General features: G+C 73.6%; 98 protein-coding genes, 1 rRNA gene and 1 pseudogene. 41 read left to right on the plus strand and 59 right to left on the minus strand.

Going from position 1 to position 105,728, the window contains the following annotated elements:
- Positions 1 to 97: ribosomal RNA gene (locus tag ACTWP5_RS22945) — 16S ribosomal RNA — on the minus strand; the annotation flags it as partial.
- A gap of 351 nt (positions 98 to 448) precedes the next feature.
- Entirely contained in the window at positions 449 to 1,120 is a 672-nt protein-coding gene (locus tag ACTWP5_RS22950; protein ID WP_443222960.1) for a DNA-3-methyladenine glycosylase, read from the minus strand.
- A 113-nt stretch (positions 1,121 to 1,233) separates the two neighbouring features.
- Here ACTWP5_RS22950 and ACTWP5_RS22955 point away from each other — a divergent pair, with 113 nt between their 5' ends.
- On the plus strand, positions 1,234 to 1,773 hold the full coding sequence (locus ACTWP5_RS22955) for a YbhB/YbcL family Raf kinase inhibitor-like protein (RefSeq protein ID WP_443222961.1): 540 nt from the start codon (positions 1,234 to 1,236) through the stop codon (positions 1,771 to 1,773).
- A gap of 152 nt (positions 1,774 to 1,925) precedes the next feature.
- The gene (locus ACTWP5_RS22960; RefSeq protein WP_443222962.1) at positions 1,926 to 2,447 is read left to right on the plus strand and encodes an HNH endonuclease; all 522 of its coding nucleotides are present in this window, start codon (positions 1,926 to 1,928) and stop codon (positions 2,445 to 2,447) included.
- A gap of 100 nt (positions 2,448 to 2,547) precedes the next feature.
- On the opposite strand, the gene ACTWP5_RS22965 is transcribed toward ACTWP5_RS22960, so the two are convergent.
- From ACTWP5_RS22965 to ACTWP5_RS22975, 3 genes are read right to left on the minus strand one after another with little or no spacing between them, the layout of a single operon-like run.
- The gene (locus tag ACTWP5_RS22965) at positions 2,548 to 3,531 is read right to left on the minus strand and encodes an SPFH domain-containing protein (protein WP_443222963.1); all 984 of its coding nucleotides are present in this window, start codon (positions 3,529 to 3,531) and stop codon (positions 2,548 to 2,550) included.
- Positions 3,532 to 3,586: 55 nt separating this feature from the next.
- Positions 3,587 to 4,009 carry an NfeD family protein gene (locus tag ACTWP5_RS22970; RefSeq protein WP_443222964.1) on the minus strand — a complete coding sequence of 141 codons (423 nt, stop codon included), beginning with the start codon at positions 4,007 to 4,009 and terminating at the stop codon, positions 3,587 to 3,589.
- 53 nt (positions 4,010 to 4,062) lie between these two features.
- Positions 4,063 to 4,854, minus strand: a complete 792-nt coding sequence (locus tag ACTWP5_RS22975; protein WP_443222965.1) for an ABC transporter ATP-binding protein — start codon at positions 4,852 to 4,854, stop codon at positions 4,063 to 4,065.
- 129 nt (positions 4,855 to 4,983) lie between these two features.
- Here ACTWP5_RS22975 and ACTWP5_RS22980 point away from each other — a divergent pair, with 129 nt between their 5' ends.
- Complete coding sequence (locus tag ACTWP5_RS22980) at positions 4,984 to 5,799, plus strand: hypothetical protein (RefSeq protein ID WP_443222966.1); 816 nt, start codon at positions 4,984 to 4,986, stop codon at positions 5,797 to 5,799.
- 142 nt (positions 5,800 to 5,941) lie between these two features.
- On the opposite strand, the gene ACTWP5_RS22985 is transcribed toward ACTWP5_RS22980, so the two are convergent.
- The 5 genes from ACTWP5_RS22985 to ACTWP5_RS23005 form a co-directional block, all read right to left on the minus strand.
- Positions 5,942 to 6,187 carry a chaplin gene (locus ACTWP5_RS22985; protein ID WP_443222967.1) on the minus strand — a complete coding sequence of 82 codons (246 nt, stop codon included), beginning with the start codon at positions 6,185 to 6,187 and terminating at the stop codon, positions 5,942 to 5,944.
- Positions 6,188 to 6,335: 148 nt separating this feature from the next.
- The gene (locus tag ACTWP5_RS22990; RefSeq protein WP_443223046.1) at positions 6,336 to 6,575 is read right to left on the minus strand and encodes a chaplin; all 240 of its coding nucleotides are present in this window, start codon (positions 6,573 to 6,575) and stop codon (positions 6,336 to 6,338) included.
- A gap of 167 nt (positions 6,576 to 6,742) precedes the next feature.
- On the minus strand, positions 6,743 to 7,378 hold the full coding sequence (locus ACTWP5_RS22995) for a response regulator (protein ID WP_443222968.1): 636 nt from the start codon (positions 7,376 to 7,378) through the stop codon (positions 6,743 to 6,745).
- Positions 7,371 to 8,519 (minus strand): GAF domain-containing sensor histidine kinase, encoded by a 1,149-nt coding sequence (locus ACTWP5_RS23000; protein WP_443222969.1) that lies wholly within the window; start codon positions 8,517 to 8,519, stop codon positions 7,371 to 7,373. Before ACTWP5_RS23000 ends, ACTWP5_RS22995 begins: the two co-directional genes overlap by 8 nt.
- Before the next feature lie 192 nt (positions 8,520 to 8,711).
- Positions 8,712 to 11,327, minus strand: coding sequence for an FHA domain-containing protein (locus ACTWP5_RS23005; RefSeq protein WP_443222970.1), 2,616 nt, complete (start codon positions 11,325 to 11,327; stop codon positions 8,712 to 8,714).
- Positions 11,328 to 11,565: 238 nt separating this feature from the next.
- Between ACTWP5_RS23005 and serB the strand changes: the two genes are divergently transcribed.
- Positions 11,566 to 12,771, plus strand: a complete 1,206-nt coding sequence (gene serB, locus ACTWP5_RS23010) for a phosphoserine phosphatase SerB (RefSeq protein ID WP_443222971.1) — start codon at positions 11,566 to 11,568, stop codon at positions 12,769 to 12,771.
- Between the two features lie 69 nt (positions 12,772 to 12,840).
- On the opposite strand, the gene ACTWP5_RS23015 is transcribed toward serB, so the two are convergent.
- From ACTWP5_RS23015 to ACTWP5_RS23025, 3 genes are all read right to left on the minus strand, one after another.
- Positions 12,841 to 13,359, minus strand: coding sequence for a SixA phosphatase family protein (locus ACTWP5_RS23015; RefSeq protein ID WP_443222972.1), 519 nt, complete (start codon positions 13,357 to 13,359; stop codon positions 12,841 to 12,843).
- An 88-nt stretch (positions 13,360 to 13,447) separates the two neighbouring features.
- Complete coding sequence (locus ACTWP5_RS23020) at positions 13,448 to 13,615, minus strand: hypothetical protein (protein ID WP_443222973.1); 168 nt, start codon at positions 13,613 to 13,615, stop codon at positions 13,448 to 13,450.
- Between the two features lie 171 nt (positions 13,616 to 13,786).
- Positions 13,787 to 13,903 carry an SGM_5486 family transporter-associated protein gene (locus ACTWP5_RS23025; RefSeq protein ID WP_443222974.1) on the minus strand — a complete coding sequence of 39 codons (117 nt, stop codon included), beginning with the start codon at positions 13,901 to 13,903 and terminating at the stop codon, positions 13,787 to 13,789.
- Between the two features lie 152 nt (positions 13,904 to 14,055).
- On the opposite strand from ACTWP5_RS23025, the gene ACTWP5_RS23030 reads away from it, so the two are divergent.
- Positions 14,056 to 14,739: a FadR/GntR family transcriptional regulator gene (locus tag ACTWP5_RS23030; RefSeq protein WP_443222975.1), complete on the plus strand. Its 684-nt coding sequence runs from the start codon at positions 14,056 to 14,058 to the stop codon at positions 14,737 to 14,739.
- A 62-nt stretch (positions 14,740 to 14,801) separates the two neighbouring features.
- Here ACTWP5_RS23030 and fabI read toward each other — a convergent pair whose 3' ends face one another.
- Complete coding sequence (fabI, locus tag ACTWP5_RS23035) at positions 14,802 to 15,581, minus strand: enoyl-ACP reductase FabI (RefSeq protein WP_443222976.1); 780 nt, start codon at positions 15,579 to 15,581, stop codon at positions 14,802 to 14,804.
- A gap of 29 nt (positions 15,582 to 15,610) precedes the next feature.
- Positions 15,611 to 16,330, minus strand: coding sequence for a 3-oxoacyl-[acyl-carrier-protein] reductase (fabG, locus tag ACTWP5_RS23040; RefSeq protein ID WP_443222977.1), 720 nt, complete (start codon positions 16,328 to 16,330; stop codon positions 15,611 to 15,613).
- Positions 16,331 to 16,603: 273 nt separating this feature from the next.
- Between fabG and ACTWP5_RS23045 the strand changes: the two genes are divergently transcribed.
- The 5 genes from ACTWP5_RS23045 (at position 16,604) to ACTWP5_RS23065 (ending at position 22,063) form a co-directional block, all read left to right on the plus strand.
- Complete coding sequence (locus ACTWP5_RS23045; RefSeq protein ID WP_443222978.1) at positions 16,604 to 18,151, plus strand: TldD/PmbA family protein; 1,548 nt, start codon at positions 16,604 to 16,606, stop codon at positions 18,149 to 18,151.
- Positions 18,148 to 19,560 (plus strand): metallopeptidase TldD-related protein, encoded by a 1,413-nt coding sequence (locus ACTWP5_RS23050; RefSeq protein WP_443222979.1) that lies wholly within the window; start codon positions 18,148 to 18,150, stop codon positions 19,558 to 19,560. Before ACTWP5_RS23045 ends, ACTWP5_RS23050 begins: the two co-directional genes overlap by 4 nt.
- 175 nt (positions 19,561 to 19,735) lie before the next feature.
- Positions 19,736 to 21,172 (plus strand): tyrosine--tRNA ligase, encoded by a 1,437-nt coding sequence (tyrS, locus tag ACTWP5_RS23055; protein WP_443222980.1) that lies wholly within the window; start codon positions 19,736 to 19,738, stop codon positions 21,170 to 21,172.
- Between the two features lie 67 nt (positions 21,173 to 21,239).
- The gene (locus ACTWP5_RS23060; protein ID WP_443222981.1) at positions 21,240 to 21,605 is read left to right on the plus strand and encodes a DUF3099 domain-containing protein; all 366 of its coding nucleotides are present in this window, start codon (positions 21,240 to 21,242) and stop codon (positions 21,603 to 21,605) included.
- A 185-nt stretch (positions 21,606 to 21,790) separates the two neighbouring features.
- The gene (locus tag ACTWP5_RS23065; protein WP_443222982.1) at positions 21,791 to 22,063 is read left to right on the plus strand and encodes a hypothetical protein; all 273 of its coding nucleotides are present in this window, start codon (positions 21,791 to 21,793) and stop codon (positions 22,061 to 22,063) included.
- Here ACTWP5_RS23065 and moaA read toward each other — a convergent pair.
- Positions 22,046 to 23,035: a GTP 3',8-cyclase MoaA gene (gene moaA / locus ACTWP5_RS23070; protein WP_443222983.1), complete on the minus strand. Its 990-nt coding sequence runs from the start codon at positions 23,033 to 23,035 to the stop codon at positions 22,046 to 22,048. The genes ACTWP5_RS23065 and moaA overlap by 18 nt on opposite strands.
- 181 nt (positions 23,036 to 23,216) lie before the next feature.
- Between moaA and ACTWP5_RS23075 the strand changes: the two genes are divergently transcribed.
- Positions 23,217 to 24,233 (plus strand): DEDDh family exonuclease, encoded by a 1,017-nt coding sequence (locus tag ACTWP5_RS23075; protein ID WP_443222984.1) that lies wholly within the window; start codon positions 23,217 to 23,219, stop codon positions 24,231 to 24,233.
- A gap of 26 nt (positions 24,234 to 24,259) precedes the next feature.
- Positions 24,260 to 25,243, plus strand: a complete 984-nt coding sequence (locus tag ACTWP5_RS23080; RefSeq protein ID WP_443222985.1) for an SURF1 family cytochrome oxidase biogenesis protein — start codon at positions 24,260 to 24,262, stop codon at positions 25,241 to 25,243.
- A gap of 46 nt (positions 25,244 to 25,289) precedes the next feature.
- On the opposite strand, the gene amaP is transcribed toward ACTWP5_RS23080, so the two are convergent.
- The 5 genes from amaP to ACTWP5_RS23105 form a co-directional block, all read right to left on the minus strand.
- The gene (gene amaP / locus ACTWP5_RS23085) at positions 25,290 to 25,895 is read right to left on the minus strand and encodes an alkaline shock response membrane anchor protein AmaP (protein ID WP_443223047.1); all 606 of its coding nucleotides are present in this window, start codon (positions 25,893 to 25,895) and stop codon (positions 25,290 to 25,292) included.
- Positions 25,896 to 25,912: 17 nt separating this feature from the next.
- Positions 25,913 to 26,524 (minus strand): DUF6286 domain-containing protein, encoded by a 612-nt coding sequence (locus ACTWP5_RS23090; protein ID WP_443223048.1) that lies wholly within the window; start codon positions 26,522 to 26,524, stop codon positions 25,913 to 25,915.
- A 94-nt stretch (positions 26,525 to 26,618) separates the two neighbouring features.
- Positions 26,619 to 27,011: a hypothetical protein gene (locus tag ACTWP5_RS23095; protein WP_443223049.1), complete on the minus strand. Its 393-nt coding sequence runs from the start codon at positions 27,009 to 27,011 to the stop codon at positions 26,619 to 26,621.
- 171 nt (positions 27,012 to 27,182) lie between these two features.
- On the minus strand, positions 27,183 to 27,377 hold the full coding sequence (locus tag ACTWP5_RS23100; RefSeq protein ID WP_443222986.1) for a hypothetical protein: 195 nt from the start codon (positions 27,375 to 27,377) through the stop codon (positions 27,183 to 27,185).
- Positions 27,378 to 27,427: 50 nt separating this feature from the next.
- Complete coding sequence (locus ACTWP5_RS23105; protein WP_443223050.1) at positions 27,428 to 27,907, minus strand: Asp23/Gls24 family envelope stress response protein; 480 nt, start codon at positions 27,905 to 27,907, stop codon at positions 27,428 to 27,430.
- Between the two features lie 242 nt (positions 27,908 to 28,149).
- On the opposite strand from ACTWP5_RS23105, the gene ACTWP5_RS23110 reads away from it, so the two are divergent.
- Complete coding sequence (locus ACTWP5_RS23110; RefSeq protein WP_443222987.1) at positions 28,150 to 29,016, plus strand: nucleopolyhedrovirus P10 family protein; 867 nt, start codon at positions 28,150 to 28,152, stop codon at positions 29,014 to 29,016.
- A 74-nt stretch (positions 29,017 to 29,090) separates the two neighbouring features.
- Here ACTWP5_RS23110 and ACTWP5_RS23115 read toward each other — a convergent pair whose 3' ends face one another.
- The 6 genes from ACTWP5_RS23115 to ACTWP5_RS23140 form a co-directional block, all read right to left on the minus strand.
- On the minus strand, positions 29,091 to 29,870 hold the full coding sequence (locus ACTWP5_RS23115; protein WP_443223051.1) for an enoyl-CoA hydratase/isomerase family protein: 780 nt from the start codon (positions 29,868 to 29,870) through the stop codon (positions 29,091 to 29,093).
- 73 nt (positions 29,871 to 29,943) lie between these two features.
- Positions 29,944 to 30,168: a helix-turn-helix domain-containing protein gene (locus ACTWP5_RS23120; protein WP_443222988.1), complete on the minus strand. Its 225-nt coding sequence runs from the start codon at positions 30,166 to 30,168 to the stop codon at positions 29,944 to 29,946.
- 400 nt (positions 30,169 to 30,568) lie between these two features.
- On the minus strand, positions 30,569 to 32,167 hold the full coding sequence (locus ACTWP5_RS23125) for an ABC-F family ATP-binding cassette domain-containing protein (RefSeq protein WP_443222989.1): 1,599 nt from the start codon (positions 32,165 to 32,167) through the stop codon (positions 30,569 to 30,571).
- Positions 32,168 to 32,319: 152 nt separating this feature from the next.
- Positions 32,320 to 33,903, minus strand: coding sequence for a hypothetical protein (locus tag ACTWP5_RS23130; protein WP_443222990.1), 1,584 nt, complete (start codon positions 33,901 to 33,903; stop codon positions 32,320 to 32,322).
- Positions 33,904 to 33,986: 83 nt separating this feature from the next.
- Positions 33,987 to 35,147, minus strand: coding sequence for an alpha/beta hydrolase (locus ACTWP5_RS23135; protein ID WP_443222991.1), 1,161 nt, complete (start codon positions 35,145 to 35,147; stop codon positions 33,987 to 33,989).
- 134 nt (positions 35,148 to 35,281) lie between these two features.
- Positions 35,282 to 36,382: an amidohydrolase family protein gene (locus ACTWP5_RS23140; RefSeq protein WP_443222992.1), complete on the minus strand. Its 1,101-nt coding sequence runs from the start codon at positions 36,380 to 36,382 to the stop codon at positions 35,282 to 35,284.
- Positions 36,383 to 36,507: 125 nt separating this feature from the next.
- Here ACTWP5_RS23140 and ACTWP5_RS23145 point away from each other — a divergent pair, with 125 nt between their 5' ends.
- The 6 genes from ACTWP5_RS23145 (at position 36,508) to thpD (ending at position 41,799) form a co-directional block, all read left to right on the plus strand.
- Positions 36,508 to 37,104: a SigE family RNA polymerase sigma factor gene (locus ACTWP5_RS23145; RefSeq protein ID WP_443222993.1), complete on the plus strand. Its 597-nt coding sequence runs from the start codon at positions 36,508 to 36,510 to the stop codon at positions 37,102 to 37,104.
- On the plus strand, positions 37,105 to 37,881 hold the full coding sequence (locus ACTWP5_RS23150) for a hypothetical protein (RefSeq protein ID WP_443222994.1): 777 nt from the start codon (positions 37,105 to 37,107) through the stop codon (positions 37,879 to 37,881).
- A gap of 531 nt (positions 37,882 to 38,412) precedes the next feature.
- A complete protein-coding gene (gene ectA / locus ACTWP5_RS23155; RefSeq protein ID WP_443222995.1) occupies positions 38,413 to 38,928 on the plus strand; it encodes a diaminobutyrate acetyltransferase in 516 nt (171 codons plus the stop codon).
- 177 nt (positions 38,929 to 39,105) lie between these two features.
- Positions 39,106 to 40,377, plus strand: a complete 1,272-nt coding sequence (gene ectB / locus ACTWP5_RS23160; RefSeq protein WP_443222996.1) for a diaminobutyrate--2-oxoglutarate transaminase — start codon at positions 39,106 to 39,108, stop codon at positions 40,375 to 40,377.
- Between the two features lie 78 nt (positions 40,378 to 40,455).
- Positions 40,456 to 40,854, plus strand: coding sequence for an ectoine synthase (locus ACTWP5_RS23165; protein WP_443222997.1), 399 nt, complete (start codon positions 40,456 to 40,458; stop codon positions 40,852 to 40,854).
- Positions 40,855 to 40,899: 45 nt separating this feature from the next.
- Complete coding sequence (gene thpD, locus ACTWP5_RS23170) at positions 40,900 to 41,799, plus strand: ectoine hydroxylase (protein WP_443222998.1); 900 nt, start codon at positions 40,900 to 40,902, stop codon at positions 41,797 to 41,799.
- A 48-nt stretch (positions 41,800 to 41,847) separates the two neighbouring features.
- Here thpD and ACTWP5_RS23175 read toward each other — a convergent pair whose 3' ends face one another.
- On the minus strand, positions 41,848 to 43,041 hold the full coding sequence (locus ACTWP5_RS23175) for a glycoside hydrolase family 53 protein (protein ID WP_443222999.1): 1,194 nt from the start codon (positions 43,039 to 43,041) through the stop codon (positions 41,848 to 41,850).
- 116 nt (positions 43,042 to 43,157) lie between these two features.
- On the minus strand, positions 43,158 to 45,206 hold the full coding sequence (locus ACTWP5_RS23180; RefSeq protein ID WP_443223000.1) for a beta-galactosidase: 2,049 nt from the start codon (positions 45,204 to 45,206) through the stop codon (positions 43,158 to 43,160).
- Positions 45,207 to 45,394: 188 nt separating this feature from the next.
- Here ACTWP5_RS23180 and ACTWP5_RS23185 point away from each other — a divergent pair, with 188 nt between their 5' ends.
- From ACTWP5_RS23185 to ACTWP5_RS23200, 4 genes are read left to right on the plus strand one after another with little or no spacing between them, the layout of a single operon-like run.
- The gene (locus tag ACTWP5_RS23185; protein ID WP_443223001.1) at positions 45,395 to 46,687 is read left to right on the plus strand and encodes an extracellular solute-binding protein; all 1,293 of its coding nucleotides are present in this window, start codon (positions 45,395 to 45,397) and stop codon (positions 46,685 to 46,687) included.
- Complete coding sequence (locus ACTWP5_RS23190; protein WP_443223002.1) at positions 46,687 to 47,604, plus strand: carbohydrate ABC transporter permease; 918 nt, start codon at positions 46,687 to 46,689, stop codon at positions 47,602 to 47,604. The genes ACTWP5_RS23185 and ACTWP5_RS23190 overlap by 1 nt, the downstream gene beginning before the upstream one ends.
- Positions 47,601 to 48,479: a carbohydrate ABC transporter permease gene (locus tag ACTWP5_RS23195; protein ID WP_443223003.1), complete on the plus strand. Its 879-nt coding sequence runs from the start codon at positions 47,601 to 47,603 to the stop codon at positions 48,477 to 48,479. Before ACTWP5_RS23190 ends, ACTWP5_RS23195 begins: the two co-directional genes overlap by 4 nt.
- A gap of 2 nt (positions 48,480 to 48,481) precedes the next feature.
- Positions 48,482 to 49,504, plus strand: a complete 1,023-nt coding sequence (locus ACTWP5_RS23200; protein ID WP_443223004.1) for a LacI family DNA-binding transcriptional regulator — start codon at positions 48,482 to 48,484, stop codon at positions 49,502 to 49,504.
- 59 nt (positions 49,505 to 49,563) lie between these two features.
- Here ACTWP5_RS23200 and ACTWP5_RS23205 read toward each other — a convergent pair whose 3' ends face one another.
- Positions 49,564 to 51,081: an aldehyde dehydrogenase (NADP(+)) gene (locus ACTWP5_RS23205; RefSeq protein WP_443223052.1), complete on the minus strand. Its 1,518-nt coding sequence runs from the start codon at positions 51,079 to 51,081 to the stop codon at positions 49,564 to 49,566.
- Between the two features lie 128 nt (positions 51,082 to 51,209).
- On the opposite strand from ACTWP5_RS23205, the gene ACTWP5_RS23210 reads away from it, so the two are divergent.
- Positions 51,210 to 51,983: an IclR family transcriptional regulator gene (locus tag ACTWP5_RS23210; protein ID WP_443223005.1), complete on the plus strand. Its 774-nt coding sequence runs from the start codon at positions 51,210 to 51,212 to the stop codon at positions 51,981 to 51,983.
- 131 nt (positions 51,984 to 52,114) lie between these two features.
- Positions 52,115 to 54,238 (plus strand): Stk1 family PASTA domain-containing Ser/Thr kinase, encoded by a 2,124-nt coding sequence (pknB, locus tag ACTWP5_RS23215; RefSeq protein WP_443223006.1) that lies wholly within the window; start codon positions 52,115 to 52,117, stop codon positions 54,236 to 54,238.
- Positions 54,239 to 54,286: 48 nt separating this feature from the next.
- On the opposite strand, the gene ACTWP5_RS23220 is transcribed toward pknB, so the two are convergent.
- From ACTWP5_RS23220 to ACTWP5_RS23230, 3 genes are all read right to left on the minus strand, one after another.
- Entirely contained in the window at positions 54,287 to 55,702 is a 1,416-nt protein-coding gene (locus tag ACTWP5_RS23220; protein ID WP_443223007.1) for an NCS2 family permease, read from the minus strand.
- 154 nt (positions 55,703 to 55,856) lie between these two features.
- Positions 55,857 to 57,080 carry a hypothetical protein gene (locus tag ACTWP5_RS23225; protein WP_443223008.1) on the minus strand — a complete coding sequence of 408 codons (1,224 nt, stop codon included), beginning with the start codon at positions 57,078 to 57,080 and terminating at the stop codon, positions 55,857 to 55,859.
- Positions 57,081 to 57,230: 150 nt separating this feature from the next.
- Positions 57,231 to 58,181, minus strand: a complete 951-nt coding sequence (locus ACTWP5_RS23230; protein ID WP_443223009.1) for a 5-dehydro-4-deoxyglucarate dehydratase — start codon at positions 58,179 to 58,181, stop codon at positions 57,231 to 57,233.
- A gap of 211 nt (positions 58,182 to 58,392) precedes the next feature.
- Here ACTWP5_RS23230 and ACTWP5_RS23235 point away from each other — a divergent pair, with 211 nt between their 5' ends.
- Complete coding sequence (locus tag ACTWP5_RS23235; RefSeq protein WP_443223010.1) at positions 58,393 to 59,217, plus strand: NAD-dependent epimerase/dehydratase family protein; 825 nt, start codon at positions 58,393 to 58,395, stop codon at positions 59,215 to 59,217.
- Between the two features lie 159 nt (positions 59,218 to 59,376).
- Here ACTWP5_RS23235 and ACTWP5_RS23240 read toward each other — a convergent pair whose 3' ends face one another.
- The 11 genes and pseudogenes from ACTWP5_RS23240 to ACTWP5_RS23290 all read right to left on the minus strand — a co-directional run bounded on the left by ACTWP5_RS23240 (position 59,377) and on the right by ACTWP5_RS23290 (position 73,171).
- Positions 59,377 to 60,726 (minus strand): pectate lyase family protein, encoded by a 1,350-nt coding sequence (locus ACTWP5_RS23240; RefSeq protein WP_443223011.1) that lies wholly within the window; start codon positions 60,724 to 60,726, stop codon positions 59,377 to 59,379.
- 124 nt (positions 60,727 to 60,850) lie between these two features.
- Positions 60,851 to 62,179 (minus strand): ABC transporter substrate-binding protein, encoded by a 1,329-nt coding sequence (locus tag ACTWP5_RS23245; protein ID WP_443223012.1) that lies wholly within the window; start codon positions 62,177 to 62,179, stop codon positions 60,851 to 60,853.
- Between the two features lie 140 nt (positions 62,180 to 62,319).
- Positions 62,320 to 63,861 carry a family 43 glycosylhydrolase gene (locus ACTWP5_RS23250; protein ID WP_443223013.1) on the minus strand — a complete coding sequence of 514 codons (1,542 nt, stop codon included), beginning with the start codon at positions 63,859 to 63,861 and terminating at the stop codon, positions 62,320 to 62,322.
- Between the two features lies 1 nt (position 63,862).
- Positions 63,863 to 65,044 carry a Gfo/Idh/MocA family protein gene (locus ACTWP5_RS23255; protein WP_443223014.1) on the minus strand — a complete coding sequence of 394 codons (1,182 nt, stop codon included), beginning with the start codon at positions 65,042 to 65,044 and terminating at the stop codon, positions 63,863 to 63,865.
- Positions 65,041 to 65,943 (minus strand): carbohydrate ABC transporter permease, encoded by a 903-nt coding sequence (locus tag ACTWP5_RS23260; RefSeq protein WP_443223015.1) that lies wholly within the window; start codon positions 65,941 to 65,943, stop codon positions 65,041 to 65,043. Before ACTWP5_RS23260 ends, ACTWP5_RS23255 begins: the two co-directional genes overlap by 4 nt.
- Complete coding sequence (locus ACTWP5_RS23265) at positions 65,940 to 66,920, minus strand: carbohydrate ABC transporter permease (protein WP_443223016.1); 981 nt, start codon at positions 66,918 to 66,920, stop codon at positions 65,940 to 65,942. The genes ACTWP5_RS23260 and ACTWP5_RS23265 overlap by 4 nt, the downstream gene beginning before the upstream one ends.
- 39 nt (positions 66,921 to 66,959) lie before the next feature.
- The gene (gene araD / locus ACTWP5_RS23270) at positions 66,960 to 68,675 is read right to left on the minus strand and encodes an L-arabinonate dehydratase (protein WP_443223017.1); all 1,716 of its coding nucleotides are present in this window, start codon (positions 68,673 to 68,675) and stop codon (positions 66,960 to 66,962) included.
- Complete coding sequence (locus tag ACTWP5_RS23275) at positions 68,672 to 69,640, minus strand: dihydrodipicolinate synthase family protein (RefSeq protein WP_443223018.1); 969 nt, start codon at positions 69,638 to 69,640, stop codon at positions 68,672 to 68,674. The genes araD and ACTWP5_RS23275 overlap by 4 nt, the downstream gene beginning before the upstream one ends.
- A 239-nt stretch (positions 69,641 to 69,879) precedes the next feature.
- Positions 69,880 to 70,542: pseudogene (locus tag ACTWP5_RS23280) on the minus strand (GntR family transcriptional regulator); the annotation flags it as partial.
- A gap of 243 nt (positions 70,543 to 70,785) precedes the next feature.
- Positions 70,786 to 71,976, minus strand: a complete 1,191-nt coding sequence (locus ACTWP5_RS23285; protein WP_443223019.1) for a right-handed parallel beta-helix repeat-containing protein — start codon at positions 71,974 to 71,976, stop codon at positions 70,786 to 70,788.
- 406 nt (positions 71,977 to 72,382) lie between these two features.
- Positions 72,383 to 73,171 carry a MerR family transcriptional regulator gene (locus tag ACTWP5_RS23290; RefSeq protein ID WP_443223020.1) on the minus strand — a complete coding sequence of 263 codons (789 nt, stop codon included), beginning with the start codon at positions 73,169 to 73,171 and terminating at the stop codon, positions 72,383 to 72,385.
- A gap of 162 nt (positions 73,172 to 73,333) precedes the next feature.
- Between ACTWP5_RS23290 and ACTWP5_RS23295 the strand changes: the two genes are divergently transcribed.
- Together ACTWP5_RS23295 and ACTWP5_RS23300 are read left to right on the plus strand one after the other, a co-directional pair.
- A complete protein-coding gene (locus ACTWP5_RS23295; RefSeq protein ID WP_443223021.1) occupies positions 73,334 to 74,791 on the plus strand; it encodes a flavin-containing monooxygenase in 1,458 nt (485 codons plus the stop codon).
- Complete coding sequence (locus ACTWP5_RS23300) at positions 74,784 to 75,731, plus strand: alpha/beta fold hydrolase (protein ID WP_443223022.1); 948 nt, start codon at positions 74,784 to 74,786, stop codon at positions 75,729 to 75,731. Before ACTWP5_RS23295 ends, ACTWP5_RS23300 begins: the two co-directional genes overlap by 8 nt.
- Positions 75,732 to 75,791: 60 nt before the next feature.
- Here ACTWP5_RS23300 and ACTWP5_RS23305 read toward each other — a convergent pair whose 3' ends face one another.
- A complete protein-coding gene (locus ACTWP5_RS23305; RefSeq protein WP_443223023.1) occupies positions 75,792 to 77,336 on the minus strand; it encodes a hypothetical protein in 1,545 nt (514 codons plus the stop codon).
- Positions 77,337 to 77,561: 225 nt separating this feature from the next.
- Between ACTWP5_RS23305 and ACTWP5_RS23310 the strand changes: the two genes are divergently transcribed.
- The 3 genes from ACTWP5_RS23310 to ACTWP5_RS23320 all read left to right on the plus strand — a co-directional run bounded on the left by ACTWP5_RS23310 (position 77,562) and on the right by ACTWP5_RS23320 (position 82,262).
- The gene (locus ACTWP5_RS23310; protein ID WP_443223024.1) at positions 77,562 to 79,397 is read left to right on the plus strand and encodes an endonuclease/exonuclease/phosphatase family protein; all 1,836 of its coding nucleotides are present in this window, start codon (positions 77,562 to 77,564) and stop codon (positions 79,395 to 79,397) included.
- 180 nt (positions 79,398 to 79,577) lie between these two features.
- Complete coding sequence (dapA, locus tag ACTWP5_RS23315) at positions 79,578 to 80,507, plus strand: 4-hydroxy-tetrahydrodipicolinate synthase (protein ID WP_443223025.1); 930 nt, start codon at positions 79,578 to 79,580, stop codon at positions 80,505 to 80,507.
- A gap of 24 nt (positions 80,508 to 80,531) precedes the next feature.
- A complete protein-coding gene (locus tag ACTWP5_RS23320; protein WP_443223026.1) occupies positions 80,532 to 82,262 on the plus strand; it encodes a protein kinase domain-containing protein in 1,731 nt (576 codons plus the stop codon).
- Here the strand turns inward: ACTWP5_RS23320 and ACTWP5_RS23325 are convergent.
- From ACTWP5_RS23325 to ACTWP5_RS23340, 4 genes are read right to left on the minus strand one after another with little or no spacing between them, the layout of a single operon-like run.
- Positions 82,225 to 83,028, minus strand: coding sequence for an EI24 domain-containing protein (locus tag ACTWP5_RS23325; protein WP_443223027.1), 804 nt, complete (start codon positions 83,026 to 83,028; stop codon positions 82,225 to 82,227). The two genes, ACTWP5_RS23320 and ACTWP5_RS23325, sit on opposite strands and share 38 nt — an antisense overlap.
- Positions 83,029 to 83,041: 13 nt before the next feature.
- Complete coding sequence (gene dapD / locus ACTWP5_RS23330; protein ID WP_443223028.1) at positions 83,042 to 84,037, minus strand: 2,3,4,5-tetrahydropyridine-2,6-dicarboxylate N-succinyltransferase; 996 nt, start codon at positions 84,035 to 84,037, stop codon at positions 83,042 to 83,044.
- Between the two features lie 10 nt (positions 84,038 to 84,047).
- A complete protein-coding gene (locus ACTWP5_RS23335; RefSeq protein WP_443223029.1) occupies positions 84,048 to 84,626 on the minus strand; it encodes a TetR/AcrR family transcriptional regulator in 579 nt (192 codons plus the stop codon).
- The gene (locus ACTWP5_RS23340) at positions 84,626 to 84,946 is read right to left on the minus strand and encodes a DMT family transporter (RefSeq protein ID WP_443223030.1); all 321 of its coding nucleotides are present in this window, start codon (positions 84,944 to 84,946) and stop codon (positions 84,626 to 84,628) included. Before ACTWP5_RS23340 ends, ACTWP5_RS23335 begins: the two co-directional genes overlap by 1 nt.
- Positions 84,947 to 85,122: 176 nt before the next feature.
- Between ACTWP5_RS23340 and ACTWP5_RS23345 the strand changes: the two genes are divergently transcribed.
- A complete protein-coding gene (locus ACTWP5_RS23345) occupies positions 85,123 to 85,359 on the plus strand; it encodes a hypothetical protein (protein WP_443223031.1) in 237 nt (78 codons plus the stop codon).
- A gap of 171 nt (positions 85,360 to 85,530) precedes the next feature.
- On the opposite strand, the gene ACTWP5_RS23350 is transcribed toward ACTWP5_RS23345, so the two are convergent.
- The 8 genes from ACTWP5_RS23350 to ACTWP5_RS23385 all read right to left on the minus strand — a co-directional run bounded on the left by ACTWP5_RS23350 (position 85,531) and on the right by ACTWP5_RS23385 (position 92,337).
- Positions 85,531 to 85,872, minus strand: a complete 342-nt coding sequence (locus ACTWP5_RS23350; protein WP_443223032.1) for a metal-sulfur cluster assembly factor — start codon at positions 85,870 to 85,872, stop codon at positions 85,531 to 85,533.
- Positions 85,869 to 86,333, minus strand: coding sequence for a Fe-S cluster assembly sulfur transfer protein SufU (sufU, locus tag ACTWP5_RS23355; RefSeq protein ID WP_443223033.1), 465 nt, complete (start codon positions 86,331 to 86,333; stop codon positions 85,869 to 85,871). Before sufU ends, ACTWP5_RS23350 begins: the two co-directional genes overlap by 4 nt.
- A 30-nt stretch (positions 86,334 to 86,363) precedes the next feature.
- Positions 86,364 to 87,647, minus strand: a complete 1,284-nt coding sequence (locus ACTWP5_RS23360; RefSeq protein ID WP_443223034.1) for a cysteine desulfurase — start codon at positions 87,645 to 87,647, stop codon at positions 86,364 to 86,366.
- On the minus strand, positions 87,644 to 88,408 hold the full coding sequence (sufC, locus tag ACTWP5_RS23365) for a Fe-S cluster assembly ATPase SufC (RefSeq protein WP_443223035.1): 765 nt from the start codon (positions 88,406 to 88,408) through the stop codon (positions 87,644 to 87,646). The genes ACTWP5_RS23360 and sufC overlap by 4 nt, the downstream gene beginning before the upstream one ends.
- A 7-nt stretch (positions 88,409 to 88,415) precedes the next feature.
- Complete coding sequence (locus ACTWP5_RS23370; protein WP_443223036.1) at positions 88,416 to 88,754, minus strand: non-heme iron oxygenase ferredoxin subunit; 339 nt, start codon at positions 88,752 to 88,754, stop codon at positions 88,416 to 88,418.
- Positions 88,751 to 89,944, minus strand: coding sequence for a Fe-S cluster assembly protein SufD (gene sufD / locus ACTWP5_RS23375; RefSeq protein WP_443223037.1), 1,194 nt, complete (start codon positions 89,942 to 89,944; stop codon positions 88,751 to 88,753). Before sufD ends, ACTWP5_RS23370 begins: the two co-directional genes overlap by 4 nt.
- Before the next feature lie 111 nt (positions 89,945 to 90,055).
- On the minus strand, positions 90,056 to 91,477 hold the full coding sequence (gene sufB / locus ACTWP5_RS23380) for a Fe-S cluster assembly protein SufB (protein WP_443223038.1): 1,422 nt from the start codon (positions 91,475 to 91,477) through the stop codon (positions 90,056 to 90,058).
- On the minus strand, positions 91,474 to 92,337 hold the full coding sequence (locus tag ACTWP5_RS23385) for a helix-turn-helix transcriptional regulator (protein ID WP_443223053.1): 864 nt from the start codon (positions 92,335 to 92,337) through the stop codon (positions 91,474 to 91,476). Before ACTWP5_RS23385 ends, sufB begins: the two co-directional genes overlap by 4 nt.
- 226 nt (positions 92,338 to 92,563) lie before the next feature.
- Here ACTWP5_RS23385 and ACTWP5_RS23390 point away from each other — a divergent pair, with 226 nt between their 5' ends.
- From ACTWP5_RS23390 to ACTWP5_RS23405, 4 genes are all read left to right on the plus strand, one after another.
- Complete coding sequence (locus ACTWP5_RS23390; protein ID WP_443223039.1) at positions 92,564 to 93,865, plus strand: Gfo/Idh/MocA family oxidoreductase; 1,302 nt, start codon at positions 92,564 to 92,566, stop codon at positions 93,863 to 93,865.
- Positions 93,866 to 93,944: 79 nt separating this feature from the next.
- On the plus strand, positions 93,945 to 94,880 hold the full coding sequence (locus ACTWP5_RS23395) for an ABC transporter ATP-binding protein (RefSeq protein WP_443223040.1): 936 nt from the start codon (positions 93,945 to 93,947) through the stop codon (positions 94,878 to 94,880).
- Between the two features lie 206 nt (positions 94,881 to 95,086).
- On the plus strand, positions 95,087 to 95,812 hold the full coding sequence (locus ACTWP5_RS23400; protein ID WP_443223054.1) for an ABC transporter permease: 726 nt from the start codon (positions 95,087 to 95,089) through the stop codon (positions 95,810 to 95,812).
- A 123-nt stretch (positions 95,813 to 95,935) separates the two neighbouring features.
- Positions 95,936 to 97,003 carry a COX15/CtaA family protein gene (locus tag ACTWP5_RS23405; protein WP_443223055.1) on the plus strand — a complete coding sequence of 356 codons (1,068 nt, stop codon included), beginning with the start codon at positions 95,936 to 95,938 and terminating at the stop codon, positions 97,001 to 97,003.
- 240 nt (positions 97,004 to 97,243) lie between these two features.
- On the opposite strand, the gene ACTWP5_RS23410 is transcribed toward ACTWP5_RS23405, so the two are convergent.
- Together ACTWP5_RS23410 and ACTWP5_RS23415 are read right to left on the minus strand one after the other, a co-directional pair.
- Positions 97,244 to 97,684, minus strand: a complete 441-nt coding sequence (locus ACTWP5_RS23410; RefSeq protein WP_443223041.1) for a hypothetical protein — start codon at positions 97,682 to 97,684, stop codon at positions 97,244 to 97,246.
- A 59-nt stretch (positions 97,685 to 97,743) separates the two neighbouring features.
- Positions 97,744 to 98,673 carry a heme o synthase gene (locus tag ACTWP5_RS23415; RefSeq protein WP_443223056.1) on the minus strand — a complete coding sequence of 310 codons (930 nt, stop codon included), beginning with the start codon at positions 98,671 to 98,673 and terminating at the stop codon, positions 97,744 to 97,746.
- 362 nt (positions 98,674 to 99,035) lie between these two features.
- On the opposite strand from ACTWP5_RS23415, the gene tkt reads away from it, so the two are divergent.
- Genes tkt through pgl form a run of 5 tightly spaced genes read left to right on the plus strand, consistent with a single transcriptional unit; the run spans position 99,036 to position 105,656 of the window.
- A complete protein-coding gene (gene tkt, locus ACTWP5_RS23420) occupies positions 99,036 to 101,120 on the plus strand; it encodes a transketolase (protein ID WP_443223042.1) in 2,085 nt (694 codons plus the stop codon).
- 36 nt (positions 101,121 to 101,156) lie between these two features.
- Positions 101,157 to 102,281, plus strand: a complete 1,125-nt coding sequence (gene tal / locus ACTWP5_RS23425) for a transaldolase (RefSeq protein ID WP_443223043.1) — start codon at positions 101,157 to 101,159, stop codon at positions 102,279 to 102,281.
- Positions 102,282 to 102,286: 5 nt separating this feature from the next.
- A complete protein-coding gene (gene zwf / locus ACTWP5_RS23430) occupies positions 102,287 to 103,807 on the plus strand; it encodes a glucose-6-phosphate dehydrogenase (protein WP_443223044.1) in 1,521 nt (506 codons plus the stop codon).
- Positions 103,804 to 104,898, plus strand: coding sequence for a glucose-6-phosphate dehydrogenase assembly protein OpcA (opcA, locus tag ACTWP5_RS23435; RefSeq protein WP_443223045.1), 1,095 nt, complete (start codon positions 103,804 to 103,806; stop codon positions 104,896 to 104,898). Before zwf ends, opcA begins: the two co-directional genes overlap by 4 nt.
- A 41-nt stretch (positions 104,899 to 104,939) precedes the next feature.
- The gene (gene pgl / locus ACTWP5_RS23440) at positions 104,940 to 105,656 is read left to right on the plus strand and encodes a 6-phosphogluconolactonase (RefSeq protein WP_443223057.1); all 717 of its coding nucleotides are present in this window, start codon (positions 104,940 to 104,942) and stop codon (positions 105,654 to 105,656) included.
- Positions 105,657 to 105,728: the final 72 nt, after the last annotated feature.

Raw genomic sequence — 105,728 nt, forward strand, 5'->3', positions numbered from 1 at the left:
CCACTAATCCACCACCGAAGCGGCTTCATCGTTCGACTTGCATGTGTTAAGCACGCCGCCAGCGTTCGTCCTGAGCCAGGATCAAACTCTCCGTGAATGCATCACAAAACGCGACCACTCACGCGAGTATCCTCGCAGAATGAATCACAAAAAAACTGGCATTGACAACTATCAAGCACGCTGTTGAGTTCTCAAGAAACGGACACTTCCTTCACGACCCTCTCAGGCCGCTCCGGGCGTTTCCTTGTGATCACCATGCTAGCCGATTTCCTCTCCGGAACCTAATCCGGCTTTCCTTACTCTGCTTTGCGGCGCACCGAAAGCAGCCTCGGATGAGGAGGAAGGGGCTTTGAATGGCTGGCCACCCCTTCAGCACCTCCCACTGTCGTTCGACGATGTCGATCAGCCACAGTCATGGAGCGTGCCGCTTGAGGCGACTCGACCAACGCTACGACTCTGCCACCTGCGCGTCAAGTTTGCTGGTCAGGGCCCTGCCGGCGCGCGGACGGTGCGCCCGGTACGGGCTGACGGTGGGGTCGCCGTCGACCCAGAACCGCCACGGTGCGATCGCGCCCTCGCCGGACACCCCGGTCCGCGGACCGTTCCGTACCACGCTCCGCGGCGGAGGTGACCCGCGCAGCACCCGCAGGGTGGCGCCGCCCGTCCCGTCCTCCCCGCACAGGTCCGTGCCGTCCAGTGTGCGGTCGACGCCGAGAGCCGTCGCCAGGCGGGCGGGGCCTCTGGCCAGTTCGGCGTCCCGGCGTGCCGAGGCGCGACGCCGTCGGGCGGGGCCAAGGCCCGAGAGTACCTCCCCGGCGCGCAGCAGCACTCCTCTCGCCTGGCCCACGGGGCCGCAGACGAGGTTCAGACAGTGCCACATGCCGTAGGTGAAGTAGACGTAGGCGTGGCCGGGCGGGCCGAACATGGTGGCGTTGCGCTGTGTGCGGCCGCGGTACGCGTGCGAGGCGGGATCGAGCTCGCCCGCGTACGCCTCCACCTCCGTCAGGCGCAGCATGAGCTCGCCCTCGGCGTCCGTCCGCACGAGGATCCGGCCGAGGAGGTCGGGGGCCACCTCCAGGACGGGGCGGTCGAAGAAGTCACGTGTCAACGGCTCGTCCATGGCACCAGACCCTACGTCCGACCGCCGACAGCGGCGGCGCGCGCCGTCGGGGCGCGCTGGCTAGGCTGCCCGGCAGTGATCAGCAGTGATCGACTCGACGAGGAGGATCCGACATGGCCGAGCAGCGACGCCGTCCACTCCCCCACGACTTCCACCCGCCGGTGGCGTCCTTCACGGTCGTCAGCGACGACGTGCGCGACGGGGAGCCGCTGGGGCAGGAGCAGGTCTACTCGGGAGGCAACAGCTCCCCGCACCTGCGGTGGAGCGGGTTCCCCGAGGGGACGAGGAGCTTCGCGGTCACCTGCTACGACCCCGACGCCCCCACCGGCAGCGGGTTCTGGCACTGGGTGCTCTTCGACATCCCCGTGTCCGTCACGGAGCTCCCCGCCGGTGCCGGCACCGGGGCCATGGACGGGCTGCCCGCGGGCGCGGTCCACGTCCGCAACGACTACGGCACGAAGGACTTCGGCGGGGCCGCGCCGCCGCCCGGCGACGGACCTCACCGGTACGTCTTCACCGTCTACGCGGTGGACCAGGAACGGCTCGGGGTCGACGAGGGTGCCACGCCCGCGGTGGTCGGGTTCAACCTGCGCTTCCACGCCATCGGCCGCGCACAGCTGATCGGGGAGTACGAGAACCCGGCCGCCGGCTGAGGCGGCGTGGGCGGCGTCCCGTCCACCACCCGTCCGTCACCGAGCGTTCCCGTGAAATTGCGTTGTCCGCCCGCGGGGCCGGCGGCACAGTGGTTCCACAGCCCGCCGCGGGGGCGGGGACGTTCCGGTGGAAGTCCTGGGAGGTGGGCGGGATGCGCCAGGCCCTGGTGCTCAACGCGAGCTACGAACCGCTGTCGACCGTGCCGTTGCGGCGGGCGGTGGTCCTCGTCATCCAGCACAAGGCGGTCGTGGAGCACGCGCACCCCGGGCTGCGGGTGCGGGCCGCCGCCGTCGACCTGCCGGTGCCGCAGGTGATACGGCTGCGGCGCTTCGTGAGGGTTCCGTTCCGACAACGGGCGCCGTGGTCACGGCGGGGTGTGCTCGTGCGTGACGGCCACCGCTGCGCCTACTGCGGCCGGCGGGCGACGACCGTCGACCACGTGCTGCCGCGCTCCCAGGGGGGCGGGGACAGCTGGCTGAACACGGTCGCCGCCTGTGCGGAGGACAACAACCGCAAGGCGAACCGGACCCCCTCGCAGGCGGGGATGCGGCTGCTGGTGAAGCCGTTCGAGCCGACGCCGGCCGACGCCTTGCTGCTGGCCCTGGGCACGGCCGAGGCCCGACTGGAGCTGCCGGACTGGCTGCGGCCCTCCGCCACGGCTGCTGCCTCCTGAGGTGACGGCGGCCGGGAGACGCACGCACGCGCCCCGTCATCGAAGGATGACGGGGCGCGTCGGCTGCTGGCCGTCGGCCGTCGCGGGCCGGGCCTCGTGACTACTCGATGCGGGGCTGCTGGCGCACCACCGGGGGCTTGTCAAGCGACGGCGTGCCCTCGCCCGAGCCCGAGGCCGCCTCGCCGGCTCCGCCGCCTCCGCCCCCGTTGGCCTGCGTGATCTTGCTGATGTTGCCGCCGAGGCCCTTGAGGGCGTCGCCGATCTCGCTCGGCACGATCCAGAGCTTGTTGGAGCTGCCCTCGGCGATCTTCGGCAGCATCTGGACGTACTGGTAGGAGAGGAGCTTCTGGTCGGCGTCGCCCGCGTGGATCGCCTCGAAGACGGTGCGGATGGCCTGCGCCTCACCCTCGGCCCGCAGCGCGGAGGCGCGGGCGTCACCCTCGGCCCGCAGGATCTCGGCCTGCTTGGCGCCCTCGGCCTGGAGGATCTCGGACTGCCGGATGCCCTCGGCCTGGAGGATGGCGGCGCGCTTGTCGCGGTCGGCGCGCATCTGCTTCTCCATCGAGTCCTGGATGGAGGTCGGCGGCTCGATCGCCTTGAGCTCGACGCGGTTGACGCGGATGCCCCACTTGCCGGTGGCCTCGTCCAGTACGCCGCGCAGCGCCGCGTTGATCTCCTCCCGGGAGGTGAGGGTGCGCTCCAGGTCCATGCCGCCGATGATGTTCCGGAGCGTGGTGACCGTGAGCTGCTCGATCGCCTGGATGAAGTTGGAGACCTCGTAGGTGGCCGCGCGGGCGTCCGTCACCTGGTAGTAGATGACGGTGTCGATGTTGACCACCAGGTTGTCCTGGGTGATCACCGGCTGCGGTGGGAACGGCACGACCTGCTCGCGCAGGTCGATGCGGTTGCGGATGCGGTCGATGAACGGGACGACGATGTTGAGGCCGGCGTTCAGGGTGCGGGTGTAGCGGCCGAAGCGCTCCACGATTGCGGCGCTCGCCTGCTGGATCACCTGGATCGTCTGGACCAGGGCGATGACCACCAGCACCACCAGGATCACCAGCACGATGATGATGGCGTCCATCGTGTACTTCCCCTTGCGGCTAGGTGAGTTGGATCGGTTGTCGAATGAGGGGACATCACATCACGACAGCGGTGGCCCCGTCGATCTCGACGACGCTGACCTGACTGCCGGGCTCGAAGGTGTCGTCCTCACTCAGTGACCGCGCCGACCAGGTCTCGCCGGCGAGCTTGATGCGGCCGCTGCTGCCGTCGACCCGCTCCAGCACGACCGCGGTCCTGCCCCGGAGCGCGTCCACTCCCGAGGCGATCCCGGGAGCGCCCGCTCTGGCGCGACGCGCCACGGGCCGGACGGCGAGGATGAGGGCCGTGGAGACGATGGCGAAGACGACGACCTGGACGACGAGGCTGTCGGTCAGGGCGGCGGTCAGCGCGGCGGCCACGGCGCCGATCGCGAGCATGCCGAGCTCCGGCATGGCGGTCAGGACGAGAACGATCGCGAATGCGCCTGCGGCGATGAGCCACCCCACCCAGAAGTCCACGAACCCATGGTAACGCCGCGTGTTCGTCACGAACAGGGGATGAGGGCACGGGCTCAGCCCAGGGGCAGGCCCTGGGCCGTCCAGCGGTCGCCCTGGCGCTCCACCACCAGGGGCAGGCCGAAGCAGTGCGAGAGGTTGGCGGAGGTGAGCGTCGTGTCGAGCGGACCGGCCGCCAGCACCCTGCCGCGGTTGATGAGCAGCACGTGGGTGAAGCCGGGGGCGATCTCCTCGACGTGGTGGGTGACCATCACCATCGCCGGGGCGTACGGGTCGCGGGCGAGCCGGCCGAGTCGGCGCACCAGGTCCTCGCGTCCTCCGAGGTCGAGACCGGCGGCGGGCTCGTCGAGGAGCAGCAGCTCCGGGTCAGCCATCAGGGCGCGGGCGATCTGGGTGCGCTTGCGCTCGCCCTCCGAGAGGGTGCCGAACTTCCGCTCCAGGAAGGCGCTCATGCCGAGCCGGTCGAGGAACGCGAGGGCGCGGCGCTCGTCGACCTCGTCGTACGCCTCCTGCCAGCCGGCGGTCATGCCGTAGGCGGCGGTGAGGACGGTCTGGAGCACGGTCTGGCGGCGCGGCAGCTTCTCCGCCAGGGCGCTGGAGGCCATGCCGATGCGCGGGCGGAGCTCGAAGACGTCGACGCTCCCGAGCTTCTCCCCGAGGATCTGTGCGGTGCCCGAGGTGGGGAAGAGATAGCTGGAGGCGATGTTCAGCAGGGTGGTCTTGCCCGCGCCGTTGGGTCCGAGGATGATCCACCGCTCGCCCTCGGAGACCGACCAGGAGACCTCTTCCACCAGAGCCCTGCCGTCGCGGACCACGGAAACGTCCACCAGCTCCAGTACATCGCTCATGCGCGCGGTCTCCCCTTGCTGTCGCCTCTTGCGGGGCCGTCTTCACGTGCCTGCACAAAACCTACGCCACGCCCCGGCCGGGTTGGTCGTCAGGAGGGCGGTTGTGCGCACTTCCCTAAGGTAGAGGTCATGTTCGACGAACCTCGCGCGGGGCGGCTGGCGGCCTGGGGGAATGCCCTCTTCGCCGGAGAAGTCTCGCCGGATGACGCGGTGTCGCACGTGGTGGGCCCCGACGCGGTCCACCGGGTGACGCAGTTGCCCGACGAGCCGGGGCCCGTGGGGCTGACCCTGGCGTTGGGAAGGCTCCGCGCGCTCGGTGTGGTGGGGCTGCGGATCGCGCTGCCGGCACCGGGGCACCCGCTCGGGCTGAGCGGGCCCCCGGAGTTCAACCTCGCGGCCCTGGCGGCCGGGGAGGCGGTGTTGGCCTGGGGGCCGGCGTCGGGTCCCGGTCAGGGGCCGCGCCTCGGACTGGTGCCCGAGGTGAACGAGAAGGGCCCGGCGGGTGACGTGCTGACCGAGGTGGTCTGGCGGTGTCTGCCGGTGCGTCAGGCGCCGCCCGCGGACGTGCCCTCGCTCGGCGAGGCGGAACGGGAGCTGGCGCAGGTGCTGCGGGAGACGACGCGGGCACTGACCGCGCTCGATCTCGCGGGGGCGGGTCCGGCGGCTCGGGCCGGCCTGGAGGCGTACCGGGCGCGGTCGGCGCCGCGGCGGCTGCTGGCCCCGGGGTATCCGCCGCGGGCGGTCCGGGTGCTGGAGTTGGCGCAGCGGGTGGGCGCGCTGGTGGAGATCGCCGGCGAGGCGGCCGAGCACGGCGCCGCGGTGAGCGCGGCGCAGATCGCGGAGCGGGACCGGCTGCTGCGCCCGGTGGAGCGCGCCGCGCGGCGGGCGCGGGTGGCGGCGTACAACGCGTACGCCGAGGAGATGGAGCGCCGCTCGGAGAGCTAGGAGGGCCGGAACGGTCGGGGGCCGTGGCCGGCCGGGCGCGGGAGATGGCCCGGCCCCCGGGCGGTGGAGGCTCCGGGGGCCGGGGTGGTCGCCGGAGCGACCACGCGGGGGCGCCACACCGTGGCGCGCCGGGGTCGGCGGCTCAGCCGTTGACTCCGGTGTTGCCGAAGACCGGGTTGAGGATGCCGACGACGTTGACGCTGTTGCCCGTCAGGTTGATCGGAATGCTCACCGGGATCTGGACGATGTTGCCCGAGAGCACGCCTGGCGACTTGACGGCCTTCGCCTGAGCGCCGGCACCCGAGTGTGCGGAGGCGGCGCCGGCCGACGCCCCGAGGGCGACGCCGGCGGCCGCCAGCACGACGGCGGCCTTCGTGGCATTGTTCATGGTTGCGATCCTCCTGGATGGGTTACGGCCGTAGGACCCCTGGTCAGGGGGCCACGCCCTGCACAACGCGCGGCCCCGACCGACGGCACGGGAGCCTCCGGCGTTACCCACCATTCGGCGCAACGACGCCCGCCGTTGTGGTGCGGACTCAGTTGTTGACGCTGGTGTTGCCGAAGGCCGGGTTCAGGACACCCACCACGTTGACGCTGTTGCCGTTGACGTTGACCGGGAGGTGGACCGGCGCCTGCACGACGTTGCCGGAGCCGACGCCCGGGGAGTGGAGGGCCTGGCCGGGGGCGGTGGCGTGGGCTGCGGCCACACCGGCGCCGGCGACGACGATCCCGCCGGTCATGAGGGTGATCGCGGCGGCCTTCTTGAGGTTGTTCACTTCGGTGACCTTCCTGTTGGTTCGCATCATGTCGCGACGTCCGTCGCGGCACGCCCTACAGAACGGTTCATCGAGGCGGGGGTTGCGCCAGTCGGGCGACATACACCCGACAGTATGAATCCGCTATCGCACCTGTGTTCGGCTCGGCGGGTGAGGAGGCCGCGCGTTCAGTCGGTGACGCCGTGTCGGACGGCCCAGAGCGCGGCCTGGGTGCGGTCGGAGAGGTCCAGCTTCATCAGGATGTTCGACACGTGGGTCTTGACGGTCTTCTCCGAGAGCACCAGGGTGCGGGCGATCTCGCGGTTGGACCGACCACGGGCGATCAGAGCCAGCACCTCCCGCTCCCGCTCGGTCAGGGAGCCGGCGCGGCCGCCGCCCGTCGCCTCCTCGGCGAGCAGTGCCCCGGCCACCTCGGGCTGGAGCAACACGTGGCCGGCGTGGACCGAACGGATGGCGCTGGCCAGGGCCTCCGGGTCCACGTCCTTGTGGACGTATCCGGCGGCCCCGGCGCGCAGCGCGGGGACCACGGTGCGGCGCTCGGTGAAGCTGGTGACGATGAGGACCCGGGCGGGGTTGTCGAGCTCCCGCAGCCGGCGCAGCGCCTCGACGCCGTCGGTGCCCGGCATCTTGACGTCCATCAGGATCACGTCGGGCCGCAGCTCCTCCGCGCGGTCCACGCCCTCGCCGCCGTCGGCGGCCTCGCCCACGACCTCGATGTCGCCCTGGACCTCGAGAAAGGTACGCAGGCCACGGCGGACCACCTGGTGGTCGTCGACGAGCAGCACGCGGATGACCTCAGCCACCGGGGACCTCCATCTCGATCACGGTGCCCTTGCCGGGCGCCGACTCCACGGTCAGGGTGCCGCCGACCGCGGCGGCGCGGTCGCGCATCGACACCAGCCCCAGGCGGCGACCGGCGCGGCGGACCGCCTCGGGGTCGAAGCCGACGCCGTCGTCGGCCACCCGCAGCAGGGTGCCCGCGCCGCGACGGTCCAGGCGGACGTCGACGCGGGTGGCCTCGGCGTGGCGCAGGGCGTTGTGCAGCGCCTCCTGGGCGACGCGCAGCAGGGCCGCCTCCTGGGCCGCGGGCAGGGCCCGCACGCCCTGGCTGGTGAAGCTGACGGTGGCGGGGTGAGCGCGGTCGAGGACCTGGGTCTGGGCGCTGAGGGTCGCCACCAGGCCGTCCTCGTCGAGGGCGGCGGGGCGCAGCTCGATGACGGCGGCGCGCAGCTCGTCGGCCGCCTCGGCGGCGAGTGTGGCGACCTGGGCGAGCTCCTGGCGCGCGCGGACGGGGTCACGGTCGAGGAGGGTGGCGGCGGCGCGGGCCGTCAGGCGGAGGGAGAAGAGCTTCTGGGCGACGGCGTCGTGGAGCTCGTGGGCGAGCCGGGCGCGCTCCTCGGCGATGGTCAGCTCGCGGCTGCGCTCGTAGAGGCGCGCGTTGGTCAGGGCGATCGCGGCGTGCTGGGCGAGGAGCCGCAGCAGCTCCTCGTCCTCAGCGGTGAAGGCGCAGCTCTCGCGGCGGCGCTGTCCCGGCAGGCAGCGCTTGTTGGCCAGGAAGAGGGCGCCGAGGACCTCCTCGCCGTCGGCGATGGGCATGCCGAGGAAGTCGGTCAGTTCGGGGTGGGCGCCCGGCCAGCCGACGAAGTGGGGGTGGTGGCGCACGTCGGCCAGGCGCACGGGGGTGGCGTCGTGGAGCATCGCGGCGAGCACGCCGTGTTGCCGGGGCAGGGGGCCGATGGCCTGCCACTGGCGGTCGCTGACGCCGTCGACGATGAACTGGGCGAAGCCGCCCTGTCCGTCGGGCACGCCGAGGGCGGCGTAGCGGGCGTCCAGCAGCTCGCGGGCGGAGCTGACGATCGTCTGGAGCACGTCGCGCACCTCGAGGGTGCGGTTCATGGCGAGCAGGGCGGCGCTGACCGCGGCGAACCCGGTGCGTGGGGCCATGGCAGCACCGTAACGCGGCGAGGGGTCGCGCCGGATCCGACCGGCGGCCGTGGTGGGCGTGGCCCGGGGTCGTAGGGCTCGGGACGGAGGGGCCGGGGCCGCCCGCCTCCGGCGTGGCGGGCGGGCCGCGGCGGCGACGTCACGCAGGGGCCTCCCGCCACGTGGCGGGAGGCCCCTGGCGGTGGTCCGCGCTCAGGCGCGCATGACCTCGGGCTCGTGGCGGCGCAGGAACTTCATCACCAGGAAGCCACAGATCACGGCGATCACGCCGAGCATCGCGACGTCCAGCAGCCAGTACCCGGCCTCGTGCTTCCAGATCGGGTCGGGGTCGGAGTCGGGCGAGGCCGCGAGGGTGTTGAGGTCGGTGGTCGTGCCGACGCCCGCCAGCGCCCAGCGCGAGGGCATCAGCCAGGCGACCTGCTCCACGCCGAGCGTGCCGTGGACGGCGAAGAGCGCGCCGGTGAAGACGAGCTGCACCACGGAGATCATGACCAGCAGCGGCATGGTCATCTCGGAGGTGCGCACCAGGGAGGAGATGAGGAGGCCGATCATCATCGAGGTGCAGCCCAGCGCCATGATGACGAGGGTCATCTCCATGTACGGGGCGTCGGAGATGATGACGCCCTCGACGGGCGCCTCGCGGGGCAGGAAGCCGATCATGCACAGCACGGCCGCCTGGAAGACCGTGACGATGCCGAGGACGAAGACCTTCGACATCAGGTACGCCGAGCGGGAGAGGCCGACCGCGCGTTCTCGCTCGTAGATCACGCGTTCCTTGATCAGCTCTCTGACCGCGTTGGCGGCGCCGGTGAAGCACATGCCGACGACGACGACGAGCAGGATGATGCTGGCGTCCCCGTTGCGGAAGCCACGCTCCGCGTCGCCGTAGCTCAGGCCGAAGTCGGACGGGATGATGGCGCTGACCAGGCCGAGGACGACGGGAAGCGCCACGGTCAGGCCGAGGAAGCCCTTGTCGGCCAGGATCACGGCGGCGTAGCGCTTCATCAGCGTCAACACCTGGGAGCCCCAGCTCTGCGGCTTGTGCTGCATCGCGGCCATGGCCATGGGCTGGACGTGGGCGGCCTGCGCCTGCGGCTGTACGGCGTCGATGTCGGCGGCGTACATCTGGTAGTGCTGGGAGCTGCGCCAGCGGCCCATCCAGTCGTGGTCGCGGTAGTTCTCGAAGGCCGAGAAGACGTCCGCCCAGCCGTCGTAGCCGAAGAAGTTCAGCGCCTCGTCGGGCGGGCCGAAGTACGCCACGCCGCCGCCCGGTGCCATCACGAGGACGCGGTCACACAGCGAGAGCTCGGCCACGGAGTGGGTGACGACGAGCACGGTGCGGCCGTCGTTGGCGAGGGCCCGCAGCAGCTGCATGACGTCGCGGTCCATGCCCGGGTCGAGGCCGGAGGTGGGCTCGTCGAGGAAGATCAGTGAGGGCTTGGTCAGCAGCTCCAGCGCGACGGAGACACGCTTGCGCTGGCCTCCGGAGAGGGAGGAGATGCGCTTGGTGGCGTGCGGGCTGAGCTTGAGCTCGGCGAGCACCTCCTCGACGCGGTTGTTGCGCTCGGCCTCGCCGACGTCACCGGGGAAGCGCAGCTGGGCGGCCAGCCGCAGCGCCTGCCGCACGGGCAGCGCGGTGTGCAGGATGTCGTCCTGCGGCACCAGGCCGATGCGGTGGCGCAGCTCCGCGAAGTGGGTGTAGAGGTTGCGGTGGTCGTAGAGCACCTCGCCGTAGGTGGCCGGGCGGTAGCCGGTGAGGGCGCGCAGCAGCGTGGACTTGCCGGAGCCCGAGGGGCCGATCACGCCGATCAGCGACTTCTCCGGCACGCCGAAGGAGACGTCGTTGAGGATCGTCAGCTGCCCGTCGTTGACCTGGACGGTGAGGTGGCGGGCGGAGAAGGTGACGGCGCCGGTGTCGATGTCCTCCTGGAGCCGGTTGCCCACCAGCCGGAAGGTGGAGTGACCGATACCGACGGTCTCGTTCTGGCCGAGGAAGCGGCGACCGTTCTTCGGCAGCTGCTGACCGTTGACGTACGTGCCGTTGTGGCTGCCGAGGTCGTGGATCTCGAAGCGGCCGTCGGCGTGGGCCAGGAACTCGGCGTGGAAGCGGGAGACCTGGAGGTCGGAGACGACCAGCTCGTTCTCCAGGGCACGGCCGATGCGGGTGACCTGGCCGACCGTGAAGTTGTGGAACGTGGTCGGCGCGCGCTCGCCGCCCTGTCCGCCGCCCGGCGGTTGCCCCTGCGGGGGCCCCTGGGGCGGATAGCCGTAGCCCGCCTGCTGCGGGGGCACCTGGTGCGGAGGCATCCCGGCGTGCGGTGCGGCCATCGCGGCGGCCGGGGGCTGCATCGGCGCGTGCATCGGGGGCTGCTGGTGGGGAGCGTGCAGGGGCTGCTGCTGGTGCGGCGGTGCCTGCATGCCGTGGGCCGGCGCCTGCGGGGGCTGCTGGGCGGGCTGCGCGCTCGGCGCGGGAGCGTGTCCCCCCTGCTGGTGCGCCTGCGAAGGGGCGGCGTGGGCGCCGGCGGAGAAGGTCAGGCGTGGACCGTCCGTGGCGTTGCCCAGGTGGACGACGGCGCCGGGCGCCAGCGGCAGCTGCTGGATGCGCTGGCCCTGCGCGTAGGTCCCGTTGGTGCTGCCGTGGTCCTCCACGATCCAGCTCTGTCCCCCCCACCGTATGGTGGCGTGACGCCACGAGACGCGGGCGTCGTTGAGCACGAGATCCCCATGGGGGTCTCTGCCCACGTTATAGGACCGTGTCGGATCCAAAGTCCATGTGCGTCCGTCAAGTTCCAGAACGAGCTCAGGCACTCTCTGCCCCACAAAGCAAGGTTGTCCCCCGATGAGAGCCCCCGGCAGGAGGTCTCGGGATGGTCGAACATCGTGGGGGCACTATTCCAGGCTCCTGCCGTATCCGTGAACCCGCCCCCCACGAAGTCACCGTTCTGGTGCGGAGCGTCAGCAGCATCGTGACGTTCATCTCTTTGCCGTGTCCACGTGCCGGTCAGGACGACGAACGGTCCGCCGACACGGCTACGGTGGGGGCATCATGACGCCGGACGCCCCCACCCTGCTGGTGAAGATCTTCGGGAGAGACAAGCCCGGTCTGACCGCGGGGCTCTTCCACGAACTGGCCGCCTTCGGGGTGGACGTCATCGACATCGAGCAGGTCGTCACCCGGGGCCGCATCACGCTGTGCGCGCTGGTCACGACGCCGCCCCGCTCCGGCGGGGCCACGGAGGGCGAGCTGCGGGCGACGCTCCACGCCTGGGCCGAGGCGTCCGGGCTCCAGGCCGAGATCATCTCCGGCACCGGCGACAACCCCTCGCGCGGCGCGGGGCGCTCCCACGTCACGGTGCTGGGCAACCCGCTGACGGCCGAGACCACGGCGGCGATCGCCGGCCGAATCGCCGCCACCGGCGGGAACATCGACCGGATCTACCGCCTGGCGAAGTATCCGGTCACCGCCGTCGAGTTCGACGTCTCGGGCGTGGCGCCCGAGCGGCTGCGCACCGAGCTGGCCACCGAGGCCGCGGCCCGGGCCGTCGACGTGGCCGTGGTCGCCTCCGGGCTGCAGCGGCGCGCGCCGCGGCTGGTCGTGATGGACGTGGACTCCACCCTCATCCAGGACGAGGTGATCGAGCTCTTCGCGGGCCACGCGGGCTGCGAGGCCGAGGTCGCGAAGATCACCGACGCGGCGATGCGGGGCGAGCTCGACTTCACCGAGTCCCTCCACGCCCGGGTGGCGCTGCTGGCCGGGCTCGACGCCTCCGTCGTCGACGCGGTGCGCTCGCAGGTGCGGCTGACGCCGGGGGCACGGACCCTGATCCGCACGCTCAAGCGGCTGGGCTGCCAGGTGGGCGTGGTCTCGGGCGGCTTCACCCAGGTCACGGACGCGCTCCGGGAGCACCTGGGGCTCGACTTCGCCGCGGCCAACACGCTGGAGGTGGTCGACGGCCGCCTCACGGGCCGGGTGACCGGGGAGATCGTGGACCGGGCGGGCAAGGCGCGGCTGCTGCGCCGTTTCGCCGAGGAGGCGGGGGTGCCGCTCTCCCGCACCGTCGCCATCGGCGACGGTGCCAACGACCTCGACATGCTTAACGCCGCCGGCCTCGGGGTCGCCTTCAACGCCAAGCCGCTGGTGGCGCGGGCCGCGCACACCGCCGTGACGGTGCCGTTCCTCGACGCGGTGCTGTACCTGCTGGGGATCACCCGGGAAGAGGTGGAGGCGGCGGACGCCCAGGCGCCGTCGTGACGCGCCACCGTGGGGCGCCGCCGCCTCGCAGTGTCAGGTGCCGGGTGCCGCGCACCGGCGACGGACGGGTCAGTCGTGCGGGGACCAGTACGCGACGAGGCGGGCCACGCCGTGTTCCACGGACTTCCAGTCGCCCGTCAGGCTGAGCACCGCCATCCCCGAGGTGGCGAAGCCGGCACGGTTCATCCGCTCGCGGGCGTCGCCCTCGGCCTCGCCGCTCAGGGCGTCGGCGAGGGCGTGGACGCCGGGGTTGTGGCCCACCAGCATCAGGTCCCTGACGGCGTCGTCCACGCCGTTGACCAGGGCGATCAGCTCGCCGAGCGAGGCCTCGTAGAGGCGCTCCTCGTAGACGGTCTTCGGGCGTCGGGGCAGCTCGGGGGCGGTCAGCTTCCAGGTCTCGCGGCAGCGAGTGGCGGTGGAGCAGAGAGTCAGTTCTGGGGTCACGCCGGCGCCGGCCAGCCAGCGTCCGGCCAGGGGGGCGTCCTTGCGGCCGCGCTCGGCGAGGGGCCTGTCGTGGTCGGAGACCTGGGGCCAGTCGGCCTTGGCGTGTCGGAGGAGAACGATCCTGCGGGGAACATCGACGCTCATGTGCCCAGCTTCGCACGAAACGTGCTGGTGGTCGCGGGGTGTTGGGGATCTTCCCGCCCCCGCGTGAACCGTGCCCGGCGCGGCCGCGTCACGACGGCCAGACCTGCCGGACCGTCTCGACCAGCTGCGGCAGGGGCCGCTGCTCCACGACGGCGCCGGCGGCGGGGTCGGGGCTCGTGAGCAGCAGCGTGAGCAGGGCCGAGAAGACCGCCGCGGGCAGGAGGACGGCCCACCAGCTCAGCCGTGTCTGGGTCATCGTGCTTCCTCCGTCCCGCGCCTGTCCGACGCTGGACAGAACGCTACGGACGGCCGCGCGGGAGGCCCATCCGGTGAGCCACCCAGTCCTCCCTGAACCTACCCCCCTAGGGGATGGTGGGGCTGGCACCACCCCCGCCGTCGGGCCGGGGCCGGCGTCGGGGAGCTGACGCTAGGGTGAGGCGACCACGGCGACGACCGCGATCACCAGGCCGATCGTCAGCATGGCGCCCAGGATCATCAGCAGGGTCCGCTGGCCACCGGTGGGATGAGGGTCGAGAGCGGGCATGGGCCCAGTCTCGCACGGCGCCGTTCCCCGGGAACGCTCCGCCCCGGTACGGTCGTCCCTCGTCACGGGACGGCGCACACCACGGCGGACACCGCGGTGTGCGCCGAAGCCCGCGAACCGACCCGCAGATCCGTCGACGAAGTGCAGGAGTCATGTCGCTGACCGCGCCCCGCCGCTCCGCCCTCGCCGACCAGGTGATCGGGCAGCTCCGCGCCCAGATCACCTCCGGCGAGTGGCCGGTCGGCTCCCGCATCCCCACCGAGCCGGAGCTGGTCGCGCGGCTCGGCGTCGCCAGGAACACCGTGCGGGAGGCCGTGCGGGCCCTGGCGCACAACGGGCTCCTGGACATCCGGCAGGGGTCGGGAACCTACGTGGCCGCCACCAGCGAGCTGGCCGGCGTGATGCACCGCCGGTTCGCCGACGCGGCGCCGGACGACGTCGCCGAACTGCGCAGCACGCTGGAGGCCACGGCGGCGCGGCTGGCCGCGCGGCGGCGCACCCCGCGTGACCTCCAGCAGCTGGAGGCGCTGCTCGGGCGGCGGGAGGCGGCCTGGTCCTCGGGCGACGTCGAGCGCTTCGTGACGGCGGACGCGGCCTTCCACCTGGCCGTGGTCCGCGCCTCGCACAACGAGGTGCTGGCCGCCGTGTACGCCGACCTGGGGACGGTGGTGCGCGCCCTGCTCCGCCACGACGTGGGCGAGGAGCTGCTGCCGCAGCACCACGTCGACCACGCCCGTCTGGTCGCCGCGATCCGTGCGGCGAACGAGCGCACCGCCGAGGCGGAGGCCGCGGCCCACGCGATGGTCTGCCGGGGCGCCGCGGCCGCGCGTCGCTGACGCGCGGCCGGTCGGGCGAGCCGGGGCGCCGACGGCGACGCGACGGCGGGGGCGGTGGGGTCTCAGGCCCCCATCATGTGGACGCCGCCGTCCACGTGGACGATCTCGCCCGTGGTCTTCGGGAACCAGTCGGACAGCAGGGCCACCACGCCGCGCGCGGCGGGCTCGGGGTCGGTGAGCTCCCAGCCGATCGGCGCGCGGGTGTTCCACACGTCCGCCAGCTCCTCGAAGCCGGGGATCGACTTGGCCGCCATCGACTTGATCGGGCCGGCCGAGACGAGGTTGCAGCGGATGTTCCGGCCGCCGAGGTCACGGGCGAGGTACCGGTTGGTCGCCTCCAGCGCGGCCTTGGCCACGCCCATCCAGTCGTACTTGGGCCACGCGAGCTGCGCGTCGAAGTCCAGGCCGACCACGGAGCCGCCGCGCCGCTCCAGCAGCGGCAGCAGGGCCATGGTGAGGGACTTCAGGGAGTAGGCGGAGACCTCCACGGCCGTGGCGACGGAGTCCCAGCCGGTGTTCAGGAAGTTGCCGCCGAGCGCGTCCTGGGGGGCGAAGGCGATGGAGTGCACCACGCCGTCGAGGTTCGCGTCCTCGCCGAGGTGCTCGCCGACGCGGGCCGCGAGCCCGTCGAGGTGCTCGGCGTTCTGCACGTCGAGCTCGATCACCGGCGCCGGCTTCGGCAGCCGTCGGGAGATCCGCTCCACGAGGCTCAGCCGGCCGAAGCCCGTGAGCACCACCTCGGCGCCCTCGTCCTGGGCGAGCCGGGCGACGTGGAAGGCGATGGACGCGTCGGTGAGCACCCCGGTGACCAGGATGCGCTTGCCCGCGAGAAGTCCGCTCATGTCGTTGGTTCCGTGCCCCTTCAGTGCCTTCAGTGGCCCATGCTCATGCCGCCGTCAACCGGGATGACGGCTCCGGTGATGTACGCCCCGCCCTCGGAGGTGAGGAAGCCGACCGTGGCGGCGATCTCCTCGGGCGCCGCGTACCGGGCCAGCGGCACCTGGGCGAGGATCTCCGCCCGACGCTCCTCGGGCAGCGCCCGGGTCATGTCGGTGTCGACGAGGCCGGGAGCGACGACGTTGCACGTGATGGCGCGCGAGGCGAACTCGCGGGCGACGGAGCGGGCGAATCCGACGAGGGCGGCCTTGGAGGCCGCGTAGTTGGTCTGGCCGGCCGAGCCCATCAGGCCCACGACGGAGGAGATCAGCACGATCCGCCCCGACCGGGCGCGCAGCATGCCGCGGGCGGCGCGCTTGACGACGCGGAAGGTGCCGGTGAGGTTGGTCTGGAGCACCTCCGCCCAGTCCTCCTCCGACATCCGCAGCAGCAACTGGTCCCGGGTGATGCCCGCGTTGGCGACGAGGACCTCGACCTTGCCGTGGGCGTCCTCGATCTCCTTGTACGCCTGCTCCACCTGCTCGGGCTCGGTGATGTCGCACCTCACGGCCAGGCAGCCGCGGTCGGTGAGCTCCTGCGGGGGCTGACCGGAGCGGTAGGTGACGGCGACCTTGTCGCCGCCGTCGGCGAAGGTCCGGGCGATGGCCAGGCCGATGCCGCGGTTGCCTCCCGTCACGAGAACCGAGCGGCTCAAGGGACCACCTCACTCTGTGGAGTCGTGCTCGGGCGTTACGGACACACGGTAGTCCCCCGGGTGGGGTGGCCGGGGATCGGGTGCGCGACAGGGGCGCCCCTCCCGTGCTGTGGGGTTCCCACAGTGCCGAGGGCTCCACGCGAGTCGCTTGATAAATCCTTGGGCTGACCGTGGAGGTGGGGGCATGATCGGCGGGAGGCGTCGCGGGTGTCGGCCCACCGTCGTCGGCCCGAGCGCCCCGGCCCACCCAGACGGGAACGGACAGGAGACACCGTGCCACCCACCGCGCCGAGTTCCACCCCCCAGGCCGTCGACGAATCGTTTCTCGCGCTGCCGCTGCGCCTGCTGGCCGAGGCGGCCCTCTCCCGGGCGACGGCCCTGGGGGCCGACCACGCGGACTTCCGGTTCGAGCGCGTCCGCAGCGCCAACTGGCTGCTGCGTGACGCCCGCCCCGCCGGCGCCCAGGACACGACCGACACCGGGTACGGCGTCCGCGTCGTGCACGGCGGCAGCTGGGGGTTCGCCGCCGGCGTCGAGATGACCCCCGAGGCCGCCGCGGCCGTCGCCGAGCAGGCGGTGGCGATGGCGAGGCTGTCGGCCACGGTGATCGCCGCCGCCGGCTCCAGCGAGCGGGTGGAGCTCGCGCCCGAGCCGTCCTACGGCGAGCAGACGTGGGTCTCGTCCTACGAGGTCAACCCGTTCTCCGTCTCCGAGGCGGAGAAGACCGCGCTGATGGCGGACTTCAGCCGGCGGCTGCTGGCCTCCCCGGCCGTGACGCACGTGGACGCGCGGCTGTGGGCGGTGCAGGAGAACAAGTTCTACGCCGACACCGCGGGCACGGTCACCACCCAGCAGCGCGTCCGGCTGCTGCCCGAGCTGACCGCGACGGCCGTGGACGGCGACAGCGGCATGTTCGACACCATGCGCACCCTGGCGCCGCCGGTGGGCCGTGGCTGGGAGTACATGACGGGCACCGGCTGGGACTGGGACGCGGAGCTGGCGGAGCTGCCCGAGCTGCTGGCGGAGAAGATGGCCGCCCCCTCGGTCGAGCCGGGCCGGTACGACCTGGTCATCGACCCCTCCAACCTCTTCCTCACCATCCACGAGTCGATCGGGCACGCGACCGAGCTGGACCGGGCGCTGGGCTACGAGGCGGCCTACGCGGGCACCTCGTTCGCGACCTTCGACCAGCTCGGCACGTTGCGCTACGGCTCGGAGGTCATGAACGTCACGGGGGACAGGACCGCCGAGCACGGCCTGGCCACCATCGGGTACGACGACGAGGGGGTGCGCACCCAGACCTGGGACCTGGTGAGGGACGGCGTCCTCGTCGGGTACCAGACGGACCGCCGCATCGCCGCGTTGCAGGGCTTCGCCCGCTCCAACGGCTGCGCCTTCGCCGACTCCTCGGCGCACGTGCCCTTGCAGCGCATGGCGAACGTCTCCCTCCAGCCGGCGCCGGACGGGCCCGACACCGCCGGGCTCATCTCCCGGGTGGAACGCGGGGTGTACGTCGTCGGCGACGGCTCCTGGTCGATCGACATGCAGCGGTACAACTTCCAGTTCACCGGTCAGCGCTTCTACCGGATCGAGAACGGCCGACTCGCCGGCCAGCTGCGGGACGTCGCCTACCAGGCCACCACCACCGACTTCTGGGGGGCGATGGAGGCCGTGGGCGGGCCGCAGACCTACGTGCTGGGGGGCTCGTTCATGTGCGGCAAGGCCCAGCCGGGACAGGTCGCCGCCGTCTCCCACGGCTGCCCCTCCGCCCTCTTCCGTTCCATCAACGTCCTCAACACCACCGAGGAGTCCGGCCGATGACCGCGAGCCAGAACGCCATCGCACCCCACGAGACCGTCGAGCGCGCCCTGGAGCTGTCCCGTGCGGAGGGCACCGTCGTCATCGCCGACGAGGTCTCGACCGCCAACCTGCGCTTCGCCGCCAACGGCCTGACCACCAACGGCGTGACGCGCGGCCGCAGCCTGACGGTGATCGCTACCGTGGACGGCGGACAGGGCGCGGCGGTCGGCGTCGTGTCGCGCGGCGCGGTGACGCGCGAGGAGATCGAGCCGCTGGTGCGGGCGGCCGAGGAGGCGGCCCGCACCTCGCCCTCGGCGGAGGACGCGCGGCCGCTGGTCGAGGACGTGCCGGCCAGCGCGGACTTCACCGAGGCCCCCGCGGAGACCGACTCGTCCGTCTTCGCCGCGTTCGCGCCGGCGCTCGGCGAGACCTTCGCCCGCGCCGCCGCCTCGGGCCGGGAGCTGTTCGGCTTCGCCAGCCACGAGGTGACCTCGACCTACCTCGGCACCTCCACGGGGCTGCGGCTGCGCCACGACCAGCCGACCGGCAGCCTGGAGATCAACGCCAAGTCCCCCGACCGGCAGCGTTCGTCGTTCGTGACGGTGCCGACGGACGACTTCCGCGACGTGGACGTGGCCGCGCTCGACGACGCGCTCGCCACCCGGCTGGCCTGGGCGGAGCGCCGTGTGGAGCTGCCCGCGGGACGGTACGAGACGCTGCTGCCGCCGACCTCCGTGGCCGACCTGTTGATCTACGCCTACTGGATGTCGGACGCCCGCAACGCGCACGAGGGCAGGAACGTCTTCAGCAGGCCGGGCGGCGGCACCCGCGTCGGGGAGCGGCTGTCGCGGCTGCCGCTCACCCTCGCCAGCGATCCCGCGGCGCCCGGCGTGACGGCCGCCCCGTTCGCCGTGGTGCACGCCACGACCGACGCGTTCGCCCCGGGCGTCTCCGTCTTCGACAACGGGCTTCCGCTGGAGCGGACGGAGTGGATCAGCGAGGGTGTGCTGCGGCAGCTGCCGACGAACCGGTACACCGCCGGCCTCACGGGGCTGCCGGTGGCGCCGTTCGCCGGCAACCTGCTGCTGGAGGGTGGCGGCACCCGGTCGATGGAGGAGCTCGTCGCCGACACCGAACGGGGTCTGCTGATCACCACCCTGTGGTACATCCGCGAGGTCGACCCCAAGACGCTGCTGCTGACCGGCCTGACGCGGGACGGCGTCTACCTGGTGGAGGGCGGCGAGGTCGTCGGCGTGGTGAACAACTTCCGCTTCAACGAGTCGCCGATCGACCTCCTGGGCCGCGCCACCGAGGCGGGCCGCACCGAGCGGTGCCGCTCCCGCGAGTGGGGCGAGTACTTCCCCCGGACGGCGATGCCCGCGCTGCGGATCCCCGAGTTCAACATGAGCTCGGTCAGCCCCGGCGTGTGAGGCGACGCCGGTCGGGGCCCGGAGCGGGCGACCGTAGGATGGGCGCGGACCGACCGACCGGCCGGTCACCCGCCCGCCGCGGCCCGCCCCACGACCACCGCGACCCCGGCCGGCGGCGCCGTGCCACCGGACGACACCACCGACACCGACCACCGACACCGTCAGGAGCCGACACGTGACACGCCTCGGCGACTCCGTGCAGCGCGCCAGCGCGCTGCTGGGACAGGACCTCTCCGCCGACTCCACCGTGCGGCGGCTGCTGGAGGAGACCGGCTCCCGGCGGTCGATGGAGCTGACGGACCTCTCGGCGAAGGAGCAGGCGGAGCTGATCGCGTCCCGCGCGGTGGACGTGCTGCCGTCGGTGACGGCGCTGGCGGAGCGGATCGAGGCGGCGCGGGCCGGCGGGCGCGGGCTGCACGTGAAGCTCGGCATCGACCCGACCGCGGTCGACGTGCACCTCGGGCACGCCGTGCCGATCATCGCGCTCAGCCGCTTCCAGCGGATGGGGCACGACGTCACGCTGATCATCGGCGACATCACGGCGAAGATCGGTGACCCCTCGGGGCGCTCCACGGAGCGTCCGCCGCTGACGGACGAGGACATCGCGCGCAACCTCGCGGGCTACCGCGACCAGGTCCGCCCGTTCTTCGACTTCGAGCACGTCCGCTTCCGGCACAACAGCGAGTGGCTGGGCGCCGTCGCCCTGCCGCGGCTGATCGGCATCCTGGCGCAGGTGCCGGCCTCGGCGCTGCTGCAGCGGGAGGACTTCCGGACCCGGCTGGAGGGCGGGCACGGCCTGACGATGTCGGAGCTGATCTACCCGGTGGCGATGGCGATCGACTCCGCGGAGATCGACGCCGACGTCGAGCTCGGCGGCGTGGACCAGCTGCTGAACATGCAGATGGGCCGCCGGGTGATGGAGATCTACGGGCTCGCGCCGCAGCTGGTCGTCACGATGCCGCTGATCGAGGGCACCGACGGCTCGGGCGCGAAGATGTCGAAGTCCAAGGGCAACTACATCGCCCTGAACGCGCCGGCCGAGGACGTCTTCGGCAAGGTCATGTCGGTGCCCGACCGGCTGATGGAGCCGTACCTGCGGGCCTGGACGGAGTGGACCGACGGCGAGATCGGGCTGGTCGCGGGCCGCGTCGCGGACGGGTCGCTCCACCCCATGGACCTCAAGCGGGTCCTGGCCGGCGAGGTGGTCGGCGCGCTGTACGGGGTCGACGCGGCGATGGCGGCGCGGGAGGGCTTCGCGGCGCAGTTCTCGCGGCAGCGCTTCAGCGAGGTGGCGGAGCTGCCGGAGGTCGACCTCGCCGCGCACGGCGGAGAGGGGGTCGCGGCCGTGCTGACCCGGGTGCTCCGGTTCACGCCGAGCGCCTCGGCCGCGCGGCGGCTGGCCAAGCAGAACGGTCTGCGGCTGGTGCTGGAGCCGGCAGGGGGCGGTGAGCAGCGGACCGCCGTGCTGTCGGAGGAGGCGGCGCTGCGCCCGCTGGCCGAGGTGGTGGCCGAGCAGCTGGCCGACGCCCCCGAGGGCACCGGCGTCTACCTGAAGGCCGGCCGCCGGCTGGCGCTGGTGCGGGGCGCCGCGCCACCCGCACCCACGGCCTGACCGTGCCGGCGCGCGGCGTACCGTGGGAGGCGACGGGGCCCGTGGGTGGGAGAGGACGGTGAGCGGCGTGCGCGGTCTTCGCTGGCGGCGCGGTGGGGCGGCCGAGCCGGTGTACCGGATCACGGGCGCGCGGCAGAGCCTCGACGACGACGTGCGCGGGCGGCAGCGCCGGTACGTGATCTCGATGCTGGTGCGCACCGTGGCGGTCCTGCTGACGATCCTGCTGTGGAACGTGAGCCTGCCGCTGGCGGTGGTCATGCTGGCGCTCGGTCTGGTGTTGCCGTACGTGGCGGTCGTGGTCGCGAACGCGGGCCGGGAGAACGTGCCGACGCTGCCGTCCGCCTACGTCACCGACACCTCGCGGCGGGCCCTGCCGCCGAGCCGCGACGAGACGGGGCGTGACACGATGTCGGACGGTCACAACCGGAGCTGATCGTTCCGGTCTCCAAGCTCAAGAAATCCTCAGATGTTCTTCCCCATCCGGTGCCGCAAGCGGTACGTCGCATGTCATACTTCAAGAGCGCTCCGTATCCCCCGTCGGAGCGACGGACCGACGCCGGGCGGCTCCCCCCGTGGCCGCCCGGCGTCGCCATGTTTTTCTCGTGAGGGGTCTTGAGGATGTTGCACGGGTTCGGTGACGGCCACGAGCGGCTGGTCTGCTCGGCGAAGGGCTGTCGTGAGGACGCCGCGTGGGTGTTGTCGTGGAACAACCCCAAGCTGCACACCCCCGAGCGGCGCAAGACCTGGCTCGCGTGTGACGAGCACCGCGAGCACCTGTCGGGCTTCCTCGGGGTGCGCGGCTTCCTCAGGGAGGTGGTCCCGCTGGCGGAGTGGCGCCTGCGGGAGACCACAGCGGGCGAGGGCGGGCCGGGCTCAGCCTCCGATCGCTGACATGGGGCGCTGTGGCTGGACGAAGGAGGGATCGTCCAGCCCCGACCCCGGCTTCTTCCCCCACATCGCCGCCCGCCAGAGCTCCGCCAGCTCGGCGTCGTCGGCGCCGCCGCGCAGCGCCTCCCGCAGGTCCGACTCCTCCCGTGCGAACAGGCAGCTGCGGACCTGGCCGTCGGCGGTCAGGCGGGTGCGGTCGCAGGCGCGGCAGAACGGCCGGGTGACGGAGGCGATGACCCCGACGCGGTGCGGCCCACCGTCCACGATCCACCGCTCGGCGGGCGCGGAGCCGCGGTCCGACTCCCCCTCGGGGGTGAGCGTGAAGCGGGTGCGCAGCGAGCGGAGGATGTCCCCGGCGGTCACCATGCGCTCCCGCTGCCAGCCGTGCTGCGCGTCGAGCGGCATCTGCTCGATGAACCGCAGCTCGTACCCCTGGGCCATGGCCCAGGCGAGCAGCTCGGGCGCCTCCTCCTCGTTGACCCCGGGGAGGAGCACCGCGTTGATCTTCACGGGGGTGAGGCCGGCGGCCCTGGCGGCGGCCAAGCCGCGCAGCACGTCACCGTGGCGGCGGCGTCGCGTGATGCGGTGGAACGTCTCGGGGTCGACGGTGTCCAGCGAGACGTTCACCCGGTCCAGGCCGGCGGCGCGCAGCGGGGCGGCCAGCCGCTCCAGGCCGATGCCGTTCGTCGTCAGGGACAGGCGCGGGCGGGGGGCGAGCGCGGCGCAGCGCTCGACGATGCCGGCGAGCCCGGGGCGCAGCAGCGGCTCGCCTCCGGTGAACCTGACCTCGGTGACGCCGAGCCGCGTGACGGCGACGCGCACCAGGCGCACGACCTCGTCGTCGGTGAGGAGCTCGGGCTTGGCCAGCCAGCTCAGCCCCTCCTCGGGCATGCAGTACGTACAGCGCAGGTTGCACCGGTCGGTGAGGGAGACGCGCAGGTCGGTCGCGATCCGTCCGTAGGTGTCGAGCAGCATCCGGGAACCTCCGACGCCCGTCGGGTGCCTGCCGTGTGGTGGCTGCTTCGCAGCGTACGGCACCCCACTGACATCCCGCCGAGGGGGGACGAACGGGACGTCCCGGAAGGGCTGCTGGTCAGGCGTCAACTCCGGGGTGTGCGGCGGGCGCTGTCAGTGGTGCCCCGTATTCTCAGGGACCATGCTCGAAGACCACCAGGCGGCCCGTACCGGGGCCCAAGCCCACGTGCCCGCCCAGCAGCCCGTCACCGGCTCCTGGCCCCCCGGCTATCCCGCCGGGTACGCCGTGGTCGACGTCGAGACCACGGGGCTCGCGCGGGACGACAGGGTCGTCTCGGCCGCGGTGTACCAGCTGGACGCCCACGGCGAGGTCCAGGACCACTGGTACACGGCGGTGAACCCGCAGCGCGACCCCGGGCCCACCTGGATCCACGGGCTGACGGCGGAGATGCTCGCGGACGCGCCGCTCTTCCCCGAGATCGTGGAGGAGTTCTCCCGGCGGCTGGCCGGCCGCGTGCTGGTGGCGCACAACGCGGTCTTCGACTGGACGATGATCGCGCGGGAGTACGCGCGGGCGAAGCACACGGCCCCCGTCGAGCAGCGGCTGTGCACCATCTCCCTGTCCAAGGCGCTGGCGCTGCCCCTGAAGAACCACAAGCTGGAGACGCTGGCGGCCTTCTTCGGCGTGGCCCAGCGGCGGGCGCACCACGCGCTGGACGACGCGCGGGTACTGGCGGAGGTGTTCCGGCCGAGCCTCCACCGGGCGGCGGGGCAGCAGCTGCGGCTGCCGTTGCTGGCGTGCCGGCCGCTCGCGGCCTTCACCGACGTCCCCCTTCCGGGTGAGGAGCGCGACCGCTCCTGGCGTGCCGGCTGGCGGCAGGGCAGACGGCTGCCGCCGAGCCCGTTCCCGAACCCTGGTCGGTTCGAGCCGGGCGGGCGGTTGGTGCAGGGGATGCGGGTGGCCTTCTCGGGCGACACCTCGGTTGAGCGGGAGCTGCTGGAGGACCGGGCGGCCGGCGCCGGGCTCCACGTCGCGCCCGGCGTCTCGCGCATGACGAGCCTGCTGGTGACCAACGATCCGCACGCCGCGACGGCGAAGGTCACCAAGGCCCGCGCGTACGGCACGCCCATCGTGGACGAGGCGGACTTCCTGAGGCTGCTGGGCGACGTGGCACCCGCCCCGGCGGCGGAGGGCTGAGAGGCGTTCGGGTACGGTCGGGGGCTGTGTACCGCTTTCTGCTGACGCGGCAGTGGGTGATCCTGACCCTCGTCGCGCTGCTCCTGATCCCCACCATGGTGTGGCTGGGCTTCTGGCAGCTGAACCGCCACGAGCAGCGGGTGGCGCGGAACGAGCTGATCGCCGCCAGCCTGGAGGCCCGGCCGGTGCCGATGGCGGAGCTGACCGAGGTGGGGGGCACGCTCGACCCGGACCACCGCTACCGCCCGGTGACGGCCACCGGGGAGTACGACGCCGACGGCGAGGTGCTGGCCCGCCAGCGGACGGGCTCCGAGGGCGGCATGGGGTACTTCGTGCTGACGCCGCTGGTGACCGACGACGGCACCGGCGTGCTGGTCAACCGCGGCTGGGTGCCGGCGGGGACGGACCCCACGGTGGCCCCCCCGGTGGCGTCGCCGCCCTCCGGGACGGTCACGGTCACCGGGCGGCTGATGTCCGACGAGACCACCGGCACCACGGGGATCCGGGACAGGGCCGGGCTGCCGGAGGGCATGGTGATGCTGGTCAGCTCCCAGCAGCGGTCGCAGGAGCTGGGTCTGCCCATGCTCGGCGGATACCTGGAGCTCACCGACACCTCGCCCGCGGGCGGCCGGAAGGGCGCGGGCGCCGTTCCCGAGCCGCTGCCCGAGCCGGACCACACGGGCATCGGCACACACTTCGCGTACGCGGTGCAGTGGTGGATCTTCGCCGCCGGCGTCCCCGTCGGATGGGCGCTGCTCGTCCGACGGGAGCTGGGCGACCGACGGCAGGGGGGACGGCCGACGCCCGGCGGGCCTGCGGGTCCCGGGCAGGAGGAGGGCCCGGGGGGTCCACGGGATCCACGGGGCACGCCCGGCGCCGCCGCGCCGGAGCCGGAAGGAGCCCCGGAGCCCGGCTCCGCGCGCGGTCCTGATGTGGACGCTGGGGCGGAGGCGGAGGCGGAGCGGGAGCCGGAGCGCGACGCGAGCCCGTCGGCGTCGGCGTCGGTCTAGGGCGGCCGGTCGGGTCCGGGGTGGTCCGTCGCGGGCCCCGGGAGCGTCAGCTGACGCGTTCCGCCGGATGCTTCGCCGCGCGCAGCCGGACCTCGACGGGGAGCGCGGCGAGGCCCGCCGAGGCCCTGGCGTGCTCGACGGCCTCCGCGTGCAGGCGACGCACCGTCTCCCCCGGCCGTGCCTGGGGTGCCAGCAGCACCCCCACCCGCAGCCGGGGCTGACTCCGACGCCCCACGAGCGTGACCCTGGCCCGCTCCACGCCGGGCAGCGACTCCACCTCGGCCGCCACCACGTCCTCCATGGCGCGGCCCCGGAGCAGCGCGCCCACCCCGTCGCCGCTGTCCACCAACACCTCCGCGAGCCGTCTCCGCCGCAGCTGCGCGAGCAGCCACCACAGCGCCAGCAGCAGGAGCACCGCCAACGCGCCGATCACGACCGGCCACCACCAGCCCTCGTCACGCCACTGGGTGCGGTCCGCTCGGGTCAGCAGCACGTCGTCCGGGCCGCGCCAGGACCACCCGTCGGGCGGTGAGACACCCCAGCGGCGCGGCAGGTCCATCGCCGCCGCCAGCACCGCCAGCCCGAGGCCGAGGAGCGCGAGGCCGACGAGGGCGAGCAGGACGCGGTTGACGGCTCGCAGGACGCGCGGCATCGAGGTCACCTGCCTGGTCACCGGCCCTCCTTCTCCGGGCGACGCACGTCCACGCTCAGCGCCAGCGGACGGGCCAGGCCCAGCTCGCCGATGCCGTGGTCGAGCACCGCGTCGAGGTCGGACCTGACCTCGTCGAGGTCGCGGAAGTGCGCCCGTGCGGCGACCCTCACGCGGCGGCGCCCGACGCTCACCCGTACCGCCTGCACACCCGACACGTCCATGGCCCGGTCGCGGAGCAGCACGGCGGCGGCGCGGCGTTCGACGCCCGAGCGCAGGGTCGGCGCCTGCGAGCGCATCGGCAGCAGGCCGCGCAGTCCCGGCGTGACGGCGAGCACCACCAGCCAGGCCCCCAGGACCACCGCGGCCAGGGCGCCGAGCACGACGAGGCCGTCGTCGAGCGGGCGGCTGGCCAGCTCGTCGGCGAGGGTGCGCCGCCACTCGGCGGCGGGGCGCTCGGCGCGCACGGCGGTCACGTCGTACAGCAGCAGGCCGACGGCGCCGAGCACCGTCACGCCGACCACGGTCGCCGGGACGCGCCGCACCGACCAGAAGCGGGGCGCGGGCTGCTCGGTCTCGTCCTGCTCGCCCTGGCGTGGCTCGTACCGGGCCGCCGAGGCGGACTGGGCCATGGTCGTGAGGGCCGCGCCGGCCGGCCCGCCGTCGTCCCGCTTCTCGAGGGTGGGCGCCGACACCTCGCCCCCCTGGTCCTGGCTCACCCGACGCTCACCTGACCCTTCCCGAGCCCGTGGCGCGCTCGTCGAGGTGCGCGGAGTGGAGCCGTGCCACGTCGACGGCGACCTCCGCGGTGTCCATGTCGGCCAGTTCCTTCAGGCGCAGCGTGACCTGGCGGCGGACGGCGCCGCACTGGGCTCCGATGTCGGAGGGGTACCCGAGTTCGACGGCCACCCGGACGCTGGCGAGGCCACCGGTGCCGTCCCCGGCGGGCGGGCGCCGGACCACGGCGGTGGCGTGCGGGCCGACGTCGGGACGGTGTGGCACGGGGGGCGCGGCACGGGCGGCCGGCGCGTCGCGGAGCGCCTCGCGGGCCGCCTGGGCGGCGAGCTTGGCCACGACGCGCTCGGCGATGCGGGTGGCGCCCCGGTCGGCGGCGCGCACCGAGGGGCCCGCCCCCGCCCGTCGCTCGGCGCCGTTCGCGGGCTCCGCTCGGTCGGGCGGCTCGGATCGTTCGACGGGCTCGGATCGTTCGACGGGATCAGTCGGCGCGGCGGACGCGGCCGGCTCGGCTCCCTCGTCCGGATCGGCCGGCTCCCGGGGCGCTGCCATGGGTCATCTCCGCCGGTCGTCGTCGCGCTCGCGCGGGCGGAAGAAGTCACCCGGCTCCAGGTCCCCGTCGACGAACCGGCCGACGACGAAGCCGATCGTGCCGAGCGCGGCCACCAGCAGGAAGGCACCGAACCCGCCGAAGTACGCGGCGAAGCCCAACGCCATGCCGGCGATCATCCCGGCCACCGCCATGCTCATGATGTGCTCCTCACGTGGCCCAAGGGCCCACAGGGGTGTCACGGGTCCCGCTACTGGAGCGGCCGCCGCTCCTCGTCCTCGTCCTCCTCGTCGGGCAGCTTCACGTCACCGACGTTGATGTTGACCTCGACGACCTCCAGACCGGTCATCCGTTCCACCGCCGAGATGACGTTCTCCCGTACCGTACGGGAGACGTCGGAGATGGAGACCCCGTACTCCACGACGATCTCGAGATCGAGCGCGGTCTGGACCTCGCCGACCTCCGCCTTCACCCCGCGCGTGGCGGACCGGCTGCCGCCCGGCACCCGGTCGCGCACCGCGCCGAAGGTGCGGGCCAGGCCGCCGCCCATGGCGTGGACGCCCACGACGTCGCGGGCCGCCATGCCGGCGATCTTCGCGACGACCCCGTCCGCGATGGTGGTGCGGCCCCGGGTCGCCGGGTCGCCGGTGCCCCGGCGCGTGCCCGTGGCCCGTCCCGGCGTTCCCGAGCCCGACGTTCCCGAGCCCGGGGCTCCCGGTGCCCCGGGGATCCCGGGGGCCGTGACGGTCGTCCCGGCAGGCGTGGCCGCCACGCTCTCCGTGCCGTTGTCGGTCACTTCGCGATCACCCCTTCCCGGGCGGCCGGCGCCGCCCACCTCTCCCCTGCCCCACCAAGCCTGCCCGTGCACGCCGGAGCGGGCCACTCACGGCATCACATAGGGGATGCTGTACCCACGACCGGCCCTCCCCGCACGGGGTGGAGCGGTACGGCGGCCAGCGAAGGGTGGTGCTCATGGCCTCGGCGTCGGCGTCGGACCGGCTGCTGCACGCCGTCAGGCGGCAGCTCGGGCTCGGCAGGCTGCTGCCGCTCGGGGATCCCGCGGACGGCGCCTGGGTGGCGGAGCGGGCCGCGGGCCGGGTGCTGCGCCGGGCCGTGGCCGGCGGCGCCGTGCCCGGCGTGCGGCTGGAGGAGCTGCGGATCGCGCTGGCCGACGGTGTGGCACGGGCGCACGGGACGCCGGGCGAGCCCGCCGCCGTCGGCGGGAGGGTGGGGGTGCCGCCCCCGCCGAGCGCGTTGCCGCCGGGACCGCTGCGGATCGAGGCGACGTGCGCGGTGGACCTCGGCAGCCCGCTGCCGACGCGCGTGGCGGCGCTGCGCGACGCGCTGGCGGCGTCCGCGGGAGAGCGCCTCGGGCTGGTGCTGGCCGCGGTCGACGTGCACGTCGCACGGCTGTGGGACACCGCGGAGGACGACGGAGGCGCGGAGGAGGACCGGAGCACCGAGGGGCACCACGACGACGCCGAGAGGGAGGACGCCGTGGCGGAGGACGGCGTGGCGGAGGACGCGGACGGCGCGGGCGACCCGGCGGGGGCGCGTGGCGGGGCGCCCGCCGTGGAGCGCGCGGTGGCCGAGGCCGTGCGCGCGGTCCCCGGGGTGCGGGGCCTGACGGGCCTGCCGGGCGGCCCGGGGGACGCGCTGCGAATCCTCGACCCTCCCGAGGGCCCCCTGCCCGGCCGGCTGGTCCGCCTCCAGATCGCCGTGACGGGCCACCGCAGAACGGTGACCGTGGCCCGTGAGGTCCGCGCCGCCGCGGCCGCGGCGGCGGCGGACGCGCCGGGGCCCGTCACGGTGTCCGTGCTGGTCACGGACGTGGCGTAGCCGGCGGCCCCGGCACGCCGGCCGGACCACCCCGTGGGTGCGGCGCCCGTGTGGCGGCGCCCCGCTTCGCGGGGTCACTCGCCGAGGTGGGCGAGGTCCCTGAGGCGACGCGCCTGGGCGGCCCGCTCGGCGGCACGCTGGGCGTCGTAGTCCTGGGTGGTGGCCGAGCGCAGCAGCGTCTTCGTCTCGATCACGGCGTCCCTGGGCGCCGCCAGCAGGGCCGCCACGAGGTCGGCCACGGCGGCGTCGAGGTCCTGGCGCGGCACGACGAGGTTGGCCAGGCCGATCCGCTCCGCCTCGGCCGCGCGCACCGCCCGCCCCGTCGCGCAGATCTCCACCGCACGCCCGTACCCGACCAACGCCACCAGGGGATGCGTGCCGGTGAGGTCGGGCACGAGGCCGAGCGAGGTCTCGCGCATGGCGAACTCCGCGTCGTCGGCGCACACCCGCAGGTCGCAGGCGAGAGCGAGCTGGAAGCCGGCACCGATGGCGTGGCCCTGCACGGCGGCGATCGTCACCAGGTCAGGCCGTCGCCACCAGGTGAACGCCTCCTGGGCCCCGGCGATGGCCGCGTCGAGCTCCGTGTCGGTCTGACGGGCCAGCTTCAGCAGGGAGAATCCGTCGTCGAGCCCTTCGGGGGTCAGCGCACGACGGTCGATCCCGGCGGAGAACGAACGGCCCTCGCCGCGGAGAACGACGACGCGGACGTCGCCGGGGAGCAGCCGGCCGGTCTCGGCGAGGCTGCGCCACATGGCGGGGGTCTGGGCGTTGCGCCGCTCGGGAACGGTGAGCGTGACGGTCGCCACGGCGTCGTGGACGACGACGCGCACGCCGTCACTCTCCAGCAGGTTCATCGGCCCTCCGGTCATTAAGTTACCCAACGGTATACGAGTCGCCGCAGGATAACGCGCCCGGTGGGCGGATTGGTCAGGGTGCCGGCGTGGGCTTCCTGCCGCGCGTCGCGCCACCGCGACCACGCAACACCACACCCGACTCGGTCAGCATGCGATGGACGAACCCGTACGACCGGCCGGTCTCCTCGGCCAGCGCGCGGATGCTCTCCCCCGCGTCGTATTTCCGCTTCAGGTCTGCCGCGAGCTTCTCGCGCGCGGCGCCGGTCACCCGGCTGCCCTTCTTCAGAGTCTCGGCCACCCGTGCCTCCTCGTGGGAAGTGCGCTCTGGTCTCTCATGATCACCCCTATCCGGTTTCCTGGCCACCCATTCGCTCCAGGTCCGTAGGACAAGCCGATCGCGCCACGCTCGAGCGGGCTCGCGCGGCGCGCGGGCAGCAGGGCCACTGCGCCGGGGTACGGACGCCCCGCGCGGGCGAAAGCCCTGGTCAGACCGTCGTGCGCGGTGTGGGGCGGGCGCGGCGCCGTGGGGTGGGGCGGTCCTGGACGCGCGCTGGGCGACACGCCGATGTACGAGGGCGGTGTCACACAGATGACGGACAACCCTTCCGCCGAATGCCCGAGGACACCCGACCCGCCCGGGGCGTGGCCGGGGTCGGGTCGGGCGCCCGCCGACGCGTGTCGGGCCCCGTCGGGCGGCGTCAGGCCAGCGCGACGAGGTCGGCGTAGTCCTGGCTCCACAGGTCCTCCACCCCGTCGGGGAGCAGGATGATGCGCTCGGGCTGGAGGGCGTCCACCGCGCCCTCGTCGTGGGTGACGAGGACGACGGCGCCCGTGAACGTGCGCAGCGCCCCCAGGATCTCCTCGCGGCTGGCCGGGTCGAGGTTGTTCGTCGGCTCGTCCAGCAACAGCACGTTGGCCGAGGACGACACCAGCGTCGCGAGGGCCAGGCGGGTCTTCTCGCCGCCGGAGAGCACGCCGGCGGGCTTGTCCACGTCGTCGCCCGAGAACAGGAACGAGCCGAGGATCTTCCGGAGGTTCGCCAGGTCCTCGCCCGGGGCGGCGGAGCGCATGTTCTCCAGCACCGTGCGGTCCGGGTCGAGGGTCTCGTGCTCCTGGGCGTAGTACCCGAGCTTCAGGCCGTGGCCCGGGGTGACCTGTCCGGTGTCCGGCTTCTCCATGCCGGCCAGGAGCCGCAGCAGCGTGGTCTTGCCCGCGCCGTTGAGGCCGAGGATGACGACGCGCGAGCCCTTGTCGATGGCGAGCGAGACGTCGGCGAAGATCTCCAACGAGCCGTAGGACTTCGACAGGCCCTCCGCGGTCAGCGGCGTCCTGCCGCAGGGCGCCGGGTCGGGGAAGCGGAGCCGGGCGACCCTGTCCTGCTGGCGCTCGGCCTCGAGGCCGGCGAGCAGGCGCTCGGCGCGGCGGGCCATGTTCTGCGCCGCGACGGCCTTGGTGGCCTTGGCGCGCATCTTGTCCGCCTGGGCGTTCAGCGCGGCGGCCTTCTTCTCGGCGTTGGCGCGTTCGCGACGGCGGCGGCGCTCGTCGGCCTCGCGCTGCACCTGGTACTGCCGCCAGCCCATGGCGTACTGGTCGACGCAGGCCCGGTTGGCGTCGAGGTAGAAGACCTTGTTGACGACCGTCTCGATCAGCGCGACGTCGTGGGAGATCACCACGAGGCCGCCGCGGTAGGTCTTCAGGAAGTCCCGCAGCCAGACGATCGAGTCGGCGTCGAGGTGGTTGGTCGGCTCGTCCAGCAGCAGCACGTCGGCGTCGGAGAAGAGGATCCGCGCCAGCTCCACGCGGCGGCGCTGGCCGCCGGAGAGGGTGTGCAGGGGCTGGCCGAGGACCCGGTCGGGCAGCCCGAGGCTGGCGGCGATGGTGGCGGCCTCCGCCTCCGCCGCGTACCCGCCCTTGGTGAGGAACTCGGTCTCCAGGCGCTCGTACCGGCGCATGGCGCGCTCGCGGGCCTCGGGCTGGCCGCTGGCCATGCGGTCCTCGGCCTGCCGCATGCCGCTCAGCACGGCGTCGAGGCCGCGGGCGGCGAGGATGCGGTCCCGCGCCAGGACGTCGAGGTCGCCGGTGCGCGGGTCCTGCGGGAGGTATCCGACCTCGCCGCCGCGGGTGATGGTGCCGGCGGCGGGGATGCCCTCGCCGGCCAGGCACTTGGTCAGGGTGGTCTTGCCGGCGCCGTTGCGGCCGACGAGGCCGATGCGGTCGCCCTGGGCGATGCGGAAGGTGGCGGACTCGATGAGGACGCGGGCTCCGGCGCGCAGCTCGACGCCACTGGCGGTGATCATGGACGGTCTCCAGGCAACACGGGAAGACGGACGTACGGGCGGGGGATGCGGGCGCGTCCGCTAATGCACGAGGAGCAGAATGTCCATGCCGGCCATTCTAACGACGCGGCGCAACCCGTTTCCCGGCGCGGAGCCGGGCCGTCACGGGCCCGTCAGCTGCCGCCGGTGTGGACCTGGAAGGCGGCTCGCCTGATGCGTTTGGCGAGGGCCGGGTCCGGGTGGGCGGCGGCCAGCCCCAGCAGCACCTGCACGGTGCGGGGATGGCCACACGCGCGGATGTCGTCCACCAGTTCGGCGACGGACGGCTGGTGGGCGGAGTCGAGGTGGTCGAGCAGCGCCCGCTCCGCGCCGTGCTCCTGGGCCGCGGAGGCGGTGTCCACCCACAGCCAGGTGGCCTCCTCCCTGCTGAGCACGGCGAGGGAGTCCTCGGGGTCGGCCCGCGGGTCCCCCTCGTCGTGCTCGGCGAGCCACAGCAGGGCGTACGGCCGCAGCAGCGGCTCGTCGGCGACGGCGCGCACGGCGCTCCTCGCGGGGGCTCCGACGACGCGCAGCGCCTCGAAGGCGAGGCCGCGGATGAGCGCGTCCTCGCCGCGCGCGGCGTCGAGCAGCTCGGCGACGGCGGGCTCGGTGGTCCTGGCCGCCAGCCAGGCGCGGTACTCGGCGCGGGCGGGGCCCGGCGTGAGGGTGGCGCAGCCGCGCAGCATGTCCACGGCGGACTGTTCGATGTTGCCAGCGGGGCTCTGGGCCGCGATGCAGATGTGCTCCAGCTTGGTCCACACCGCCCAGCCGCCCAGCTCCGTCAGCCGGGCCCGCACGGGGTGGGCGCTCCTGGCGTGCAGGGTGAGGGCGCCGACGGCGGCGAGGGCGTCCAGCGCCCAGCCGAGCAGCCGCACGAGCTCGGCCTCGTCGGTCTCCGCGCCCGCCGTTCCGCCGGCCCCGGCCTCCGGGTCCCGCGGCGCCGCCTCGCGGGCGGCTGCCGGGCGCCGTGGGCCTATGGCGCCCTGCCCCGCGGATTCGGCGAGCTCGGCGGACTCGGCGAGCGGCGCGGGCTCAGCGGGTTTCGCGGGTCCGGCGGACGGCGCGGGCTCTCCCGCGGCCCCGGACGCGGGGGCCTCCAAACCGGGCGCGAGCGGCTGCCGCGCCTCCCGGGGACGCTCGGCGCGCAGCTCGCCGATGCGCTGCCGCAGCAGGCCGACGAGCCCCGCCGCGGTCACGGGGCCGTCCGACAGGCGCATCACCGACAGCAGCTGCGGCACGGCGGCCACGACGTCGGCCACCGCTCCCGGGTCGGCGTCGGAGGGCGCGGGGCGCGCCAGCGACCAGGCGTCGAAGAGCGCCACCCAGCCACGCAGCGCCGCGGAGTCGTCCCGTTCCCAGGCGCGCAGCCGCCAGCCGGCGCGGACCGCGCCGGCGTCGGCCGGCTCCGTGGCGCCCTCGCCCGCCTCGACGTCGTACTCCACGAGGCCGGCAAGGCGGGCCCGGCTGAAGTGCTCGCGCACCTGGCTCACGGTCAGGCCGAGGTCGGCCGCGGCCTGCCGGCCGCCGTCCGCCTCAGGGGAACGGCCGGCGCGGTGGGCCCAGTGCGCGAGCCGCACCGCCTCGGCCAGCTGGGCTCGGGCCTGCGCCGCGAGCCGCGCGCGGGGCGGGACTCCGACGGGGGGTGTGGGGGCCCGGCGGGCGGGTGCCGGGCGGCGGGTGGAGGCGCGGGGGGACGGCACCTGGGGGACGAGTCGCAACCGGGGCTCACGCGGAGATCGGGACGTCACGTGAGCAGTTTCACGCCTTGGGCCTCGAAAGCCCAAACTCCCCGCACAGCGGCTCACATGAGCGGTGTGAGGAAGCGGCGCAGCGTCTCCTCGTAGGCCCGGGGGTCGGCGTTCCACATCGCGGCGTGCTGGGCGTGGCCGACGGTGTGCAGGACGACGCGCTCGGGGTACCGGGCCGCGAGCGCCCGGGAGGCGTCGAACGGCGCGACGGTGTCGCCGGGGCCGTGGAAGACGAGGACGGGCGTGGGCCCGGGGACTCCGGTGGTCAGGTCCCCGGGGGGGTCGGGGAGCCGGGGGGCGCCCGGCGCTCGCCGGGCCAGGAGGGCCAGGGGCCGGGGCACGCCGCGCTCGGCGGCCAGCGCCCGTGCCGTCGCGACCGGGTTGAGGACCGGGGAGTCGAGGACGACGCCGCTGACGCGTCCGCGCAGCGGGGAGTCGACGGCGGTCCGCAGGGCCGTGACGCCGCCGGCGGACCAGCCGTGGAGGACGACGCGGCGGGCGCCGTGACGCACGGCGTAGCGCAGCGCGGCGTCCGCGTCGCGCCAGACCTCGTGCCGCCCCGTCGCGCCCGTCGCGCCCGACGCGCTCCGGAACGGGCCGCGCCGCCGGGCGCGGGGGGCGGCGTCCTCACCCGGGTGGGCGGGCAGCAGCACCGGCACGCGCTGGCGGTGGAGGAACGGCACCAGGTTGAGGGCGTGCTCGCGGGTGGCCCCCAGGCCGTGGAGGGCGATGACCCACGTGTCGCGGGCGCCGGGCACGAGCCAGGCGGGCAGCGCGCCGTGCTCGTCGGTGATCTCCACCTCGGTGTGGTCGATGCCCAGCGCGGTGCGCGGGTCGCCGTCGTACAGCTGCGGGGTCAGGGCGAGGGTGGCCCCGGGCAGGAGCGTGCCGTGGCTGACACGTTCCAGGCGGCGGACCACGGTGTCGGGCTCGGTGGGCAGGTCGAGCACGGGCCCGACGACCGCGTGGACGGTGGCCGAGCCGATCCCGAAGGTGCCGGGCCTGAGCGAGTCGAGGGTCCGGCTGAGGGTGACCCGTCCGGCGGCTGTGGCGTGCACGGTCACCCGCGCCGCGGCGAAGCCGGCGGGGCGCGGCGGTGGCGGGCGGCCGCCGGGCTGTCTGGTCCTGGCCCACCGGCTCGCGGCGGCTGTGGCCACGCCCGTGACAAGCAGGGGGGTGGGGGGGGCCATGGCCGCCGCGGTGCGCCGACGCATGTGTCAAGGATGAACGGCTGACGCCCATCCGGCGAGTTGGCCGGGGTCGGTGGGGTGCGGCCCTGCGCCGGACGGGCCGCGCGGTCCCGCCCCGGGCGGCGGACGCGGCTGTACCGCTGCCGCTGCCGCTGCCGCTATGCGACGACGCGGCCGCGCAGCACGACGCGCCGGGGGTGGGCCAGCACCCGCACGTCCCGGCGCGGGTCCTCGGGGTAGACGACCAGGTCGGCGGGGGCGCCCTCGGCGATCCCCGGGTGTCCGAGCCAGGCGCGGGCGCGCCAGGTGGCGGCGGCCAGGGCGTCGGTCGCCGGAATGCCCGCGGCCACCAGCTCGGCGACCTCCCGGGCGAGCAGCCCGTGGGGCAGCGAGCCGCCGGCGTCGGTGCCGGCGTAGATCGGGATGCCGGCGTCGTACGCCGCGCGGACGGTGTCGTGGCGGCGGGCGTGCAGCCGGCGCATGTGGTCCGCCCAGCGCGGGTAACGCGCCTGGCCGCCGTCGGCCAGGCGCGGGAAGGTGGCGATGTTGACGAGGGTGGGAACGATGGCCACGCCGCGCTCGGCGAGGAGCGGGATGGTCTCCTGCGTGAGGCCGGTGGCGTGCTCGACGCAGTCGATCCCCGCCTCCACCAGGTCGCGCAGCGAGTCCTCGGCGAAGCAGTGGGCCGTGACCCTGGCGCCTTCGGCGTGGGCGGCGGCGATGGCCTCGGCCGCGGCGTCGCGTGGCCAGCAGGGGGCGAGGTCGCCGAGGTCGCGGTCGATCCAGTCGCCGACGAGCTTCACCCAGCCGTCGGAGCGACGCGCCTCACGGCGCGCGTACGCCGCGAGGTCGGCCGGCTCGACCTCGTGGGCGTAGCCGCGGATGTACCGCCGGGTGCGGGCGATGTGACGGCCCGCCCTGACCAGCCGTGGCAGCTCCTCGCGCTCGTCGACCCAGCGGGTGTCGGCCGGGGAGCCCGCGTCGCGCAGCAGCAGCGCGCCGGCGTCCCGGTCGGTGAGGGCCTGCCGTTCGGTGGTGGCCTCGTCGACCGCGCCCCGCGCGTCGAGACCGACGTGGCAGTGGGCGTCGACGAGGCCGGGCAGGGTCCAGCCGGTGACGGTGGCGACGTCGCGGGCGCCGGGCGGGCACGTCAGGCTGATCCTGCCGCCGACCACCCACAACTCCTCCCGTTCGTCCGCCACGGGGCGTGGGCCGGTCACCACGCGACCGCGAATGTGCAGGACGGCTTGGTCGTTCATCTCGGCAGCGTACTGATCCCCTGCTAGTCTCCAGACTCGTTGGGGGTTTGAACGGTTGGACGAACAACGAACGACCCGTCGAACGGATTCGACGAGTCTCCGAGCCGCAGACCCAGGAGGCCGGCGTGGGCACCCCCACCACCCAAGACTTCCACGCCTTCTTCGAGCAGCACCACGCCGAACTGTCCCGCCTTGCCCATCTGTTGCTGGGCGGCTCCGACGGGGCGGAGAGCGCCGACGACCTCGCGGCCGACGCGCTTCTCGCGATCTGGCACCAGTGGGACCGGGTGAGCTCCGCTCACCATCCCCTGGCCTACGCGCGCGGCGTGGTCGCCAATCTCGCCCGATCCCGCATCCGCAGCAGAACGCGGGAGCGTCGCCGCGTCGCGCTGTTCTGGTCGCGGCACGGCGAGCACGCGGAGGGCCCCGACGTGCCCGCCGTGCTCGACGTGCGTGCCGCGCTGGACCGCCTGCCGTACCGCAAGCGCGCCTGCGTGGTGTTGCGCCACGCCTTCGACCTCTCCGAGCGCGAGACCGCCCGCGCGCTCGGCATTTCGGTGGGTACCGTGAAGAGTCAGACCTCGCGCGGTATCGCCGAGTTGGAGCGACTTCTGACCCAGTCCGAGCCCCAGCTTCCGGCGCCCGCGCCGCCGGGCAAGCGGAGTGGCGCCCCGGAGTCCCTCCGGGTGCTGCGGACCGGGCCAGTGGAACGGAGTAGTTGAATGTCGGACCGGTGCGACGCCCCCGTGGCGCTGCGTGCTGCCGCCGCGGCCCACCAGCCGGACCGGGAGCGGATGCTGGCGCGCGTGGAGCGGGGCATGCGCCAGGCCGAGGGCCACCCGAGGCTGGCCCGCGCCGGGCGCCCGCTCGCGCCGCCGGCGTGGGCGCGGGTGGCCGGCGCCGTGGTGGCGCTCGCCGTGACCCTCGGCGTCGCGTCGGCGGCCGTCGCCTGGACCACCGCCGAGACGCCGCCGCAGGCCGGCGTGGGGCCGGCGGGAGGCAGCCACCCCGACCGGGAGGGCGCGGGGAGCGGCGGGCAGGACGGGCCGGCGGGGCAGCCGTCGGACGCGGCGACCGGGCCGGACGGCTCGGCGGACTCCGGGGGTTCGGGCCAGGCGGGAGGCGCCGTGACGGCCTCCGGCGTGGTCGACCCGGGCAGCAACCCGTACTGGTCGCAGAGCAATGTCACGGTCGCCGTCCCCCGGACGCTCACCTCGTTCACGCTCGAACTGCGCGTCGCCATGGGCGAGGGGGTGCGGGCCACGGGCGCCTGGCGGACGCTGCCCAGCGACGACTTCGAGCTGACCATGGAGGACGAGGGCGACGAGCTGGTCTTCCGGTGGGAGCTGCGCGAGGGTGCCGAGATCCCGCCGGGCGAGCACGTCTTCGCCGGGCAGTACGACCACGACGGCGGGCCGCGCGAGGCGGACGGCGACAGCTACCTCGTGCGGGGGAACGGGCCGGGCGGAGAGGTGTCGACGCACGGCGGCTTCGCCTGACCCTCCCGGGCGCCGCCTCACCCTCCGGACACCCCCTCGCGCACAGCCCATCCGCGACCGGACCCTCCGCGATCGTTCCCCATATCGCCTCGCCGCCCCTTCCGGCGTGAAAGCGACCGGGTGACGCGGGTCCTCCCGCATTGCGACGACGACAGAATCCGACCAGTATTCACCAGGTGTTTCCCGGGTTTTATGGGAGAGAGATAACGGGCCTCTTCTGCCCATTATCTCGATCCTTAAACGGGGCCATTCGTGTGATGCCCGCGACGTGACGGCAACGTGCACAAGCACCTCATCTTCGTTACAAAGCTGAAACAAACCTTCCACGGACGCCCGTTTTGTACGGTAACTAACGTACATATCAGTGGTTTTCGCTGCCCCCTCGCGCGCCCTCCGCGCGCGCGATAACACGGCACCCCCCACGTTGGAAACCCCTCCCCACGATGCGATCTCGACCATTGCTCGGTAAATTCGATCCGCATGACCCCCGCACAAGCAGACCATGCACGTGCCGAAAGTGATGTCCTGGAAATGTCCCAGGGGGTGATCCTCGACAGCCCGCGCCTCGAGGACGGCGCCGACCTTTGGAGGATTGCCCGCGACTCCAGGACGCTGGACCTGAACTCGTCCTACAGCTATCTCCTGTGGTGCCGCGACTACGCCGCCACCTCCATCGTGGCCCGCGCCGCGGACACGGCGGCCCGGACGCCGGTCGGCTTCGTCACCGGCTACACCCGTCCGGCGGACCCCCGCACCCTGCTCGTCTGGCAGGTCGCCGTCGACCAGGACTACCGCGGCAGGGGACTGGCCGCCGCGATGCTCGACGCCCTGACCCTGCGGGTCCGCGACCGCCTGGGAATCCACCTCGTCGAGACGACGATCACGCCGGACAACGCCGCCTCCCAGCGGCTGTTCACCTCCTTCGCCGAGCGACACGGGGCCGCGGTGGCCCACGAGGTGCTGTTCGAGGCGGCCTCCTTCCCCGAGGACGGCCACGAGCCCGAGGTCCTCTACCGGATCGGGCCGATCGGCGCCGGCCGCCCCTGAGCGAACCCGCCATGTGCCGACGGAGCGCAGCAGACGTGCCCCCGCCCTCTCCCGCCGCCCCAGCCACCGTGGCCGCGCGCCACGCCCGCCCCATGCCATACCGCCCCATGCCGTGGACACGTACGCCGTTCACCCACACGCCGGGCACCGCCCGGTACTGATCCCCTGGAGACCGCTGTGACGATCACCCAGCCCGACCTGAGCGTCTTCGAGGCCGTGGAGTCGGAGGTGCGCAGCTACTGCCGTGGCTGGCCCACCCTCTTCGACCGTGCGCAGGGCAGCTACCTCTACGACGAGGACGGCCACACCTACCTGGACTTCTTCGCCGGGGCCGGCAGCCTGAACTACGGCCACAACAACCCCGTCCTCAAACGGGCCCTGCTGGACTACCTCGAGCGCGACGGCATCACCCACGGCCTCGACATGCACACCACCGCCAAGCGGGCCTTCCTGGAGACCTTCCGCGACCTGGTCCTGCGCCCGCGCGGCCTGGACCACAAGGTGATGTTCCCGGGCCCCACCGGCGCGAACTCCGTCGAGGCGGCGCTGAAGCTCGCCCGCAAGGTCAAGGGCAGGGAGTCGATCGTCTCCTTCACCAACGCCTTCCACGGCATGTCGCTCGGGGCGCTGGCCATCACGGGCAACGCCTTCAAGCGGGCCGGCGCCGGCATCCCGCTGGTGCACGGCACGCCGATGCCGTTCGACGACTACCTCGACGGGCAGACACCCGACTTCATGTGGTTCGAACGCCTGCTGGAGGACGCCGGCTCGGGTCTGAACACCCCGGCCGCCGCCATCGTCGAGACGGTGCAGGGCGAGGGCGGCATCAACGTCGCCCGACCCGAGTGGCTGCGCGGCCTCGCCGACCTGTGCCGCCGCCACGACATGCTGCTCATCGTCGACGACATCCAGATGGGCTGCGGCCGCACCGGCGCGTTCTTCTCCTTCGAGGAGGCGGGCATCGTGCCGGACGTCATCACGGTCTCGAAGTCCATCAGCGGCTACGGCCTGCCGATGGCGTTGACGCTCTTCCGGCCCGAGCTCGACGTCTGGGAGCCGGGCGAGCACAACGGCACGTTCCGCGGCCACAACCCGGCGTTCGTCACCGCCGCCGCCGCGCTCGACACGTACTGGACCGACGACCAGACGGAGAAGCAGACCATCTCCCGCGGCGAGCAGGTCGAGGCGGCGCTGCGCGCCCTGGTGGCCGAGCACGCCCACGCCGGGGCCAGCTACCGGGGCCGCGGGCTGGTCTGGGGCGTGGAGTTCGCCGACCGCGAGCGCGCCGAGGCCGTGTGCCGGCGCGCCTTCGAGCTGGGACTGCTGCTGGAGACCTCCGGGCCGCAGAGCGAGGTCGTCAAGCTCCTGCCGGCCCTGACCATCACCCCCGAGGAACTGGACGAGGGCCTGCGCGTGCTGACCCGCGCCGTCCGCGACACCGACCGCTGAAGCCCGCTGAGGCCCCGCCGAAGACCGAAGCCCCGACGGCAACCCGTCGAGCAGACCGTAGGAAGGAAGTACAGGAACGTGATCGTCCGATCGATCAGCGACATCGAGGGCACCGACCGGGACGTGCACTCGGCCTCCGGGACCTGGCGCAGCAAGCGCGTCATCCTGGCCAAGGAGAACGTCGGGTTCTCCCTCCACGAGACGGTGCTCTACGCGGGCACGGAGACCTCGATGTGGTACGCCCACCACGTGGAGGCCGTCTTCTGCGTCGAGGGCGAGGCCGAGCTCACCAACGACGAGACCGGCGAGAAACACTTCATCGTGCCGGGAACCATGTACCTGCTGGACGGCCACGAGAAGCACACGCTGCGCCCGAGGACCGACTTCCGCGCCCTGTGTGTCTTCAACCCGGCCCTGACCGGCCGGGAGGACCACGACGACGACGGCGTCTACCCCCTGCTCACGGAGGCGTCGTAGCAGCGGACGACAGACGACAGCACAACAGCAAGGAAGGGAGCATCCATGACCACCGCACCCGAGCGCACCGCCGACCTCTACCCCACCCGTGGGACGGTGGAGGCGATCACCCCGCGCCAGGACCCCGTCGTGTGGTCCGAGCCCGGCGCACCCGGGCCGCTCGGTGCCGGGGAGCTGACCGACTTCGACCGTGACGGCTTCCTCGCCGTCGAGCAGCTGCTCACCGACGAGGAGGTGGCGGTCTACCGCGCCGAACTCGACCGGCTCGTCGCCGACCCGGCCGTCCGCTCCGACGAGCGGGCGATCATCGAACCGAAGTCGCAGGAGATCCGCTCCGTCTTCGAGGTGCACAAGCTCAGCGAGACCTTCGCGGGCCTCGTGCGCGACCCCCGGGTGGTCGACGTGGCGCGGCAGATCCTCGGCTCGGACGTCTACGTCCACCAGAGCCGCATCAACGTCAAGCCGGGCTTCGGCGCGAGTGGCTTCTACTGGCACTCCGACTTCGAGACCTGGCACGCGGAGGACGGGCTGCCGCGGATGCGGGCGGTGTCGGTGTCGATCGCGCTGACCCGCAACCACGACACCAACGGCGGGCTGATGATCATGCCGGGCTCGCACCGGACGTTCCTGGGCTGCGCCGGCGAGACGCCGAAGGACAACTACAAGCAGTCGCTGCGGATGCAGGAGGCGGGCACGCCGTCGAACGAGGCGCTGACCCGCCTGGCCGGCGACCACGGCATCCGGCTCTTCACCGGCCGGGCGGGCTCGGCGACCTGGTTCGACTGCAACTGCATGCACGGCTCGGGCGACAACATCACGCCCTACCCGCGCAGCAACGTCTTCGTCGTCTTCAACAGCGTGGACAACGCCGCGGTCGAGCCGTTCGCGGCGCCGGTCCCGCGCCCCGGCTTCATCGGGGCACGGGACTTCACGCCGGTGCGCTGACGGGCGCCGGGAGGCGACGGGAAGCGCGGGAAGCCCGAGGGCCCCGACTCACCGCGTGGCCGGGCGCCGCCGCCTGGCGGTGCCCGGCCAGCGCATGCCGGGCAGGGCGCGGTCGTCGTAGTCGAACCACGCCTGGTTCTCCCAGCCGTTGCCCGAGGACGGGTCGGTCTCGTCCCAGCCGTTGCCCGGGGTGGCGGTCCAGGCCGGCTCCCAGTAGAAGACGCCGAGGCCGCGGCCGTTCGGGACGGCGGCGACGACCGAGCAGATGTCCTCCAGCCAGGCGGCCTGGCCCTCGGGGGTGGCGGGGTAGCCCGCGACCAGCTGCGACGGCTCGCCGATGATGTCCGTGTGGCCGTCGTCGCTGCCGAGCCGGAAGGGGTAGGCGGTCTCGGCGACGACCACGTCGCGGCCGTAGCGGGCGGCGACGTCGTTGAGGTTCGCCTGGAGGTCGCCCAGGGTGCCGTGCCAGTAGCCGTAGAAGGACAGGGCGATGACGTCGAACGGGACGCCGCGGGAGGTCGCGTTGTCGAACCACCAGCGGGTGCCGCCGTTGTCGCCGCCCTCGGCCAGGTGGAGCGCGATCCTGGTGTTCGGCGAGGCGGCGCGCGCCGCCTGGGCGCCGGCGGTGAGCAGGCCGGCCAGCGCGTCCCAGTTCTCGTAGGAGCCGTCGGGCCAGAGCATGCCGCCGTTGGTCTCGTTGCCGATCTGCGCCATGGCGGCCGGGGTGCCCTGGGCGGCCAGGGAGCCGAGGATGTCGGTGGTGTGGTCGGCCACCGCGTCCTGGAGCGCGCCGCCGCTGAGCGAGGCCCAGGCGGCGGGCTTGTACTGCTTGCCCGGGTCGGCCCAGGTGTCGGAGTAGTGGAAGTCCACCAGCAGGCTCATGCCCTGGTCGGCGACGCGGCGGGCCATCGCGAGGATCTGCTCGCGGCCGTGGTATCCGTCGGCGGAGTCGACCCAGACCTTCAGGCGGACCCAGTTGGCGCCCGCCTCTCGGAGGATGGCGACCGGGTCGCCGACGGCGCCGTCGGCGTAGCGGAAGACGGCGCCGAGGTCCTCGGCCTTGGTGACGGAGGAGAGGTCCACGCCGCGGACCGACAGCCGTTGGCGCGGTGCCGGGGCCGGGGTGGGTGCCGCGGCGGCGGGGGTGGCGGGGAGGGCCGCGAACGCGGCGGGCGCGGTCAGCGCCCCCGCCGTGCCGAGGCGGAGTACGGAGCGTCGTTGGATCATGGTCGTCCCTTCCATGACTGACGGTGTGGGGGATGTGCCGGTGGTGCGGACCCGCGGGTGCGGGTCCGTGGGGTGGCGCGGGTCCGTGGGCGTGTGAGGGGGGGTCGGCGGGTGCGCGGGACGGCGGCGTGTCAGTCATCCAGGTGGACCACCCGCACGCCGCCTCCGGGTACGGCGAGCGCCCCCTCGGCGCGCTCGCCGGTGAGCAGTTCGGTGCCGGCCCCCGGCAGCGGCACCTTGGCGTCGGTCGCCGTGTGGTTGAGGGCGAAGAGGAAGCGGCCGGCGTCGCCCTCGCGCCGGACCACCTCGACGTCGCGCGGCAGCGTCGTCCGGGGGGCGAGTCCGGCGTCGGCCGCCGCGGCGGCGAGCACGGCGTCCAGCTGCCCGGCGTCCAGCCGCGTGGAGAGGTACCAGGCGGTGCCCGCGCCGTGCCGGTGGCGGGTCACGGCGGGTCCGCCGGCGGCCGGTCCGTCGGCGTAGCGCCACACGGTCTCGGCGCCGGCGGTGAGCACCGTCTCGGCCCAGACGTCGCCCACCAGCTCCGGGCGCTCCTGGCCGGCGGCCGCCGTGCCCGGCGCGGGTGCGAGCCGCACGCGCTGCGTGGCCCGCAGCGGCTGGAACTCCTCGACGACCAGGCCCAGCACGTCCCGCAGGGCGCCGGGGTGGGGCCCGGGGTGGACGGCGTCGTTCTCGTCGACGATGCCGGAGAAGTACGAGACCAGCAGCGTGCCGCCGCCCTCGACGTAGCGCGCCAGGTTCCGGCCGGCCTCGGCCGTCGCGAGGTAGAGGGCGGGGACCACGACGAGGGGGTGGTCGGCGAGGTTCTCGGCGTCCGGGGGCAAAAAGTCGACGGTGAGGTGGCGGTCGAAGAGGGCTGCGTAGAACGCCTCGGCCCGCTCGCGGGTGTCGAGGTCCTCGCTCGGGCGCCACTCCAGCCGCTGCGCCCACCAGGACTGCCAGTCGAAGACGACGGCGGCGTCCGCGACGGTGCGGGTGCCGCGCAGCGGGGCCAACGCCGCCAGGTGCGCGCCGAGCTCGCAGACCTCGCGCCAGATCCGGCTGTCGGTGCCGGCGTGCGGCACCATCGCGGAGTGGAACTTCTCCGCGCCGAAGCGCGAGGCGCGCCACTGGAAGAACATCGCGCCCTCGGAGCCGCGGGCGACGTGGGCCAGGCTGTTGCGGATCATCTCGCCCGGGGCCTTGGCGATGCCGCGCGGCTGCCAGTTGACGGCGCTGGTGGAGTGCTCCAGCAGCAGCCAGGGGCGGCCGCCGCCGACGGCGCGGGAGAGGTCGGCGGCCATGGAGAGGTTCACGTGGTTGCGGCTCTCCTCGGCCACCAGGTAGTGGTCGTTGGTGACGAGGTCCACCTCGCGGCCCCAGCGCCAGTAGTCGATGGTGTCGCACTGGGTGGGCGAGACCATGAAGTTGGTGGTGACCGGGACGCCGGGTGACAGCTCGCGCAGCAGCTCGCGTTCGCGCAGGAAGTTGGCCAGCGCGCTGTCGCTGGCGAAGCGGGCGAAGTCCAGGCGCTGCGCGGGGTTGCAGACGGTGGGGGTGGCGCGGGGTGGGGTGATCTCCTCCCAGTCGCCGTAGGTCTGGCCCCAGAAGCTGGTGCCCCACGCCGCGTTGAGCGCCTCCAGGGTGCCGTGGCGCTCGGCGAGCCAGCGGCGGAAGGCGACGGCGGAGGTGTCGCAGTAGCACTCCAGGACCGGGACGCCGTACTCGTTGTGGACGTGCCACATGGCCAGGGCCGGGTGCTGGCCGTAGCGCTCGCCGAGCGCCCGGGTGACGCGGGCGGCGGCCTCCTGGTAGGCCGGCGAGCTGTGGCAGATGGCGCCGCGCGAGCCGAAGGCGTAGCGCACGCCCTCGCGGCTGACGGGCAGGGCGTCCGGGTGGGCGCGGTAGAACCACGCGGGGGGCACGACGGTGGGGGTGCCGAGGTCGACGCGGATGCCGCCGGCGTGGAGCAGGTCCATCAGCCGGTCCAGCCAGCCGAAGTCGAACACGCCCTCGCGCGGCTCCAGCCGGGCCCAGGAGAAGATCCCGAGGCTCACGAGGTTCACGCCCGCCTCGCGCATCAGCGCGACGTCCTCGTGCCACACCTCCTCGGGCCACTGTTCCGGGTTGTAGTCGCCGCCGAAGGCGAGACCGACCAGGTCCTTGGGCGCGGCGTACGACATGGAGCTCCTCCTACGGGAAGACGATGGACCGGCCGACTCTGTGAACGTGCACAGACTCTCGCACGCCCTGAGAGTGGCAACACGACCCAACATAACGGCACAGTCCAAACCGTTGACAGGGGTCTGGATGGTTTCTCTACTGTGAACGCTCACAGACGAGCCACCGTCGTCAGCCGGGAGGAACCACGATGAACCACCGCACCGTCGCGGTGGGCGCCGCCGTCGCGCTCGCCGCCCTGACCGCCACCGCCTGCGGCTCCTCCGAGAGCTCCGACGAGGACGGCGGGCCGGTCGAACTGACCTACTGGGGATGGGCCCCCGGCCTGGAGCAGGCCGCCGCGCTGTGGAACGAGACCCACCCCGACATCCAGGTCACCGTGAAGGAACAGGCCGGCGGTGACGAGCTCGTCACCAGGACGATCACCGCCGCGGAGGCGGGCGAGGCCCCCGACCTGATGCAGGCCGAGTACCAGGCGCTGCCGACACTCGTCAGCAACGACGTGCTCGCCGACATCTCCGGCCAGGTCTCCGACAGCGAGGGCGACTTCTCCGCCGGCCTGTGGCAGCAGGTCACCCTCGGCACCGACGCGGTGTACGCGCTGCCGCAGGACTCCGGGCCGATGATGCTCTTCTACCGCCAGGACCTCTTCGAGGAGTACGAGCTCGACGTCCCCACCACGTGGGAGGAGTTCGCCGACACCGCCCGCCGGGTGCGCGACGTCGCCCCCGAGGCGTACCTGACCACCTTCTCGGCCAACGACGCCGGCCTCTTCGCCGGGCTCGCCCAGCAGGCCGGGGCCCAGTGGTGGACCACCGAGGACACCACCTGGCGGGTCGCCATCGACGACGAGGCGACCCAGCGGGTCGCGGACTTCTGGGGCGGCCTGGTCGCCGAGGGCGCGATCGACAACAAGCCGATGTACACCCCCGCCTGGAACCGCGCCCTCAACACCGGCGAGCAGATCGCCTGGGTGAGCGCGGTGTGGGCGCCCAGCGTGCTGGCCTCCTCCGCCGCCGACACCGCCGGCCAGTGGGCCGCGGCGCCGCTGCCGCAGTGGGAGGAGGGCGCGAACGTGACCGGCAGCTGGGGCGGCTCGACGACGGCCGTGACCAACGACTCCGAGCACCCCGAGGAGGCCGCGGAGTTCGCCACCTGGCTGAACACCGACCCCGAGGCCCTGGCCGTCCTGATCGAGCACGGCATCTACCCGGCGGCGACCGCCGCCCAGACCGGCGACGCCCTCACCGAGCCCCCGGCGTTCCTCAGCAACCAGCCGGACTTCTACGAGCAGGCCGCCACCGTCGCCCAGGGCACCGCGCCCGCCGCGTGGGGCCCGAACGTCAACGTCGCCTACAGCACGTTCAACGACGCCTTCGGCCAGGCCGCCAGGGACCGCTCCGACTTCGGCGAGGCCGTGACCGAGATGCAGCAGGCCACCGTCGCCGACCTGCGCGACCACGGCTTCGAGGTGGCCGAATAGTGGCAGCCCGGCGGGCGTACGGGGCGCAGCGGCGCGCCCCGTACCTCTTCCTGGTACCGGCCGCCGTGCTCTTCGCCCTCTTCTTCGCGCTGCCCATCGGCTACGCCCTCTACCTCAGCCTGCGCAGGACCGAGGTGCAGGGCCTCGGCCTCGGCAGCGGCGCCCGGCAGGAGGTGTGGGCGGGCCTTTCGAACTACACCGACGCGCTCAGCGACCCCCAACTCCTCGACGGCACGCTGCGCGTCGGGCTCTACGGCCTGATCGTGGTGCCCACCATGCTGGGCCTCGCGCTGCTGTTCGCGCTGCTGCTGGACGCCGACCGGGTCGCGGGCCGCCGCTTCGCCCGCCTGGCGATCTTCCTGCCCTACGCGGTGCCCGGCGTGATCGCCGCCCTGTTGTGGGGCTTCCTCTACCTGCCGAGCGTGAGCCCGCTCCACCACGCCCTCGACCGGTTCGGCCTGCCCCAACCCGACCTGCTCGACGGCGGCCCGCTCTACGTGGCGCTCGCCAACATCGCCGTCTGGGGCGGCACCGGCTTCAACATGATCGTCATCTACACGGCGCTGCGGGCCGTCCCCGCCGAGATCTACGAGGCGGCGCGGCTGGACGGCGCCTCGCAGGTCCAGATCGCGCTGCGGCTGAAGATCCCGATCGTGCGGCCCTCGCTGGTGCTCACCTTCTTCTTCTCGGTGATCGCCACGCTCCAGGTCTTCAGCGAGCCGACGACGCTGAAGCCGCTCACCAACTCCATTCCCACCAGCTGGAGCCCGCTGATGAAGGTCTACCAGGACGCGTTCGGCAACGCCGACGTCCACTCCGCCGCCGCCACGGCCGTGGTCATCGCCGTGGTGACGCTGGTGCTCTCCTTCGGCTTCCTGCGGCTGGTGGGCTCCGGCGCGCGGGGAGGTGCCCGGTGAGCGCCGCGGCGACGACCCGGCCGGCCGGGCAGGGGCCGCGCCGGCGGCGCGGGATCGCGCTGCTGCCCACGGCCGCGCTGCTGCTGGGCGCGGTCTACTGCCTGGTGCCGGTGGCCTGGGTGCTGGTGGCCGCCACCAAGGCGGGCGACGAGCTCTTCTCCACCTTCACCTTCGCCCCCGGCAGCGGCTTCCTCGACAACCTCGACGAGCTGACGGCCTACCGCGACGGCGTCTACTGGCGGTGGATGGTCAACTCGGTGCTCTACTCCGGCGTCGGCGCGCTGCTGTCCACCGCCGTCTCGGCGCTCAGCGGCTACGCCCTGGCGATCTACCGCTTCCGCGGGCGGGAGACGATCTTCAACGGGCTGCTGGCCGGCGTGCTGATGCCGCCGGTGATCCTGGCGGTGCCGCAGTACCTGCTGCTGGCCGAGGCGGAGCTCACCGACAGCCACCTGTCGGTGCTGCTTCCGGTGGTCCTCTCCCCCTACGGCATCTACCTGGCGCGGATCTACGCCGCCGCGGCCGTGCCGGAGGACGTGGTGGAGGCGGCGCGCATCGACGGCTCGGGCGAGTGGCGGATCTTCACCAACCTGGCGCTGCCGATGATGCTGCCGGGCCTGGTGACGATCTTCCTCTTCCAGTTCGTGGCGATCTGGAACAACTTCCTGCTGCCGTTCGTGATGCTCAGCGACGACGAGAAGTTCCCGCTGACGCTCGGCCTGTACACCCTCCTCAACCAGGGCGCCGACCGGCCGGCGCTCTACACGCTGGTGATCACGGGCGCGCTGCTTGCGGTGCTGCCCCTCATCGCGTTGTTCCTGTTCATCCAGCGGTTCTGGAGCCTGGACCTGCTCACGGGCGCCGTAAAGTCGTAAGGGTGAACAGGCGCAGACGGCCCACCATCCACGACGTCGCCCGGGAGGCCGGGGTCTCCCGGGGCACGGTCTCCCGGGTGCTCAACGGCGGGCGGTACGTCTCCCCCGAGTCGGCCGAGGCGGTCAACGCCGCGATCCGCCGCACCGGGTACGTCGTGAACCGGCACGCCCGCAGCCTGATCACGGGCCGCTCGGGCTCGGTGGCGTTCCTGCTGACCGAGCCGCAGGAGAAGTTCTTCGAGGACCCGAACTTCAACGTGCTGCTGCGCGGCTGCACGGCGGCGCTGGCCGCGCACGACATCCCGCTGCTGCTGATGATCGCCGGCACCCGGGCCGAGCAGCGCCGCATCACGCGCTACGTCACGGCCGGGCACGTCGACGGCGTGCTGCTGGTCTCCAGCCACACCGGCGACCCGGTCGCGGGCCAGCTGGTGCGGGCCGGCATCCCCGTCGTGCTCTGCGGCAAGCCGATGGACTCCGACGGCGGTCCCGGCCCGTTGCCCCACGTCGCGGCCGACGACCGGGACGGGGCGCGGGAGATGGTGCGGTACCTGGTGGGCGCCGGGCGGCGGCGGATCGGCATGGTGACGGGGCCGCTGGACACCCCGGGCGGCGTGGAGCGGCTGGCCGGGTACCGGGAGGTGCTGGCGGACGCGGGGCTGGCCGCCGACGAGGACCTCGTGGCCCCCGGCGACTACAGCCGGGCGAGCGGGGCGGCGGCCACGCAGCGCCTGCTGGAGCGCCGACCCGACCTCGACGCCCTGTTCGTCGCGTCGGACCTGATGGCCAGGGGTGCCCTCACGGCGCTGGAGCGCGCCGGGCGGCGCGTGCCCGACGACGTCGCCGTCGGCGGCTTCGACGACTCGGCGGCGGCCGTGGAGGCGGCCCCGGGGCTCACGACGATCCGTCAGCCCTGGGACCGGGTCAGCGCGGAGATGGTGCGGGTCCTCCTGGCCGACATCGGCGGCGAGCCGACGTCGGCGGTGATCCTCCCCACCAGCCTGGTCCGCCGCGAGTCGGCCTGAGGCCGGCTCGCGGCGGTGCGGCTGTCAGTCCTCGCGAGGGGGTCGGCCCTCGCGACGGTTCAGCCCTCGCGGCGGCCGTCGACGCGGCGGGGCAGGCCGAGCGGGTTGTCGTCGCGCAGTTCCTCGGGGAGCAGGGCGTTCGGGGTGTCCTGGTAGACCACCGGGCGCAGCCAGCGCTCGATCGCGGTGGTGCCGACGGAGGTCGAGGTGGAGGTGGTGGCCGGGTACGGGCCGCCGTGGTGTTGGGCGTGCGTGACGGCGACGCCGGTGGGCCAGCCGTTGACCAGGACCCGTCCGGCCAGTGGGGTGAGCGCCGCGACCAGCCGGGCGCCCTGCCCGCCGTCGCCGTCGCCCTCCTCCTGGCTGAGGTGGAGCGTCGCGGTGAGGTTGCCGGGCAGGCGGGAGAGCACGGCGGTGACCTGCTCGGTGTCGGCGTAGCGCACCACGACGGTGACCGGGCCGAAGCACTCCTCCAGCAGCAGGTCGTGGACGCCCTCGGCGGCGAGCTGCTCGGCCGCCACCGTCAGGAAGCCGGCGGCGACGGTGTTCGCCTCGCCCTCCCCCGCCGTCACGGGCGTCTCGACGCCCGGCAGCTCCGCGCGGGCGCGGGCCCCGGCGAGGAACGCCTCGCGCATCCGGGAGTCGAGCAACACGCCGGGGGCGGCCTCGCCGACCTTCTTCGCGAGCGCGTCGACGAGGGTGTCGCCGCCGTCGCCCGCCGGGACGAGCACCAGGCCCGGCTTGGTGCAGAACTGGCCGGCGCCCAGCGTCATCGAGCCGGCGAGCCCGCCGCCGATCTCCGCCGCCCGCTCCCGGGCCGCGGCCTCCGTGACGACGACCGGGTTGAGGCTGCCGAGCTCCCCGTAGAAGGGGATCGGGGTGGGCCGGCTGGCGGCGGCGTCGAACAGCGCGCGCCCGCCGCGGATCGAGCCGGTGAAGCCGGCCGCCGCGACCAGGGGGTGCCTGATCAGCTCGATGCCGGCCTCGAAGCCGTGGACCACGGCCACGACGTCCTCGGCGAGGCCCACCGAGGCGGCGGCCCGCCGCAGGGCGGCGCCGGTCAGCTCGGAGGTGGCGGGGTGGTCGGGGTGGGCCTTGACGACGACGGGGCAGCCGGCGGCCAGGGCGCTGGCGGTGTCGCCGCCGGGGGTGGAGAAGGCGAGCGGGAAGTTCGAGGCGCCGTAGACGGCGGCGACGCCGAGGGGGATCTTGTACCGGCGCAGGTCGGGGCGGGGCGGGGCGAGGGAGGTGTCGGCGTGGTCGATGATGACGTCGAGGTACCCGCCGTCGGCGACCTCGTCGGCGAAGGCGCGCAGCTGACCGGTCGTGCGGGCGAGTTCGCCCGTCAGACGGGGGACGCCGAGGGCCGTCTCGGCGTCGGCGGTGGCGATGATCCGCTCGCCGTCCGCCTCCAGCGCGTCGGCGGCGGCGCGCAGCAGTGCGACGCGGGTGCCGCGGTCGGCGAGGGCCTGACGGGTGGCGTGCGCGGCCCGTACCGCGGCGTCCACGTCGGCGGCGGTAGCCTCGACGGTGACCTGTTCGCGCCGCTCGCCGTCGCGGGGGTCCACACTCCACACTGCGTTTGCCACCGGAATCGTCCTCCTGGGACCGCGTTCGCTATAGTCGACGTTCGAGATTCTGAACAATGTCCCTGTATGTGAATCTCTCGGGACTGTATAGCGGCTCGAACAAGGGGGTCAAGGCGATGTCAACTGCCGAGACGGGTGCCACGTCGCAGGTCAAGTCGGCCGTTCGCACCGTCGAGCTGCTGGAGTTCTTCGCCGGCAGGCCGGGGATGCACTCCCTGGCCGAGGTGCAGACCGCCGTCGGGTACCCCAAGTCGAGCCTGTACATGCTGCTGCGCACCCTGGTGGACCTCGGCTGGGTGGAGACGGACGCCACCGGCACCCGGTACGGCATCGGCGTCCGCGCCCTGTTGGTGGGCACCTCGTACATCGACGGCGACGAGGTGGTGGCCGCCGCCCGCCCGACGCTGGACAGGCTCTCGGACGAGACGACGGAGACCATCCACCTGGCGCGCCTGGACGGCACCAGCGTGGTCTACCTCGCCACCCGCCAGTCCGAGCACTACCTGCGCCCGTTCACCCGGGTGGGCCGCCGCCTGCCGGCCCACTCGACCTCGCTCGGCAAGGCGCTGCTGGCGACCTGCACCGACGACCAGGTCCGCGCGCTGCTGCCCGCCCGCCTGGAGCGGCTGACCGAGCACACGATCACCGACCGCGAGCGACTCATCGACGAGCTGGGCGCGGTGCGCGAGCGCGGGTACGCCGTCGACCGGGAGGAGAACACCCTGGGCCTGAGCTGCTTCGGGGTCGCGATCCCGTACCGCAGCCCGGCGCGGGACGCCATCAGCTGCTCGGTGCCGGTGGCCCGGCTGACGGCGGCGCACGAGCAGCTGATCAAGGACGCCCTGCTCGACGCCCGGGACCGCCTGGCCCTGGCCACGCGTCACCTGTAGGCGGGCGCGTCAACTATTCTCGGGCCGCACGGTGGCGCGAGAAGGTGCGACGGGCCCGCGCATCACCGGGCGCCGGCCACGGGGACGTCGGGGAGCGCCGGGGACACATCGGGGACAACGGGGAGAATGACATGGACGCGCCACGTCGCCTGGCGAACCGGTACGAGCTGCTCAGGGTGCTGGGCCGCGGCGGCATGGCCACGGTCCACCTCTGCCTCGACACCCGCCTGGGGCGCGAGGTGGCGGTCAAGACGCTCCTGCCCGAGCTGGCGCGCGACCCCGTCTGCCAGGCACGGTTCCAGCGCGAGGCCGAGTCGGCCGCCTCCCTCAACCACCCCGCCGTCGTCGCGGTCTACGACACCGGCGAGGAGCTCACCGACGGCGTCCCCATCCCGTACATCGTGATGGAGTACGTGGAGGGCGCCACGCTGCGACAGCGGCTGACCGGCAGCGGGTCGCCGCCGCCCGAGCGTGCCCTGGAGATCTGCTCCGGGGTGCTGCGGGCGCTGGCCTACTCCCACGCCAGGGGCATCGTCCACCGCGACATCAAGCCGGCGAACATCATGCTCACCGACGCCGGTGAGGTGAAGGTGATGGACTTCGGGATCGCCCGCGCCACCGGCCGGGTCGGCATCACGATGGAACACCCGACGTCGGTGCTCGGCACCGCCGAGTACCTCTCCCCCGAACAGGCCAGGGGCGAGACGGTCGACGCCAGGTCCGACCTGTACTCCACGGGCTGCCTCCTCAACGAGCTGCTGACGGGACGGCCGCCGTTCACCGGCGACTCGCCCGTGGCCGTCGCCTACCAGCACGTCAACGAGGCGCCGGCGCCGCCGAGCTCCCACGCCCCCGACATCGCGCCGGGGCTGAGGGAGGCGGTCGACGCGATCGTCCTGCGGGCGCTCGCGAAGGACCCCGACGAGCGGTACGCCACCGCGGACGCGATGCGGCACGACCTCCACGCTGCGCTCACGGGAGCGCCGCTCGAGCACCCGGCGGGCCCGGCCGGGGCCGACGCCACCTCCACCACCGACACCACCGAGACCTCCCGGCTGCCGCGGCAGGCGCCGCCGCACGCGGCGGCCGAGCCGGCGACGGCGGAGCCCGCGACCGCGGAGCCGGCGCCGAGTCCGACGCGCACCCAGCACACCCCGCGGACCCCGTCCGGCCCACGCGCCCCCGGCCGACGGCGGCGCGAACCGCGGCGCCGCGGCAGGGCCGTGCTGGCGGCGGTCGTGACGCTCGCCCTCGTCGTCGGCGCCGTCCTGCTCGGCCGCTCCCTCGTCGGCGGCGGCCAGGCCGCGGCCGACGGCGGCCCGGACCTGGTGTCCGTGCCGGACCTCGGCGGCATGAGCGTGGAGCGGGCCCGCGCCACCGCCGAGGAGGCCGGCCTCACCCCACGGGAGGGCGCCAGCCGCCCCTGCCCCGTGCCCGAGGGCCGGGTCTGCGCGACCGATCCCGCGGCCGGCACGGACGTCGAGGCGGGCTCGACCCTCACGCTCGTCCTCTCGGCGGGCTCGCGTCCGGTGCGCGTGCCCGACGTGGTGGGCGACGACGTCGAGAGCGCGACGGCCGAGCTGTGGGACGCCGGCTTCGAGGTCGCCCGCGAGGCCGCGCCCGCGGAGGTGTCCGCCACGGCCGAGCCCGGCACGGTCGTCGACCAGGACCCGCCCGGTGGCAGGACGAGGGAGCCCGGCACCACGGTCACCCTCACCGTCGCCGGCCCGCCGGAGGAGAGCGCGTCCGCGACGCCGGAGCCGTCCGCCACCGAGGAGGCCGACGGCGAGGAGGAGACGGACGAGGAGAGCCCGGACCCGTCCCCGAGCGACGAGGAGCCGCAGCAGGTGCCCGTCCCCGACGTCACGGGGCTGCCCTACGAGGACGCGGAACGGACCCTGCGCGAGGCCGGCCTGACGGCGGAGCGGGTGACGGCCACCGAGCCCACCGGCGCGGCGCCGGACACCGTGATCGCCCAGGACCCGGCCGACGGCACGCTGCCGCCCGGCGGCCTCGTGACGCTGACGGTCGAGCCCGCGGTGGCCGAGGTCGAGGTGCCGACGGTCGACGGCCTGAGCTACGCCGACGCCGAGCAGCAGCTGACCGACGCGGGCCTCGTGCCGCTGCCCGAGAACCTCGACGACCCGTCGGCCGGCTGCGCGCCGCAGGACGTCGTGGACTCCACCGACCCCGCGGGCGGCACCACGCTCCCCGAGGGCGAGACGGTCACGGTCTTCTGCGTCACCGCTCCCTGACCGCCCGGCGCCGCACCCTCGGCGCCGGGCCGTCCGTCGGCCTCGGCGTCAGCTGACGCCGAGGAGCTGCTCGACGGGGTTGATGGCGAAGTAGACGACGAAGAGCGCCGCGGCGACCCACATCAGCCCGCTGACCTCCCTGGCGCGGCCGAGGACGCTCCTGATCACCACGAAGGCGATGAAGCCGGCGCCGATGCCGTTGGTGATCGAGAAGGTGAAGGGCATCACCGCGATGGTGACGAACGCCGGGATGGCGATGGAGTAGTCCGACCAGTCGATGCGCCCGACGCCGGCCATCATCAGGAAGCCGACGGCGACCAGCGCGGGCGCGGCGGCCTGGGAGGGCACGACGGCGGCCAGCGGCGCGAAGAAGAGCGCCAGGGCGAACAGGCCACCGGTCACCATGTTGGCCAGGCCGGTGCGGGCCCCCTCTCCGACACCCGCGGCCGACTCCACGTAGGAGGTGTTGGACGAGGCCGAGGCCGCGCCGCCCGCCGCCGCGGCGAGGCCGTCGGTGAACAGCAGCCGGCCCAGGCGCGGCACGCGGCCCTGCTTGTCCAGCAGCCCGGCCTCGCTGGTGACGCCGACGGCCGTGCCCATGGTGTCGAAGAAGTCGGTGAGGAAGAGCGTGAAGACCAGCAGCACCACGGTGACGGTGCTGACCTCGTCGAAGGCCCCCAGCAGGCTGAAGTTGCCGAGCAGGCCGAAGTCGGGGCTGGCCACGACGTCCTCGGGCGCCTCGGGGACGGTCAGGCCCCACGCCTCGTCGGGGATGTCGGCGATGGCGTTGATGACCATCGCGAGGACGGTCATGGCGACGATGCTCAGCAGGATGGCGCCCTTCACGCCGCGTGCGAGGAGGGCGAGGGTCAGCAGGACGCCGAGGCAGAAGACGAGGACGGGCCAGCCGGTGAGTTCGCCCGTGGCGCCGAGGGTGATGGGCGGCGAGCCCTCGTGGCCGACGGTGAAGCCGGCGTCCACCAGGCCGATGAGGGCGATGAACATGCCGATGCCGACGCCGATGGCGATCTTCAGCGGCATCGGGATCGCGTTCATCACCGCCTCCCGCAGCCCGGTGGCGGAGAGCACGCACAGGATGAGGCCCTCGATCACCACCAGGCCCATCGCGTCGTGCCAGGTCATCTGCGGCGCGATCTGGTAGGCCACCATCGCGTTGATGCCGAGGCCGGCGGCGAGCGCGAGCGGGAGGTTGGCGGTGATGCCCATCAGCACCGTCATGATGGCGGCGACCAGGGCCGTCGCCGTGACCAGCTGGGGGAAGGACAGCTGGTCGCCGTTGATGTCCTCCGCGCCGCCGAGGATGATCGGGTTCAGCACGAGGATGTAGGCCATCGCGAAGAACGTGACGAGCCCGCCGCGCAGCTCCCGGGCGAGACTCGACCCCCGCTCGGAGATCTGGAAGAAGGTGTCGAGGCGCGCCAGAGGGCCGGAGCGGGATGGCATGGGGATCCTCACGGGTGGTACGAGCGGGGGACGAGGGGAACCCTGGGGTTCCGGGGACGCAGGGATTCTGCCGGGTGGACGGCATGTGTAGGTTTTGTACGTGTAACACGATGCCGCACCGTTACCGAATCGCGCCCTGACCTCGGCGCGCCCCTCAGCCCAGCGACGCGAGCGCGGCGGTGACCGCCGCCAGGTCCTCGTCGGTGGCCAGCCCGCCGTGGTAGAGGCGCAGCTCGGTGGCGCCGAGTTCGGCGGCGTGCGCGGCGTCGGAGCGGAGGGTGGCCGGGCTGCCGCCCATGCCGGCGACGATCCCGAAGTTCGCGGCCAGCGCCGTGTGCGCACGGCGGTGGGGCACGAACGGCGCCAGCACCGCCGAGCGTCCGGCCGCGCCCCCGGGCCCGCCGGGGCAGGGCAGCACGACGCCGTCGGCGTGGTCGAGGATCGCGGCGGGGGCGACGCCGACGTTCGCGCCGTACCGGTGGGGGGCGGGGTCGGCGTGGAGGAGGACGCGGAAGGCGGGGCCCAGGGCGGCGGCCCTCACGGCGGCGACGGCCTCGCGTTGCAGCGTGTCGGCGGTGGCGTCGCGGAAGGCGGTGACGGCGCCGGCGAGTTCGGCTCCGAGGAGGCGGTCGAACTCGGCGCGCTCGCCGTCGCGGTCGGCCGGGGCGGGGCCCGCGGTGCCGGCGAAGTACGGCGCCAGGGCGGCGGTCACCGCCCGCCGCAGCTCCTCGGGCTCGACGCCGTGGGCGCGGTACCCGGCGTGGCAGGAGGCGCAGAAGCAGAGCGACATCAGCCAGCCGCCGACCGGGCCGAGTCCGGCGCCGCCGATCTTGTCGTGGGCGTGGAGGTGGTCCAGGCCGTACCAGCCGCAGGACTCCAGCTCGGTGCCGCTCGTCCCGGGGCGGGTGGCGGCCTCGGCGGCCAGCCGCACCACGTAGGAGCGGACCTCGGGCCGGGCGATGCACGGCGCCCAGGGGTACCGGTCGCCGTAGGCGTTGCGCACGGTGGCCTCGGGGTGCTCGCGGCCGAGGCGGGAGTTGTGGGCGAGGATCACCCAGGAGTGGACCTCGAGGCCGGCGTCGGCGAGGGCCCGCGCGGCCTCGGCGAAGGGGTCCTCGCCCGGCAGCCACGTCTGCGGGTGGGGCCGCAGCGGGCTGCCGGCCCAGTGGCCCGCGTCCGGCGGGTAGTAGACGGCGGCGTGGCGGGCGGTCACGACGCGGTGGTCGGGGTGGCGGGGGGTCAGGGCGCGCGTCGCGTGGTAGGCGGACGCGAGGGTGACCCGGGTGACGCCCGTGGCGGCCAGCCGGCGCGGGGCGTCGGGGTCGCCGACGACGTCCCAGGGATAGACGAAGGCACCGGCGGTCAGCGATGCGGTCATCGAGGTCACCCTCTCTCGGGGTCGTGGGTCACGGCGTCGGCGCCCACGATGTCAGGGCGCCCGGGGCGTGGGCCCGACGGGGGCCGTCACGCGGGGCCGTCGGGCGGGGCGTCACGCGGGGGGTGTCACGCGGGAGCGGCGCGCCCGGCGTCAGGAGGCCGCGCGGGCGGCGCCGACGAGCGCGAGGCCGCGGTCCAGGAGCGCGGTGAACTCGGCGAGGTGCTCGGGCTCGGGCTCGGCCAGCGGCGCGCGCACCCCGCCGACGTCGAGGCCGCGCAGCCGCACGCCGGCCTTGACCAGCGAGACCGCGTACCCGTTGCCGCGGTTGCGCAGCTCGACCAGGGGCCGGTAGAAGCCGTCGAGCAGCCGCCGCACCGTCGCCTCGTCGCCGCCGGTGACCGCCGCGTGGAAGGCGAGGGCGATCTCGGGGGCGAAGCAGAAGACGGCCGAGGAGTACAGCCGCACGCCGAGGGCCGCGTACGCGGTCTGGGTCAGCTCGGCGGTGGGCATGCCGTTGAAGTACCGGAAGCGGTCGGCGAGCTCGGGCAGCTCCGCGCGGACGGCGGAGATCGTGCGCTGGAGCAGGTCGAGGTTGCCGAGGCCGTCCTTGAGGCCGATGACGCCGGGGGTCCGCGCCAGTTCGACGACGGTGCCGGGGGTGAGGACGGCGTTGTCCCGCTGGTAGAGGACGAGCGGCAGCCGCGTGGCCGCGGCCAGCTCGCGGTAGTGGCGCAGCAGGCCGCCCTGACCGGCCCTGACCAGGTACGGCGGGAGGACCAGGAGGCCGTCGGCGCCGGCCTCCTCCGCGGCGCGGGCGAACTGCGCGGCCACGGCCGTGCCGTAGCCCACGCCGGCGACGACGGGGACGGCGCCCGCGGTGGCCTCGACGGCGGCGGCCACGCAGTCGCGGACCTCCTCCAGGGTCAGCGCGTGGAACTCGCCCGTCCCGCAGCAGGCGAAGACGGCGCCGGCGCCGGCCTCGACGCCGGCCGCGACGTGGGCGCGGTAGGCGTCCAGGTGGAGCGAGCCGTCGGGACGGGTGGCGGTCACGGGGAAGAAGAGCAGTCCGTCGAGCCGGTCGGCGAGTGAGGCGTCGGTCATGCGGATCCCGTCCCGTCTCGGTCGTCATGCGCGATGCGAAGCGCATACCTGGTCATGGACCTGATCATCGTCCATATTCATGAACGCTGTCCCAGACGCTAGATGAGGTGACGTCCGTGGTCAAGCCGGCATTGACGCGCCACGAAACCGAGGCATACGGTGTCCCTCGCAGTCCCATATATGAACGGTCCTCAGAGGAACGGGAGACCCCATGGCCGCGCCCCGCACCGTTCTCCTCACCGGCGCCGCCGGTGGGGTCGGCACCCTGATGCGCGAGCTGCTGCCGGCGTACGGGTACGAGCTGCGCCTCCTCGACGTCGCGCCCGTGCCCGACGCGCCGCAGGCCCTCACCGCCGACCTCAGCGACCGGGCGGCGCTGCGCGAGGCCGTGGCGGGGACCGACGCGATCCTGCACCTGGCGGGCATCTCCCTGGAGGCGCCCTTCGAGGAGATCCTCGAAGCCAACATCACGGGCACCTACAACCTCTACGAGGCGGCCCGCGAGGCCGGCGTGCGCCGCGTCGTCTTCGCCTCCAGCAACCACGCCGTCGGGTACACCCCGTGGCCGCGCCCCGAGCAGGGTCTCATCCCCATCGACACCCCGCGCCGGCCCGACACCTTCTACGGCCTCTCCAAGTGCTTCGGCGAGGACCTCGCCCAGCTGTACTGGGACCGGCACGGCATCGAGACGGTCTCCATCCGCATCGGGTCCTGCTTCCCCAAGCCGTTCAACGTCCGGATGCTCGCCGTCTGGATGAGCCCCGAGGACGGCGCCCGGCTCTTCCACGCCGCGCTGTCGGCCCCGGACGTCGGCCACACCGTGGTCTACGGCTCCTCGGCCAACACCCGCCTGGTGTGGGACCTCGCTCCGGCGCGGGCCCTCGGGTACGAGCCCGAGGACGACTCCGAGCGCTTCGCCGCCGAGCTGGTCGCGGCCGAGGGCGAGTTCGACGCCGAGAGCAACCCCGACCACGCGTACCTCGGCGGCGGCTTCGTGACGGACCCGCCGCTGTGGGCGAACCGCCACGCACGCTGACCGGCACCGGGACACGCGGGGAGCGGATGTCGAGGAGACCCTCGAACGTCCGCTCCCCGCCGGTTTCCCGCCGGTTTCCGGCCGTTCCACTCCCCCGCCCGCGCCCTCCCGCGGCGCCGGCCGTGGCCGGCGCGCGGTCAGGCGCGGGCGTGGCCCGTCCTAGCGCAGCCCGCGCAGCTCGCCCGCACCCGCGTTCGCCTGCACGCGGCCCGGCACGGCCCACGGCGAGTCGACCCGCGTGCGCAGCTCCGGGACCCAGCCGGCGTCGTCGCCGAGCAGCGCCTCGGGGTTCGCCTCGTTGTAGGCGCCCAGCAGGTCCACCCGCCGACCGTTGACGATGTTGCCGCTCTCGGTCATCGCGGTGTTGGGGCTCCAGCGGTGGATGACCTCGGCGGGGTCGATCTCCGCGGGGAGGCTGAAGGCGTTGTGCTCCGCGACGAGCTGGGCCTCGAAGCCGATGCCCCAGGTGTAGCCGAAGTCGGAGCCCGCGGCCTGGCGGAAGTGGTTGTTGTAGACGTCCACCTGGCCGAAGCGGACGCGCGGCACGCGCTCGCCGAGGTTCTCGAAGAGGTTGTGGTGGAACGTCACCCGCAGCCTGCCCCGGTCGGTGGCACCGGCGCCGTCGCTGTTGCCGAGCAGGATCGTCTTGCTGTGGTCGCGCATGACGTTCCAGCTGACGGTGACCAGGTCGGCGCCGCGCACGATGTCGAACAGGCCGTCGTGCTGCTGGTAGAGCCGGCCGAAGTACCGCGGCTGCTCGGCGTCGGGGCGGCGGCCGTCGGTGAGGGTGTTGTGGTCCACCCACACCCGCCGCGAGCCGTAGACCACGAGGTTGTCGTACTCCGAGTTCCACTCGCCGAACTCGCCGTCGGTCGGGTCCCACTGCGGGAAGCAGTCGTAGGCGTCCTCGAAGGTGAGGTTGCGGATGATGACGTTCTCCGCGTCCCGGACGTCGACGGTGGCGCCCAGCAGGGTGGCGTCGTCGCCGAGGCCGACCAGGGTGGTGTTCGACCCCACCGACAGCCTGACGCGCTCCGCCTGGTTCGCGGCGGAGGCCAGGCGCGCCTCCTCCATCGGGCCCGAGGGCTCGACGACACCCCAGGTCTCCGGGTCGTAGGCGTCGAGGTAGCCCTGGAGGGTGTACCCGTCGGTGGCGTAGTCCTCGCAGGTGAGGGGGTTGCCCTCGTCGTCGGTGTTGGCGTCGATGGTGCCGCGGACCTTGATGATCCTCGGGGTGTCCGCATCGCCCGCCGCCAGCGCGGCGACCAGCTCGGCCCGCGTGTCGACGGTGTACACGTGCTCGGCGTCGGCCGCCGAGCCTCCGGTGACGTGGCCCTCGGCCGCGCCCCAGCCGTCCCCGGCGGGCAGGGTGGCGCGGGCGGGGTCACGGTGCCCGCCGCCGTGCCCGGGGGCGGGTGCGGCGGTGGCGGCCTCGACGAGCGGGACGGCGGCGAGCGTGAGGGCCGCGCAGCCGGCCAGGGCGAGGGAGCGTCTGTGTCTGGGTCTCATGTGCGACTCCGTTGTCGTGGTGCGTGGTGGGCGTGACGGTCGTGGGGGTGTGGTGCGCGGGCGGGGGGACGACAGGGCCGGCCGACCCAGCACCCTGGCTGCGCCGACCGGCCCGTGGGGGGTGCTACTGCTGCTGCTCCTCCCACTCGGCCTGTGCCTCGTTGAACTGCGTGGCGAGCTCGTCGAGGAAGTCCTGGGCGGACATCTCTCCGAGCAGCACGCGCTGGAAGTTCGGCTCGTTGTCGGCCTTGCTGATGTTGTTCCAGTCGGGGAGGTAGTAGGGCAGCTGGACGATGGTGGTGGCCTCGTCGCTCAGCGCCTCGACCGCGGCCTGGGTGGGCGGCGAGTCGGCCACCCAGTCGGCCTGCTGGGCCTCGGTGTTGGCCGGGATCTGGCCGGCCGACTCGTTCCACATGCTGTTCATCTCGTAGGAGGCGGCGAACTCCATGAAGGTCCAGGCCGCGTCCTTGTTGTCGCTGGAGTTGAACAGGGCCATGCCGTCGACCGGGTTGGAGACGAAGGTGTGGTGGCCGTCGTCGTTGGTCGGCATCGGCAGGCCGGCGACGTTCTCGCCGAACGCCTCGCTGAGGTCGCCGTAGGAGCCGAGGTTGTGCTGGACCATGCCGACGTCGCCGCCGCTGAAGGTGGCGATCATGGTGGTGAAGTCGCTGTTGACGTCGGCCTCGGGGGTGACCGTGTTGTACAGGTCGACGTACCGCTCCAGCGCCGCCACGTTCTCGGGGGCGTTGACGGTGGACTCGGTGCCGTCCTCGCTCCAGAAGGAGTCGATGCCGGACTGCGAGTACATCGCGTCCAGGGCCTGGGCTATGGAGCCCTCACCGCCGCGGATGGTGAAGCCGAACCGGTTGTTGTCCGGGTCGGCCAGCTCCTCGGCCGCGGTGTAGAAGTTCTCCCAGCTCGTGGGCGGTTCGAGGCCCGCGTCGTCGAACAGGTCCGTGCGGTACCACAGGATGCCCTGGTTGGCGGAGGTGGGCACGGAGAACAGCTCCTCGCCCCCGGTGGTGGCGCGCACGCTCTCCAGGAACGCGGGCGACAGCTGGCCGTCCAGCGAGCTGCCGGTCAGGCGGTCGTCGATCGGGCTCAGCGCGCCCTGCGCGACGAGGTTGGCCAGGTAGGAGGTGGAGACCATGCCCACGTCCGGCAGGCCCGAGCCGCCCTGGATGGCCGCGTCGTACTTCGACTGCACCTGGTCGATCGGGATGCCCTCGTAGACGACGTCGATGTCCGGGTGCTCCTCCTCGAAGGCGGCGATGATCTCGTTCCAGACCTCGGTGCGCACACCGCCGTTGTTGTCCCAGAAGGTGATCTCGCCGGTGCCGTCGCCCTCCGCGCCCGATCCGGTGCTGCCGTCGTCGCCACAGGCGGTGGCGGTGGCGGCGAGCGCGAGGGCGATCACGCCCACCGCCGCTCGGTGGGCAAGCTTTCTGTTCATCGTGCGGCTCCCTTGTCGCAGGAAAATCGTCATCGGTTGGTCCGGGTGTCTCGTGGGTGGTTCGGTGGTTCGGTGGTTCGGGGGGACGGTGGGGCGGGGGCGGGGGGACGTCGGGTGAGCGGGGCTGCTCCTGCGTCCCGCTAGGTGATGCGGAACCGTCGGAACGTGGCCGCTCCGGGCGGCACGCCGGTCGGGGTGGTCGACGGCGCGGTGGCGAAGAGCCCGAGCTGGGCCCCCACCCATCGCCAGGGGGTGGCGGCGAACTCCGGCCCCGAGGGCCGGACGTCACCGCCGGGAAGGGCCGCGGCGAAGCGGCAGCGGCCGTCGGCGGTGATCTCCACCCGCAGCCGGACGCGGCCCTCGGGCGCGGCGAGGGGGTGGGCCGCGTCGCGTTCGTGCTCGGCCACCGACTCGGCGAACCGGTGCACCAGCCGCACGCCCCGGGCCTCGCCGTCCCCGCCGCCGTCGGAGGCGGGGGGCCGCTCCAGGCCGATCCAGCAGAAGGCGTCGCCGACCACGGCCAGACCGGCCTTGGCTCCCGGCGCCACGTCGTCGAGGGCGAGTTCCACCTCGACGGTGCGCGGGCCCACCGGGAGCCGCTGGGCCAGCACGTTGGGCAGGCGGCGCAGGTCGCCCGCGTCGGGGGTCGGGTGGGGCACGAGGCGCAGGCCGTCGCCCTCGTGGGGCTTCGTCCAGCCGGGCTGGGGGTTGGCCAGCCAGGTCCACTGCGGGCCGAAGGAGCCGCCTGGGAAGTCGTCGTCGGTGGCGGGGGCGGCGGGCTCGCAGCCGGGCACGGGCAGCCGGTGGCCGGCCACCGGCTCGCCGCGCTCGCCCATCACCGGCCAGCCGTCCTCCTGCCAGGTCATCGGCTGGAGGTGCACCACCCGGCCGAACGCGCCGCGCTGCTGGAAGTGGAGGAACCAGTGGCCGCCGGACGGGTCGGTCACCCAGCCGCCCTGGTGGGGGCCGTTGACGTCGGTGTCGCCCTGGGCGAGCACGATCCGCTCCTCGTAGGGTCCGAAGACGTCCCGGGAGCGGAACGCGCCCTGCCAGCCGGTCTCCACCGAGCCCGCCGGGGCGAGGATCCAGTACCAGCCGTCGTGGCGGTAGAGCTTCGGGCCCTCCAGCGTGAACCAGCCCGGCAGCGCGTCGCCGTCGACCACCACGCGGCCGGCGTCCAGCAGCTCGCGGCCGTCGGGGCTCATCGCGTGGCCGGTGAGGCGGTTCTTGATGCCCGAGCGGGACTTCGCCCAGCCGTGGACCAGGTAGGCGCGGCCGTCGTCGTCCCACAGCGGGCAGGGGTCGATCAGGCCCCTGCCCGGCTTCAGCAGCCAGGGCTCGCTCCACGGGCCGGTGATCTCCGGGGCGTTGACCTGGTAGACGCCGTGGTCGGGGTCGCCCCAGAAGATCCAGAACCGGCCGTCGTGGTGGCGCAGCGAGGGCGCCCACACGCCGCAGTCGTGGCGCGGTGCGGCGAAGACCTCGGTGGGGGTCAGGCGCTCCAGCGCGTGGCCGACGAAGCGCCAGTTGACCAGGTCGCGGGAGTGGAGCAGCGGCAGCCCGGGGACGCGGCCGAAGCTGGACGCGGTGAGGTAGAAGTCCTCGCCGACGCGGATGACGTCGGGGTCGGACCAGTCGGCCGGCAGCACCGGGTTCACGTAACCGCTCGGGGTCTGGCCCATCTCAGCGCACCTCCGCCCGGTGGGGCGCCCCGGTGGCCCAGGGCACGCCCAGCTCGGAGAAGAGGGACAGGCGGGTGGTGGCCCGCTCGACGAGCTCGTCGACGCCGGTGACGACGCGGCGGGGCCCGTTCGGCCCCTCCTCGACGCGCCAGGCGTCGGCGGGCAGCGCCGTCGGGTCCGGCGCGGTGCGGACCGCCTCGACCAGGCGGGTGAAGGCGCCGGTGCGTGCGGGCGGCACCAGCAGCGGCTCGCCGTGGCGCAGGTGGGCGACGAGGTTGGCCAGCAGGTCGGTGCGCTCGTGGTCGGTGGTGACCGGCTCCCTGCCCGCGCGCTCCAGCACCACGCGGTCGGCCTTGTACCAGAAGGTGACGCGGCCGGCGTCGCCGTGGACCACGACGTACGGGTCGCCGGGCCGCTCGGCGCAGAGCGTCACGGCGGTCACGATCGTGGTGCCGTCGGTGGTGTGGACGCGGGCGGCCGAGGTGTCGTCGGCGGCGATGTCGTTGACCCGGTACATCTCCAGCTCCACGCCGGCGACGTCCTCGCTCCGGTCCGCGCCCGCGATGCGCAGCGCGGTGGCGGTGGCGTGGGCCAGGGGGTTGGTCAGCACGCCGTCGACGACGTCGTGCCCGTCGAGGGTGCGGTGCCCGCCCCAGCGCGAGCGGCGCCAGTACGCCTCGTCCCGCGCCCACGCCCCGCCCGCGCCGATGCCGCGGACGGCGCCGATCGCGCCCTCGGCGACCAGCTCGCGGATGGCGGTCACGGCGTGGGAGCCGAGCGACTGGAAGCCGACCTGGCAGGCCACGCCGGCGCGCTCGACGCCCTCGGTCAGCTCGGTGAAGGCGGCGAGCGAGGGGGTGGGGGGCTTCTCCAGCAGCAGGTGGACGCCCCGCCGGGCGGCGGTCAGCGCCAGCGCGACGTGGGTGTGGATCGGCGTGCAGACCACGGCCACCTCGGCGCCGGTGCTCCCCAGCAGCGCGTCGAAGTCGTCGGACTGCTCGACCTCGCCGAAGCCCGCGAGTTCCTCGGGGTCCATCGGGGCGAGGTCGCAGACGCCGACGAGGCGGACCACGTTCTCCTCGTCGAGCCGGCGGAGGTTCGCCAGGTGCCACCAGCCGTGGCCGCGCGGGCCGACCAGCACCACGCGGACGGGCTCGTTCCCGGGGGCCGTCACCGCCGTCATCCCTTCACCGCCCCCGCGCTGATGCCCGTGATGAGCCAGCGCTGGATGAAGGCGAAGATGATGACGACGGGCAGGGCCGCCACCACGCCGCCCGCGGCGAGCGCGCCGAGGTCGACGCTGTCGGTGCCGATCAGCGTGTTGAGGCCGACCGGGATGGTCTGCTTGTCCTGGGAGTTCAGGAACATCAGGGCGAACAGGAAGTGGTTCCAGCTGTGGACGAAGGCGAAGGAGCCCACCGCGATCAGGCCGGGCCGCAGCAGCGGCAGCACGACGGCGAGGAAGGCCCGCATCCGCGAGCAGCCGTCGACCCAGGCCTGCTCCTCCAGCGAGACCGGCACGTTCCTGATGAAGCCGCTGATGAGGATCATCGTCAGCGGCAGCTGGAAGACGGTCTCGGCGATGATGACGCTCCACAGCGAGTTGAGCATCGTCAGCTCGCGGAAGATCTCGAAGAGCGGGACGAGCATCAGCGCGCCGGGGATGAACTGCGAGCACAGCAGCGCGAGCATGAACGGCATCCGCAGCCTGAACTTGAACCGCGCCAGGGCGTAGCCGCCGGCGAGCGCCACCAGCACCGTCATGATCATCGAGGCGATGCCGACGTAGGTGCTGTTGACGAAGTAGGTGTCGAAGCTGCGCTCGTTCCACACCTTCTCGAAGTGCTGCCCGGTCATCGGCCAGGGGATCAGGGAGTCCGAGCCCGGCTCGCGGAGCGCGAAGAGCAGCATCCAGTAGAACGGGATGAGCGTGAAGAGGAGGTAGAGGCCGAGCGGCAGGTAGATCTGCCACCGCGGCGGCTCGTCGAAGCCGCGCCGGCGCCTGGCCGACGGGGCGGCGGGCGGTGCCGCGGGCGGGGTGGCCGCGCGGTCGATGACGGTGGCGGTCGCTGGTCCGGTCACTTGTCATCACTTCCGAACTTGCTCAGGCGCAGGTAGAGGATCGAGCAGAAGAGCAGGATCAGGAAGGCCACGGTGGTCAGCGCGGTGGCGTAGCCGAACTCGTTGCCGTCGATGCCGGTCTGCGCGACGTAGAGGGGAAGCGTGGTCGTCTCGCCCGCGGGACCACCTCCGGTGAGGGTGTAGAGGAGGTCGACGTTGTTGAACTCCCACACGGCCCGCAGCAGGGTGGACAGGATGATGGCGTCCTTCAGGTGCGGCAGCGTGATGTGCCAGAACTGCCGCAGCCGGCTGGCGCCGTCCACGGAGGCGGCCTCGTAGAGGTCCTTGGAGACGGACTGGAGGTCGGCCAGCAGGAGGATCGCGAAGAACGGCACGCCGCGCCAGAGTTCGGCGACGACCGCGCCCCAGAAGACGGTGCCGGTGTCGGCCAGCACCGAGGTGCCGTAGTCGCCGATGCCCATGTCGGCCAGGTACCGGCTGACGCCCGTGGAGGGGTTGTACAGCAGGATCCAGATGGTGGAGGTCAACACCCCGGAGACGGCCCAGGGCGAGAAGACCATGGCGCGGGCGAGGCCGCGGCCGACGAAGGTCTGGTTGATCAGCAGGGCGAGGGCGAGGCCGAGGAGGAGCTGGAGCCCGACCTCGACGACGACCCACTGGGCGCTGAAGGCCAGGGTGTCCCAGAAGAAGGGGTCGTCGGTGAAGATGTCGCGGTAGTTCTCCAGCCCGGCGAAGCCGTTCCGCCACGGCTTGGTGACGTTGTAGTGCTGGAGGCTGTAGTAGATGACGCTGAGCATCGGGTAGGCGATGAAGCCCAGCATCAGCAGCCCGGCGGGGGCTATCAGCAGGTACGGCAGGTAGCGGGGCGTCGCCGAGCGGCGGCGCCGCCGGCTGCGGGGGTGTGGCCGCGGTGGCGCGGTCCCCGTGGTCTCCTTGGCCGCCGCGGCCGTGGCGGCGTCCTTCACGATGTCGGCCATGGCGGTCCTCCCTTCGTTGTCTCGTCGGCCCGGTCGAATTCAGCCCGCATAAGGCTCCGGCACCTCCCCGGGCCTGGCGAGGAAGGCGAAGTCGCAGCCGGTGTCGGCCTGCGTGATGTGCTCCTGGTAGAGGGCGCCGTAGCCGCGCCCGTAGCGCGGGGCGGGCGGGCGCCACTCGGCGCGGCGGCGGGCGAGTTCCTCGTCGTCGACCTCCAGCCGCAGGGTGCGGCCCTCCACGTCGAGCGTGACGAGGTCGCCGGTGCGCACCAGCGCCAGCGGCCCGCCGACGTGCGACTCGGGCGCGATGTGCAGGACGCAGGTGCCGTAGCTGGTGCCGCTCATCCGGGCGTCGGAGAGCCGCACCATGTCGGTGACGCCCTGCTTGAGGAGGTAGTCGGGGATCGGGAGCATGCCGTACTCGGGCATGCCGGGTCCGCCGAGGGGTCCCGCGCCGCGCAGCACCAGCACGGTGTCGGGAGTGATGCCGAGGGCGGGGTCGTTGATGGTCTCCTGCATCGACCTGTAGTCGTCGAAGACGACCGCGGGTCCGGTGTGCTTGTGCAGGTGGGCCTCGGCCGCGAGGTGCTTGATCACCGCGCCGTCGGGGGCGAGGTTGCCGCGCAGCACCGCGACGCCGCCGGAGGCGGCCAGCGGGTTGGTGAGCGGCCGGATCACGTTGTCGTCGTGGACGAGGGCGCCGTCGAGCTGTTCGCGCAGGGTGGCGTGGGCGATGGTGGGCCGGTCGAGGTGGAGGAAGCCGCCCTCGGCGAGCCGGGACAGCAGGCCCGGCAGGCCGCCGGCGTAGTAGAAGTCCTCCATCAGGTACGCGCCGCCGGGCCTGAGGTTGGCGAGCACCGGCACCTCGCGGGCGAGCCGGTCGAAGTCGTCCAGGGTGAGGGGGACGCCGGAGCGGCCGGCCATCGCCGTCAGGTGGATCACGGCGTTGGTGGAGCCGCCCAGGGCGAGGACGGTGGTGATGGCGTCCTCGTACGCCTCGCGGGTCAGGAAGCGGGAGATCCGCGCCTCCTGGTGGACCAGCTCGACGGCCCTCAGGCCCGCGGCGGCGGCCATCCGGCTGTGGGCGGAGTCGACGGCGGGGATCGCCGAGGCGCCCGGGACGGTCACGCCGAGGGCCTCCGCGGCGGAGGTCATGGTGGAGGCGGTGCCCATCGTCATGCAGGTGCCGGGGGAACGGGCCAGGCCGCACTCCAGCTCCGACAGCTCGCGCTCGCCGATGCGGCCGGCGCGCTTCTCGTCCCAGTACTTCCACATGTCGGTGCCGGAGCCGAGGGTCTCGCCGCGCCAGTGGCCGCGCAGCATCGGCCCGGCGGGCACGAAGACGGTGGGGAGGTCGGCGCTGGCGGCGCCCATGAGCAGGGCGGGCGTGGTCTTGTCGCAGCCGCCCATCAACACGGCGCCGTCGACGGGGTAGCTGCGCAGCAGCTCCTCGGTCTCCATCGCCAGGAGGTTGCGGTAGAGCATCGGCGTCGGCTTCTGGAAGGTCTCCGACAGCGTGGCGACGGGGAACTCCAGCGGGAAGCCGCCGGCCTGCCACACGCCGCGCTTGACGGCCTCGGCGCGCTCGCGCAGGTGCTGGTGGCAGGGGTTGATGTCCGACCAGGTGTTGAGGATCGCGATGACCGGCTTGCCCATGTGCTCCTCGGGCAGGTAGCCGAGCTGCCGGGTGCGGGCGCGGTGGCTGAAGGACCGCAGCCCGTCGGTGCCGTACCACTGGTGGCTTCGCAGGGTGGTCATGACGCCTGCCACTCCTCGACGATCCCGGCGACCTCGGCGCGCTCGGCCTCGGGCAGCGGCGCGCTCGGGGAGCGCACGTCGCGGCGGCACAGGCCGAGGACGGCCAGGGCCTCCTTGACGACGGTCACGTTGTTCGCGGACTGGTTCGCGGCCCGCAGCTCCTCGAAGCGGCGGATCCGTTCCCAGACCTTCATGGCGGTGGGGTAGTCGGCGGCGCGCAGCGCGCTCAGCATGTCCAGCGAGACCTGGGGGGCGACGTTGACCAGGCCCGAGGTGAAGCCGGTGGCGCCGCAGGCGAAGTACGCGGGGGCGTAGAGCTCGGCGAGGCCGGCCACCCAGACGAAGCGGTCGAGGCCGGCGTCGCGGGCGACGGTGGAGAAGCGGACCGGGTCGGGCACGGCGTACTTCACGCCGATGACGTTCGGGCAGTCCTCGCCCAGGCGCGCGATGCTGGCGCCGTCGATGGCCGGGTTGCGGACGTAGGGCACGACGCCGAGTTCGGGGACGGCCTCGGCGACGGCGCGGTGGTAGTCGATCCAGCCCGCCTGGGAGACGTAGGGGTGGACCGGCTGGTGGACCATCACCATCTGGGCGCCGACCTCGCGGGCGTGCCGGGCGGCGGCCACGGCGCTGGGCACCTCGTGGCCGACCCCGACGATGGTCTGGACGCGGGTCTGGACGCGCGACGCGTTCGCCGCTCCCCCGGTCTGCGCCGCGGACTCGGCCTCGACCTCGGCCACCGTGGCGAGCGTCAGCTCGACCTCGGCGCGGCGCTCGGCCGGGTCGAGGGAGTAGAACTCGCTGGTGTTGCCGTTGGGCGTGAGGGTCCGCACGCCCGCCGCCAGCAGCCGGCGCAAGAGGGCGCGGTAGGTCTCCGCGTCGAGCCGGTCCTCGGCGTCGAAGGGAGTGACGGGGATGGCCACCACGTCCGCGAGCGCGTCCCGTTGCGCCGCGAAGTCGTTCATGCCTGCTTCTCCTCCTGGGAGTCGTGGGGGTGCGGGGTGTCCTGCGGGTTCGGCAGGGTGGGCGGGCTGGGCGGGGCCCGCCGCTTCTTCGGCTTCCGTGGTCTCGTCGGCCTCGTCAGCTCCGTGGGCTCGGGTGCCTCGCGTGCCTTAGGTGGCTCGGGTGGCTCCGGAGGCTTCCTCGGGGTCGGCTGCGGCCGGCCCGGCCGCGAGGCCGGCGCGGGCCGCGCGCCTGAGAGGGCCTCGGGGTCGTCGGGGAAGGCGCGGTGGAAGAAGCCCTGGATGTGCTCGCGCAGCAGCAGCACGGTGCCCTCGGCGTCGCCGGCCTCGGCGCGGGCGAGGATCGCCCGGTGCTCGTCGGCCTCGCGGTTCCAGGTGGGCGTGGCCTGCCAGGCCACGGAGGAGACGAGGGCGGCCTGGTCGCGCAGGTCGTCGAGCATGCGGACGAGCAGCGGGTTGCCGCAGGGCAGGTAGAGCGCCCGGTGGAAGGCGCGGTTGGCGAGGGAGCGCTCGGCGGTGTCGGTGGCGGAGGCGGCACGCTCCAGCGCGGTGTGCGCGGCGGCCAGGTCCACGCCGCCGGCCACGGTCCGGCGGACGGCCTCGGGCTCCAGCAGCAGGCGCACGTCGTAGACGGAGCGGGCCATGGCCGCGTCGACCGTGGCCACCGAGGCGCCCTTGTAGTCGCTCATCACCACCAGACCACGTCCCGCCAGGGTCTTGAGCGCCTCGCGGACGGGGGTCTTGGAGACGCCGAAGGTGGCGGCGAGTTCGGTCTCCACGAGGGGGGAGCCGGGGGCGAGCTGTCCGGTGAGGATGGCCCGCGTGACGTGCTCCAGGACGAACTGGGTCCGGGAGGGTATGCGAGCCGGCACCGTTCCGGACAAGCCGGACAGGGGGGCGTTCATGGACAGGCGCTCTCCGCTCTCGCGGTGGTCTGGTGGGCGGTCGTGTACCAGATCTCGTATATGAGATATGGCGTATCTCGTACGACGGTGAGGTGCGACGAACCTAAGACCGGAGGGAGGCGGCGTCAACGGTTGTGGCGCGGATTTTAGTAAGGGCTTTCTGTGATGCGCGTCACACACGAAAAGACCGCCGGTGGCGAGCACGGGGACTCGCCACCGGCGGCGGCTGGTGGAGCTCGACGCTCAGCTGCAGGTGTCGCGACTGCTGTTGTTGAGCGTGATGTTGCGGTAGACGATGTTCGTTCCGCAGGGGCTCTCGCGCAGCGAGGTGTTGCTCAGCGTGAGGTTCTGGAGGGTGATGTCCCGGTTGACGGGGAACTCCGTGCGGGACGCGAGGCGCACCTCTCCCCCGCCGCTGACCGTGCCGCTCTGCGCGGCGATGTTCACGTTGTAGCAGTTCTCCAACAGGACGGCGTTGTTGCCGGTGTTGGTGAGGGAGATCCGGTCGATCCGCATGCCGCCGCTCTCGGAGACGCAGAAGACGCCCCGGCCGCCACCGCTGGCGATCACTTCGCCAACGTAAATGTTGGTCGGGTAGCTGTCGCCGATCCTGCCGTTGCGGTTGGCGACGCGGAACGCGGCGTAGCCCGTGCCGCTGCCCGCGTTCTGGGCGTCGACCCGGCCGATGTCGGCGTTGATCGTGTCGTTCAGGAGCAGCCCGGACTCACCGGTGTCGCGGGCGGTGACGGTACCGACGGAGAAGCCGTCCACGCCGTAGGTCTCGACGCCGTGGCTGCCGGTGTTCTCGGCGTACACGTTGTCGATGCGAACGTTGCGGGTGCGCACGTTCCGGTTGTCGTGGTTGTCGATCCTGATGCCGAGGCCGGTGCCGCCGAGCCGGATGTCGATCTGGCGCAGCGTGACGTTCTCGGCGTTGCGGATGAAGATCCCGAAGTAGTTGTTTCCCCTGAGCGAGAGGTTCTGGACCTCGACGTTGCGCACGCCACGGATGCGGATCGGGGCGTGGTTGGAGCCGATGCTCCCGGTGGAGGTGATCGTGCCGCAGACGTCGAGGGTGGTGTAGCTGGGAAGGTCGAGCGAGGCGTTGGCCGGCACGTTGCCCGAGCCGCGCACGACGACGCGCTCGTTGGACGTACGACCGGGGGTCAGGCTGTTCACGGCCGCGCGCATCGCCGAGAGCATGTCGCCGCCGCTGTAGCCGGGGGCGGTCCATGTGCCGCCGTTCTGGACGGCCTCGGCCTGGTACGACCCGCCGCCGCAGTCCTGGAGGACGGCTGGTGACTCCTCGGTGGCGGCGACGTTGGCGGTGGCGGTGGCGGTGAGCGCGGTGGCCGCGCTCGCCAGGGCGAGAAGGCCGGCGACGAACAGGCCGGGCCTGCGCCTGATGATGGGTGGTGCGGCTCTGCGTCCCATCTGCGACTCCTGGAGGTGGGGGAACGTGGGGGCGTACGACAGGGGACGCCCGCCGCCGTGCCCGCTGTCCCGAACACCCCTTATGAATCGATTCATCACCGAGCCACACTCGGCTCCCGACGGCGAACTCGTCGGGATTCGGTGGGGAGTTGCGCGCGGCCGACGGCAAGCGCTTGCCGATGTGCCGGAGTATGGCAACGCCCCGATGAGGCGTCAAGAAGCCCGTGAGACGGGCGAGGTGGGAGCCTGCGAGGGGGTCGTTCGAGGGGCGCGGGGCGGCCCGCGACAGGACGACGCGGACGCGCCGCGCGACCGGCTCGCGCGCGCGGGAACCGATCCAGACCGCCGGCGCCGGACCGCCGCCCCGAGACACCGCTCCCGAGCGCCGGCGCCGGACGCCGCGTCCTCAGCCGCCCGCGCCGGGCCCGGTCACCTCCGACCGCAGGCGGCGGTCGAGCGCGAGGGACACCTCGGCGTGGAGCGCCCTCCTCGCCAGCGGGAGGAGCCGCTCCACCGCCGCCGCCAGGCGCGCCACCTCCTCCTCGGTCAACGACCCGCCCCGCTCCCCCGTCTCCTCGCCGAGCAGCTCGGGCACCACGTGCCGCCGCAGCAACTCGGTGAAGACGGCGGCCAACGCCTCGGCGTGGTCGCGCAGCTCGCGGCCCGCCGCCAGCAGGGCGGGCAACGGGATGCCCGCGCGGCCCAACGCCGAGGACGCCTCCAGCAGGTCGCGGCTCACGTGGACGACGGCGTCGCCGTCGAGGCCGAGATAGCCGATCTCCAGCGCGGTCGCCAGGCTCGCGGCCGCGTCCGCCTCCCCCTCGTAGTAGGAGGCCAGCTCCTCGGGGGTCAGGCGGACCGGCTCCTCCTCGGTCCAGGGCTGCCGCTCGGCCAGGCCGAGGAGCTCGGCGGTGTGGCCGGCGTCGCGCCCGGCGGCGAAGGCCGCGAGCAGCTCGGCGACGCCGTCGAGGGTGTGGCCGCGCGCGGTGAGGGCGCCGATGGTGCGCAGCCGCGCCAGGTGGCGCTCGTCGAACCAGGCGACGCGGCCCTCGCGGCGGGGCGGCGGCAGGAGCCCGCGCTCCCGGTAGAAGCGCAGCGTCCGTTCGGTGATGCCGGCGGCGGCGGCCAGCTCGGCGGCGCGGTAGGCGCGGTCCTCGGCCTCGTCCGCCCGCCGGTCCTGTTCGTGCGCTGCCATGCCGCGCAGTCTAGGTTCAGCCGGTCGTGCCGCTCCCGGGGCCCGTGGGCGTCCCGAGACCCGTGGGTCACGGGATGGCGCGCACACCCCCTACCCATGAGTACGATCCTGCCCTACGCTCCGACCACGCCAGTAATCACTGGCAGCATGGAGGTGGGACGCATGCACGTACGGGTCGCGGTGATCGGTGCCGGCTTCGGTGGCCTCGGGGCCGCCGTGCGGCTGCGACGGGCCGGCGTCACCGACTTCGTGGTGCTGGAGCGGGCCGGCGCGATCGGGGGCACCTGGCGGGACAACTCCTACCCCGGCTGCGCCTGCGACGTCCCCTCCCACCTCTACTCCTTCTCCTTCGCGCCCAACCCCCGCTGGCCGCGTAACTTCTCCGGCCAGCCGCACATCCGCGCCTACCTGGAGTGGGTCGCCGACGCCTTCGGGCTCCGCCCGCACCTGCGCCTCAACTCCGAGGTGACCGCCGCCCGCTGGGACGCCGAGGAGCTGCGCTGGGTCGTCGACACCACCGGCGGCGACCTCACCGCCGACGTGCTCGTCTCCGCCACGGGCCCGCTCTCCGAGCCCAGCCTGCCGCGGCTGCCGGGGCTCGACGCGTTCCCGGGACGGGTGTTCCACTCCGCCCGCTGGGACCACGACCACAGCCTGCGCGGCAGGCGGGTCGCCGTGGTCGGAACGGGCGCCTCCGCCATCCAGTTCGTGCCCGAGATCGCCCGCGAGGTCACCGAGCTCACGGTCTTCCAACGGACCCCGCCCTGGGTCATACCCCGCGCCGACCGGCGCATCTCCGGCGTCGAGCGCTGGCTCCACACCCACCTGCCCGCCACCCGCGCGCTCCGCCGCCAGCTGCTGTGGGGCGTGCGGGAGGTACAGGTCGGCGCGTTCGCCAAGCGGCCCGGCCTGATGCGCCCCCTGGAGCGGCTGGCTCGGCTGCACATGCGGCGCGCGATCCGGGACCCCGAGCTCCGGGCCCGTCTCACCCCCGACTACCGCATCGGCTGCAAACGCATCCTGCTCTCCAACGACTGGTACCCGACCCTCGCCAGGCCCCACGTGCGGCTGGTCGACGCGGGGCTGCGCGAGGTGCGCGGCAGCACGCTCGTCGCCGCCGACGGCCGGGAGGTCGAGGCGGACACCATCGTCTTCGGGACCGGTTTCCACGTCACGGACATGCCGATCGCGAGCCGGATCAAGGGCAGCCGCGGCACCACGCTGGCCGAGGAGTGGCGCGACGGGATGGCGGCGTTGCGCGGCACCACCGCCGCCGGCTTCCCGAACTTCCTGACGATCATCGGACCGAACACCGGCCTCGGCAACACCTCGATGATCCTCATGATCGAGGCCCAGCTCAGCTACCTCACCGACTTCGTGGCGCGCCTGGACGCCCTCGGCCGTGCCGCCCTCACCCCCCGGCCCCAGGCCGTGGCCACGTGGAACGACGCGCTCCAGCGCCGCCTCGCCCGCTCCGTGTGGAACACGGGCGGCTGCGCCAGCTGGTACCTGGACGCCGCGGGCCGCAACACCACCGTCTGGCCGGGCACCACCCGCGAGTTCGCCCGCGCCACCCGAGCCGTCGACCCCGCCGAGTACGAGGTGCTGCGCCATGGCTGACGTCACCGCCGCCCACTCCGAGCCCGCGTCCCACCCCGGCCCCGTCGCACGGCCCTGCCCCGCCACGCGCACCGTCGTCTCCACCGGCGGAGCCCGCCTGCACACCGAGATCCACGGCCCGAGCGGGGCCGAGGTCCCCACCGTGGTGCTGGCCCACGGCTGGACCTGCAACACCACCTTCTGGCGGCCGGTGCTCGACCTGCTGGCCGTCGACCACCGCGTCGTCGTCTACGACCAGCGCGGCCACGGGCGCTCCCCCGCCGCGCCCGGCACCTACACCCCCGAGGCGCTCGCCGACGACCTGTGCGCCGTGCTGAGGGCCACGCTCGCCCCGGGGCAGCGGGCGGTGCTCGGCGGCCACTCCATGGGCGCCATGACGATCGTGGCCGCCGCCGGCCGGCCCGAGCTGCGCGAGCACGCCGCCGCCGCGTTGCTGTGCAGCACCGGCACCGACCGGCTGACCGACGAGTCCACCGTGGTGCCGCTGCGCCCCGGCCGGGCACGGCGGCGGGCCCAGCGGCTGTTCCTGACCACGCGGCTGCCCTACGGTCCGGTGACGCCGCTGGCCCGGCGCGTCGTCGCGTACGTCACGATGGGGCCCGGCGCCTCCCCCGCGCAGCGAGCGGAGATCGCGCGCATCGTGCACGCCTGCCCCCGCCGGCCGCGCGCCGGGTGGGGACGGATGATGGCCGGGCTGGACGTGACCGAACGCCTGGCGCGGCTGGAGCTGCCGGTGGCCGTCGTCCACGGCGGGGCGGACCGCCTGACCCCCGCGGTCCACGCCCACCGCCTCGTCGCCCGGCTGCCGGACCCGGTGGGCCTGACGCTGCTGCCGGCCGTCGGCCACATGACCCCGCACGAGGCGACGGACACGGTCGTGGGGACGCTGCGGGAGCTGACGAGCCGGCTGCCCGCCGCGGGGGACGGGACACCCGCCTGACGGGCCGCTCACCCGACGCACTGCCCGCTCGACGAGCCCTCCGCCCGACGGGCACCCCCGTCAGGCGCGGGACCTGGCCTTGAAGGCGGCCTTGCGCGCCTGCTTCGCGAGCTGCCGGTCGGGGTGGAACCGCCCCATCGCCTCCAGCACGTCGGCCGTCGCCGGATGGTCGCAGCGCCACGCCTTGTCGAAGAACGCGCTGTGCTGCGAGGTGAGGTCACGCACCAACTCCCGCAGCTCCACGGCGTCCTCGTGCTCCGCGGCGGTGCCGAGCTGGGCGGCGAGCGTGTCCACCGTCAGCCAGAAGACCATCTCCTCGCTCGGCGCGGGCACCTCCGCGCCCCGCTCCGCGAGCCAGACGCGCGCCAGCCCGCCCAGCTCGGCGTCGTCGAGGACCTCGCGCAACGCCTCCTCGGACCGCTCGTCGACGAGGGAGAGCACCAGCTGGCAGGCGAGCCGCCGGCCGGGCGCCTCCGGGTCCGCGCCGCGGGCGGCGGCGAGGAGCTGCCGCGAGGCGTCCAACGGGTCGCGCCCGGCGAGCCACAGCTCGGCCTCCTCGCGGGCGGCGGGCTCCGGGCGGTACGGGATGGCGGCCAGCAGCGCGCCGGCCTCGCCGTCCCGCAGCTCGCCGACCACCGGGGCCTCGAGACCGCCCTCCCTCATCCGCCGCCGCACCCCGTACAGGCCGAGACTCGTCAGCCGCACCTGGCCGAAGCTGGCGAGGTCCGCCGCCTCCTCGTCCTCCGGGTGGGAGACGGCCACGTCCCCGGGGTCGGCGTCCGGGTCGGCGGGGACGTACTCGACGAGGCCGGTGCCCTCCAGGGCCCGGAGCTGCTCGTCGAGGCTGATGACGACCGTGGTCATGTCGTCGAGGTCCTCGTCGGAGAGGTCCTCGGTGACGCCCTCGGGCATGACGACGGCGGCAGCGAGCATCGGCAGCGGCACCATGGCGCCGGCCCCGACCTCCTCGTCGGCGGCGGTGAAGAGGTAGAGGGTGGCGAGGGCCGCGTCGAGCAGCTCGGTCTCCTCCTCGGGGTCCCAGTCCAGCTCGGACAGGTCCGCGAGCTCCGCCTCGGCGACGTTCTCGTCCATGCCCGGCGCGTCGAGCTCGGCCTCCAGCGGATCCGGCTCCCTCTCCGGGTCCCGCGGGTCGATCGAGCCGGCGAGCGCGGCGGCGGCGAGCGCGCCGTCCACGCCCTCGGACCAGACGTCGAGCACCGCGACGGCGTGCGAGCCCGCCGCGTCCTGGCCGAACACGGCCAGGTCCCGGCCGGGCCGGGCGACCCCGGCCGGCCCGTCGGCGGCCGCCCGCCGCCCCTCCTCGCCGGTCTCCGTGATCGTCACCAGGCCGGCGTCCACGGCGAAGTCCCACGCCTCGACGGCCTCGGCGTGGCCGTCGGGCTCGGCGAGGCCGAGCCGGCCGACCGCGCCCGTGAGCTCCGCCGACGCCAACGCGCCGTCGGCGCCGACGGGCACGCCCTCGGCGGCCCAGCGGGCGAGCTCGACGGCCCGGGAGAGCAGCGGTGTGGCGAGGGCCGCCCGCGCCAGCTCGTCCTCTGAGGGCAGCCGCACGGGAGGCAGTGCGGAACGGTCGGCGGCGGACATGGCGTGCGACTCCTCGGGCTGACGGGCTCTCAGGTCACGAGCCTGTGACGTCGGGTCCACCCTAGTTGACGCGCCGAGGTCGTGCGCCCCGGTCTCGCGTGGGCGCCGTGCCCCGGGGGGAGTTCACCGGGGCGTCACGCGGGCGAGGGGCGGGAGACGTTGACAGGGACGCGCGAGTGCGCGAGTTTGACGCGCGTAGAGACAGCGCACCACCCGGAGGATGCCGTGGCCGCAGCCCGCCCGTTCCGTCGCCCCGTCCTGCTGACGGGGCTCGTCACCGCCGGCCTCGCCACCGCCGTGGTCGTGGTGCCGCAGTCCTCGGCCGCCGCCGAGGGGCTGCGCGTCCACGACGTCCAGGGCGACACCCGCCTCTCGCCGTACGCGGGCCAGCGCGTCACCGACGTGCCGGGCGTCGTCACCGGGGTGCGCGGGTACGGTTCGCGCGGCTTCTGGATCCAGGACCCGACGGGCGACGGCGACGACGCCACCAGCGAGGGCGTCTTCGTCTTCACCAACGCGGCGCCCGCCGTGGCCGTCGGCGACGAGGTGCTGGTCTCCGGGCGCGTCGGCGAGTACTACTACGGCGGCCGCGAGGCGGGCGGCCAGTCCGTCACGCAGCTGAGCTCGCCCTCGGTCACCGTGGTCTCCTCCGGGAACGAGCTGCCGGCGCCCCACCCGTTGGACGCCGCCGCCCTTCCCGACGCCTACGCGCCCGCCGGCGACCCGGCGGCCGAGGACGGCATCGAGGGGCTGACGCTGCGTCCCGACGCGTTCGCCCTGGACCGGTACGAGTCGCTGGAGGGCATGGCGGTGGAGATCGGCGCCGCGCCGGTGATCGGCCCGAGCACGCCGTACCACGAGCTGTGGGTGACGGTGGAGCCCGGCGAGAACGCGACGCCGCGCGGCGGCGTGCGGTACGCCTCCTACGAGGCGCCGAACCCCGGGCGGCTGAAGGTGGAGACGCTCGCGCCCGTCGGCCAGCACCCCTTTCCCACCGCGAACGTCGGCGACACCCTGGCCGGGCCGGTGAGCGGCCCGTTGGACTACGACGAGTTCGGCGGCTACGTGCTCGCCGCCCGGGAGCCGCTGCGGGTCGAGGCCGGCGGCCTGACGCCCGAGGTGACCAGGCCGCAGCGTCCCGGGGAGTTGGCGGTGGCCACGTACAACGTGGAGAACCTGCACCCGGGCACCGACCAGGCGACGGTCGACCGGCTGGCCGCGGGCGTGGTGACCCACCTCGCCTCCCCCGACGTGCTCGCGCTGGAGGAGATCCAGGACAACAGCGGCCCCACCGACGACGGCACGGTCGCCGCCGACGAGACGCTGCGGCGCTTTTCGGACGCGATCGTCGCGGCGGGCGGCCCGCGCTACGCGTGGCGCGGCGTCGACCCGGTGGACGGCGCGGACGGCGGTCAGCCCGGCGGTAACATCCGCAACGTCTTCCTCTTCAACCCCGAGCGGGTGTCGTTCGTCGACCGCGCCGGTGGGGACGCCACCACCGCCACCGAGGTGGTCAGGCGCCACGGCCGGGCGAGCCTGAGCCTGTCCCCCGGCCGCGTCGACCCGGCGAACGCCGCCTGGACCGACAGCCGCAAGCCGCTGGCCGGCGAGTTCCGCTTCCGGGGCCGGACGGTCATCGTGGTCGCCAACCACTTCGCGTCCAAGGGCGGCGACGAGCCGCTGCACGCGCGCCACCAGCCGCCGCGCCGCGTCAGCGAGGAGCAGCGGGTGGCGCAGGCCGAGGCGGTCGGTGGCTTCGTCCGGGAGGTCCTCGCCACCGAGCGCACCGCGCGGGTCGTGGTGCTCGGCGACGTCAACGACTTCGAGTTCTCCCCCACCACGCGGGCCCTGACGGCCTCGGGCGCGCTGCGTTCGGCCGTCTTCGCGCTGCCGCCGGGCGAGCGGTACACGTACGTCTTCCAGGGCAACGCCCAGGTGCTGGACCAGACGCTCCTCTCGCCGGCGATCCGCCGCTTCGACTACGACATCGTGCACGTCAACGCCGAGTTCGCGGAGCAGGCCAGCGACCACGACCCGCAGGTCCTGCGGTTCCGCCCCTGAGGGACGGCCGCCTTTCTCCCCGGCGGGCAGGACGCGGCGTCCCACCCACGCACCCCCGCGGCGCGGGATGTCGTGGGCCCGCTGGGGCTGACGGGGCGGCCTGTCAGCCGTGGGGCCGACGTGGCGGGGCCCACACCCGTTCGAGTGGACCGGACCGCGACGAGCCGGGACACTCCTGGCATGGCTGAGCACCCCCTCGGACGCCGCGCGGCGGCGATGATCACTCCGTTCACCGCTGACGGCGCCCTCGATGTCGAGGGCGCGCAGCGGCTGGCCGTTCACCTGACCGACCGCGGCGGTTGCGACGCCCTGGTCGTCAGCGGCACCACCGGCGAGTCCCCGACCACGACGGACGCGGAGAAGGCCACGCTCGTGCGGGCCGTGGTCGAGGCGGTCGGCGAACGGGCCAGCGTGATCGCGGGCGTCGGCACGAACGACACCCGCCACTCGCTGGCTCTGGCCCGCTCGGCCGAGGCCGCGGGCGCGGACGGGCTGCTGGTCGTCACGCCGTACTACTCCCGCCCCTCCCAGGAGGGCATCGTCCACCACCTGCGGACCGTGGCCGACGCCACCGGCCTGCCGATGCTGCTCTACGACGTTCCCGCCCGCACCGGCAGCGGCACGGCGCTGAGCGCGGACTCCCTGCGACGCCTGGCGGAGCACCCGCGTGTCGTCGGCGTCAAGGACTCGGCCTACGACCTGATGAAGTCGGGCCGGGTGCTGGCCGACACGGACCTCGTCTACTACTCGGGCGCGGACGAGACGAACCTGCCGCTCTTCGCGATCGGCGCCCGCGCGTACGTCAGCACCGTCGCCAACGTCGCGGCGCCGCAGGTGCGGTCGGTGCTCGACGCGTTCGAGGCGGGCGACCACGCGACGGCGGCGCGGCGCCACCGGGCGCTGCTGCCCCTGGTGGAGGCGGTGATGACCGTGGTGCCGGGCGTGGTGGCGGTGAAGGCGCTGTTCGCCGCGGCCGGGCTGCCGGGCGGCGGGGTGCGCGGCCCGCTGCTGCCGGCCGACGAGGGCGTGACCGGGCGGCTGGTGGAGGCTCTCAAGCGCGCACTGGCGTCCCCCGACTTCGATAGGGTCCCCCCAACGCGCAGGGAGTGACTCGGTTTTCGGGGGACGACACGGATGCACACGGCGGACGGGCACCTCACGCACGGGACGGGGCGGCCGACCGGGCCCCCGACCCACGAGCCGCTGGCTCCGGACGACCCACGCGCCGTGGGGCGTTACCCGCTCGCCGCGCGGCTGGGCTCCGGCGGCATGGGCCGGGTCTACCTGGCGCACACGCCCGGCGGCCGGCCGGTGGCGATCAAGGTGGTCAGGCCCGAGTTGGCGGAGGACCCGCAGTTCCGGCTGCGCTTCAGGCGGGAGGTGGAGGCCGCCGGGCGGGTGCAGGGGCTGTACACGGCGCCCGTGGTCGACGCCGACACCGAGGGGGCGACGCCGTGGCTGGCCACCGCGTACGTCCCCGGCCCCTCGCTGGCCGAGGCCGTCGCCCGCCACGGCGCGCTGCCCGAGCCGACGGCGCTGCTGCTGCTCGCGGGCGTCGCCGAGGCGTTACAGGCGATCCACGGCGCCGGGCTCGTCCACCGGGACCTGAAGCCGTCGAACGTGCTGCTGGCGGCCGACGGCCCGCGGGTGATCGACTTCGGGATCGCCCGCGCCGTGGAGGGCACCTCGCTGACCGGCAGCGGCGTCGTGGTGGGCACCCCGTCGTTCATGTCGCCCGAGCAGGCGGCGGGGCGGGAGGTCGGCCCGGCCACGGACGTCTTCGCGCTGGGCCAGCTGGCGGTCTTCGTCGCCACGGGGGCGCCGGCGTTCGGCGAGGGCACCTCGCACGCGGTGCTCTACCGGATCGTGCACGAGCACCCCGACCTGTCGGTGCTGCCGGCCGGCCCGTTGGCGGAGGTCGTCGCCCACTGCCTGGCCAAGGACCCGGCCCTGCGGCCGGGCCCTGGCGAGATCGTCGCGCGGTGCCGGGCGGCCCTGCCGGCCACGGGGTTGCCGGCGCCGGGTCAGTGGCTGCCGCCGGCCGTGACGGCCGAGCTCGCGGGCGGGCCGTCCGGACCTGCCGGGCCGTCCATGCCGCCGCCCGGTGGGCCCCCCGGCCCGACGCCGCGTCAGCCGCCGACACCGGTCACGGCGCCTGACGGCCCTCCCGGGCCCACCCGGCGGGCGACGCCCGCGGGGGCACGGCGCGGCGTCGTGGTCGCCGCGGCGAGCGCGGCGGCGCTGCTGGTGGTGGGGGTGGCGGTGGCGGCCCTGTCGCTCGGAGACGACGGTGAGCCGACAGCGCGGCGCGGCCCGCTCGACACCACGGCCGGGGAGACCACGGGCGGCGGCGCGTCGCCCGGGCGGCAGGCCCCCGACGGGCCGGCGCCCCGGGAGACCACGCCGGAGACCACGCCGGGCGCGACGGCCTCGCGGGAGCCGACTCCCCGGGACCCCGTCGAGCCGCCGTCCGACACCTACACCGGGCTCGACATCCCCGCCGGGTACCACCTCCACCTCGGCTCGGACCCGCTCGCCGCCCGCGCCTCGGGCACGTGGAACATGACGGAGATCGACTTCCGGTACTTCACGGGCGGCGACCCGGCGCTGCTGCGCACCGCGGAGGGCAACGAACTCGTGTCGCTCCCCGCCGGCCGGCCCGGCTCCTTCGCGGCCTGCGTCGCCGAGACGACGCGGGCCGGGGCGGTGACGGAGGTGAGCCTCGACGACGTCGCCGTCGGCTCCCAGCTGTGCGTCCGCACCGCCGCGGGTCACCTCGCGTTGGTCACCCTCACGGGGACCCCCGACACCGGCCGCGGCGATCACGTCACCGTGGACGCCACGGTGTGGCGGCGGGCGCTGTGACGCCACCGGGCACTCCGCCCACGGCCGTCTCGGCGCCGGCCAGCTCCCGCGCCAGCAGGGTGGCCCCGGCGACGGCGCCCGGCATCAGCAGCACGGCGCCGAGCGGCACCAGGAAGGACAGCACCAGCGGCACCCCGAAGCCCAGCGCCAGCCCCGTGCGGGCGCGCAGCAGCCGCAGCCGCTGCCGGATCCCGACGGCGCGGCGCTCCATCGCGAACGAGGTCAGCTCGGTGGTGAGGAAGAAGCCGGAGACGAGGACGGCGAGGACGGGGACGACCGTCTGCCCGACGAGGGGCACGAAGCCGAGGACGAACAGCGGCACGGTGATGGCCAGCACCCGTCCCAGGAGGTGGAGGTTGTCGCGCAGCGACGTCGCCAGCTCCCGCCACCAGGGCCGCTCCGGCGCCCTGGGGCAGCCGCCCGCCTCCTCCTCGACCTGCTCGGAGAGCCGCTCGTAGAACGGCTCTCCGAGCAGGAGGGTGACGGCCGTGAAGGTCAGCACCGCCAGCAGCAGGCCGCCGCCGAAGATCATCACGGCGAGCAGGGTGCGCAGGGCCGAGCGCCAGGTCTCGTCCCAGTCGTCGGCGAACGGCGTGGCCCAGGCGGCGAGGTCACCCACCGTCCAGGCCAGGGCGACGAGCGCGGCGCCGTAGAGCAGCAGGGTGATCAGGGCGGGCAGCAGCCCGAAGCCGAACCACCGCCGGCGGGTCAGCACCCATCGCTGGCCGGCGAGGAGGAGGCGTATGCCCAGCGCGAAGTCCCTCACGCCCTCGATTCTGTCAGTTGTGGCTGTGGAGCACCGCGTTGAGTCCGCCCCAGGTGCCGGTGCGCGGCAGGGCCTCGACCACGCCGGTGGTGGAGTTGCGGCGGTAGAGGAGGTTGTCGGCGCCGGAGAGCTCGACGGCCTTGACGACCTGGCCGTCGGGGAGGGTGACGCGGGTGCCGGCGGTGACGTAGAGGCCGGCCTCGACGACGCAGTCGTCGCCCAGCGAGATCCCGATGCCGGCCTCGGCGCCGAGCAGGCAGCGCTCGCCGAGGGAGATGGTCTGCTTCCCGCCGCCGGAGAGGGTGCCCATGATGGAGGCGCCGCCGCCGATGTCGGAGCCGTCGCCGACGACGACGCCGGCGCTGATGCGCCCCTCGACCATGGAGATGCCGAGGGTGCCGGCGTTGAAGTTGCAGAAGCCCTCGTGCATGACGGTGGTGCCGGTGGCCAGGTGGGCGCCGAGGCGGACCCGGTCGGCGTCGCCGATGCGGACGCCGGAGGGCACCACGTAGTCCGTCATCCGGGGGAACTTGTCGACACTGGTGACCGTCAGCGGGGTGCCGGCGGCGCGGGCGGCGAGGCGGGCGTGGTCGACGTCGTCGACGGCGACGGGGCCGAGGCTGGTCCAGGCGACGTTGGCCAGCAGGCCGAACATGCCCTCCAGGCTCAGGCCGTGGGGCCGCACCAGCCGGTGGCTGAGGAGGTGCAGCCGCAGGTAGATGTCGTGGGCGTCCAGCGGCTTGTCGTCGAGCGCGGCGATGACCGTGCGGACCGCGACCACCTCGACGCCGCGACGCGGGTCGGGGCCGAGGGCCCGGGGTGCCGCCTCGCCCAGCAACTCCGCGGCGCGCTCGGGGGTCAGCCGCTCGGTGCCGGCCGGCCCGTCCGGCTCGGTGGTGAGCACCGGCGTCGGGTACCAGGTGTCGAGCACCGTGCCGTCGGTCCTGAGGGTGGCGAGGCCGGCCGCGACGGCGCCGGTGGTGCGGGGGTCAGGGGATGCGTCGGTCATGGTGCCGACGCTAGTCGGTGGCGGCCTCCCTCGGCGAACCGGGCCCCGGCAGGAGGCGGGCGAAGGCGTCCGTGACCTGCGCGGGGTCCGAGGGACGCCCCGTCAGCAGGAGTTGGATCGTCAGGCCGTCGGCGAGGGCGAGCACGGCGCGGGCGGTGGCCTCGTCGGGGACGAGGCGGTGGCGCAGCAGGGCGGCCGCCATGGCGTCGAGGCAGGCGGCGGCGAGCGGGCGGACGGCCGGGTGGCGCAGGCCGGCGACGTACAGCTCGTACTCGATCTCGGTGCTGGCGCGGTGGGTCGTCAGGCTCTCCCGCGTCAGGCGGGCGATCTCCGCCGCCAGGGGGGCGGCGGGGTCGACGCCGGCCAGCCAGTCCTCGAAACGCGCGAGCCAGGCGTCGTTGACCTGGCTGAGCGCGGCGAGCAGCAGCTCGTCGCGGTCGGCGAAGTGGTACGTGGTCGAGCCGAGCGGGACGTCGGCCTCGGCGGCGACGGCGCGGTGGCTGAGCGCGGCGAGGCCCTCGCGGGCGATCAGGCGGACGGCGGCGTCGATGATGCGCTGGCGGCGGTCGGGGTCGTGGCGCCGGGCCATCAGTGGGCACCGCCGAGGTTGAGGACGACGACGCCGGCGATCACGAGGGCGACGCCGAGCAGCTTGGCGAGGGAGACGGTCTCGCCGAGGGCGATCATGCCGATCGCGGCGATGAGCGCCGTGCCGGCGCCCGACCAGACGGCGTAGGCGACGCCCACCTCGATGGTCTTCAGGGTCTGGGCCAGCAGCGTGAAGGACACCGCGTAGCAGGCCAGGGTGATCGCGGTCGGCACGGGGCGGGTGAAGCCGTCGGAGCGCGTCATGACGAAGGTGCCGAGTATCTCCGTCAGGATCGCCGCGGCGAGCGTCAGGTAGGCCATGCGGACGATCGTACACATCGTTGCGTACGATCGTACATATCCCTCCGCTGGAGTGCCGCCCGCGCGTCGGCCCCGGCGCGTGCACAAGCGCCCGTCATCCTGGCGGCGACAGGCCGGTGGGGCGACGGGACACGTGGCCGATCGCGGCGAACGGATCAGGGTGAGGAGTGAGGACCGTGGCACAGTGCGAGGTCTGCGGCAACGACTACCGGATGGCCTTCGAGGTGCGCGCCGCGGGACAGGTGCACGTCTTCGACAGCTTCGAGTGCGCCGCGCAGAAGATGGCGCCCGTCTGCGAGAACTGCTCCTGCCGCATCCTGGGCCACGGCATGGAGACCGAGGACGGCCACTTCTACTGCTGTGGCCACTGTGCCCGCGCGCAGGGACACGCGGAACTGGTCGACCACGCGTGAGCGGCGCGCACGGCGGCCCCGTGGCCGGAACGGCGACGCGACGTCACGGAAGGTGACACGACGTGAGCTGACGTGACACCACGTGGCCCGGACACGCCGGACCCGCGGACGACGGACCGCCCTGGCCCCCGCAACGGCGACGCGGCGGCCAGGGCGTGGTGACGAGCGGGATCAGACGTTGAAGCCGAGCGCGCGCAGCTGCTCGCGCCCGTCGTCGGTGATCTTGTCCGGGCCCCATGGCGGCATCCAGACCCAGTTGATCTTCAGCTCGCTGACCAGGCCGTCGGTGGCCGACCTGGCCTGGTCCTCGATCACGTCGGTGAGCGGACAGGCCGCGGAGGTCAGCGTCATGTCGACGGTGGCGACGTTCCCCTCGTCGACGTGGATGCCGTAGATCAGTCCGAGGTTGACCACGTCGATGCCCAGCTCGGGGTCGACGACGTCCATCATCGCCTCGCGGATCTCGTCCTCGCTCGCCGGCCCCGCCTGGGTGGTGGCGGTGGACTCGCTCATGCCGTCTCCTTCAACGCGCCGTCGCCCAGAGCCTGGGCGGTGGCGTCCTTCCATGCCATCCAGCTCAGCAGCGCGCACTTCACACGCGCCGGGTACTTCGAGACGCCCGCGAAGGCGATGGCGTCCTCCAGCACGTCCTCCATCGCCTCGTCGGGCGTGATGCGGCCCTTGGACTGCATCAGCTCCAGGAAGGTCTCCTGGATCTTGCGCGCCTCGGCGAGGTCACGGCCCACGAGGAGCTCGTTCAGCACCGAGGCGCTGGCCTGGCTGATCGAGCAGCCCTCCCCCTCGTAGCTGACGTCGGCGACGGTCTGACCCTCGTACCGCACACGCAGTGTGATCTCGTCCCCACAGGTGGGGTTCACGTGGTGCACTTCGGCGTCACCCTCCCGCAGGCCACGCCCGTGGGGGTGCTTGTAGTGGTCCAGGATCACGTCCTGGTACATCGACTGAAGCTGCACGTCCTCAAACCGCCCTCGTGTCCGACGTCACTATCCGAAGAAGCTCCGCACGTACTCCAGACCGTCGACCAGGGCGTCGACCTCGGCCGGCGAGGAGTACAGATAGAACGACGCCCTCGTGGTCGCGGGAATTCCGTACCGCAGGCAGACGGGACGGGCGCAGTGGTGACCGACCCGGACCGCGATGCCCTGCTCGTCGAGGACCTGGCCCACGTCGTGCGGGTGGATGTCGCCGAGGGTGAAGGACACCGTGGCGCCCCTGGCCTCGGCGGACACCGGGCCGATGAGCCGGAGGTCCGGCACCTCGCCGAGCCGCTGAAGCGCGTACCGGGTGAGCGCGTGCTCGTGCGCGGCGATCTTCTCCATACCGATGGAGGTGAGGTAGTCCACAGCCGCGCCCAGGCCCACGGCCTGCGCGATCGGCGGCGTGCCCGCCTCGAACTTGTGCGGCGCGGGCGCGTAGGTCGACGAGCGCATGGTGACGGTCTCGATCATCTCGCCGCCGCCGAGGAACGGGGGCAGGTCCTCCAGCAGCTCCTGCCGCCCCCACAGCACGCCGATGCCGGTGGGGCCGCACATCTTGTGGCCGGTGAAGACCACGAAGTCGGCCTGGAGGGCCTGGACGTCCAACGGCATGTGGGGGGCCGCCTGCGAGGCGTCCACCACCACCAGCGCGCCGACCTCCTGCGCCCGCCGGACGATCTCCTCCACCGGGTTGACCGTGCCCAGCACGTTCGAGACCAGGACGAAGGAGACGACCTTGGTCTGCTCGGTGATGACCTGGTCGATGGTGGAGAGGTCGAGCCGGCCCTCGTCGGTGAGGCCGAACCACCGCAGCTTCGCGCCGGTGCGCTGCGCGAGCAGCTGCCACGGCACGATGTTGGAGTGGTGCTCCATCTCCGTGATGACGATCTCGGTCTGGGCGTCCACCCGGTAGGGCTCGTCGGCCCAGCCGAGCATGTTCGCCACCAGGTTCAGCGACTCGGAGGCGTTCTTGGTGAAGACGACCTCGTCGCGGCTGGGGGCGTTGATGAACGCGGCCACCTTGTCGCGGGCGCCCTCGTAGAGGGCGGTGGCCTCCTCGGCCAGCACGTGCACGCCGCGGTGAACGTTGGCGTGGTGACGCTCGTAGTAGTCGTTCAGCGCGTCGAGCACCTGACGGGGCTTCTGCGAGCTGGCGGCGCTGTCCAGGTACACCAGCCGCTTCCCGTCCTGGACCCTGCGGTCGAGGATCGGGAAGTCCTTGCGGATGGCGTCGGTGTCCAGCAGGCCCGCCAGCGGCGTCCCGTCGGCCGAGGCGCGGGTGGAGGTCATGAGGTGGGTGCCCCCTTGGTGTACTGCTCGTACCCCTCGGCCTCCAGCTTGTCCGCCAGCTCCGGACCGCCGGACTCGACGATCCGCCCGCCGGCGAAGACGTGCACGTGGTCGGGGGTGATGTACCGCAGGATCCGGGTGTAGTGGGTGATCAGGAGCGTGCCGGACTCGCCCGTGGCGCGGACGCGGTTGACTCCCTCGGACACGATCCGCAGCGCGTCGATGTCCAGGCCGGAGTCGGTCTCGTCGAGGATGGCGATCCGGGGCTTGAGCAGCTCCAGCTGAAGGATCTCGTGGCGCTTCTTCTCGCCGCCGGAGAAGCCCTCGTTGACGTTGCGCTCGGCGAAGCCGGGGTCCATGCCCAGCCGCTCCATGGCCTCCCTGACCTCCTTCACCCAGGTCCGCAGGCGCGGGGCCTCGCCCCGGATGGCGGTGGCGGAGGTGCGCAGGAAGTTGGAGACGGAGACGCCGGGGACCTCCACCGGGTACTGCATGGCGAGGAAGACGCCGGCGCGGGCGCGCTCGTCCACGCTCATCTCCAGCACGTCCTCACCGTCGAGGGTGACCGTGCCGCCGGTGACGGTGTACTTCGGGTGACCCGCGAGGGAGTAGGCGAGGGTGGACTTGCCGGAGCCGTTGGGGCCCATGATGGCGTGCGTCTCGCCCTGCTTCACGGTCAGGTCGACCCCTCGCAGGATCTCGGTGGGGCCGGACTCGGCCTCGACGGAGACGTGCAGGTCGCGAATCTCAAGCGTTGCCATGGTGCCTTCAGGACTCCTGGGTGACGGAGACGAGCACGGCGGCGCCGGGCCCTTCTCCTTCGATCTTCACGGAATAGACGGGGATGGGGCGGGTGGCGGGCAGACCCGAGGGCTTGCCGGTGCGCAGGTCGAAGCTGGAGCCGTGCAGCCAGCACTCGATCTGGCAGTCCTCCACCTCGCCCTCGGAGAGGGAGACGTTCGCGTGGGAGCACGTGTCGCCCACCGCGTAGACCTCGCCCTCGGTGCGGACGACACAGACCGGCGCGCCCTCGACCTCGACGCGCAGCGGGGTGTCCTCCTCCAGCTCGCCGAGCGAGCAGACCTTCGCGAAGGTGGGGGTGCTCATGCGATCGACGCCTCCAGCTCGGCCTCCAGGGTGGCGATGAGCCGCTCCTCCACGTCCGGCACGCCGATCTTCTGGACCAGCTCGGCGAAGAAGCCGCGCACCACCAGGCGGCGCGCCTCGGAGGCGGGGATGCCGCGGGACATCAGGTAGAACAGCTGCTCGTCCTCGAACCGGCCGGTCGCCGAGGCGTGGCCGGCGCCGAGGATCTCGCCGGTCTCGATCTCCAGGTTCGGCACGGAGTCGACGCGGGCGCCGTCGGTGAGGACGAGGTTGCGGTTGAGCTCGTAGGTGTCGGTGCCGGTGGCGGCGGAGCGGATCACCACGTCGCCGATCCACACCGCGTGCGCCCGCTCGCCCTGGAGGGCGCCCTTGTAGGCGACGTTGCTGCGGCAGTTCGGGGCGTCGTGGTCCACGAGGAGGCGGTGCTCCTGGTGCTGGCCGTCGTCGGTGAAGTACAGCCCGTACAGCTCCGCCTCGCCGCCCGGCCCCGCGAAGCTCACCCGGGGGTGGATGCGGACCACGTCGCCGCCGAAGGTGACGATGACGGAGCGGAACGTGGCGTCGCGGCCCACCAGCGCGTTGTGCTGGGAGCAGTGCACCGCCGTGTCGTCCCAGTCCTGCACGGAGACGACGGTCACCTTGGCGCCGTCGCCGAGGACGAACTCGACGTTGGCGGCGCGGGTGGCGGAGCCGGTGTGGTCGATGACGAAGACGGCCTCGGCGAAGTCACCCACCTCGAAGACGGTGTGCCCGAAGGTCACCCCGCCCTCGCCGTGCAGGGTGAGGCGGACCGGCTCGGCCAGGACCGCCTCCTTGGGCACGGAGATGACCGTGGCCTTCTCGAAGGAGCTGAACGCCTGGGCGGCGACCCGGTCCACCGGGGTGCCCGCCCGGCCGACGCGCGGGTCGTCGCGGCCGACGGACTCCAGCGTCACGCCCTCGGGCGCGGAGAACTCGACCTTGACGGAGCCGGACGCGACGGCGGTGCCGTCGTGCAGCCCCCTCAGGCGCTCCAGCGGGGTGAAGCGCCACTCCTCCTCCCGACCGTGCGGCACGGGGAAGTCCGCCACGTCGAAGGAGGGCGGTGCGCTCATCCGGGTGGCGACGCTGGATTCGGCAGCCCCCCGGACGGCAACCGCCACCGGGCCGCCCGCGCTGGAGCCGGCCGGCATGCTCTGGGCCTTGGCCATGGGTCTCGTCGTGCTCACTCTCTTGGGTCTGGTGGGTCGGGTCTGGACGGGGTCGGAAGGACCCGGGGCACTCTCCCACCCTGGGCTCGCCCCGGGCTCGAACGGCTCTGCCTAGCCGACGGCGCCCTCCATCTGCAGCTCGATCAGGCGGTTCAGTTCCAGGGCGTACTCCATCGGCAGCTCCTTGGCGATCGGCTCGACGAAGCCACGCACGATCATGGCCATCGCCTCGTCCTCGCTCAGGCCACGGCTCATCAGGTAGAACAGCTGGTCGTCGCTCACCTTGGAGACGGTCGCCTCGTGGCCCATCGTGACGTCGTCCTCGCGGACGTCGACGTACGGGTAGGTGTCCGAGCGCGAGACCGTGTCCACCAGCAGCGCGTCGCAGAGCACGTTCGACTTCGAGCCCTCGGCGCCCTCACCGATCTCGATCAGGCCGCGGTAGGAGGTGCGACCGCCGCCGCGGGCCACCGACTTGGAGACGATGTTCGAGGAGGTGCGCGGCGCCATGTGCACCATCTTGGCGCCGGCGTCCTGGTGCTGGCCCTCGCCGGCGAAGGCGATGGAGAGCGTCTCGCCCCTGGCGTGCTCGCCCATGAGGTACACCGCCGGGTACTTCATCGTCACCTTGGAGCCGATGTTCCCGTCGATCCACTCCATGGTGGCGCCCTCGTAGGCCACGGCGCGCTTGGTCACCAGGTTGTAGACGTTGTTCGACCAGTTCTGGATGGTCGTGTACCGGCAGCGGGCGTTCTTCTTGACGATGATCTCGACGACGGCCGAGTGCAGCGAGTCCGACTGGTAGATCGGGGCGGTGCAGCCCTCGACGTAGTGCACGTACGCGCCCTCGTCGACGATGATCAGGGTCCGCTCGAACTGGCCCATGTTCTCGGTGTTGATCCGGAAGTACGCCTGGAGCGGGATCTCCACGTGCACGCCCTTCGGCACGTAGATGAACGAGCCGCCGGACCAGACCGCGGTGTTCAGCGCGGCGAACTTGTTGTCACCGGCGGGGATCACCGTGCCGAAGTACTCCTGGAAGAGCTCCGGGTGCTCCTTCAGGCCCGTGTCGGTGTCGAGGAAGATGACGCCCTGCTCCTCGAGGTCCTCACGGATCTTGTGGTAGACGACCTCCGACTCGTACTGCGCCGCGACGCCGGCCACCAGCCGCTGCTTCTCGGCCTCGGGGATGCCGAGCCTGTCGTAGGTGTTCTTGATGTCCTCGGGCAGGTCCTCCCAGGTCTGGGCCTGCTTCTCGGTGGACCGCACGAAGTACTTGATGTTGTCGAAGTCGATGTCGCTGAGGTCGGCGCCCCAGTTCGGCATGGGCTTCTTGCCGAAGAGCTTCAGGCCCTTCATCCGCAGGCGGAGCATCCAGTCCGGCTCGGACTTCTTGGCCGAGATGTCGCGGACGACCTCCTCCGACAGGCCACGTCGCGCCGCGGCGCCTGCGGCGTCCGAGTCGGCCCAGCCGTACTCGTAGGTGCCCAGCCCCTCAAGCTCGGGGTGGGCGGTCTCCGTGGGGCTCGTCATGCGGGGTTCCTCCCGGCGGTACGTGCGGATGCGGTGTTCTTCATGGGGGGCGCGGTGGGGGTCGTGACGGGTCTGGGCGCGCGCCCCTGGGCGGCCGGCCCGGTGGCGGGCCGCGCGGAGGTCGGGCGGGTGGACGTGGAGCCCGGGGACGCGGGCTCGGGGACGAAGGTCGTGCACACACCGTCGCCGTGGGCGATGGTGGCCAGGCGCTGCACGTGGGTGCCGAGGAGGTGGGAGAAGATCTCCGTCTCCGCCTCGCACAGCTGTGGGAACCGCTCGGCCGCGTGGGCCACGGGGCAGTGGTGCTGGCACAGCTGCTGGCCGCCCGCCGCGGGGGCGGGGGCGTCGCGCGCGGCCGCCGCGAAGCCGTGCCGGGAGAGGGCCTCGGCGAGCGCGCGCGGGCGCTCCTCACGCGGCACCCGCTCCACCAGCGGCCGGTACAGCTCCGCCTGGGCGGCGGCGCGGTCACGGGCGAACGCCATCACGGCGGCGGCGCCGCGCTCCCCGCCGCCCGCGGCGCGCTCGATCCAGCGCAGCGCCTCGACGGCGAGCTGGTCGTACGCCTGGTCGAAGGCGTCCCTGCCGCAGTCGGTGAGGGCGAAGACCTTGGCCGGGCGGCCCCGGCCACGCGTGCCGTACACCCGCTTCTCGCGGGGCTCGACGAGGCCGTCGGCCACGAGCGCGTCGAGGTGACGGCGCACCGCCGGCTGGGTGAGCCCCAGGCGGTCGGCCAGCTGGGCCGCGGTGGACGGGCCGTGGTCGAGAATCGAACGGGCCACGCGCTGGCGTGTCCCGTGCTGCTCCTCGGCTCCGGCGGGCCCGGCGGGCAGACCCACGCCGCCGGTGGCACTCGCGGCCACCGGCGTCACTGGCTGCTCGTCCCGGCTTTTCACAACGTCATTGTTGCCTAATTCGCGGCGGGCGAGCAAGCCGCGTCCTGACCAGCTCGGATGCAGTACATCACACAGGCTTACCTAAGTCGGCGGCCACCGGCGCCGCTCTCCCTTGACGCCGTCCCCCGCCAGGGGCGACGGTTCTGCAAACGCTTACACAGCCTACGCACCCCACCCCCGAGGGAAGGTCCCCATGGCCACCAGGTACGCACTCGTCGGTCTCGGCCACCGTGCACAGCTGTACGTCGACGCCCTGCTGGGCGAGTGGAGCGACGTCGGGGAGATCGTCGCCCTGTGCGACGTCAACCAGACCCGGATGGACTACTACAACGAGCTCGTCACCGCCAGCGGCCGCCGCCCCGTCCCCACCTACCCGCCCGAGCGCTTCGACGAGGTGCTGGAGCGGGCCGACGCCGTGATCGTCACGACCGTCGACGCGACGCACGCGCGCTACGTGTGCGCGGCCCTCGACGCCGGCCGCGACGTCGTCGTGGAGAAGCCGCTGACCATCGACGCCGAGGGCTGCGAGGCGATCCGCGAGGCCGCGGAACGCGCCACGGGCCGGCTCGTGGTCACGTTCAACTACCGGTACTCCCCGCGCAACTCCGCGGTCCGCGAGCTGCTGGCCGCCGGCCGCGTGGGCGAGGTGACCTCCGTGCACTTCGAGTGGGTCCTCGACACCATGCACGGCGCCGACTACTTCCGCCGCTGGCACCGCGACCGGTCCTCCTCGGGCGGCCTGCTGGTACACAAGTCCACCCACCACTTCGACCTGGTCAACTGGTGGCTGCGCGCCGCGCCGGAGCTCGTCGCCGCACAGGCCGACCTCCGCTTCTACGGCGAGGAGAACGCCCACGCCCGCGGCCTGACCGCCCGCCCGGCGCGGTCCAAGGGCGCCCCGGGCCTGGGCAGCGACCCGTTCCTGTTCGACCTCTCCGCCGACCCCCGGCTGGCCCGCCTCTACCTCGACGCCGAGCACGAGGACGGCTACGTCCGCGACCAGGACGTCTTCGCTCCGGGCATCACCATCGACGACTCCATGGCGGTCCTGGTCCGCTACGACAACCGCGCGCTGCTGACGTACTCCCTCACCGCCTACGCGCCCTTCGAGGGGTACCGGGTGGCGTTCAACGGCACCGAGGGCCGCCTGGAGCTGGAGGTCTGCGAGCGCGCCTTCACCTCACCGCAGGCCGCGGTCGACCCGAGCGCCACCCCGGAGGAGGAGGGCGAGCTCTCCTGGGAGCGGATCACGCTCCAGCGCCACTGGCACAGGCCGGAGGAGATCCCCATCCCGCAGGGTGAGGGCGGCCACGGCGGCGGGGACCGGCTGATGCTCGACGACGTCTTCCGCGGCCCCGGCGACGACCCGCTGGGCCGGCCCGCCGGCTACCTTGACGGGATACGCAGCGTGCTCGTGGGCGCCGCGGCGAACCTCTCGGCGGCCAGCGGGCGGACGGTGCGGCTGACCGACGACGGCACCCGACTGGCGGAGTAAGGGAGAGCAAGCGCTTGCCATCCGGGGCCATGCCGAGAGCCGCGGGGCGGCCCGACAGGGGCTCGTAGACTCTCGTTCCATGCGCAACGCTCAGCCCGCGCCGGCCGTCGAGGCCGTCGGCCTCGTCCTGCGGTACGGCCGCACGACGGCGGTGGACGGCCTCGACCTCACGGCCCGGCGGGGGACGGTGACGGCCGTCCTCGGCCCGAACGGCGCGGGCAAGACCAGCACGATCGAGGCGTGCGAGGGGTACCGCAGGCCCCACGCGGGGCACCTGCGGGTGCTGGGCCTGGATCCGGTGGCCGACGCCGCCGCGCTGCGGCCCCGGATCGGCGTGATGCTCCAGGACGGCGGGATCTACCCGGGGGTGCGGGCGACGGAGATGCTCCGCCACGTCGCCCGCCTCCACGCCCACCCGCTCGACGTGACCGAGCTCGCCGAGCGGCTCGGCCTCGGCTCCTGCGGGCGCACCCCCTACCGGCGGCTCTCCGGCGGCCAGCGGCGGCGGCTGGCACTGGCGCTGGCCGTGGTCGGCCGGCCCGAGCTGGTCTTCCTCGACGAGCCCACCGCCGGCCTCGACCCGCAGGCCAGGCACGCCGCCTGGCAGCTCGTGCGGGAGCTGCGGGCCGACGGCGTGAGCGTGGTGGTGACCACCCACCTGATGGACGAGGCCGAGGAGCTGGCGGACGAGGTCGCCATCGTCGACGCCGGCCGGGTGATCGCCCACGGCAGCCCGGCGGAGCTGTGTCGGAGCGGTCCGGGGGACACACTGCGCTTCACCGGCCGCGCCGGGCTCGACATCGCCTCGCTGCGGGCGGCGCTGCCGTCGGGCAGCGAGGTCGCCGAGCCCGAGCCGGGGTCCTACCGGGTCACGGGCGAGGTCAGCCCGCGTCTGCTGGCCACGGTGACCGCGTGGTGCGCCCAGCACGGGGTGCTGCCCGACCGGATCACCACGCGGCGGCACACGCTGGAGGACGTCTTCCTCGAACTGACGGGCAGGGAGCTGCGGCCATGACGACGGCGTCCGAGCACCACGGCGCCGGGGCGCGCCGGGAGACGGCCGCTCCCGCGGCGGAGACGTCCGGCGGGGAGCCGGCCCCCGAGGCGGCTTCCGAGACGGCCCCCGAGGCGGCTTCCGAGACGGCTTCCGGGGCGGCTTCCGAGCGCCCCGCCGGGTCCGGCCGGTTCGCGCCCCGTCCCGGGGCGGCCCCGCTGGCCCGGATGATCGCCGCCCAGGCGGCGCTGGAGACCCGGATGCTGCTGCGCCACGGCGAGCAGCTGCTGCTGACGATCGTCATCCCGACACTGCTGCTGGCCTTCTTCAGCACCGTGGACGTCATGGACAGCGTGGACAGCGGCCCCGGCGGGCGCGTGGACTTCCTCGCCCCGGGCGTGCTGGCCCTCGCGGTGCTCTCCACCGCCTTCACCGGCCAGGCCATCGCCACCGGCTTCGAGCGGCGCTACGGCGTCCTGAAGCGGCTGGCGGTCTCGCCGCTGCCGCGCTGGGCGCTGCTCGGCGGCAAGACCGGGGCGGTGCTCGTCACCCTGGTGCTCCAGACGGCGCTGCTGTCGGGGGTGGCCCTGGCCCTGGGCTGGTCGCCGCGGGGCAACCCGCTGGCCGTCGCGGCGCTGCTGCTCCTGGGCACCGCCGCGTGCAGCGGGCTCGGTCTGCTGATGGCGGGGACGCTGCGCGCCGAGGCGACGCTGGCCTGGGCCAACCTGGTCTTCGTGCTCCTGCTCTTCGGCGGCGGCGTGATCGTTCCGCTGGCGGAGTTCCCCGGGCCGGTCCGCGAGGCGCTGGAGCTGCTGCCGCTGGCCGCGCTCTCCGACGGCCTGCGCGCGGTCCTCCAGGAGGGCGCGGCCATGCCGTGGGGCGAGGCGGGGCTGCTCACGCTGTGGGCCGCGCTCGGCCTCGCGGCGGCGGCCCGTTTCTTCCGCTGGGAGTGAGGGGTGCGGGCCGCGGGGGAAGCACGGGGCGCACGCGCCCGAGGGTGAGGTCCACCACGGTGTGCCCCGCACGGCACCCCGGCTTCGTGAAACGGTGCACAAGCCGCCTACGATGAGCGGGTGCTGACCGCCACCCTGACCGCGCTGCGAAACCCGCTCGCCTTCGTCGCCGCCCGCTGGACGCCCCGACCGCGCACCGTGCGCCGCGCGGCGCTCACCGCGCTGGTGATGAGCGTCATCATCGTCGTGACCGGGGGCGCGGTCCGGCTCACCGGCTCCGGCCTGGGCTGCGAGACGTGGCCGAAGTGCACCGACGACAGCCTGGTGACCACCTCGGAGATGGGGGTCCACGGGCTGATCGAGTTCTCCAACCGGATGATGTCGTACGTGGTCAGCGCCGCGGTCGGCTGGTTCATCGTCGCGGCACGGTCCGCGAAGCCGCGCCGGCGCGCCCTCACCCGCCTGGGGTGGGCGCAGTTCTGGGTGGTGATGAGCAACGCGCTGATCGGCGGCGTCACCGTGCTCACGGAGCTCAACCCGTACATCGTCGCGGCCCACTTCCTGGCCGCCATGGCGCTGCTCGCGGTGACGACGATGGCGTGGGTGCGCACGCGTGAGGGCGACGCTCCGCCCCGCCCGCTGGTCGGCGTCCCGACGCGCCGGGCCGTCGTCGCCCTCACGGTGGCGACCGGGGCGCTGCTGGTCGTGGGCACCGCCGTGACCGGCAGCGGACAGCACGCGGGGGACGACGGCGACATCGAGCGGATGCCGTTCGACTGGGAGACCGTGACCCGGGTGCACTCCGCGCTCGCCTGGGCGGTCGTGCTGGGCACGCTCGCGGTGTGGCTGATGCTGCGGGTGATGGACGCGCCGCCCGGCCCGCGGGGCCGGCTGCGCGAGCTGCTGGCGCTGCTCGTGGCCCAGGGGGCCATCGGGTACACGCAGTACGCCCTCGACGAGCCGGAGTGGCTGGTCGCCCTGCACCTGCTCGGCTCCACCCTGGTGTGGGTGGCGGTGCTGCGGCTGCTGTACGCGACCCGTGACCGCGGCGGCGAGCAGCCGTCGCCGGACACCGCCCCGACGCTGCCCGCGGACGCGGACACCACGACGGACGCGGACACCGGGGCCCACGCGTCCGAGGCCGCGTCCGCCTCGTCCGCCGCGCAGGTCTCGGCGCCGGCCGGCCGCTGACGGCCGGCGCGCCCTCACTCGACCGCACCCTCACTCGACCGCGTCCCCCTCGACGCGCTCACGCCGCCCCGCGGCCTCTCCCCCGCCCGTGTCGTCCCCGCCCGTGTCGTCCGGCCGCCCACCCACCAGGGCGCCCCTCCACCGGCTCACCCGTGAGGCCGCCGGACGCCGCCCCCTGATCCTCAAGGGGGTGACGGGGCGGCCGCGCGGACCTGACGCCCGTCGCGCGGGGCGGGTGGGTCAGGCCGCGGCCGAGCCGGGCCGGGTGCCGCCCGCGCCGAGCTGGCTGCCGGCCATCCGCCGCCACTCGTAGGGCCCGGTCCGCACGCGGCCGGAGAGCTCGCCGTCGAAGTCCTCGCGCAGGGCGATACCGGCCCGCTCCGCCGCCTCGGTGAGCGCCTCGCGGCGCGGGTCCACCACGTCGCCCCAGGCGCCGTCCGAGCCGACGAGCACCAGCCGGTACCCGCGGGCCCCCAGGTAGGAGACCTGGCCCTCGGCCGTGCCGCCGTGCGCGGTGGCGAATCGGGCCAGGCGTCTGCTCAGCCGCCCGACGTGCCGCGTCTGCCGCGTGCGCGGCGCGGCCCCGTCCGCGTCGGGCGTGGGGCCGGATGTGGACTCGGATGGGGGCTCGGACGCCGAGGCCGCGCCGTCGCCGTCGCCGTGTGTGTCGCTGTCGGTCATGCCCGCATGCTATGCGCCCGCACCGACACGGGCCCGTCCGGACGTCGGGGCGAACGCCCTCAGCGCAGGAACGGGTCGACGGCGACGGCGAGGAAGAGCAGCGAGACGTAGGTGATGGAGTAGTGGAAGAGCCGCATCTCCTTCAACCGGGCGCCGCTGAGCCCGGCGCGCGCCCGCGCCCGCAGGCCGTAGGCCTCCCACAGCCACCACGTCCCGGCGGCGGTCGCGACCAGGGGGTAGAACCAGCCGACGTAGCCCAGCGGCCACAGCAGCAGGGAGACGCCGACCATCAGCCAGCTGTAGGCCACGATCTGCCGGGCCACCACCGTGTTCGCCGCGACGACCGGCAGCATCGGCACCCCGACGCGCGCGTAGTCGTCCTTGACCTTCATCGACAGCGGCCAGTAGTGCGGTGGCGTCCAGAAGAAGATGACGAGGAAGAGGATGACGGCGGCCCAGGAGACCGAGCCTGTCACCGAGGACCAGCCGATGAGCACCGGCATGCAGCCCGCGATCCCGCCCCACACGATGTTCTGCGCGGTGCGCCGCTTGAGCCCCATCGTGTACACCACGACGTAGAACAGCAGCGCCCCCAGGGAGAGCCCGGCCGAGGCCCAGTTCACCGTCAGTCCGAACCAGGCGGTGGAGACCACCGCCAGGGTGAGGCCGAAGGTCAGGCACTCCCACGGACGGACCAGGCCGGTCACCAGCGGCCGGCCCGAGGTGCGGTGCATCTGCGCGTCGATGTCGCGGTCGAGGAACATGTTCAGCGCGTTGGCGCCGCCCGCCGAGAGGTACCCGCCCAGGCAGGTGGCGAACACGAGCCACAGGTCGGGCACGCCCTCCTCGGCCAGGAACATGACCGGGACGGTGGTGATGAGCAGCAGCTCGATGATCCGCGGCTTGGTCAGCGCGACGAAGCCGAGGACGCGTTCCCGGGCGGTCCACCGCCGGGCACCCTGGCCTGCCGGGGGCCCGACGGATGACAGCCCGGAGGTCTCGGCCACGGGACGGGGTTCGACGGCCGTCACGGACACCTCTGCTCATGCGTGGGAAGCGGCTGGCGCTGCGGGCAAGTGGCGGGCGCCCGACCAGCGAAGAGGGCTGGCTGAGAGCTCGCACCGTACCCCGTCACTCTAGACGCCCGGCTCCCGCCGTCCGTCGCCGGGGCCACTCCGACCACGCGCGTGGTCGGCAACGGTAGGCTCGGTCACGCCCCGGTATGCGCCAGAACCGGCAGCGTGGCCGGCGCCCCGCAACCCGGCACAGACCGTACAGACCCGTTGTCCCCGTCACCCGCCCCACGGCCTGACGCGGCCTGATGCAACGCGGAGAGGAGCCCTGACTCAGGGTGAGCACCAAGCCGATCACCTCCACCCCGGACACCACCGCTCTCGACTGGAGCGAGCTCGACGACCGGGCCGTCGACACCGCCCGCGTCCTGGCCATGGACGCCGTCCAGAAGGTCGGCAACGGCCATCCGGGCACGGCCATGAGCCTGGCACCCGCGGCGTACCTCGTCTTCCAGAAGCTGCTGCGCCACAACCCGGCCGACCCCGCGTGGAGCGGCCGCGACCGCTTCGTGCTGTCCGTGGGCCACAGCAGCCTCACGCTCTACGTCCAGCTCTTCCTCGCCGGGTACGGCCTGGAGCTGGATGATCTGAAGTCCTTCCGCACCTGGGGCTCGCGCACGCCTGGACACCCCGAATACGGGCACACGGTGGGCGTGGAGACCACGACGGGCCCGCTCGGGCAGGGCATCGGCAACGCGGTGGGCATGGCCATGGCCGCCCGGTACGAGCGGGGCCTGTTCGACCCCGAGGCCGCGCCGGGCACCTCCCCGTTCGACCACACCGTCTGGGTCTTCGCCGGGGACGGCTGCCTCCAGGAGGGCGTGGCCGCCGAGGCCGCCTCGCTCGCCGGTCACCAGAAGCTGGGCAACCTGGTCCTGCTCTACGACGACAACCACATCTCCATCGAGGGCGACACCGAGACCGCCTTCTCCGAGGACGTGCTGAAGCGGTTCGAGGCGTACGGCTGGCACACCCAGCGCGTCGCCCCGAAGGAGAACGGCGACCTCGACCCGCGGGCGCTGCACGAGGCCTTCCTGGCGGCGCGCGCCGAGACGGGCCGCCCCTCGATCATCGCGGCCCGCTCCATCATCGCCTGGCCCGCGCCGAACGCCCAGAACACCGAGGCGGCCCACGGCTCGGCCCTCGGCGCGGACGAGGTCGCCGCGACCAAGCGGGTCCTCGGCCTCGACCCCGAGCGCCACTTCGACGTCGCCGAGGACGTGCTCGCCCACACCCGGCGGGCCGTGGAGCGCGGCACGGCGGCGCAGGCCGCCTGGGACAAGCAGCTCGCGACGTGGCGGCAGGAGAACCCGGAGCGGGCCGCGGAGTTCGACAGGATCCGCGCCGGGCGGCTGCCCGAGGGCTGGGAGAAGGCGCTGCCGGTCTTCGACGTCGGCGGCCAGGTCGCCACGCGGAAGGCGTCCGGCGGCGTGCTGACGGCGCTGGGCGGCGTCGTCCCCGAGCTGTGGGGCGGCTCCGCCGACCTCGCGGGGTCGAACAACACCACGATCGACGCCTCGTCCTCCTTCCTCCCGGCCGACAACCCCCTCCCCGAGGCGGACCCGTACGGCCGCACCATCCACTTCGGCATCCGCGAACACGCCATGGGCTCGGCGATGAACGGCATCGCCCTCCACGGCAACACCCGCGTCTACGGCGGCACCTTCCTCGTCTTCTCGGACTACATGCGCCCGGCCGTCCGGCTCGCCGCGCTGATGAACCTTCCGGTGACGTACGTCTGGACGCACGACTCCATCGGCCTGGGCGAGGACGGGCCGACCCACCAGCCCGTGGAGCACCTCGCGGCGCTGCGGACGATCCCGGGCCTGAACGTGGTCCGTCCCGCCGACGCGAACGAGACCACGATCGCCTGGCGGGAGATCCTGCGCCGCAACGACGCGCCCCACGCCCTGGCCCTCAGCCGGCAGAACCTGCCCACCTACGAGCCGAACGAGGGGACGGCGCTCGGCGGATACGTCCACACCGAGGCCGAGGGCGGCGCGCCGCGCGTGATCCTGATCGGCACGGGCTCGGAGGTGCAGCTGGCCGTGGCCGCCCGCGAGCAGCTCCAGGCCGAGGGCGTGCCCACCCGTGTGGTGTCCATGCCGTGCGTGGAGTGGTTCGAGGCGCAGGAGCGGGCGTACCGGGACCAGGTGCTGCCGCCGAACGTGCGGGCCCGTGTGGCGGTCGAGGCGGGCGTCGGCGTGACGTGGCACCGGTACGTCGGTGAGGCTGGTTCCGTGGTGTCGCTGGAACACTTCGGTGCCTCCGCGGACCACACGACGCTGTACCGCGAGTTCGGTATCACGCCGGAGGCGGTGGCCCAGGCCGCCCGGGAATCCCTGACCGCAGCCGAGCGCTGATCCATGAGAGACCAACGAGCAGGAGACGCGATTGCCATGACCGACGCACTCAAGCGCCTCACAGGGGAGGGTGTCGCGATCTGGCTGGACGATCTGTCGCGCAAGCGCATCACGTCCGGCGACCTGGGCGAGCTGCTGGACCAGCAGCACGTCGTGGGTGTGACGACCAACCCCGCCATCTTCCAGAAGGCCATCTCCGGGGGCGACGGCTACGAACAGCAGCTGGCCGACCTCGCCGCGCGCAGGGTCACCGTCGAGGAGGCCCTGCGGATGATCACCACCGCGGACGTCCGCGACGCCGCCGACGTGCTGCGTCCGGTGTACGAGGCGACCGGTGGCCTCGACGGCCGGGTCTCGATCGAGGTCGACCCGCGGCTCGCCCACAACACGCACGCCACCGTCGCCGAGGCCAAGCAGCTGGCCTGGCTGGTGGACCGGCCCAACACGTTCATCAAGATCCCCGCCACCGAGGCCGGGCTGCCCGCGATCACCGAGGTCATCGGCCGGGGCATCAGCGTCAACGTGACGCTGATCTTCTCCCTCCAGCGGTACCGCGCGGTGATGGACGCCTACATGGCCGGCCTGGAGAAGGCGAAGGCCGCGGGCCTGGAGCTCTCCCGGATCTACTCGGTGGCGTCGTTCTTCGTCTCCCGGGTGGACACAGAGGTGGACAAGCGGCTGGACGCCCTGGGCACCGAGGAGGCCGCGGCGCTGCGGGGCAGGGCCGCGGTCGCCAACGCGCGCCTGGCGTACCAGGCGTACGAGGAGGTCACCGCCGGTGACCGCTGGCAGGCGCTGGCCCGCGCCGGCGCGAACCCGCAGCGTCCGCTGTGGGCCTCCACGGGCGTGAAGGACGAGCGGTACCCCGACACCCTCTACGTCACGGAGCTGGTCGCGCCGGGCACGGTCAACACCATGCCCGAGGCGACGCTCCAGGCGACGGAGGACCACGGCCAGATCTCCGGCGACACGGTCCGTGGCACCTACGAGCAGGCGCGCGCCGACCTCGACGCGCTGGAGAAGGTCGGCATCTCCTACGACGAGGTGGTGGCGCTGCTGGAGGAGGAGGGCGTGGAGAAGTTCGAGTCCGCGTGGAACTCCCTCCTGGACTCCACTCAAGCGGAACTTAAGCGTCTCGCATCCACCTCGGGAGAGGCTTAGGGCTCGTGACGACCAACCCCCTGCGCGACGCCAGGGACAGGCGACTGCCGAGGATCGCCGGCCCCTCGGGGCTGGTGATCTTCGGCGTCACCGGTGACCTGTCCCGGAAGAAGCTGATGCCGGCCGTCTACGACCTCTCCAACCGAGGTCTCCTCCCGCCTGGTTTCTCGCTCGTGGGCTTCGCCCGCCGCGACTGGGCGCACGAGGACTTCGCGCAGGTCGTCCACGACTCGGTGAAACGGTACGCCCGCACCCCGTTCCGCGAGGAGGTGTGGCGCCAGCTGTCCGAGGGGATGCGGTTCGTCCCCGGCGCCTTCGACGACGACGACGCGTTCACCACGTTGCGGTCCACCGTCGAGGAGCTGGACAAGGAGCGTGGCACCGGCGGCAACTTCGCCTTCTACCTGTCGGTGCCGCCGAAGTACTTCCCCACGGTGGTGCGGCAGCTCCGCAGGCACGGGCTGTCGCAGGCGCCGCCCGGGTCGTGGCGGCGGGCGGTGATCGAGAAGCCCTTCGGGCACGACCTGGCCTCCGCGCAGGAGCTCAACCAGATCGTCCACGAGGTGTTCACGCCCGAGGAGGTCTTCCGGATCGACCACTACCTCGGCAAGGAGACCGTCCAGAACATCCTGGCGCTGCGCTTCGCGAACACGATGTTCGAGCCGATCTGGAACCGCTCCTACGTGGACCACGTGCAGATCACCATGGCGGAGGACATCGGCATCGGCGGCAGGGCCGGGTACTACGACGGCATCGGCGCGGCCCGTGACGTCATCCAGAACCACCTCCTGCAGCTGCTGGCCCTCACCGCCATGGAGGAGCCCTCCGCCTTCGACGCCGAGTCCCTCGTCACCGAGAAGCTGAAGGTCCTGCGGGCCGTGCGGCTGCCGTCGAACCTGGCCCGTCACACCGTCCGCGGCCAGTACACGGCCGGCTGGCAGGGGGGCGAGAAGGTCCTCGGGTACCTCGACGAGGACGGCATCGACCGGGGCTCCACCACCGACACCTACGCGGCGGTCCGCCTGGAGGTCGACAACCGGCGCTGGGCGGGCGTCCCGTTCTACCTGCGCACCGGCAAGCGGCTCGGACGCCGGGTCACCGAGATCGCGGTCGTCTTCCAGCGGGCGCCGTACTCCCCGTTCAACGCGACCGACACCCAGGAGCTCGGCCGCAACGCGCTGGTCATCCGGGTCCAGCCCGACGAGGGCGTCACCGTCCGCTTCGGCTCCAAGGTGCCCGGCACACAGATGGAGATCAGGGACGTGACGATGGACTTCGCCTACGGCGAGTCCTTCACCGAGTCCAGTCCCGAGGCGTACGAGCGGCTCCTGCTGGACGTCCTGCTCGGCGACGCCAACCTCTTCCCCCGGCACCAGGAGGTGGAGCGCTCCTGGGAGATCCTCGACCCGGTGGAGGAGTTCTGGGCACGGGCCGGCAGGCCCGAGCCGTACACGGCCGGCACGTGGGGGCCGAAGGCGGCGGACGACATGCTCGCACGCGACGGACGGAGCTGGCGGCGGCCATGAACATCGACCTGACGGACACCACCTCGGGCCGGATCAACGCGGCGCTGGTCCGGGCACGACGCGCGGCCGGCACCCCGGCCGTCGGCATGGTGCTGACGCTGGTGATCGTCACCGACGAGGCCCACCACTACGACGCGGTGAAGGCGGCGAGCGAGGCCTCCACCGAACACCCCGCCCGCATCCTCGCGGTGATCAAGCGGCCGGGCCGCTCGCCGCGGAAGCGGGCGGCGGCGCGGCTGGACGCCGAGGTGCGGGTCGCCGGCGAGTCCGGGACCGGCGAGACGGTCCTGCTGCGGCTCCACGGCGAGCTGGCCGATCACGCCCACAGCGTGGTGCTGCCGCTGCTGCTGCCGGACGCGCCGGTGGTGGTGTGGTGGCCCGAGGAGCCGCCGCCGCACCCGGCGGACGACCTGCTGGGGGCGTTGGCGCAGCGGCGCATCACGGACGCCTCGACGGCGGAGGACCCGGTGGCCGCGCTCGGCGTCCGGGCCAACGCCTACTCCCCCGGCGACACCGACCTGGCATGGACCAGGGTCACGCCGTGGCGCAGCGTGCTGGCGGCGGCGCTGGACCAGAAGCCGGACGCCGTGATCAGGCGGGCGACGGTCGAGGGCGAGGGGCAGAACCCGAGCGTGGAGCTGCTCGGCATGTGGCTGGCCGAGCGGCTGTCGGTCCCCGTGGAGCGGGCCACCTCCGACGGCCCCGGCATCACGGCGGTCCGGCTGGCCACCGAGGACGGCGAGATCTGCCTGGACCGCGCCGACGGGACGCTGGCGACGCTGGGGGTGCCGGGCCAGCCGGACCGCGGCGTGGCGCTGCACCGGCGGATGACGGCCGAGCTGATCGCCGAGGAGCTGCGGCGCCTCGACCCGGACGAGGCGTACGCGCACGCGGTCCGGTTCGGCGTCGGGCGGCTGCGGGTGCCCGCCGGGAAGGGCGCCGCGCTCGCCGGGGCCTCCTCCCAGGAGACATCGGGGAGCGCGTCGGGCGGGTCCACGACGGACGGGGCCCCGGGCGGCGCGCCGAGGAGCGCCGCGAAGAGCGCGGCCGGGAGCGGCGCGGGCCGCAGGGCCGGAGGTGGCGCGTCGTGACGGCCGCCCCCCTCCGGGTGGTCCACCGCGACAAGGAGCTGATGGCGCACGCCGCCGCGGCCCGGCTGGTCACGACCCTGGTGGACGCCCAGACCGCCCGCGGCACCGCCTCGGTGGTGCTGACGGGCGGGCGCAACGGCAACGGGCTGCTGGCCGCGCTGGCTGCCTCGCCGGCACGGGACGCCGTGGACTGGGGGCGCCTCGACGTCTGGTGGGGCGACGAGCGCTTCCTGCCGGACGGCGACGCGGAGCGTAACCACACCCAGGCCCGCCGGGCGCTGCTGGACGCCGTCCCGCTCGACCCGGCGCGGGTCCACGTGATGGCCCCCTCCGACGGGCCGTACGGCGACGACCCCGAGGCCGCCGCCGCGGCCTACGCGGACCAGGTGGCCGCCGCGCCGGCCCCGTTCGACGTGGTGCTGCTGGGCGTGGGCCCCGACACGCACGTCGCCTCACTCTTCCCGGGCCATCCGGCGCTGCGGGAGTCCGAGCGGCTGGCCGTCGCGGTCCGCGAGGCGCCGAAGCCGCCGCCGACCCGGGTCAGCCTCACGCTGCTCGCGATCCGCTCGGCGCGCGAGGTGTGGCTGATCGCGGCGGGCGAGGACAAGGCCAAGGCCGCCGCCCTGGCCCTGGCGGGCGAGGGCGGCGACGCCACGCCCGCGGCGGCCGCGCGGGGCGTGGAGCGCACGCTGTGGCTGCTGGACCGGGCGGCGGCGGCCGAGTTGCCCGGCCCGGGGCAGCGGGCCGACCAGGACTAGCGGACCGGCCAGGGCTGGCGGGGGCCCACCGGGCCCGGACCAAAACAGAAAAACAAGGGGGGGGCCGGGAGG

This window comes from Streptomyces sp. 4N509B (genome assembly GCF_052245655.1).
Classification (GTDB): domain Bacteria; phylum Actinomycetota; class Actinomycetes; order Streptomycetales; family Streptomycetaceae; genus Streptomyces.

Bases quoted from the DNA above. Each gene is read 5' to 3' on its own strand.
- ACTWP5_RS23225 (WP_443223008.1), bottom strand. From the start codon at position 57,080: ATGACCGCATCGCTGACCGCCGGTGCCTTCGTCTATCCCTGGGACGTC.
- ACTWP5_RS23180 (WP_443223000.1), bottom strand. From the start codon at position 45,206: ATGTCGTACGCCGCGCCCAAGGACCTGGTCGGTCTCGCCTTCGGCGGC.
- ACTWP5_RS23275 (WP_443223018.1), bottom strand. From the start codon at position 69,640: ATGAACGACTTCGCGGCGCAACGGGACGCGCTCGCGGACGTGGTGGCC.
- ACTWP5_RS23150 (WP_443222994.1), top strand. From the start codon at position 37,105: ATGTCGGACCGGTGCGACGCCCCCGTGGCGCTGCGTGCTGCCGCCGCG.
- ACTWP5_RS23110 (WP_443222987.1), top strand. From the start codon at position 28,150: ATGGCCTCGGCGTCGGCGTCGGACCGGCTGCTGCACGCCGTCAGGCGG.
- ACTWP5_RS23125 (WP_443222989.1), bottom strand. From the start codon at position 32,167: ATGATCACCGCCAGTGGCGTCGAGCTGCGCGCCGGAGCCCGCGTCCTC.
- ACTWP5_RS22985 (WP_443222967.1), bottom strand. From the start codon at position 6,187: ATGAACAATGCCACGAAGGCCGCCGTCGTGCTGGCGGCCGCCGGCGTC.
- ACTWP5_RS23390 (WP_443223039.1), top strand. From the start codon at position 92,564: ATGGCCACCAGGTACGCACTCGTCGGTCTCGGCCACCGTGCACAGCTG.
- ACTWP5_RS23410 (WP_443223041.1), bottom strand. From the start codon at position 97,684: ATGACCGACAGCGACACACACGGCGACGGCGACGGCGCGGCCTCGGCG.
- fabI (WP_443222976.1), bottom strand. From the start codon at position 15,581: ATGAGCGGACTTCTCGCGGGCAAGCGCATCCTGGTCACCGGGGTGCTC.
- pgl (WP_443223057.1), top strand. From the start codon at position 104,940: ATGGCGCACGCCGCCGCGGCCCGGCTGGTCACGACCCTGGTGGACGCC.
- ACTWP5_RS23255 (WP_443223014.1), bottom strand. From the start codon at position 65,044: ATGACGGCGGTGACGGCCCCCGGGAACGAGCCCGTCCGCGTGGTGCTG.
- ACTWP5_RS23370 (WP_443223036.1), bottom strand. From the start codon at position 88,754: ATGAGCACCCCCACCTTCGCGAAGGTCTGCTCGCTCGGCGAGCTGGAG.
- ACTWP5_RS22975 (WP_443222965.1), bottom strand. From the start codon at position 4,854: ATGAGCGATGTACTGGAGCTGGTGGACGTTTCCGTGGTCCGCGACGGC.
- ACTWP5_RS23320 (WP_443223026.1), top strand. From the start codon at position 80,532: ATGCACACGGCGGACGGGCACCTCACGCACGGGACGGGGCGGCCGACC.
- ACTWP5_RS23100 (WP_443222986.1), bottom strand. From the start codon at position 27,377: ATGAGCATGGCGGTGGCCGGGATGATCGCCGGCATGGCGTTGGGCTTC.
- sufB (WP_443223038.1), bottom strand. From the start codon at position 91,477: ATGACGAGCCCCACGGAGACCGCCCACCCCGAGCTTGAGGGGCTGGGC.
- thpD (WP_443222998.1), top strand. From the start codon at position 40,900: ATGACCACCGCACCCGAGCGCACCGCCGACCTCTACCCCACCCGTGGG.
- ACTWP5_RS23050 (WP_443222979.1), top strand. From the start codon at position 18,148: ATGACCGCGAGCCAGAACGCCATCGCACCCCACGAGACCGTCGAGCGC.
- ACTWP5_RS23075 (WP_443222984.1), top strand. From the start codon at position 23,217: ATGCTCGAAGACCACCAGGCGGCCCGTACCGGGGCCCAAGCCCACGTG.
- ACTWP5_RS23065 (WP_443222982.1), top strand. From the start codon at position 21,791: ATGTTGCACGGGTTCGGTGACGGCCACGAGCGGCTGGTCTGCTCGGCG.
- ACTWP5_RS23360 (WP_443223034.1), bottom strand. From the start codon at position 87,647: ATGACCTCCACCCGCGCCTCGGCCGACGGGACGCCGCTGGCGGGCCTG.
- serB (WP_443222971.1), top strand. From the start codon at position 11,566: ATGACGCCGGACGCCCCCACCCTGCTGGTGAAGATCTTCGGGAGAGAC.
- ACTWP5_RS23175 (WP_443222999.1), bottom strand. From the start codon at position 43,041: ATGGAAGGGACGACCATGATCCAACGACGCTCCGTACTCCGCCTCGGC.
- ACTWP5_RS23030 (WP_443222975.1), top strand. From the start codon at position 14,056: ATGTCGCTGACCGCGCCCCGCCGCTCCGCCCTCGCCGACCAGGTGATC.
- dapA (WP_443223025.1), top strand. From the start codon at position 79,578: ATGGCTGAGCACCCCCTCGGACGCCGCGCGGCGGCGATGATCACTCCG.
- tal (WP_443223043.1), top strand. From the start codon at position 101,157: ATGACCGACGCACTCAAGCGCCTCACAGGGGAGGGTGTCGCGATCTGG.
- ectA (WP_443222995.1), top strand. From the start codon at position 38,413: ATGTCCCAGGGGGTGATCCTCGACAGCCCGCGCCTCGAGGACGGCGCC.
- araD (WP_443223017.1), bottom strand. From the start codon at position 68,675: ATGACCACCCTGCGAAGCCACCAGTGGTACGGCACCGACGGGCTGCGG.
- ACTWP5_RS22955 (WP_443222961.1), top strand. From the start codon at position 1,234: ATGGCCGAGCAGCGACGCCGTCCACTCCCCCACGACTTCCACCCGCCG.
- ACTWP5_RS23235 (WP_443223010.1), top strand. From the start codon at position 58,393: ATGGCCGCGCCCCGCACCGTTCTCCTCACCGGCGCCGCCGGTGGGGTC.
- ACTWP5_RS22960 (WP_443222962.1), top strand. From the start codon at position 1,926: ATGCGCCAGGCCCTGGTGCTCAACGCGAGCTACGAACCGCTGTCGACC.
- opcA (WP_443223045.1), top strand. From the start codon at position 103,804: ATGAACATCGACCTGACGGACACCACCTCGGGCCGGATCAACGCGGCG.
- ACTWP5_RS23115 (WP_443223051.1), bottom strand. From the start codon at position 29,870: ATGAACCTGCTGGAGAGTGACGGCGTGCGCGTCGTCGTCCACGACGCC.
- ACTWP5_RS23285 (WP_443223019.1), bottom strand. From the start codon at position 71,976: ATGGGACGCAGAGCCGCACCACCCATCATCAGGCGCAGGCCCGGCCTG.
- ACTWP5_RS23025 (WP_443222974.1), bottom strand. From the start codon at position 13,903: ATGCCCGCTCTCGACCCTCATCCCACCGGTGGCCAGCGGACCCTGCTG.
- ACTWP5_RS23340 (WP_443223030.1), bottom strand. From the start codon at position 84,946: ATGGCCTACCTGACGCTCGCCGCGGCGATCCTGACGGAGATACTCGGC.
- ACTWP5_RS22965 (WP_443222963.1), bottom strand. From the start codon at position 3,531: ATGGACGCCATCATCATCGTGCTGGTGATCCTGGTGGTGCTGGTGGTC.
- sufC (WP_443223035.1), bottom strand. From the start codon at position 88,408: ATGGCAACGCTTGAGATTCGCGACCTGCACGTCTCCGTCGAGGCCGAG.
- ACTWP5_RS23335 (WP_443223029.1), bottom strand. From the start codon at position 84,626: ATGGCCCGGCGCCACGACCCCGACCGCCGCCAGCGCATCATCGACGCC.
- ACTWP5_RS23185 (WP_443223001.1), top strand. From the start codon at position 45,395: ATGAACCACCGCACCGTCGCGGTGGGCGCCGCCGTCGCGCTCGCCGCC.
- ACTWP5_RS23015 (WP_443222972.1), bottom strand. From the start codon at position 13,359: ATGAGCGTCGATGTTCCCCGCAGGATCGTTCTCCTCCGACACGCCAAG.
- ACTWP5_RS22980 (WP_443222966.1), top strand. From the start codon at position 4,984: ATGTTCGACGAACCTCGCGCGGGGCGGCTGGCGGCCTGGGGGAATGCC.
- ACTWP5_RS23295 (WP_443223021.1), top strand. From the start codon at position 73,334: ATGCACGTACGGGTCGCGGTGATCGGTGCCGGCTTCGGTGGCCTCGGG.
- ACTWP5_RS22950 (WP_443222960.1), bottom strand. From the start codon at position 1,120: ATGGACGAGCCGTTGACACGTGACTTCTTCGACCGCCCCGTCCTGGAG.
- ACTWP5_RS23350 (WP_443223032.1), bottom strand. From the start codon at position 85,872: ATGAGCGAGTCCACCGCCACCACCCAGGCGGGGCCGGCGAGCGAGGAC.
- pknB (WP_443223006.1), top strand. From the start codon at position 52,115: ATGGACGCGCCACGTCGCCTGGCGAACCGGTACGAGCTGCTCAGGGTG.
- ACTWP5_RS23305 (WP_443223023.1), bottom strand. From the start codon at position 77,336: ATGTCCGCCGCCGACCGTTCCGCACTGCCTCCCGTGCGGCTGCCCTCA.
- amaP (WP_443223047.1), bottom strand. From the start codon at position 25,895: ATGCCGCGCGTCCTGCGAGCCGTCAACCGCGTCCTGCTCGCCCTCGTC.
- ACTWP5_RS23290 (WP_443223020.1), bottom strand. From the start codon at position 73,171: ATGGCAGCGCACGAACAGGACCGGCGGGCGGACGAGGCCGAGGACCGC.
- ACTWP5_RS23090 (WP_443223048.1), bottom strand. From the start codon at position 26,524: ATGGCCCAGTCCGCCTCGGCGGCCCGGTACGAGCCACGCCAGGGCGAG.
- ACTWP5_RS23135 (WP_443222991.1), bottom strand. From the start codon at position 35,147: ATGCGTCGGCGCACCGCGGCGGCCATGGCCCCCCCCACCCCCCTGCTT.
- ACTWP5_RS23230 (WP_443223009.1), bottom strand. From the start codon at position 58,181: ATGACCGACGCCTCACTCGCCGACCGGCTCGACGGACTGCTCTTCTTC.
- ACTWP5_RS23245 (WP_443223012.1), bottom strand. From the start codon at position 62,179: ATGAACAGAAAGCTTGCCCACCGAGCGGCGGTGGGCGTGATCGCCCTC.
- ACTWP5_RS23400 (WP_443223054.1), top strand. From the start codon at position 95,087: ATGATCGCCGCCCAGGCGGCGCTGGAGACCCGGATGCTGCTGCGCCAC.
- ACTWP5_RS23000 (WP_443222969.1), bottom strand. From the start codon at position 8,519: ATGGCCCCACGCACCGGGTTCGCCGCGGTCAGCGCCGCCCTGCTCGCC.
- ACTWP5_RS23265 (WP_443223016.1), bottom strand. From the start codon at position 66,920: ATGGCCGACATCGTGAAGGACGCCGCCACGGCCGCGGCGGCCAAGGAG.
- ACTWP5_RS23140 (WP_443222992.1), bottom strand. From the start codon at position 36,382: ATGAACGACCAAGCCGTCCTGCACATTCGCGGTCGCGTGGTGACCGGC.
- ACTWP5_RS23300 (WP_443223022.1), top strand. From the start codon at position 74,784: ATGGCTGACGTCACCGCCGCCCACTCCGAGCCCGCGTCCCACCCCGGC.
- ACTWP5_RS23395 (WP_443223040.1), top strand. From the start codon at position 93,945: ATGCGCAACGCTCAGCCCGCGCCGGCCGTCGAGGCCGTCGGCCTCGTC.
- ACTWP5_RS23020 (WP_443222973.1), bottom strand. From the start codon at position 13,615: ATGACCCAGACACGGCTGAGCTGGTGGGCCGTCCTCCTGCCCGCGGCG.
- ACTWP5_RS23210 (WP_443223005.1), top strand. From the start codon at position 51,210: ATGTCAACTGCCGAGACGGGTGCCACGTCGCAGGTCAAGTCGGCCGTT.
- moaA (WP_443222983.1), bottom strand. From the start codon at position 23,035: ATGCTGCTCGACACCTACGGACGGATCGCGACCGACCTGCGCGTCTCC.
- ACTWP5_RS23250 (WP_443223013.1), bottom strand. From the start codon at position 63,861: ATGGGCCAGACCCCGAGCGGTTACGTGAACCCGGTGCTGCCGGCCGAC.
- ACTWP5_RS23220 (WP_443223007.1), bottom strand. From the start codon at position 55,702: ATGCCATCCCGCTCCGGCCCTCTGGCGCGCCTCGACACCTTCTTCCAG.
- ACTWP5_RS23240 (WP_443223011.1), bottom strand. From the start codon at position 60,726: ATGAGACCCAGACACAGACGCTCCCTCGCCCTGGCCGGCTGCGCGGCC.
- dapD (WP_443223028.1), bottom strand. From the start codon at position 84,037: ATGACCGACGCATCCCCTGACCCCCGCACCACCGGCGCCGTCGCGGCC.
- sufD (WP_443223037.1), bottom strand. From the start codon at position 89,944: ATGGCCAAGGCCCAGAGCATGCCGGCCGGCTCCAGCGCGGGCGGCCCG.